Consider the following 115,343-nt stretch of genomic DNA (forward strand, 5'->3'; position numbering starts at 1 on the left):
AGCGCTTCGATGTTGGCGTCCATGGTGTAGGAGGCCAGACTGGTACGGATCTCGTCGGTGCCCGCAGAGATGTTGCGCTCGGAGATCGTGATACCGCGGGAGTTGATAACGTAGACGTCATCCCAGAGGGTGCCAATGACGTGCTCGATGTTTTTCAGCGTAACGCCTTCGGCGTCGCCGCCAATGCCCGGTTTGCCCACGCCGTTACGGATATCGAGGGTGATCCCCGCTTCCGACATCGAGTAGTCCACCGTGTCAAAACCATCGGCGCCGTCCAACGCCTTGAACGCGGCACCACTGATAAACACGTCGTCGTAGTTCGAGCCGCGGATCGCTTCGATATCGGTGAACGTATCGCCGACGGCGATACCGGAAGTGTTGTAACCGAACTTCAGATCGAAAGTCATGCCCTCGGTGCTGTCGGTGTAGCTCGCGGTATCCCAACCTGTGCCGCCGATCAAATGGTCGGCACCGCCGCCACCCAGCAGCACATCGTTACCGGCACCGCCGGTGATCACGTTATCGCTGGCATTGCCGTAACCGGTGAATTTGCCGGTGCCGGTATAGGTCAGGCGTTCGATATTCTCGTCCAGCCGGTAGTGAGCCAGGCGGGTCAGGACCTGATCGTCATAACCACCACCCCAACCGCTTTCCTCAATGATTTTGCCGCCGCCCGCATTGACGATGTACGTGTCGTTGCCCCGTCCACCTTCAAAGGTCCGGCCAGCCAACGTGGTGGTAAAGGTGTCATCGAATTCGCTGCCAATGACTTTCTCGATGTTTTTCAGCGTATCGCCTTCGGCATCACCGCCGATCCCAGGCTGGCTGACGCCGCTGCGCAGGTCGATGTTGACGCCGGCCATGGACCAGGAATAATCCGCCGTATCGAATCCCGCGCCGCCGTCGAGCGTGTCCGCGCCGGCGCCGCCGATCAAGACATCATCGCCGCGCCGTCCATTGATGACGTCATCCTCATTCGTACCGATCAGCGTATCCGTGCCGTTTGCTCCATTAATAACTGCCATATCTTCTTCCGTGCCTTGGTGAGAAAAAACAAAATCCTTGGGCAGCTATCGACCGCTGGAGCCTGAAGCTTGAATCTGCAGGCAACAGAAAGGCGACCCAAGGTCGCCTTCTTTTCAAGAGCCAGGTGAAACGATCAGTCCGCCAACCAACCGTTTTCCCAGTAGCGCAGGTTGTCGCCGCGCAACATATAGTCGCGCAGGACGATCTCACGCAATTCATCGCCCATGCGGTAGCTGGCGTCCGGGTCAGCCAGGTGCATGCGGATGGCTTGCAGCCACTCATCCGTGCTGTTGGTTTTGATCCGGGTACATGGCAAATACCCACGATAGGCCTCAGTGTCGGTGCAGATCACCGGATAGCCGCAAGCCCCGTATTCCAGCAGACGCAGGTTGCTCTTGCAGTCATTGAATATATGGAACTCGAGCGGAGCCAACGCCAGGTCCAGATTCAGGCTGGCCAGCTTCGCCGGGTAGACATCCAGCCCGATCACCCCATGGAACTCATGCATGTAAGGGCGCAAATCATCCGGGCACATGCCGAAGAACACCCAATCGACTTCATTGGCCAGTTCACGGACCACATCGGCAATCACCGCCAGGTCGCCATGGTGACTGGTGCCACCGCCCCAACCGACCCGAGGTTTTTTCGAGGTGCGGCGCTGGCTGCTCAGCCCCTTCCAGACATGGGGAGTGAGCATATTCGGCACCACGCGAATGTCCGTGTGCATGGACGACAGGGCATTGGCCAGTGGCGCGGTCGAGACCACCACCCGATCGCACAGGCTGATCCCCCAATGCACCAGGCGTTCCATCTCGGCACGGTCAGGCATATTGCGCACGTGGGCGTTTTTGTGCGGAACGTTGATGACATAGTCATCGAGTTCGAAGATGCGTCGGGCATTGGAGTAGGTTTTCAGGCCGACGATTTCGTTGATCGGCGCTTCGGAATACCGCCCCTGCAACACGATCACGTCAGGAGACTGGCGCTCGACCTCGATGATCGACGGCAGGTCATAGTGAATTCGCCCCACGGCCCGGCCTGCGGCTTCCAGCTCGATCAGCGGTTGCGTCACGCGATAATGCCCGATCGCCGAGGCGTTGATCGGCAATGCCAGCACCTGTGGCAACTGGCGACTGCTAAAGGGCGTCCAACCGCTGGTCAGGCCCGGCTCCAGTCTGAAACTCGAACCACCCAGACTCTGCAACATCAGGCTTGGGTTATAGGCAGGATCGCGGGCCACCACCGGCAACCAGCGCTGGTAGAACAACTCCTGTTCCTTGCCCCGGGATTCGCGGACCGAGTCATCCAGTTCCAATACCGGCTGCGCTCCGAGGGCCACCAGGGCATAAGGGGTCCAGACCACCAGATAGCCGTTTTCACGCACCCGCAGGCACAGGTCCACCTCGTTGAGACTATGGGCGAAGTTCAGCTCGTCCAGGCCGCCGACGTGGTCGAAGATTTCCTTACGGATCATCAGGCAATCGCCACCTACCGCACTCAGGTCATGGGCGATCTGCAGCCGATGCATATAACCGGCCGCATCCAGAGTCTCGCCGCAGAACGGCACCCCGGCCGGCCCCTGCAGGCCGAGAATCAGACCGGCATGCAGCACACGACCCACGGAATTGAACAGCTTGGCCCCGACAATCCCCACTTCCGGACGCTGCGCGTGATTGAGCAGCGCGTCCAGCCAGTCACCTTCGGTGATCACGGCATAGGCGTTGAGCATCAGCACATACTCGCCGCGTGCCTGCCGCGCCGCGAAGTTGTTAATCGCTGCAGCATTGCCTTGGGCCGGATACTCCAGCACCCGCAGCCGGTCGCTGCCCAGTTGCGCCATGCCGGCCAGCCAGGCACGGGCCTCGGCGGTTTCGCTGGCGTTATCCACCAACAACAGTTCGTATTCGCTGTAGAGGGTTTTCTCCAACAGGCTTTCCACGCAACGTTGCACGACCGCCAATTGGTCCTTGCAGACAATGACGATCGACACCAACGGTCGCTCGGCGTGCAGGTAGTCGACACGGTTGAGCAGCGGCATGCTGCCTTCGCCGATTCGGTGAGCCACACCCAGGCGTTGCAGGTGAGCCTCGAGGACCACTGGGTTGAGCACGGTCACTTCAGGCAAGGACAACCATTGAGACAGGGAGAACTGCGACTCGACGAGAATCTCGGCCACATGCTCGACCACCCCGGTTCCACCATTTTCCACCATGCGCCAGAGCACATCGTGCGGCGCCAGCTCGCCATAGGCCGAATCGAAGCCTCCGGTTTCCAGGAAACGCTGGCGATCGAATGCCAGGGCGCGTCCGACATAGGGGTAGCTGCGCATGAAATCCAGGTTGAAGTCCGGCTTGAAGACCGGGTCCGACGACTCGCCTTCGCGCAGGCCGCCTTCGTCGCTGTAGATGCACTGAGCCTCAGGCGAGGTGACGATGCGCTCCGCCAGCATCAGCAGCGCCGATTCCATCAGGCGATCGCCGGCACGCAGCAAATAGAACCAGTGCGCGCCTTCGAGCTGGGGCAACAGTTCATTGAGTTGCTGCTGCCAGTCGTCCTGCAACGGCAGGCTGAACACCCGCTCTTCAAGAGCCGCTTCGGTGCAGGCAGCGGACAATACCAGCACCAGCTCCGGCGCATAGAGCTGCCCTTCAAGGCTTTGCAGCGTGACATCGAGGCTGGCGCGGCCGCCCTGCCGGTCAATGATCACCGGAACGATCTTCGGCTGCCGACGCCAACCGGCCAGCGTGTCGGGCAGCAAGGTGCGCTGCACATCGCTCAGGGTGCGGCAGTCCAGCCACTGGCGGTACAGATCGTGGAAGCTTTCGCTGGCGATCCCCACCCGCCACTGCTGCGTGGTCTGCTTGGTGCCGAGGGAGCGGCTCAATGGCAGCTCCTCCCAGACACGCGGCGCCTGATGGGCCTTGGTGTAAGGCACATAGCGGACCCAGCCCGGCGCCGGTGCGGATTCTCCGCTGCGCGCCTTGAGCATCTGCACCAGCCATTGCATCTCCGCCGCCGCTGCTTCCAGCATCGGCTGTTGACGGGTCAGGCGTCCCGGATACAGGCGCTCGACACTCAACACATGGTTGAGCACGACCACATTACCGCGCCGCACCAGACACACGTACAGGGCGAAATCCAGGGTCGCGACAAAGCAATGAGCCGGCTGGGTCAGGGCCGGCAGGAGTTCCAGCACATCCGCCCGACGGAACAGCGCGTTGCTGAAGCCGCCGAGGAAATTGCTCGGGAAATTCTCGAAAATCGCCAGCAGGTCTTCGCCCTTGAACAGGCTGCAGGTCGGTGCCAGCGGGCTGTTTTCCAGGCGCGCCGGCAACTGGAAGTCATCGGCATCCCAGAACATCCGCTGCGCCAGGACCAGGTTCACATCCTGGTGCTCGGCCAGTACCTGGGCCTGGCGTTCAATGCAAGCCGGGAACAGTTGATCGTCGTCGCACAGGAACTTGATGAACTCGCCTTGAGCCTCGGCCAGGCATGCCTGCAGGTTGCCGACCAGCCCCAGGGTCTGCGGGTTGCGCACATAGCGCACATCGACCCCGAAGCGCCCGGACAGACTATCGACCATGCCCTTGATCTCATCACCACGGCTGTCGTCGCAGACGATGATTTCGAGGTTGATGTAGCTTTGCTCCAGCGCGCCCTGCAACGCCCGACTGAAAAAGCGTGGATTGAAGGCAGGAATGACAAGACTGACTAGAGGGGCTGGATTCACGGCGCGGGGCTCTCAAGCGGCGGGAGCCCACTCGGTGGAATGAGCCCCTTGCAAACCGCTGAAAAAAGACGGTGGGTATACGGCGGCGAAAATGAAGGGCGCCTTGGCGCCCGGTCACCGTCAGAGTTTGTTGAACAAACCCAACTGAGAGATCTTGCTGAACGCCAGTTGTGCTGCCTGCAACATGGTCTGCTGCAAGGTCAGGCGGGTCATCACTTCGGCCGGGTCGGAGTCACGAATCGACGACTGGGTCGCGGTGTTCGCCATGCTCAGGCTCTGGTTGCTCGTGGCTTGATCATCCAGCGACTGGCCGCGCGCGCCGATCGAGGTCACTGCCGAACCCAACTGGTCGGTGGCGCTGTCCAGGTTAGCCAGCCCCGATTCCATGGCCGACTGAAAACTCTGCTTGGCCGTCGTACTCCCATCGACCGGCGCATTCAGGGCGGTGATCATCTGACCCAGGGTGTCGAGCACGTTCTGGGTCTGGTGATTGTTGGACTGGATCGGAAACTGGTCGCCGGTTGCCGGTGTGCCACTCAGTGTGAAGGTCACGCCCGCCGCCGTGGCGGTGCCGGCCGCCACGGTACCCGAAGACACCGGCTGGCTGTCGGTGGTAATCGGCGCCGCGTACAAGTCGAAGGCGGTGGCGCTGGTGAACTTGAGGATCGCCCCGCCCGCCGGAAATGCGCTGTTGTAGGCAACCGGGTCGGTCACGCTGGAGCCGGTGATGACCGTCGTCGACGAATTACCGGCACTGCGCGAGGCATTGAAGGTGTCCGGCTTGGCCGACAACTGAAAGCTGTGACCGGCAATGACCGTGTCCGCAACGTCACCCGCCTGAAGGTTGATGTTCAGGTTCAGATCAACACCACGGAAGTTGACCACCTGGTTGGCACCGTTGCTGTTGCTGATCACGCCGTTCTGACTGGCTTCGGTGGTCACGTCGTTACCCAGCGCATCGGTGATCTGCAGCTGGGTGCTGCTCAGGAAGCTGACGGTGTACGGCTCGCCTGCGGCGAACGTGGAGTTGTACGTCGCGCTGGTGCTCACCTGACCATTGGACAGGACCACTCGACCATCATCCACCGCCGGAGCGGTCATGGTGGTCAGGGTACGGCTGGTGTTGATGGTCTGCTGGAACGCATCCCAGCCCGTGGTGTTGGTGGCCACCGACAAACCATCGCCGATCCCCAGGTTGATGCTGCTCTGGTCGCCGTTGTAGGTGTAGGTGCCGTCGGAGTTCTGCGAGTACGGCGCGGTGTCGGCTTTCGAACCGGAGAACAGGTAGCTACCGGCCGAATCCTTGGAGTTCATCAGGCCCATGACTTGTTGCTGGATCTGGCTCAACTCCGCTGCATAGGCTTTACGGTCATCGTCGGTGGCATTGCCGTTGTTGGCACTGAGGGCGATTTCCTTGGCCCGCTGCAAGGCGGTGCCAATGGAACTCAACGTGGTTTCCTGCAGGCTCAACGCACTTTTGGTCGAGCTGATGTTGCTGTTGTACTGATCGAGCATCGCGCTCTGCTGACCCAATTCCAGTAAACGGCCGGCACCGAGCGGATCATCGGCGGCGGTATTGATGCGGGTCAGGCTACTGGCTTCGGCACCGGTCTTGATCACGTTGTTGTAGTTGCGCTGGTAGTTGGCAGCGGTGGTTTCGAAATACTGAGCGGTAGAAATGCGCATGAACTACGACTCCTTAAAGACTGTTGATCAGCGTGCTGAAGATTTCCTGCGCAGCCTTGATGATCTGCGAAGACGCGGTGTAGTACTGCTGGTATTTGACCAGGTTGGCGCTTTCTTCATCGAGGTTGACGCCGGACACCGAGTCGCGGGCACTCTTGGCCTGGGTCAGCAGAGCCGTGGTGGCTTCGCTGTCGGACTTGCCCTGGGCAGCCTTGGTCCCCACGTTAGTCACCAGCTTGTTGTAGGCATCGGTCAGGCTGATGCCCCCGCTCGTAGAGCCGGTATCGACGGTTTGCTTGGTCTGCAAGTCGCTGATGGCCTGGGCGTTGCGGTTATCCGATGAAGCCGCTCCCGTCAGGGAAACGGTGAAGCTCTCGTTTGCATTCGGAGTGCCGCCGACGGTGGTCTCGAAGGTGAAGGACTTCTGCACACCGGAGGTATCGTTGATCGCGTTGCCGCTGGCATCGACCATGCCCACTTGCAGGCTCAGGGTGTTGCTTTGGCCGGGAACGATGGTGCCCGTGCCAATGTTGTTACCCTTGGCATCATAGAGCGTGTAGCCCTGGGTTCCGCTGGCGGCGGCATCGAAAACCAGCTTGACCGGCGTCGAATACTTGATCCCGGTCTGCAGGTCGGCGCTGGCCGTAGCGTCGTAGATGTCCACTTTGCTGGTCAGGGTCGGCTGGGTGTACGTGCCCTTGTTGCTGGCGCTGGTGACGCCGGTCAACGGGGCGGCAGCCGCGATCTTTTTCGGATCGGTGAGGACGGTCTGAATCGAACTGGCGGCATTACGGGTCGGCGTCACCTTGAAGGTATCGCCGGCACTCAGGGCACCGCCGTTCAGCGCCAGGCTGAAGCCGTCGATCACCGGAGCTGGCGTGGTCAAGGTGCTGAAGGCGCCCATGTCGGTGCCATCGGAACGCTTGACGCTGTAGTCGGTGGCGGTGGTAAACGTCACCTGATAGTCGCTGGTGGTCAGCTTGCCGGTGTCACTGATGGTGACGTCCAGATTTCCGGAGCCCGTGCTGTTGCTCGCCTTGGCAACGCTGCGCTGACTGATCAGTTCGGCACTGTTGATGTTGTTGAAAATCGCGGTGCCGAAATCGCCGTTCTTGTCGATGCCCTGGGCCTGCTGGCTATTGATCTGGTCAGCGACCACCAGGGCCACACGTCCCAGTTCGTTGAGCGAAGGGTCGAGCACTTCACTGCGGTAGGTGAGCAAACCACCGATTTCACCGCCACTGACCACCGAGGTGATGTCGACTGTGCTGGAGCCACGGTTCATCTGCAGCGCGGAACGGGTTGGATCGGTCTTGCTCGGTACGGTTTCCAGGGTATTGGTGGTGTTGCCCATCACCAGCGGTTGGCCACTGCCGACATAGACGTCATAGTTGCTACCGCGCTCGACGACCTGCGCACCGATCATCTCGGACAGTTGGCGCACCGCTTCGTTACGGCTGTCGAGCAGGTCATTTGGCTCGCCGCCGCTGGTGGAGACTTCGCCAATTTTCTGGTTGAGGTTGGCAATCGAGGTGGCCAGCTTGTTCACCTGCGACGCCATGTCCGCCAGGCTGCCGTTGATCGTGGTGTTCTGGTCGTTTAACTGCTGGGCAATGGTATTGAAGCGGTTGCTCAATGCCTTGGCACTGGTCAGCACCGACTGGCGAGAGGTATCGTCGGTCGCCGATGACGACACACCCTGCATCGAGGTGAAAAACTTCTGCAGCACACCGGTTAGCCCGGTGTTGGTGTCGGAGAGCGTCGAGTCCAGCGCAGTAGCCGGGGTCAGGTACGAGGACGCTTCACTGTTGAGCGAGGTGGCGGTCTGCAATTGGGAGTCGAGGTAAGCGTTGTATACCCGGCGAACATCCGCCAGCGTCGTGCCGGTGCCGATGAATACGTTGCCGTATTGATTGGAAGCACTGGTGCTCTGCACGGTTTGCTGACGCGAATAACCGGCGGTGTCGACGTTGGCAATGTTGTTGCCGGTGGTCGTTAGAGCGGCCTGACTGGTAGACAGACCCGACATCCCGATATTGAGCAAACTCATGATTCAGACCTTATAAATTCGTGGAAGCGCCCGCCGCAGCGTAGTTTTGGTAACTCGTCATCTGCTTGGCTATCTGCGAAATCTTGCTTGCGTAATCCGGGTCGGTTGCATACCCGGCTTTTTGCAACTCGCGTACATACTGTTCTGGGTTATCGGCCGCCTTCAGCACATCTTGATAGCGATTATTGCTTTGCAGCAGCGTCACAAGGTCATGGAAGCTGTCCTTGTAAGAGGCGTAGGAACGGAACTCGGCCGTCTCCTTGACCATCTGGCCATTTCTGAATTCGCTGGTGATCGCCCGCGCCGAATCGCCCTTCCAGTTACTGCTGGCCTTGATGCCGAACAGGTTGTGGCTACTGCTGCCATCCTGGGCGCGCATGACCGATTTGCCCCAACCGGTTTCCAGGGCAGCCTGAGCCACCAGGTAACGCGGATCGACGCCGATACGGTCGGCAGCCTCTTTGGCCATTGGCAGCATGGTGTTGACGAATTCGTCGGCGGAGCTGAAGGCTTTCTTCGCCGGTGCCAGTGGGATTTGAGCCATGGCACGACCATAAATCTGCAGACGCCCGCTGGATGTCGTGTCCGTTTGCGAAGCCAGCCAATCGCCGTTGTACAGAGAGCCGGAACCGGTCGTGGTGCTCGGCGGCACCTGGATTTTGTTCTGCGCTGCGGTGGCGGTCGTCGCCGTGGTCGATGTCGATACCGATGCAGATGGCACCAGCCCGGCGAGCAAACGGTCGGCCAGTTTCGGTGGCAATGCCAGACGCCGCTGATTGATCAGCGCCATGTCATTGCGGTGAGTGCCCTCGCCCGCACTGGCTGGCGCCTTCACCGAACGCGAAGCCCACAGCGGGCGCTCGCCATTGAGGCGCGACAGCGGCCCGTTGGTGGCGACCGTACCGGCGGCAATCGGCGTTTCCACGGCAGCTTGCGCGGCGGCCTGCTTGGCGGCAGACGCTGCCGCGGCCTCCCCCTGCGCCATCGGTTTGTTCTTCGACATCTGGCGCATCAGCACGTCCGCCAGGCCAATACCGCCGCCCTCGCGGGACAGGGAAACGGCCAACTGCTGGTCGTACATTTCCTGGTACTGCTTGGCCGCCGGCGTATTGAGCGGGTTGTCCTGGCCCAGCGCTTCGGTGGCCGAGCGCATGGACTTGAGCATTTCACCAAGGAACAGCGACTCGAATTCCTGCGCCACTTTGCGCATGTTCGCATCGCTGTTCTTGTCGCCAACCTTGAGCTGGTTCAGGCGATTCAGGTCCGAGTAGGAACCCGAATCGCTGCTGCTGACCAGACCGCTTTTGCGCATATCCATGATCGCCGTCCTCAGATCACGATCAAGTCGGCTTGCAACGCGCCAGCCTGTTTCAGCGCTTCGAGGATCGCCATCAAGTCACCCGGTGCCGCGCCGACCTGGTTCACCGCACGGACGATCTCGTCGAGGGTGGTGCCCGGGCCGAACTTGAACATCGGCTTGGCTTCTTGCTGAGCGTTGACCCGCGAGCGCGGCACGACCGCCGTCTGCCCGTTGGACAGAGGGCCGGGCTGGCTGACGATCGGGTCTTCGGTAATGGTCACGGTCAGGCTGCCGTGGGTCACAGCGGCCGGCGAAACCTTGACGTTCTGGCCGATCACGATGGTGCCGGTGCGCGAGTTGATGATGACTTTCGCCACCGCCTGACCCGGATCGACTTCGAGGTTTTCGAGGATCGACAAATAGTCGACCCGCTGGCTCGGATCGAGTGGCGCGGTCACGCGGATCGAGCCACCGTCGATGGCCTGAGCGACGCCTGGGCCGAGCATGTCGTTGATCTTGTCGACGATGCGCTTGGCGGTGGTGAAGTCCGAACGGTTGAGGTTCAGGGTCAGGGTGTTGCCCTGATTGAAACCGCTCGGCACGGCACGTTCGACCGACGCACCGCCAGGGATGCGGCCGGCCGACGGAACGTTGACGGTGATCTTGGAACCGTCACGACCCTCGGCATCGAAACCGCCGACCACCAGGTTGCCCTGAGCGACGGCGTAGACGTTGCCGTCGATACCTTTGAGCGGCGTCAACAGCAAGGTGCCGCCGCGCAGGCTCTTGGAGTTACCGATGGACGCCACGGTGATATCTATCTGCTGACCTGGCTTGGCGAACGCCGGCAAGTCGGCGCTGATCGATACCGCCGCAACGTTCTTCAGCTGCACGTTACCGGAACCTGCCGGTACCTTGATGCCGAACTGCGAGAGCATGTTGTTGAAGGTCTGCAGGGTGAACGGGGTCTGGGTCGTCTGGTCACCGGTGCCGTTAAGCCCGACCACCAGGCCGTAGCCGATCAATTGGTTGGAACGCACGCCGGAAATACTGGCGATATCCTTCAGCCGCTCGGCTTGTGCATCGAAAGCCGCCGTCAGCAACAGGGCACCCACCATCAGGTGTTTGAAGTTCAACATGCTCAACTGGAAAGCCACCTAGAAAGGGAACAGCGGGCTGAGGAAGAAACGGTCGAACCAGCCTGGCTGACTCGCATCGGCAAACGCGCCGGTGCCCGAATAGGTGATGCGCGCATCGGCAACGCGAGTCGACGATACGGTGTTGTCGGTGGCGATGTCATCGGCGCGAACGAGGCCGGCAATCCGCACCAGCTCATCACCGGTATTGAGGGTCAGCCACTTCTCGCCGCGCACGGCGATGATGCCGTTGGGCAACACGTCGGCGACAGTCACGGTGATCGAACCGGTCAGGCTGTTGCCCTGCCCGGCTTTACTGTCACCCTTGGTCGCGCGATCGCCGCTGTAGCCGGCGTTCAGACTGAGATCACCAGTGTCTAACGGGTTGTTCACGCTGGGCACCGTACCAAACAGCGAGGACAGACCGATGCTGGCCTTGCTGGTCTTGTCGACCTGAGAGTTGGCGTTCTTGCTCGCCTGGGTGCGCTCGTTCAGGGTGATGGTGATGATGTCACCGACCCGGAACGCCTTGCGGTCGCTGTACAGGTTCTGTTCGAAACCGGCCTGGTAGATCGAGCCGTTATTGGCGGCAGCCGGCAGCGGCGTGCGCGGCAACACCGGGGCGTAGTAAGGGTCATTGGGCTTTGGCGTCGGACCGACGCACCCCGCCAGCGCGGCGACCCCACTCAGTGCCAGAACAGATACGAAGCGATTCATGACCCTACCTCACGGTGTTGCAGGCGACCTCATGGCCGCCTCATAGACTTGATTACAGATTCTGCGTTACGAACGAGAGCATCTGGTCGGCGGTGGAGATCACTTTGGAGTTCATCTCGTAGGCGCGCTGAGTGGTGATCATGTTGACCATTTCTTCAACGGTGCTGACGTTGGACGTTTCCAGGGTGTTCTGCAGCGTGGTGCCGAAACCGGCCAGGCCCGGGGTGCCGACTTGCGGCGCGCCACTGGCAGCGGTTTCCAGGAACAGGTTGTTACCCACCGCTTGCAGACCGGCCGGGTTGATGAAGTCGGCGGTTTGCAGGTTGCCGATCACCTGGGCGGCCGGGTTGCCGGCAACGGTGATGGACACGGTGCCGTCACGGCCAACGGTGAACGTCTGGGCGTTGTTCGGAATGACAATGGCCGGTTCCAGGGCGAAGCCGCTGGCGTTGACGATCTGGCCGTTGGAATCCAGGTGGAAGGTACCGTCACGGGTGTAGGACGTGGTGCCATCGGGCTGCAGGATCTGGAAGAAACCACGACCGTCGATGGCCATGTCCAACGGCTGTTCGGTGGTTTGCAGGCTGCCGGCGGTGAAGTTTTTCTGGGTGCCGACGATGCGCACACCGGTACCCACTTGCAGACCCGACGGCAGTTCGCTGTCCTGGGTCGACTGGGCGCCTGGTTGGCGTTTGACCTGATACAGCAAGTCCTGGAACTCGGCGCGGTCACGTTTGAAACCCGTGGTCGATACGTTCGCCAGGTTGTTGGAAATGGTGGTGAGGTTGGTGTCCTGGGCGGACAGACCTGTTTTGGCAACCCATAGAGCCGGAAGCATTCGATTCTCCTCGTGCGCCTGTTTTACGGCGCGACGTTCTGATAATTAGCTGATCTGCAAGACCCGAGCCATGGCCTGGTCATCGTCTTTGGCGGTGTTCATCATCTTGATGTGCAGCTCGAACTGCTTGGCCAGCGCCAGCACCGAGGTCATTTCTTCCACGGCATTGACGTTGCTCGACTCAAGGAACCCGGACACCAGCTTGACGTTGGCATCGGCTTGCGCCGGCTTGCCGTCCTGGGTGTGGATCGAACCGTCCAGGCCTTTGGTCATGTTCTTGAAGTCCGGGTTGACCAGTTTGATGCGGTCGACTTCGGCCATCACCCGCGGGCCTTCGCCCATCGCACGGATGCTGATGGTGCCGTCTTCGCCGACTTCGACTTGCTGCTCGGGCGGCACGGCAATCGGCCCGCCATTGCCCATCACCGGCATACCGTTACCGGCGCGCAGCACGCCCAGGGCGTCAACGTTCAGGCTGCCGGTGCGCACGTAGCTTTCACCGCCATCGGGGTTCTGCACGGCAATCCAGCCATTGCCTTGCACCGCGACATCGAGGTCGCGACCGGTTTCCACCAGCGTGCCCGCAGAGAAGTCGGTGGCCGGACGTTCGCTCATGGCAAACGCACGCGCCGGAAAGCTGTCACCAAACACCGGCATCGAACGGGCCTGTTCCAGGTCCTTCTGAAAACCGTTGGTAGAGATGTTCGCCAGGTTGTTGGCATGAGCCTTCTGCGCCAGTGCATTCTGGCTGGCGCCGGTCATTGCCACATAAAGGTACTTGTCCACACTCTTTCCTCTGCATGCCGGACGTTTGCCGCCCACCGCTGTACTGCTGAGCCATAAGCAATTTGCAGACCAACTTTTTTCTGGCGGCGCAGGGCCCGGCAAACAAGGGACTTGAGGGTTTCAGAGGGGATGGGGGGAATGTATCGAAGACGAAAAACCGGCGGTGTTATGCCGCTTCGCGGCAATCCTCAGTTTCCGTCACCTGATCGTTCCCACGCTCTGAGTGGGAATGCCTCAATGGACGCTCCGCGTCCGCTCTTGGGACGCAGAGCGTCCCGGGCTGCATTCCCACGCAGAGCGTGGGAACGATCAGTCAGGTGTTGTCTTTACCGACTTCGTACTCACGCAACTTATTAGCAATAGTGGTATGCGAAACCCCCAGCCGCTTGCCCAATTGCCGACTGCTCGGATGCTCGGAATACAAGCGCTCCAGCACGGCTTTCTCGAAGCGCCCGACAATCTCGTCCAACCCGCCCTCGAGGGAGAAATCGCCAAGGGGCTGACGCACACCGTAATCCGGAAGACGAATGTGCTCGGCTTTGACTGTCCCGCCCTCGCACAGGGAAACCGCCTGAAACAGCACGTTCTCCAACTGCCGCACATTGCCCGGCCAGTGATAGTGACTGAGCCGCTCCATCGCCGCCGGGGCCAGTTTCGGCAACGGGCAACCGATCTGCCGACTGGCCTGATCGAGGAAATGCTCCACCAACGGCGCCAATCCGTCGAGGCATTCGCGCAACGGCGGAATGTGCAACGAGAGCACGTTCAAGCGGTGATACAAATCCTGGCGAAACTCACCGCGAGCACACAGCTCGGACAAGTCCACTTGAGTCGCGCAGATCACCCGCACATCCAGATAAACCTCTTCATCGCTGCCGACACGACGGAAGCAACCGTCCTGCAGAAAGCGCAGCAATTTCACCTGCAAGCGCGGGCTCATTTCGCCGACGCCATCGAGAAACAACGTACCGCCCGCCGTCAGCTCCAACAGCCCGAGCTTGCCTTCGGCCCGCGCTCCTTCGAAGGCACCAGGGCCGTAGCCGAACAGTTCGGTCTCGGCCATGGACTCCGGCAGACCGGCGCAGTTGAGCGCCATCAGCGGTGATTGCCCACGCGGGCTCGCCAAGTGACAGGCCCGCGCCAACAACTCTTTGCCGGTGCCGGTTTCGCCCTCTATCAACAGCGGCGCATCCAGCGGTGCCATGCGTCGCGCTTCGCGAACCACCGCCGCCATCACTTTCGAGCTTTGGAAAATGCTGTCGAACCCGCGCAATTCCTGCTTGCGCACGTTATAGATGCGCTCGCCCACCCGGTCCGCCCGGTGCAACGTCAACACCGCGCCGGCCATGGCCTCGCTTTCGTCATGTTCCGATTGCAACGGCGCGATGTCGGCGAGAAACACATCCCCCTTGACCTTCACCCGCAAGCCGTTGATCCGTGACTTGTTGGCGCGCACCAGCTCCGGCAAATCGAAGTCCTCGGCGTACCGCGACAGCGGAATCCCCGGCACCTCATCCACCCGCACCCCGAGCAACTGCGCCGCCGCACGGTTGGCCGCGACGATGGAGCCGCCCATGTCGATCGACAGCACCGGAAACTCCAGGGCACCGAGCAAGGCATTGAGCTCCATGTGCCGACGCTCGCTAGGCATCAGCCCTACGCGCTTGACGCCGAATACCCCGCCAATCGCCTCGAACTTCGGGCGCAACGCCTGGAACTGAATATTGATCAGGTTCGGGCAGTGCAGATAGATCGCATTGCCATGTTCACCGCCCACTTCGCCGCGAGCGACGTTGATCCCGTACTCGACCAACAGGTTGAGAATGTCGCGCAGGATACCGATGCGGTTCTGGCAGTGAACTTTGATGCGCATATAAAGGCCCGAAAAAGCGGTGAGTGAGGTTGATGCCTGGCGCACAACCTGTGGGGTATTCGCAGTGCCCTCGGACATTTTTTGCCGAGCGGCTCAGTTAGTCGTCAAGATTATGTGACAGGTAGAGCGTATTTCAAACCCTGAGAACTCAATACTTGCGCCATAGCGGCCAATCCGTAACGAATACTTTACAAAAAGCACGGACTTTTCCTACGCATAACGGGAATCACCTGCTGCAACACCGCACACCTTGGGGTATTTCTAGGTCCATAGCTGTACACATAACAAGAACGAATCCCCTAGCAGGAGAGCAGCATGAAGCAGACGCAATACGTGGCTCGCGAGCCCGATGCGCAAGGTTTTATCGACTACCCCGCCGAAGAACACGCGGTGTGGAACACGCTGATCACTCGCCAGCTGAAAGTGGTCGAGGGCCGTGCGTGCCAGGAATACCTGGACGGTATCGAAAAACTCGGTCTGCCCCACGACCGCATTCCGCAACTCGGTGAAATCAACAAAGTCCTCGGTGAAACCACCGGCTGGCAGGTTGCCCGAGTCCCCGCACTGATTCCCTTCCAGACCTTTTTCGAATTACTGGCGAGCAAACAGTTTCCGGTGGCGACCTTCATTCGTACCCGCGAAGAGCTGGATTACCTGCAAGAGCCAGACATTTTCCACGAAATCTTTGGCCACTGTCCGCTGCTGACCAACCCCTGGTTCGCCGAATTCACCCACACCTACGGCAAACTCGGCCTACAGGCTTCCAAGGAAGAACGGGTGTACCTGGCGCGTCTGTACTGGATGACCATCGAGTTCGGCCTGGTCGACACATCGCAAGGCCTGCGCATCTATGGCGGCGGCATTCTGTCCTCGCCCAAAGAAACCGTTTATTCCCTGTCGGACGCACCTGAGCATCAGGCCTTCGACCCGCTGGAATGCATGCGCACGCCATACCGCATCGACATTCTGCAACCGTTGTACTTTGTCCTGCCGAACCTCAAGCGCCTGTTCGACCTGGCCCACGAAGACATCATTGGCATGGTCAAACAAGGCATGCAGCTTGGATTGCACGCACCGAAATTTCCGCCAAAAGCTGCGTGACCCGCGCCTTTTGGCATCAAGTGAGTCTGTTACGGATCGCCGCTTTGCTTTAGCGTGGTCCCACTGACGACCGTTTTTCAAAACACTCGATTTCAGGAACACATCATGTCCACATTAAACCAAGCCCACTGCGAAGCCTGCCGCGCCGATGCCCCTCAGGTCAGCGACGAAGAATTGCCGATCCTGATCAAGCAGATCCCTGACTGGAACATCGAAGTCCGCGACAGCGTGATGCAGTTGGAAAAAGTTTTTCTGTTCAAGAACTTCAAACACGCGCTGGCGTTCACCAACGCGGTCGGCGAAATCTCTGAGGCCGAAGGTCACCACCCGGGCCTGCTGACCGAGTGGGGCAAAGTCACCGTGACCTGGTGGAGCCACTCCATCAAGGGCCTGCACCGCAACGATTTCATCATGGCCGCGCGCACCGACGAAGTGGCCAAAGACGCCGAGGGCCGCAAATAATGCATTTCGACGCCATCGGCCGAGTACCCGGCGACCCGATTCTCGGCCTGATGGAGGCCTATGCGCAGGACCCCAACCCGCGCAAATTCGACCTTGGCGTGGGTGTCTATAAAGATGCCCAGGGCCTGACGCCCATCCTCGAAGCGGTGAAGCTTGCCGAGCAGCGCCTAGTGGATCGCCAAGCCACCAAGACCTACATCGGCGGTCACGGCGATGCTGCGTTCGGCAAGGTCATCAACGAGTTGGTGCTGGGCGCCGATTCGGCGCTGATCGCCGAGCAACGGGCCGGTGCCACTCAGACGCCGGGCGGCACCGGCGCGCTGCGCTTGAGCGCCGATTTCATTGCCCAATGCCTGCCGGGCCGAGGCGTATGGTTGAGCAACCCGACCTGGCCGATCCACGAAACCATTTTCGCGGCAGCGGGGGTCAAGGTCAGTCACTACCCGTACGTGGGCAGCGATAACCGTCTGGATGTGGACGCGATGCTCGCGGTGCTCAATGAAGCGCCCAAGGGCGACGTGGTGCTGCTGCACGCCTGCTGCCACAACCCGACCGGTTTCGACCTGTCCCACGACGATTGGCGCCGGGTGCTGGACGTGGTGCGCAGTCGTGATTTGCTGCCACTGATCGACTTCGCCTATCAGGGCTTTGGCGACGGCCTGGAGCAAGATGCCTGGTCGACCCGGCTGTTCGCCGCCGAGTTGCCGGAAGTGCTGATCACCAGTTCCTGCTCGAAGAACTTCGGCCTGTACCGCGACCGCACCGGCGCGCTGATTGTCTGCACGCAAACCGCCGACAAGCTGCTGGATATCCGCAGCCAACTGGCCAACATCGCCCGCAACCTGTGGTCGACACCACCGGATCATGGCGCCGCCGTGGTCGCGACCATCCTTGGCGATCCAGAGCTGAAAAGCCGCTGGGCCGACGAAGTGGAAGCCATGCGTTTGCGTATCGCCCAGTTGCGCAGCGGTCTGGTCGAAGCACTTGAACCCCATGGCTTGCGCGAGCGGTTTGCGCATATTGGCGTGCAACGCGGGATGTTTTCCTACACCGGCTTGTCGCCGGAGCAGGTCAAGCAACTGCGCGAGCATCACAGTGTGTACATGGTCAGCTCGGGCCGGGCGAACGTGGCCGGGATTGATGCGACGCGCCTGGATCTGCTGGCCGAGGCCATCGCTGACGTTTGCAAATAACCATCGAGCACTGCAAGTCCCCCTGTGGGAGCGGGCTTGCCCGCTCCCACATTTGAATGTGTGTCGCCCCCTCTTATCGACCTGTCTAGACAATCCCATCCGTCGCAACATGTGGACATAAAAGTCTATTTGTCATTTCTCCTGCTGTATCCTGCCCAGGCTTTTTTAAAGCGCGGATCTACCAGATCTATCAACAGACTTAGCGAGGAGCGCGACATGCACGAGATCCCTAATCTCCCCTTCCCAAGCCTGCACGAAACTGAGCAGACAACCACGCAACAAGCCGGTGCCCAACAGCCCGAGACGAAAGAAGCACCTGAACGCCGCCAGGCCGACAGCGAAGACTGATACACCCGCACCACCAGACCGTGTGGAAAGCGCTAATATGCGCTTTCCACACCGCCTGAACCGCGAGCCCCGCACCATGAGCGATGATTTTACTGAAGCACAGGCCAGCGTCCTGATCGGCACCGCCGAGAAGATGATCGACATCTGGAACCGCCTTTCCCCCGAGAAGCAAGCCGCCCTGCTGGCCCGCTTCGGCAGCGAAGAAAACGCCCTGGCCGCCCTGGTCACGACGCAACTGGTAGCCCCTGCAAAATCCTGACTCATCCCGTTCGGCAAATAGTTTTACTTTTTCACGCCTCGCGACTGTCCACGCCGCTATCATAAGCAGCCTATCTATCCTGCTGCCCCGTGGACCTTTTACCCATGTCAAAAACCCAGCGCCCCTTGGCGGTCACGCTGCAAGTTGTCTCCATCGTCCTGTTCACGTTCATCGGTTACCTGAATATCGGCATTCCCCTGGCCGTACTGCCGGGCTACGTCCACAGCGACCTCGGTTTCGGCGCCGTGATCGCCGGGCTGGTGATCAGTGTGCAATACCTGGCCACCCTGCTCAGCCGCCCGTACGCCGGGCGCATCATCGATAACAAGGGCAGCAAACTGGCGGTGATGTATGGCCTCGCCGGCTGTGGTTTGAGCGGTGTATTCATGCTGATTTCCGCCTGGACCCAAAGCCTGCCGACGTTAAGCCTGATCAGTCTGTTGATCGGTCGTCTGGTGCTCGGCAGCGCGGAAAGTCTGGTGGGTTCCGGGTCGATCGGCTGGGGCATCGGCCGCGTCGGCGCGGCGAACACCGCCAAGGTCATCTCCTGGAACGGCATCGCCAGTTATGGCGCGTTGGCGGTCGGCGCACCGCTGGGGGTGCTACTGGTGAGCCAACTGGGTTTGTGGAGCATGGGCGTGAGCATCGTGCTGCTGGCCGTGCTGGGCGTGGCGCTGGCCTGGCCGAAAACCGCGGCACCGATTGTCGCAGGTGAACGTTTGCCGTTCATGCATGTGCTGGGACGGGTATTTCCTCATGGCTGCGGTCTGGCGCTGGGCTCCATCGGCTTTGGCACCATCGCGACCTTCATTACCCTGTACTACGCGACTCAGCATTGGTCCAACGCGGTGCTGTGCCTGAGCTTGTTCGGCGCCAGTTTTATCGGTGCGCGACTGCTGTTCGGTAACCTGATCAACCGCCTCGGCGGCTTTCGCGTGGCAATTGCCTGCCTCTCGGTGGAAACCCTCGGGCTGTTGCTGCTGTGGCTCGCGCCGGACGCTCATTGGGCACTGGCTGGCGCGGCACTGAGCGGTTTCGGTTTCTCGCTGGTGTTCCCGGCCTTGGGCGTGGAAGCGGTCAACCTGGTGCCCGCTTCCAGCCGTGGCGCGGCGGTCGGGGCTTATTCGCTGTTCATCGATTTGTCGCTGGGGATTACCGGACCGCTGGCGGGTGCGATTGCGGCAGGCTTCGGTTTTGCCTCGATCTTCCTGTTCGCCGCCCTCGCCGCCTTGAGCGGATTGATGCTGAGCGTTTACTTGTACCGGCAGGCGCCAAAGTATCGGGAAGAACGTGAAGCCCGCTAGAAATCCACCTTGCCACGCCCGGCCTTGATGCTGCCGCGTTTGGTCTTGGATTCGAGCCGACGTTTCTTCGAACCGAGGGTCGGCTTGGTCGGGCGGCGTTTCTTTTCGACTTTGGTGGCACTGAGGATCAATTCGGTCAGACGCTCCAGTGCGTCGGCGCGGTTCTGCTCCTGCGTGCGGTACTGCTGGGCCTTGATGATCAACACACCTTCGCTGGTGATGCGACTGTCGCGCAGCGCCAACAGCCGCTCCTTGTAGAACTCGGGCAAGGACGAGGCCGGAATGTCGAAGCGCAGATGCACGGCGCTGGAGACTTTATTGACGTTCTGCCCACCGGCACCTTGTGCGCGAATGGCCGTCAATTCGATCTCGGCATCCGGCAGATGCACGTTGTTGGAAATCACCAGCATGGAAAATCACTACCTCAGGTCGCTATGCGACAGATAAACCCAACTCCGACAGCAGCATCGAGGCTTGTGCGCGAGAAATCACGGCACCCTTGAACAGTTTGGCATCATTGAGCCGAAAACCGCTCAAATCGGCACCGCGCAAATCCGCACCGGCAAACGTCGCCCCATTGATACGTGCATGCGCCAGGCTGCAATCGACAAACTCAGCCTTGCGAAAGTCCGCATCGCTCAAGTCCGCCTCAGAGAAATCCAGGTTGCTCAGCGTGCTCCTGGCAAATGACATTCCCGGCAAGAAAGCACTGTTAAGTCGCGTTTCACTGAATGAAAGGCCCAGGCTCGAACAGTGACTGAAGTTCGCGCCCGTCAACTTGCATCCGTCGAAATTGACTTGCGCCAGTTTGGCTCGCTGCCATCGAGTGTTGTTCAAATCACAATTACTGAACGATGCCTCCAGCAGATGTGCCGCTTCGAAAATCGCGTGCGCACCCCGACAACCCTTCCATTGCGTTCCCTCCAGGCGCGCCCCGAGAAACTGGCTGCGCAACAATATGCAACGCTGGAACTCGCAGTGATCCAGCACCAGCCTCGACAAATCAGCGTCGGTAAAGTCCACGCCCGTGAAGCGCAATGGCACGTTGCTCCCGTCAATCAGCGCTTGAACATCTTCACGACCCAGCATCCCGCCTTCGATTTCATAATGTGTCTGCCCTTCGCCCATGCCTGGCTCCTATGTGATTGGATTGGCTGAAGGCAGTCTATCGCCACCTCGCGTAGGACCGCAGACAAAAAAACCGGCAGAAGCCGGCTTTTTTGTTGTCATCCTTTGCCTACTTGATCGCAGAACCGACAACAGCAGTGCCGTGGTCACGACGCTTGTTCTTGATGCCGTAGCAGATCCACATGAACGCGACCCACACCGGAATCGCATACACCGAGATCTGGATGCCCGGAATCAGCAGCATCACGCCGAGGATGAACGCCACGAACGCCAGGCAAATGTAGTTGCCGTACGGGTACCACAAGGCCTTGAACAGCGGCGTCTGTCGGGTCTTGTTCATGTGCTGGCGGAACTTGAAATGCGAGAAGCTGATCATTGCCCAGTTGATCACCAGGGTTGCTACCACCAACGACATCAACAGTTCCAGCGCGTTTTGCGGGATCAGGTAGTTCAGCAACACCGCGATCAACGTCACGGCGGCCGACGCCAGGATCGAACGCACCGGCACGCCACGCTTGTCGATCTTCGACAAGGCCTTCGGCGCATCGCCCTGCTCGGCCATGCCCAGCAACATGCGGCTGTTGCAGTAAGTGCCGCTGTTGTACACCGACAGCGCCGCGGTCAGGACCACGAAGTTGAGGACGTGCGCGGCGGTGTTGCTGCCGAGCATCGAGAACACTTGCACGAACGGGCTACCGCTGTAGGCATCGCCGGACGCATTCAGCGTCGTCAGCAGGCTGTCCCAAGGGGTCAGCGACAGCAGGACCACCAACGCACCGATGTAGAAAATCAGGATCCGGTAGATCACCTGGTTGATGGCTTTCGGGATCACGGTTTTCGGCTTGTCGGCTTCAGCAGCGGTGAAACCGAGCATTTCCAGGCCGCCGAAGGAGAACATGATGATCGCCATGGCCATCACCAGACCGCTGACGCCGTTCGGGAAGAAGCCACCGTGGGTCCACAGGTTGGTCACCGAGGCTTGTGGGCCGCCGTGGCCGCTGACCAGCAAGTAGCTGCCCAGGGCAATCATGCCGACGATCGCCACGACCTTGATGATCGCGAACCAGAACTCGGCTTCGCCGAAGACTTTGACGTTGGCCAGGTTGATCGCGTTGATCAGCACGAAGAAAGCGGCGGCCGAGACCCAGGTCGGGATGTCCGGCGCCCAGTAGTGGATGTATTTGCCGACCGCAGTCAGCTCGGACATGCCCACCAGAATGTACAGAATCCAGCAGTTCCAGCCCGACAGGAAACCGGCGAAACCGCCCCAGTATTTGTGGGCGAAGTGGCTGAAGGAACCGGCGACCGGCTCTTCGACGATCATTTCGCCCAGTTGGCGCATGATCATGAAGGCGATGAAGCCGCAAATGGCGTAACCGAGAATCATCGACGGGCCGGCGGATTTGAGTACACCGGCCGAGCCGAGGAACAACCCGGTACCGATCGCGCCACCGAGGGCGATCAGTTGAATATGGCGATTTTTCAGGCCGCGTTTAAGCTCGCCTGAATGCGAGTTTTGTCCACTCATGAAAAGGGTCTCACGCAAGGTTTGATGATGTTCAGTAGACGTTGCTGCTCGGTTGCGATTTCAAGCAGCGCCGATCAAACCCCAGCGCAGGCACCAGGAGTTCAGCGTTTTTACGACAGTCATGCGTCACCTATTTGTTTTTATCTGTGACGAAATCGAACCCGACACGCTCGTGACGCGGCGGAGTGAACAAGGCGGGTAGCCTTGAAGTTTGCGCTATTGCGCAGAGGGTCACAGTTAAAACGCGGCGCATTGTACACCTGTAACCCCCTGCTGCCAGACACCGCTGGATCAGCGCGTCGGTTGCCGGGATTGCGTGTGTCCGCCTCGAGTGGCTCGGGCGGCTGCAAAAATTGAGTCAGGCCTTTGCAGGCCATCGACGGGAGCAGCGGAGAAATCGCTCCACGGGGTGAGATGGAGATGAGTCACGGCGTTCATTGCGCCTCCTTCTTGTTATGCACCTGCACGACAGGCATGGGGCGCATCTCACCCTTCAAACGATGCTGAAACAAGCGCACCAGAGCCCTTGAATCCCATCCACACAGCGGCGGACGGCAGCTTTTCCTTACAGCCCTTTCCCCAGCGGCATTCCACGGGGTTTGAGCGGGCTTTTCGTAAGGTTTTGTTTACAAGGCGTAACGCAAATTTTCCAAACCAGATCCAGAGACTCTCTGACTGTAAATTGACGATAGGAAGCTTGCTAAGTAAATACCCGACTTAGTTTTCTGTTTTTTATTAAAAAGTTCGCTTTCGAAAAACGGAATAAATAGTTCAAATGAAAATTGTTTGATTATTTTTTTGCATTCCAAAAATCTGTGAACTAGGTTTGCAGCAACTTGCCGAGCCGCATCGACCGACAAGTTGACGCGCTCTTCAACGAGTGAAAAACGCGCCGCTGTTCTTACCGAAGCTGTTCTTACCGAAGCTGCTCTTACCGAAGCTGCTCTTACCGAAGAAAGCATCTAGGAGATTCACCATGCAAGCACTGGACAAAGACTTGGACACTGAACTGCAACTGGACGATTGGTTTGAAGCACCGACCCATGAGGCCGCCGTTGAAATGATGCAAGCCGATGCGGTTGTTCCGTTCGGCACGGCGATGTGGCCTTTGTAAGGTATTCCGACGGGCACGATCCGGCCGGTCGTGTCCGCCTCTTTCTCGGTTTGTCAAGGAGGACTACATGGATAAGCAGCGCGCCATTTCGCATTTCCTTTACTACCTCGAACATCACCCTGCCGTTGCCGGTGTCAACCCGGCAAAGGTCTTGCTCGGCCACACCGCTGACTACGAGGCACTGACCGGCGCCATTGCCGAGCAAGCCGGTAACAGCCCACGGTTCAGCTTCAGCGCAATGCGCCTGGACCTCGAACCCACCCAATTGCTGGCTCAGGCGATTGCCGACAGCGATCTGTACATTTTCTTCTACGACTCTTCCACCCTGCCCAACCCGCGTCCCGACGGCCCGGACTTTGTCCGTGCGCTGCAAGGCGTCATGGCAGAAAACTGGAAGAAGTCGCTGCTGTTCAAGGATTACGGCGATTACTTCTACGACACCTTCAGTGTCACCCCGCAGCGAATTGCCGGATTGAACAGGCACTTGATCCAGCGCATGTCCCACGCCACCACCTTGAGTTTCAAAGATGATCATGGCTCGTGGTTCGAAACGCCATTGAGCAGTATCAAGAAATGGACCGACATCAACGGTATCGGCAACTTCGATCTGGCCCCCGGCGAGATCGCCACCCATAGCGAGGCCATTAATGGCCGGGTGAAGTTTATGGGGACGTTCCTCGGTACAATTCCGTTTGCCCGCAAGTACGGCGTACTGACGTCACCGCTGGAGTTGTGGATCGAGAACTCGACCATCAGCAAAATCGCCACCGATGTGCCGGGACTGGAGCATGACTTCAACAAGTACCTGGACGCCAATCCGTCCAATCGACGAATCGAGGAGCTGGGGATCGGCACCAATGAAGGCGTGAAAGCGTTGTATGCGCGCAACGCCGGGTTCGAGGAGCGCCATTGCGGTTTGCACCTGGGGCTAGGCGGTGGCGCCAAGGGTAGCCATCATTTGGACCTGATCTTCTCCAGTGGCGTGTTGGCGCTGGATGATGACCCGGTGTTTAACGGACGGTTTGTCTTTTAGCCCAAGATTCTGCAGTGATGCCGAGGACGCCTTCGCGGGCAAGCCTCGCTCCCACATTGATCGCATTCCTATGAAACAACTCGGTCACCTGTGGGAGCGGGCTTGCCCGCGATGACTGACTTACAAACACCCCATCACTAAAACCAGCCCAAAAAAAACGCCATCCTCGAAGGATGGCGTTTTTCATGGAGCGCTTACCGATTACTCAGGCTTGCGACGACCGAAGCCCGGACGCTGGCCGGAACCGGCTGGCGCGCCGCGGCGCTTGCCCGATGGCGCGTCACGGTCGACCAGCACGATGCCTGGGCGTTTCTTCGGCGCCGGCTTGGCCGGGCGCTTGGTGTCGGCAGGGCGGTCTGCCACCGGAGTACCACGGCCGGCAGGCGCGCCGCGGTCGCTACGACCACCGGACGGAGCGCCACGGCCTTCGCCACGCTCAGTGCGACCGTTGGCCGGACGTGGAGTGCGTGGGCCGCGCTCGCCGTCCTGACGTGGCGCTGGCTTACGGGCCGGGCGCTCGCCTTCGATCTGCGGCTCGCGGGATTCGCGTGGGCTGGCAGCGGTCGCACCAGCAGCTGGACGCAACGTGCGCACGCGCTCGGTCTTGCCCATCGGACGCGACGATTTACGCTGCATACGATCGAGCTTGTCCTTGCTCTTGGCGTTCATCTGCGGCATCGCCACCGGCGTCAGGCCGACTTCGGCACTGAGAATGTCGACTTCGTACTGGCTCATTTCGCGCCAGCGGCCCATCGGCAGGTCGGAATTGAGGAACACCGGACCGAAACGCACGCGCTTCAGGCGGCTGACCACCAGCCCCTGGGATTCCCACAGGCGACGGACTTCGCGGTTACGACCTTCCATCACCACGCAGTGGTACCAGTGGTTGAAACCTTCGCCGCCTGGTGCCTGCTTGATGTCGGTGAACTTGGCCGGGCCGTCTTCGAGTACCACGCCTGCCTTCAGACGCTCGATCATCTCGTCATCGACTTCGCCACGTACACGTACCGCGTATTCACGGTCCATTTCGTAGGAAGGGTGCATCAGGCGGTTGGCCAACTCACCGTCGGTGGTGAACATCAAGAGACCGGTGGTGTTGATGTCCAGACGACCGATATTGATCCAGCGACCTTCTTTCGGGCGCGGCATCTTGTCGAACACGGTCGGACGGCCTTCCGGGTCGACACGGGTGCAGATTTCACCGTCGGGTTTGTTGTACATGATCACGCGGCGTACCGACTCGGCGGCTTCTTCGCGCTTGATCACCTTGCCATCGATGGTGATGGCGTCATGCAGGTCGACGCGCAGGCCGAGGGTGGCATCTTTGCCATTGACCTTGATGCGGCCGTGGCTGATCCAGGCTTCTACGTCACGGCGCGAGCCGACGCCGATACGGGCGAGGACTTTCTGCAGTTTTTCGCCTGCGGGGCCGATTTCCTGGTCGTCTTTCTGGTCGTTGATACTCATCTGGGCACCTCCCGGTGTGATCAAGTTCAGGCCTTGGCCTGAAGATGTGAAATCTGGTCGTTTGACGAAGGAATCGCCAAAGGGTCGCGAATCATACGCTCATGGGAGCGTTCGCGCATCAGAGACTAGCTGATCGATGGGAGGTTATTGGCTTTTCCGCCGACCGGTGGCACCAAGCTCGAATTCAATACAGAACCAATGTGGGAGCGAGCCTGCTCGCGATAGCGGTGGATCAGACAACATTGATGTCGACTGACGCGCCCTCATCGCGAGCAGGCTCGCTCCCACAGGTTTTTGTCAATCTTCGAACTGGCGGCGCTCGGCCTCGATGGCTTCTGCCAAAGCCTGGGCTTCGGCTTCTTCGTCGGTCAGCTCGGGCTCAGGTTTCGGCTGTTCGAGAGCGGCGACGGCGGCCAGCAGTTTCTCGCGAGCTTCGGCAACGCCAAGAATGTCATCTTCCTGTTCTGGTTCAGCTTCGGCTTCGGCTTCAGCTTCAGCTTCAGCTTCAGCTTCGACCTGAGGTTCAACTTCGGTTTCAGGCTCGGGTCCTGCCAACTCCCCTTCAGTCTCGGTGAACTCGCCATCGCGCAACAAATCGTCGAAATCGGTCTTGAGCCCCTCCTCCATGGTGTCCAGCTCCAGCAGCAGCGTATGGAAACTGGTTTCTTCCTTGGGCTCCTCCGGTTCGGCGCTGGCATCCGCCAATTCTTGCAACCCGGCCGGCACCGGTGCGTCATCGAACTCGAGCATCGGCTCGGGTTCCAGTTCACGCAGCTCCGCCAACGGTGGCAGGTCGTCGAGGTTCTTCAGGTTGAAGTGATCGAGAAACGCCTTGGTGGTGGCGAACATCGCTGGCTTGCCGGGCACGTCACGGTAACCGACGATGCGGATCCACTCACGCTCCAGCAGGGTTTTCACAATGTGACTGTTAACCGCCACGCCGCGCACGTCTTCGATCTCGCCCCGGGTGATCGGCTGGCGATAGGCGATCAGGGCCATGGTTTCGAGCATGGCCCGCGAGTAACGCTGCGGCCGCTCTTCCCACAAGCGTCCGACCCACGGTGCGAATTTTTCGCGGATCTGCAAGCGATACCCGGAGGCGACTTCCTTCAACTCGAAGGCTCGGCCATCGCAGGATTTGGCCAGAATCGTCAGCGCTTTCTTGAAAACCGGCGGTTCGGGCCGCTCGCCTTCTTCGAAGAGTTCGAACAGGCGCTCCAGCGATTGTGGTTTTCCCGAGGCCAACAGAAAGGCTTCAAGCAGTGGCGCCAGCTCGCGGGGTTCAGTCAGGTTCATGATTCAACTCGTTATTCGGCTCGGGCCCGGACATGGATCGCCGCGAACGGCTCATTCTGCACCAGCTCGACCAAGGATTCCTTGACCAGTTCGAGGATCGCCATAAAGGTGACTACCACCCCCAGGCGCCCTTCTTCAGCGGTGAACAGCTCGACAAAAGGCACAAAACCGCCGCCCTTGAGCCGCTCCAGCACATCGCTCATACGCTCGCGGGTGGACAATGCCTCGCGGCTGACCTGGTGGCTTTCGAACATGTCGCCGCGGCGCAGGACCTCGGCCATGGACATCAGCAACTCTTCCAGACGCACATCCGGCAACAGCTTGCGCGCGCGTGCCTCCGGGGCATCGAGCTTGGGCACCACCACGTCGCGGCCAACGCGGCTCAGGCCATCAATGCCTTCGGCGGCAGCCTTGAAGCGTTCGTATTCCTGCAGACGACGGATCAGTTCGGCGCGGGGGTCGTCTTCTTCGTCTTCAATCGTTTCGGCCCGTGGCAGCAGCATCCGCGATTTGATCTCGGCGAGCATCGCGGCCATCACCAGGTACTCGGCGGCCAACTCCAGGCGCACCGACTGCATCAACTCGACATAGCCCATGTACTGACGGGTGATTTCCGCCACCGGGATGTCGAGGATGTTGATGTTCTGTTTGCGGATCAGGTACAGCAGCAGGTCGAGCGGGCCTTCGAAGGCCTCGAGAAAGACCTCGAGCGCATCCGGCGGAATGTACAGGTCCAGCGGCATTTCCATGACCGCCTGGCCATAGACCATGGCGAAAGGCAGTTCTTGCTGGGCGCCGGCCTGGCTGTCGACGGGTTCTACTGCAGACATCTAGGCCTCGGCCATGAATGGCGCAGGGTCGCCGCAACCGACGCGGATGACTTCCGGCTCGCCGTCGGCGAGGTTGATCACGGTGGATGCCTTGATCCCGCCGAAACCGCCGTCGATGATCAGGTCCACCTGATGCTCAAGCAACTGGCGCATTTCGTAGGGATCGGTCAACGGGTCGGTGTCGCCGGGCATGATCAGGGTCACGCTCATCAGCGGTTCGCCAAGTTCTTCGAGCAGCGCCAAAGCAATCGGGTGGCTCGGCACACGCAGGCCGATGGTGCGCTTTTTCGGGTGCAGCAATAGCCGCGGAACTTCCCGGGTGGCGTTGAGAATGAAGGTGTAAGGCCCCGGCAAGTGAGCTTTGAGCAAGCGGAAGGTGCCGGTGTCGATCTTGGCAAACAGCCCCAACTGCGACAGGTCGCTGCAAATCAGCGCGAAGTTGTGCTTCTCATCCAGCTGACGCAACCGGCGCACGCGCTCCACGGCGCTCTTGTCGCCGATCTGGCAACCAATGGCGTAGGAAGAGTCCGTGGGATAAATCACCACCCCGCCGTTGCGGATGATCTCGACAGCCTGTTTGATCAGGCGCGCTTGCGGGTTTTCCGGATGAATCTGGAAAAATTGACTCACATTCTCTACCTGTTCAGACGGCGGCAATAATTGGGTCATGTTTGAATCGACACCACAGTGGTGGCAGATCCTCCGGAAGCGGGCGGTATTCACCGATCTCGGACCAGCCTCCAGGGCCATGAAAATCACTGCCGGCGCTGACCAGCAGACCAAATTCGCGGGCAAGAATCGCCAGGCTGCCCACCTGTTCGGCGGGTTGATGGCCATTGACCACTTCAATCGCGTGGCCCCCGGCTTGAATATAGTCAGAAATCAGGCGGCGACGCTTGCTGCGAGTGAAATCGTAGTGCCAGGGATGCGCCAGGCTGACCCAGGCACCCGCGGCGCGCAGGGTTTCGACGGTGTCTTCCAGGGTTGGCCAGTGTTGTTTGACGTCTCCCAGTTTGCCGGCACCCAGCCATTTGCGGAACGCTTCGGCGCGATCCTTGACGAAACCTTCGCGCACCATCCAGTCGGCGAAATGCGGACGGGCCGGCGCGTTGCCACTGTCGCCCAGTTCCTGCTGAATGGCCCGGGCACCGTCAAGCGCCCCCGGCATGCCTTTCAACGCCAACTTGCGGCTTATTTCTTCGGACCGTAGCCAGCGGCCATCGTGCAATTTTGCGATGGCCTCGACCAACGGCGCGGCATTGACGTCGAAACCATAGCCCAACACATGAATGGTCGCCCCGCCCCAAGTGCAGGACAATTCGACGCCGTTGACCAGTTGCATCCCCAGCGCCGTCGCGGTGCTACGGGCCTCGTCGAGGCCTTCGAGGGTGTCGTGATCGGTCAAGGCCAGGACTCGCACGCCTTTCTCGAACGCACGCGCAACCAGTGCCGCAGGCGCCAGGGCGCCATCGGAAGCCGTGCTATGGCAGTGCAAATCAACATTCACAGGACTGTGTCACCTCAAATCAGCTGACGCTATCGCGCGTCAATATGTTTGTTATTATGCCGCCACATCCTGCTTCTGGCTGCCACTGTGAAACAATTCATCGACTTCATCCCGCTTCTACTGTTTTTCATCGTCTTCAAAATCGATCCACGGGTCGTCGACATTGGCGGCCATCAACTGACTGTCGGTGGTATTTACAGCGCCACAGCGATGCTGATCATCAGCTCCCTGGTGGTCTACGGCACGCTGTTCATCAAGCAGCGCAAGCTGGAGAAAGGCCAGTGGCTGACCCTCATCGCCTGCCTGGTCTTCGGCAGCCTGACCCTGGCGTTCCACAGCGAGACGTTCCTGAAATGGAAAGCCCCGGTGGTCAACTGGCTGTTCGCTCTCGCGTTCATCGGCAGCCACTTCGTCGGTGACCAACTGCTGATCAAGCGCATCATGGGCCACGCACTGACCCTGCCGGAACCGGTCTGGACCCGTCTGAACATCGCCTGGATCGTTTTTTTCCTGTTTTGCGGCGCCGCCAACCTGTTCGTCGCGTTCACGTTCCAGAGCTACTGGGTCGACTTCAAGGTCTTCGGCAGCCTGGGCATGACGTTGCTGTTCCTGGTCGGCCAGGGCATCTACCTGTCCCGCCACTTGCACGACGCCGACACCACCACGCCAAAAACCGAGGACTGACATGCTTTACGCAATCATTGCCACAGACGTCGCCAACTCCCTGGAAGCCCGCCTGGCCGCACGGCCTGCGCACCTTGAGCGCCTGCAAGTGCTTAAAGGCGAAGGTCGTATCGTATTGGCCGGCCCACACCCGGCGGTCGACAGCAATGATCCGGGCGCAGCGGGCTTCACTGGCAGCCTGATCGTTGCTGAATTCGATTCCCTGAGCGCCGCAAAGGCCTGGGCCGACGCCGACCCGTACGTTGCCGCAGGCGTCTACGCCAATGTTTTGGTCAAGCCGTTCAAGCAAGTCCTGCCGTAAAATCCTTCCGCGCGGTGAGCCTTGTCGGCTCATCGCGTGTTCAATCGCTCATTATTCTCGTTTACCGGCCGACAACCTGCCCAATACTCGTATTGGAATCAGGAGTTGCGATGCGCAAAGGTCCGTTGTGTCTGATGTTGGTGACGTTGTCGATCATGGCGCCCGCCCACGGTGAAGAAAGCGCCAATGGCGTTAATTCGACGCCGCTGTCCTTGAGCGCCGGCAGCCAGATCACCGAGTTGCAGCAGCGCTTGAAGGCAAGCGAACAGCAACGAGAAGAACTGAGCAAACAACTGCAAAATACCGATGGCGAACGCGAAAGCGCCCAGCTGAGCCGGTTGCGCCAAGAGAATCAGCGCCTGAAGCTGCAACTCAAGGAAACCCAGGCCAGCAACCCGCTGCCGCGCCTGCTGACTGACCAGCAACAGTGGTTCGTCATCGGAGCCGCAGTTGCGCTATTGGCCCTGCTCTGCGGTATCTTCGCCAGTGGTGCCACTAGAAAACGTAGGCAATGGCTAAATTGAGTGAGTCATGAGCGAGCTGTTACTAATTGATGATGACCAGGAGCTGTGTGAGCTCCTGAGTAGCTGGCTGAGCCAGGAAGGCTTTCAGGTACGCGCCTGCCACGATGGCCAGAGCGCCCGTCGCGCGCTGGCCGAGACGTCTCCGGCAGCCGTGGTGCTGGACGTGATGCTGCCAGACGGCAGCGGCCTGGAACTGCTCAAGCAACTGCGCAGCGACCATCCGGATTTGCCGGTGCTGATGCTGTCGGCCCGTGGCGAACCCCTGGACCGCATCCTCGGCCTGGAACTCGGTGCCGACGATTACCTGGCCAAACCGTGCGACCCACGGGAACTGACAGCCCGCCTGCGCGCGGTGTTGCGCCGCAGTCATCCGACGGCAGTCTCCAGCCAGCTCGAGCTGGGTGACTTGTGCTTCAGCCCGGTGCGTGGCGTGGTCAGCATCGATGAACAGGAGTTCACCCTCACCGTCTCCGAAAGCCGCCTGCTCGAAGCCCTGCTCAAGCAACCCGGCGAACCGCTGGATAAACAGGAGCTGGCGCAAATCGCCCTGGGTCGCAAACTGACCCTGTACGACCGCAGCCTGGACATGCACGTGAGCAACCTGCGCAAAAAGATCGGCCCACACCCCGACGGCCGCCCGCGCATCGTGGCCCTGCGCAGTCGCGGTTACTACTACAGCCTGTAAGAACCGAGAAAGAACCGAATAAGAGCAACCTGTGGCGAGGGAGCTTGCTCCCTCGCCACAGACGGGGGCCTGCACATGGAGCTTTGTCAGGTCGGCACAAGACCCTCTTTACCCAAGCTTTACGCTCCGCTGACCGCCGCTGACCTTGATCTGCGTAATCTGTACACATCCGGAACGTACCGGGAACGAGACAAGGAGATACACCATGCGCAAGACTCTTATCGCTCTGATGTTCGCTGCCGCCCTGCCGACCGTTGCCATGGCCGCGCCTGAAGGCGCAGGCCAGATGGGTGATCACATGGACGGCTCACGTCACGGCGGTCAGATGCACGGCATGCACGGTAAAGGCCCTTACAGCCAGCTGGACCTGAGCCGCGAACAGCGCGAGCAGATCCGCAAGATCATGGGCGAGCAGATGCACGAGCGTCAGCAACTGGTCGACAAGTACCTGGAAAAACTCTCGCCAGCCGATCAGAAAGCCCTGAAAGACGAGATGGCGGCCAAGCACCAGAAAGCCGAAGCCGACGTTCGCGCAGTGCTGAAACCGGATCAACAGAAGCAATTCGACGAGATCCAGAAGAAACAAGCTGAGCGTCGCGCCGAATGGGCCGAGTTCAAGGCCTGGAAAGCGCAGCAAGCGCAAAAAGCGCAATAATGCGTCAACCTTGGACCCAACGGCTAATCACCGTTGGGTCTGATGCCACTCGATTTTAATGTAGGAGCGAGCCTGCTCGCGATGGCGTCCTTTCAGTCACGTTGATGTTGAATGTGCCGACGCTATCGCGAGCAGGCTCGCTCCCACATGGATTGCGTTTGTTCGAGGATTTTCTGTGCGTTCATTGTTCTGGCGTATCCTGGCCAGCTTCTGGCTGGCCATCGCTCTGGTTGCAGGGCTTTCCATTTTGCTGGGGCACATGCTCAACCAGGACGCGTGGATTCTCAGTCGTCACCCGGGTCTCAACACCCTGGCCGAACAGTGGACGCAAACCTACGAAAGTCAGGGCGAAGAAGCCGCACAAGACATTCTTGAGCAGCGCAAGCGCCAGTATCACATCGACGTTCAGGTGCTCAACGAAAGCGGGGACCCGGTGGTGCGCGGCACCTTCCCTCGGCGTGCAGCAGCCTTCGAGGCACGGCAGCAAAACGATGATCGGCGCCTGCCGTGGCGGCGTCTGACCGATGAATACACCAGCGCCAAGACGGGTGACACCTACCTGCTGATCTACCGCATTCCGCACCCGGAACTGGACACCTGGCACCGCGAAAGCCTGCTCTGGCCGTTGAGTGCACTGGGTATCGCCCTGGTGGTGCTGACCCTGTTCAGCCTGCTGGTGACCTTTTCCATCACCCGACCGCTGAGCCGTTTGCGCGGCGCGGTGCATGAGTTGGGGCAAACGACGTATCAACAGAACAGCCTGGCGCAACTGGCCAATCGGCGCGATGAATTCGGTGTGCTGGCCAACGACTTCAACCGCATGGGCGCACGCCTGCAAAGCCTGATCGGCAGCCAGCGGCAATTGCTGCGCGATGTGTCTCACGAGTTGCGTTCGCCCCTCGCCCGGCTACGCATTGCGCTGGCACTGGCCGAGCGGGCCAATCCTGAAGAGCGGGAAAAACTCTGGCCGCGCCTGACCCGTGAATGCGATCGACTGGAAGCACTGATCAGCGAAATCCTGGTGTTGGCGCGGGTCGATGCCGACAACGCCAGTGCCGAAGAGGTGGATCTCAATGCGCTGCTCAATACCCTGCAAAAAGATGCTCAGTTGGGCTCACCGGAGCAGAACGTGCGCCTTGAGGCCGAGCCACAACTGAACCTCAGAGGCTGGCCGACCATGATCGAGCGCGCCGTGGATAACCTGCTGCGCAATGCCCAGCGCTTTAACCCGGTCGGGCAACCGATCGTAATGCGGGCGTTGCGCCAGGGCGACAGGATTGTGGTCAGCGTGCGCGATCACGGCCCCGGCGTGGAGGCCGAGCATTTGAATCAGTTGGGGGAACCGTTCTATCGGGCGCCGGGCCAGACAACGGCCGGGCATGGCCTGGGCCTGGCCATTGCGCGCCGCGCGGCGGAACGGCATGGCGGCAGTCTGGTGCTGGCGAATCACCCTGGGGGCGGGTTTATTGCCAGTCTGGAATTGCCGTTGGCGCCGGGGGCTGTGGTTCAACCCTGAACCCTGTGGGAGCGGGCTTGCTCGCGATGGCGGCGGCACCTTCAACATCTCAGTGCCTGACACTCCGCTATCGCGGGCAAGCCCGCTCCACATTGAATCTACGCCTTCAGGCCTTACCGGGCCAGGCGCTAACGAACTCGGTCAAATCAACCTTCTCCGCCACACGCGGTTCTTTCTGCGGTGTACCGAGATAAAGGAACGCAATCACCTCTTCCCCTTCCGCCAACCCCAAGCCTTCAGCCACATGCTCCGAATAAGCCAGTTCACCGGTGCGCCATACCGCGCCAATGCCTTGTGCGTAAGCGGCCAGCAAAATCCCGTGAGCCGCGCAGCCTGCCGCCAACAATTGTTCGGATTTGGGGTATTTGACGTGATCCTGCAAACGGGCAATCACCACAACCACCAGCGGTGCACGCAGCGGGCCGTTACGGGCCTTGTCCAGCGCGGCTTCTGACACCTCGCTGTCTTGCAGCTTCGCCGCTTCGGCCAGCAACTCGCCCATTTGCTCGCGCGCCGCGCCTTCGACTGTCAGGAAGCGCCAAGGCTGCAAATGGCCGTGGTCTGGCGCGCGCATCGCGGCGGCAAACAGCACCTCCCGTTGCTCGGCGGTGGGCGCCGGGTCGAGCAGTCGTGGAACGGAAACACGGTTGAGCAAAGCGTCGAGAGCCTGCATCGGCCACCTCCTGAAAAAAATGTCTGGCTATTCTAGCGGTATCCGGCACGGGGTTGCCGGTTTACATGCCCTGCCCCGCAGGTAGAATGGCGCCCTCCCTAATTCAGCCCGAGCGGACTTCATGGCGTTGCCGACCTTACGGATCATTGGTTTCATCATCGGCATCTTCCTGATCACGCTGGCCATTTCCATGGTCGTGCCCATGGCCACCCTGGTGATCTTCGAACGCACCAGCGACCTCACATCGTTCCTCTGGGCCAGCATGATTACCTTTGTTGCCGGCCTGGCCCTGGTCATTCCAGGGCGCCCCGAGCACATCCATCTGCGCCCGCGAGACATGTACCTGTTGACGGTCAGCAGCTGGCTGGTGGTGTGCATCTTCGCCGCCCTGCCGTTCCTGCTGACCCAGAACATCAGCTACACCGACTCGTTCTTCGAAAGCATGTCCGGCATCACCGCCACCGGTGCGACGGTGCTCACGGGCCTGGACAGCATGTCCCCCGGCATCCTGATATGGCGTTCATTGCTGCACTGGATCGGCGGGATCGGCTTTATCGGCATGGCGGTTGCGATTCTGCCATTGCTGCGCATCGGGGGCATGCGGCTGTTTCAGACCGAGTCGTCGGACCGTTCCGAAAAAGTCATGCCTCGTTCGCACATGGTGGCGCGTTTGATCGTTGCGACCTACGTCGGCATCACCATTTTCGGCAGCCTGGCGTTCTGGTGGGCCGGGATGAGCCCGTTCGACGCCATCAACCATGCGATGTCAGCGATTTCCACCGGTGGTTTCTCGACCTCCGACCAGTCTTTGGCCAAGTGGCCGGAGCCTGCGGTGCATTGGGTCGCGATCGTCATCATGATTCTCGGCGCCCTGCCGTTCACCCTGTATGTCGCCACGTTGCGCGGTAACCGTCGGGCGCTGATCAAGGATGAACAGGTTCAAGGCTTGCTCGGCATGTTGCTGGTGACCTGGCTGGTGCTCGGCACCTGGTATTGGTGGACCACCGAGCTGCATTGGCTGGAGGCGTTGCGACATGTGGCGCTGAACGTGACGTCGGTGGTGACCACCACCGGCTTTGCATTGGGGGACTACAGCCTCTGGGGCAACTTCTCGCTGATGCTGTTCTTCTATCTGGGGTTTGTCGGCGGCTGTTCGGGTTCAACCGCTGGCGGGATCAAGATTTTCCGCTTCCAGGTGGCCTACATTCTGCTCAAGGCCAACCTTAACCAATTGATTCACCCGCGCGCGGTGATCAAGCAGAAATACAACGGCCACCGTCTGGACGAAGAGATCGTGCGTTCGATCCTGACCTTTTCATTTTTTTTCGCCATCACCATTTGCGTCATCGCACTGCTGTTATCGCTGCTCGGCGTGGACTGGATGACTGCCCTTACCGGCGCGGCCAGTACAGTGTCCGGCGTCGGCCCGGGGCTGGGCGAAACGATCGGCCCGGCGGGCAACTTCGCCAGCCTGCCCGACGCCGCGAAGTGGATTCTCTCGTTCGGCATGTTACTGGGCCGGCTGGAGATCATTACGGTGTTTGTTCTGTGTATCCCTGCGTTCTGGCGTCACTGATCCGCTCGGGGGCTTCCATCAACCGCGCCCGGTATTCGCCGGGGGTGGCGTCAAACCAGCGTCGGAAGGCGCGGAAGAAGTTGCTCGGATCGGCAAACCCCAGCAGGTAGGCAATTTCCAGCAGGGTCATGCTCGGTTGCGCCAGGTATTGCTCGGCCAGTTCACGCCGCGTGTCATCCAGCAACATCTGAAAACTCGTGCCCTCTTCCTGCAAGCGTCGCTGCAAGGTGCGTTGCGACAGGTGCAGCGCCTGCGCCACTGCATCGCGCTTGGGTTCGCCCTGGGGCAGTAAACGGCACAGCACCTGCCGCGCATTGTGGGTCACGCGGCTCTCGGAAAACCGCGCCAGGTACTCACCGGCAAAGCGGTCGTGCAACAACGCCATGGCCTCATTGGCGGTGGGCAACGGCGCCTCCAGGTCGGCGCGTTCGAAGATCAAGGCGTCATACGGCGCGTTGAACATTATCGGGGCATGGAAGGCTTGCTTATAGGGTTCGAGATCGACGGGCAGATCGCCCTGCAGTAGTACTTTGCGCGGTTGCAGCGTGCGCCCGGTCAACCAGCCGCAAAGCGCCAAGGCACAGGCCAGCGATGCTTCGGCGCTTTGTCGGGTCGGCGGCAGGTGGTCGCCATGCACCGTCAGAACCAACGCATAGCCTTCATCCAGCAAGCGGAAACTCAGGTCGGCACTTTCGGCGATGATTCGCTGATAACGCACCAGGCGCTGAAAGCCTTCGGCCAGGGTCCGGCTGGACATCAAGGCATAACCGGCGACGTGCAGGGACGCCGGTCGCACCACCTTGCCCATGTTCAGGCCTATCGCCGGGTTGCCGGACACCTCGACCGCGCGCTGCCAGAGCCGTGTCATGGAATCTTGCGGGAAGCGCGCATCCAGATCATCCAGTGCCGCATAGTCGAGCCCTAGCTGCTTGAACAGACCCCGGCAGTCCAGGCCGTCCATTTCCAGTGCTTTGACAATCCCCATCGCCCAGCTTGCAGAAGTCGTTCGTTCGCTCATGGCGTTTACTACGTGATGGCCGCATGCCACGACCCATTTCCGAAGGATACTAAAGTGGCGCCTATTGTCACTGGCTGATGCCAATGATCACTCTAGACTCAAATAAGCTACCCGCAGAACAACTTGTCGCCTGCACACACACCACAGAGATCGCAGTCGTGGAAAACATCAAACGATTCAACAGCTTCGCTGAGTTTTACCCGTATTACCTCAGCGAACACCGCAACAGCACTTGCCGACGACTGCATTTTGTCGGCACCACGCTGGTTATTTTCATTCTGGTGCTGACCATCGGCAAAGGCGCCTGGTGGATGTTGCTGGCCCTGCCGCTGGCCGGTTACAGCTTTGCCTGGGTCGGGCATTTCTTCTTCGAGAAGAATCGCCCTGCAACCTTTCAACATCCTCTTTACAGCTTGCTCGGCGATTTCGTCATGTACCGCGACATGCTTGTGGGTCGTGTGCCGTTCTAGGCTGTGCAGCCACTGCGACGCTGGATCCAGCGTCCTACACTCAAAACATCCCTTACGATCAGAACAAGAGGATAGCCGATGTATGCCCGCGCCCGTTTTACCCATATGCAGGACGGCACACAGGAAGACTGGGCGATCATCGCCTCAGATTTCAGCGCCTATGCCCGACAATTGCCGACACGGATCGTGGCGCACCTGAAGTTACTGGAGGGGGGATTTTGGCGGTTTCCCGGTGGATCGTCTGACCCACTCCCTGCAAACCGCCAGCCGTGCCTGGCGCGATGGTCGTGACGAAGAGTACGTGATCTGCGCCCTGCTCCATGACATTGGCGACACACTAGGCTCCTACAACCACCCGGACATCGCCGCGGCGATCCTCAAGCCGTTCGTCAACGCCGAGAACCTGTGGATGGTGGAGAAACACGGGATTTTCCAGGGCTATTACTTCTTCCATCACCTGGGCATGGACCGGCATTTGCGCGAGCAATTCAGCCGTCATCCGCAGTATCAGGCAACCATCGAATTTTGCGCCCGGTACGATGCGGCGGCGTTCGATCCGGCGTACGACACGCTGCCGCTGAGTTTCTTTGAGCCGATGATGGAGCGGTTGTTCGCGCAGCCGAAGAATTCAATTTACAAGGCTGCGATGGAAGAACACGCGTCAGCCTGATGTCGGGGACCGCTGCGCAGTCCATCGCGAGCACGCTCGCTCCCACAGTGGATCTACAGTGAGCCACCTATATTTGGCACACCACAATTCTAATGTGGGAGCGAGCCTGCTCGCGATGAGGCCAGCCCAGATACCTTGTTTTTAGGCTGGCTCCGCGACCTTCACCGCCTTCAACTCCGCCTCTCGCGCCTGGGCATCGGCCAACCGATACAACTCGATCGAACCGTCCCAATGCTCGATCAGCGCCGTGCACGACTCCACCCAATCCCCGCAATTGAGGTAATCCACCTCACCGACCTTGCGAATCTCTGCATGGTGAATGTGCCCGCACACCACCCCGTGCAACTCGCGTTTGACGCATTCGTGGGCGATGGCCTCTTCAAAATCGCTGATGAAGCTGACGGCGGTCTTGACCTTGTGCTTGAGGTACGCCGACAGCGACCAGTAACCGTAGCCATAACGGGCGCGCCAATGGTTGAGCCAGCGGTTGAGGGTCAGGGTGAACTCGTAGGCCGAGTCGCCGAGAAAAGCCAGCCAGCGATGGTAGCGGGTGATCACGTCGAACTGGTCGCCGTGAATCACCAGCAGATGACGGCCATCGGCGGTCACATGCACGGCTTCGTCCACCAGTTGGATATTGCCCAGCATCAGCTTGGAATATCGGCGCAGGAACTCGTCATGGTTGCCGGTGACGTAGATCACCTCCGTGCCGCGCTTGCTCATGGTCAGCAGGCGACGAATCACATTGGTGTGCGCCTGGGGCCAATACATGCCGCTGCGCAGTTTCCAGCCGTCGATGATGTCACCGACCAGGTAGATCTTGTCGGCGTGATAGCCCTTGAGAAACTGCGACAGGTGTTCGGCCTGGCAGTCCCGGGTGCCCAGATGCACATCGGAAATCCACAGGGTCCGCACACGTTGCTTACGGCTGGGTTTGGCGAGCTCGGCGCTGGTCATGGGCAACCCTCAGGACAAGTTTTGGCAAGCTTGCGCCGGTCGGGTTAATTGCCCATGACAATCGCAAGTCAGTCCTGTGACAACGCGCGAACGCGGGGCCTCGGTGTAGACTGACGACCTCACTCAGAAAAATCGCCATGAGACCTGCGATGAGACCGATCCTCACGCTACGCCAGTACACCCACGACCTGATCGTCCACAGCCACGACCACGCGCAACTGGTGTTCGGGCTGTCGGGCGCGCTGGATTTCGAGGTCGAGGGGCGCGGCAGTCAGGTGGTTCAGCAGAGTTTCGTGGTGGTGCCGTCCGGGGCGCATCATGCCTGCGACAGTGCCCATGGCAGTCGTTGCCTGGTGCTGGATGTGCCGAGCGAACAGTGGGTATCTCAGTCACTGGGGGACCACGCCGAGGCCAGCCGCCGCTTGCTCGACACTGCCGGACGCCTGTCGCTGGACGCCGGGCAAAGCCAACTGGTGAGTTGGCTGGCGGGCACTCAGATCAGTGATCCGCTGATCGCCCAGCAAGGCGCAGTGCTGTTGCTGGCCAGCCTCAACAACGCCAGACCCGACAGTGCGGGCGGTCGGCGCCTGCCGTATGCGGCGCTGAATGCTCACATCGATCAATACGCGGCCTATCCGCTGCAAGTTGCCGATCTGGCGCGCATTGCCGGCCTGTCCAGCGCTCGCTTGCATGCTCGGTTCGTGGCTGAATGCGGGCAGACACCGATGGACTACATTCGCAGTCGTCGGCTGCACATTGCCGTGGGCTTGCTGCGGGATTCGGCGCTGCCCATTGGCGAGATCGCTTGTCGGGTCGGTTACAGTTCCCAGAGCGCGTTCGCTGCCGCGGTGTTGCGCGAGTTCGGTGCCTCGCCCGGTAAATTACGACGCGAGGCTGGCGACAAATGACGCGAGTCTGGCGACAGACATAACCGGCTCAGCACGATTCAATGTAGGAGCTGCCGAAGGCTGCGATCTTTTCGGGATCGACAAAGATCAAGATCAAGAGATCGCAGCCTTCGGCAGCGCCTACACATGTGTTCGTTTGTCGTTAAGGACTGCAATGACTCCCCGTACCGCCCTTGGCGCTCTGCATATCGGTGCACTGATGTTCGGCCTGACCGGCGTGTTCGGCAAACTCGCCGCCGCCTCACCCGCAATCATCGTGTTCGGTCGTGCCGCGTTCGCCGTCCTCGCCCTGGCATTTTTCGCCCGGTTCGCCAGTAATACCCGTTGGCAGACACTCGACGCCGTGGACTGGCGCCGCCTGTTGCTCAGCGGCTTGCTGCTGACCGGGCACTGGGTGAGTTTCTTCATGGCGGTGAAGGTGGCCGGGGTGGCGATCGCGACCCTGGGCTTTGCCAGTTTCCCGGCGTTTACCGTGATCCTCGAAGGGCTGATTTTCCGTGAGCGCATCCGCGCCAATGAAATCCTGCTGGTGGTGCTGGTCAGCGTCGGACTGGTGCTGGTCACGCCGGACTTCGATCTGGCCAGCGGGGCCACCACCGGCCTGCTGTGGGCGGTGACTTCCGGCTTGCTGTTCGCCCTGTTGTCCCTGACCAACCGCGCCAGCTCCGGACGAATCCCGCCGGTGCAGGCCGCGCTGTGTCAAAACGTGGTGGTTGCGATCTGTCTGCTGCCAGTGGCGGTGCCACAGTTGAGCGAAGTACGCGCCATCGACTGGCTGTGGATCGGCCTGCTCGGGGTGTTCTGCACCGGCGTGGCCCACAGCCTGTTCGTCGCCAGCCTGGCGGTGATCAAGGCCCGGACCGCGTCAGTGGTGTTTGCGCTGGAGCCGGTTTACGGCATCACCCTGGCCTGGCTGTTGTTCGATGAAAACCCGACCCTGCGCATGCTGATCGGCGGCGCGTTGATCATCGTGGCCATCGTGGTTTCCAGCAGGCTCTCCGGCAGCTCAAGCAAGAACGCCGTGGCGGCGCAAGCCCCGTCTCACTGAGTGCGGTCGTTGTGGCCCAGGTCGCGGTCCGGATCGATCTGATCGCGGACCCGCTGCTTGAGCACCTTGGCCTCGGGGAAGCCGCCGTCGGCCTTGCGCTCCCAGAGCTGCACATCGTCACAGAAAATGTGAAAAATCCCGCCAGTGCCAGGCACCAGGGACACTTTGCCCAGGTCGTCACCGAAGGTGCTGAGCAACTCCTGGGCCAGCCAGGCGGCGCGCAGCAACCATTGGCATTGCGTGCAGTAGGTGATGACGATTTCCGGTTTACGTGTGGTCATGATGGGCAAAACTCCTGAGCCTGAGGGCGTCGCCATGATAGCCGCCTTTATCGCTCGCCCCGAGATCCATGCGCGCCATTTTCGGGCTTTGGCGAAGAGGCGGTCCCCGGGGCAAACGTTCCAGGCATCCTCAATAAAATGTGGGAGCGGGCTTGCTCGCGAAGCAGACGACGCGGTTTATCAGAAAAACCGTGTCATCGTTCTTCGCGAGCAAGCCCGCTCCCACATTAGATCTTCAAAACATCCCTATCGGATGCCGGCCAACAGCGTCCGGGCCGTTTCCTTGAGCGGCTCGTCGCCTTCCTTGAGCAACTCGTTGAGCAGCTCGATGGCGCTGTCCAGATCACCGTCGTCGATGCAGGTCTGAGCCTGCTCGAGTTTGCCCGCGCTGCTCGGCCCGGCCGGTTCAATATCCATCAATTCGGCATTCAGCGGCTCAAGCTCCAGCGGTTGGCCAGGATCGCCGAATTCGTTGAGAAAGCTGTCATCCAGAGATTGAGCGTCAGGTTCGGCGCCCCATTCAAGCTCAGGCTCGCCCAGCGTCGGCTCGTCGGGTATTTCGAAGACATCGGGCAACACATGCAGGTTCGAGGTGAACCCGGGCTCGACTGCCTGCGTTGGCTCATTCGACGGTTTGGCGCTGGACGATGAGTTTTCGAAGGGGCTGATCAGGTCCCAATTCGCATCCATCGACAGGTCATCAAGGTTCAACTGGAACTCATCGCTTGATGCCGCTTCAAGTTGCGCAGGCGTCGGTGGCGTCGCTGCCACCGCAGCGACCGCAGCGACCGCAGGTGCGGCGCCGATCAGTTTCGGATGGCGGGCGCGGATGTCCTGAAGTTGCTGTGCATCGAACCCGGCGTCTTGCAGGCTGCTTTCCTGCGCATCATAAGCCTGCACATCGCCCTGTTTACCGAGGACTTCCAGCAACTGCACGGCCAGATCGGTGCGCTGGGGTTCCCTGGCCAACGCGTCTCGCAACAAACCGGCTGCCTCGGACAAACGGCCGTACGCCAGGTAGATACCGACGCCTTCCAGCACGTCACCGGCGGGCGTCTCTTCGGCCGATCCGGCAACCGGTTGCGCCTGGGACGCCTGCCTCGCCGGTTCTGCTGTACGGTTGAGCACCGGTTCATGGCGCGACGGCGGCACGGGTAACGGCTCGGGCAAGGCCTGAACCTGCTGACGTTGTCGGCGAATGAACACTGCGAGCATTAACAAAGCCAGCAGCACCACCAACCCGGCGATCAACGGCCAATGGGTTGTTTCCGGCGTCTCGGCAACCACCGGGACCGGCGCCGTCACCTCGGGTGCGACCGGCGGCGCCGATGCCGACGCCTGTTTGACTTCCGCCAATTGGGTTTGCAGCTCGGTCACCTGTTTTTTCTGAGCGGCGATCTGCTCGTCCTGAGCCTGAAGCTTCGCGTGGAGTTCATCGAGAGTCTTTTGCAGCTGCTGGTTCTGCAGCACGCTGGTGGCCAGTTGCTCGGCAACAAGATCACTCGCCGGTGCGGCGGCGGTTTGATCGGCGGCAGGCTTGGGCGCCGAATCCTTCGCAGCAGGTGGCGGAGCAGCAGCCGGTTCGACGGACGGAAACTCGGAGGCCTGAGGGCGCGGCGCGGGGTCGTCATTGGCGGGAACAATCCCCGGTGAACCCGGCGGATCGATCAGCACCGTGTATTCGCGCAGCAAGCGCCCGTTGGGCTGATTGAGCTGCACCAGAAAATTCAGGAAGGGTTCCTTGACCGGTTTACTGGAAGTCACCCGGATCAGGCTGCGGTTGCCCCGCAGGATCGGTGTGAATTTCAGGTCGTTGAGGAAGAACACCCGCTCGACGCCGGCGCGGCTGAATTCCTCCGCCGTCGCCAGGCTGACCGACAGCTCGCCCTCCTCCAGACCACTGGCGTCCACCAGGGCGATGTCCGCCTTGAACGGCTGATTGAGCGCCGAATGCTGGGTGATGTCGCCCAACCCGAGCGCAGGGGCCAATGCCGAGTAAGTGAAGGCACCACCGACCAGCAGCAGCCTGGCGCAACACCGCAATACAACGTGCCAACTCTCGAGCATGAGCATCCCTTAGATAACCAGAACCAACCTGTACGCGTTCGTACATCCGGTACGAACACGATATTGCCTAGTAGTTCTTTATAGTCTGCCCAACGGGGTATCTCAAAAGTCCGGCGCGTGGTTGTGACTCAAGATTTTTCCAGGTTGGCCAGAATGTGCCCGTGGACACGCATACAGACCTTCAAATCCGCCTCATCGACACCTTCGAACAACTCGTGGCGCAGTTGAGTGGCAATGGTTTCAATTTGTTCGATCAACGGCCGGGCCGAGGCACAGAGGACGATTTTTTTCGCCCGGCGGTCTTCCAGCACGGACTGGCGTTGCACCAGGCCCTGACTTTCCAGGCTGTCGAGCAGCCGAGCCAGAGTCGGCCCTTCGACGCCGACGCTTTGCGCCAGTTCGCGCTGGGTCGGGGCATCATCGAAACGCGCCAGGTGCAGCAGCACCAGCCAGCGTGCCTGGGACAGACCCAGGCCAGCCAGTCGGCGGTCCAGTTCGGCACGCCAGCCTCGAGACATCTGGGCCAGTTGCATGCCAAAGCGGTGTTGATCGGTTAACGGCATAAAAAACTCATGGTTAGACTGAAATAGAGAAAAACTAATTATTAGTCAGCTAAGCATGACCTTTGGCTATAGGCAAGGTGTGCGCTGTACTGAATCGATACATCTGTGCGACAGGTCATTCAGATTTCGAATTCCGACTGCAGAGCGGCACGCACGCAATACAAAACACCTTCCGGCACCCGCCCTGCGAACAGCGCGGCAATCTCCGACACGGGCGGCAGTTCGCCTTCGCCGTCGAGGAAGGCGTCCTGGACTTCGCCCATCAAGTCTTCGGGCAGGTCCAGCGCCTGTTCCAGCGACAACTGCTGCTTGCCGATGGCCTCGGCGAGCATCGTGTAGACGTTCTTTTCCGAGCATTGCAACTGACCGGCGATCTGCAGGGGTGTCATGCCGGCCCGGGCGAGCGTGATCAGCTCGTGGCGCACATCGGCCACCACTTTCGGCGCCTCGACCTGACCGCCGAGCACTTCGAGGAAGGCCTCGCCGTAACGTTCCAGCTTGCGCGCGCCGACGCCGCTGACTGTGGCCATTTCCGCCAGCGAAGTTGGCTGGCTGCGGAGCATTTCCAGCAGCGTCGAGTCGGGGAAGATAACGTACGGCGGCACGCCATGCTCTTCGGCGAGTTTGCGGCGCAAGGCACGCAAGGCTTCCCACTGTTCGCGCTCTTCACCGCGAACCAGTTGGCTGGCCTGGCTCTTGCTGCTTTTGGCGGTGGTTTGCGGCTTGAGGTCGCGGCGCAGTTCCAGGGTCACTTCGCCCTTGAGCAACGGCCGGCAGGTGTCGCTCAGGCGCAGCCCGCCGTAGCCCTCGAGGTCGATGTCCGCCAGACCGCGGGCCACCAGCTGTCGGAACAACGAGCGCCATTCACTTTCGCCCAGCGCTTTGCCTACGCCGTATACCGACAAATGCTGATGGCCGAAGCTGCGGACCTTTTCGTTGTCCTTGCCCAGCAACACGTCCACCAGATGACCGACGCCGTAGCGCTGGCCGGTGCGGTAGATCGCCGACAGCGCCTGACGGGCCGGCTCGGTGGCGTCCCATGTCTGTACGCCATCGACGCAGTTGTCGCAGTGGCCGCAGGGCTCGGGCATGTCTTCGTCGAAGTACGCCAGCAGCGTCTGGCGGCGGCAGCGGGTTTCTTCGCAGAGCGAGAGCATGGCGTCGAGCTTGTGCTGTTCCAGACGCTTGTGGCGCTCGTCGCCTTCGGAGTTTTGCAGCATCTGCTTGAGCATCACCACGTCTTGCAGGCCGTAGGCCATCCAGGCATCCGCCGGCAGGCCGTCACGACCGCCGCGACCGGTTTCCTGATAGTAGGCCTCAAGGGACTTCGGCAGATCGAGGTGCGCCACAAAACGCACGTTGGGCTTGTCGATGCCCATGCCGAACGCCACGGTGGCGACCATGATCAGGCCTTCTTCGTTGAGGAAGCGCTTCTGGTGATGAGCCCGTGTGTCGTTGGGCAGGCCGGCGTGGTACGGCAACGCCGGGAAACCTTGCTCGCTGAGGAACACCGCCACTTCGTCGACCTTTTTGCGCGACAGGCAGTAAACGATGCCGGCATCGCTGCGCCGCTCGGCGAGAAACGCCAGCAACTGCTTGCGCGGCTGCTCCTTGGGCACGATGCGATAGAAAATGTTGGGGCGGTCGAAACTCGACAGAAAGCGCTCGGCATCCTGCAAATGCAGGCGATCGACGATTTCTTCCCGGGTGCGCTTATCGGCGGTGGCGGTCAGGGCGATGCGCGGGACGTTGGGGAACAGCTCCGCCAACTGGCCCAGTTGCAGGTATTCACGGCGGAAGTCGTGGCCCCATTGGGACACGCAATGCGCTTCGTCGATGGCGAACAGAGCAATTTCAAGGCTTTGCAGGAAGGCCAGCATCCGCGGCTGAACCAGACGCTCGGGCGCCAGATACAGCATTTTCACTTCGCCACGCTTGATCCGCGCCGCCAGATCACGCTGTTGTTCCGCGCTCAACGTAGAGTTCAACGCCGCCGCCGCAACGCCCAGCTCTTCGAGGGTCGCGACCTGATCGTCCATCAGCGCGATCAGCGGCGACACCACCACCGCCAGGCCCTCGCGCAGCAGCGCCGGCACCTGGAAGCACAAGGACTTGCCGCCACCGGTAGGCATCAGCACCAGGGCGTCGCCGCCACTGGCCACGCGCTCAATGATTGCACCCTGACGGCCACGGAAACGGTCGTAGCCGAAGATGTCCTTGAGGACGCGTTGAGCCTGTTCGAGCATAAAAACTCCAAAAATCACCGAAACATCCCTGCAAGGCTGGTTCAGAATCACGCAGGTTGCACTGACAAATCGTAAGTGCGCATTGCATGACGCTTCACATTTCAGCCCGGATGCCAGCAGGGCATCACAAAACGCGGGAGTATACCCGAGGCCTCCCCTGCAAAGGGCGCCGCTGATAAGACGCGCGCAAGCCAATGCAACGCTCCCACAGGGTTTTCTGTTGCCCCCAACCACAGATTCCATCACAAGGGGGCAAATATGCCGCGCGGCTGGCCTGAGCGCTCAAGAAGGCCTAGAATTCCCGCATCGTATATTCTCCCCAAGGTAGCCCTTTAATGTCCTTCGCTGAGCAACTAACCCGCCTGCAAGTCTTCCTCGACGCCGACGAGCTGCATGACGAGGCGCTGGACTATGTGGCCGCCCACGGCTACCTCACCGCGCTGTCGATCTGTTCCGAGAGCGTTCCCGACCGTGAATGGATCGATGCACTCTTCGCCGAAGAGCCGCACTACGCCGACGACACCGAGCGTGAAGCGATCGAATCCACCCTGCTGGCCCTCAAGGCTCACATCGCCCGCCAACTGGCGTCCGACGAAGAGTTCGAGCTGCCGTGCGACCTCGACCTGGGCGACGACCCGGACGACTCCGACCTGCGCGGCTGGTGCATCGGCTTCATGGAAGGCGTGTTCCTGCGCGAAGCGGCCTGGTTCGAAACCGCCGAAGACGAAGTCAGCGAAATGCTGCTGCCGATCATGGTCGGTTCGGGTCTGTTCGACGAACAGCCTGAGTTCTCCGACATCGCGGCCGACGCCAACCTGATGGACGACATGATCGTGCAGATCCCGGAAGCCCTGACCGCGCTGTACCTGCTGTGCAACGCGCCAGACGAAAAACCGGCGATCCTCAAGCCACGTCACCACTAAGGTTTTGCCTATGGACAACCCCATAGGCAACCGCCCCCTGATGTTGCGCTACGTGCTGCTGGCCATCGGCTGGCTGAGCGTAGCGTTGGGGGTGATCGGGATTTTCCTGCCGGTACTGCCCACCACGCCATTCCTGTTGCTGGCGGCCGCCTGTTTCGCCCGCAGTTCGCCGCGTTTCTATCACTGGCTGGTTGAACATCCGCGGCTTGGGCCGTGGGTTCGCGACTACCTGAGCGGCAACGGCATCCCGCTCAAGGGCAAGGTCTACGCCATCGGGTTGATGTGGGCGAGCATCCTGTTCTCCTGCTACCTAGTGCCCCTGCCTTGGGCGCGGGGGTTCATGCTGACCAGTGCAGTGCTGGTGACGATTTATATCCTCAAGCAGAAAACCCTGCACAAATCTTGAGATTGATCGTTCCCACGGTCCCCGTGGGAACGCCGCCCGGGACGCTCCGCGTCCCCTTCGCCGGTGTGACGCAGAGCGTCACAGGATGCATTCCCACGCAGAGCGTGGGAACGATCATCAACTCTGCCCCTTCGTCCGACGACCTGCCCTTCCTCACTGAAAACACCGCCTAGACTTCAGACATCTGCACCCGAGCAGCCAGACATGTCCCGCAGTCCGCGTAGTCCAGGATGGTCAACGCTCCGGCTTCGGTTCGGCGGATGGCTGCTGCTGGCGAGTTTTCTACTGGCCGGTTTGGGCAGTGTCTGGGCCGACTGGGATTTTGCGCAGATTCTGCAAACGGCTGAAAAACGCCACGGCCCCCTTGGCCCGGCCCGGGGACGGATCGAGGCCTGGAGTCAAATGCTGCAGAGCGAACGCAACCTGCCTGAGCGCGAACAACTGAACGCGGTCAATCGCTTCTTCAATCAACAACTGAGTTTTCAGGACGACATGCGCATCTGGCGTCAGACCGACTATTGGGCCACGCCAGTGGAATCGCTGATCAAGGCCGCTGGCGACTGTGAAGACTACGCCCTGGCGAAATATTTCAGCCTGCGCCACCTCGGAGTTCCCAGCGAAAAACTGCGCATCACCTACGTCAAGGCCCTGACCCAGAACCAGGCGCACATGGTGTTGACCTTCTACAGCATCCCCACGGCCGATCCTCTGGTGCTGGACAACCTGATCGACGAGATCCGCCCCGCCTCCCAACGCAAAGACCTGCTGCCGGTGTACGCCTTCAACGCCGAAGGCCTGTACTTGCCCGGGGCCAACGGCGGTAAACGCAGCAGCGACTCGAAAAAACTGTCGCGCTGGCAAGACGTATTGAAAAAGATGCAAATCGAAGGGTTCGCCGTGGGCGAAGGCTAGCCGCCACAGCAAGGAGCGTTTTATGTCACTGCGCAAACAGTTGTTTCTCGCCATTTGCCTGTTCTTGCTGGTGGCCTTCAGCGGCAGTTTTTTTGTCAGCCTGGAAAGCTCTCGCGAACAGATGCTCGGCCAGTTGCGCTCCCACGCCCAGGACGCCGCCACGGCGTTGGGTCTTTCGCTGACGGCGCAGATCGACGATCCGGCGATGATCGAATTGATGGTCAGCTCGATTTTCGACAGCGGCTATTTCAGCAGTATCCGGGTCGTCAATAGGGTGGATGAACAGGTGTTGGTGGAACGCAGCGCACCGGCGCAAATCGAGGGCGTTCCAGACTGGTTCGTCAGTCTGGTCAACCTGCGCCCACAGGGCGGCGATGCGCTGATCATGCGTGGCTGGGAGCAGGCGGCACGGGTCGAAGTGCTGAGCAATCCGCAATTCGCCCTGGCCAAACTCTGGGACAGCACCCTTGGCAGCCTGATCTGGCTGCTGATTTGCGGGCTGCTCAGCGCCGTGTTTGGTGGCTGGCTATTGCGCCGGCAATTGCGGCCGCTCGACAACATGGTCAAACAGGCTGAAGCGATCAGCAAACGCGAGTTCCGCAGTTTGCCGAAACTGCCGCGCACACCGGAACTCAAACGCGTGGTGCTGGCCATGAACCAAATGGTCGAAAAACTCAAAGCGTTGTTCGCCGAAGAGGCCGCGCGCAGCGAAAAGCTGCGCGCCGAATCCTATCAGGACAACCTCACGGGCCTGGCCAACCGGCGCTTGCTGGATGAACAACTGGCCGACCAACTACTGGTATCCGAGCAAAGCCGCGACGGTCATTTGTTGATGCTGCGGATCAACGACCTGATCGGCCTCAACCAACGTCTGGGCGGCCAGCGCACCGATGCCTTGATCAGCGCCGTCGGCGAATTGCTCACGCGCCTGACGCAACCAGCGGAACGTCGCACCTGGCTCGCGGCGCGCAATCGCGGTGGCGAATTCAGTTTGCTGACCCCAGGCCTGGACAGTAAGGGTGCCGCACGCCTGGCTTCGGAAATCAGCGCCACCCTGGAAAACCTGCGCCTGACCGGCGCCAGCGATTGCATGCCGGTGGCGCACCTGGGCATGGTCGCCTATCACCCCGGCGAGGCGACCGGCGACGTGCTGCTGCGCCTCGATCAGGCACTGACCCAAGCCCGGCAACACCCCGAACGGCCGTGGATATATCTGGCCCACTCCGATAATGCGCTCAACCAGTCCCAATACGACTGGCGCAACTGGATCGACGACGCGCTGACCGAGGGCAAGATGCAGCTGTATTTCCAACCGGTGGTGCAGTGCGCCGACACCAGCCAGGTGTTGCATCACAAAGTCCTGGCGCGCCTGCTCGACCCTCAGGGCGAGGCGATTGCCGCCGGGCATTTCCTGCCATGGATCGAACGCCTTGGCTGGTCGGCGCGGTTCGATCTGGCGATGCTCGAAACCACCCTCGAATACCTCGCCGCCAACCGTTGGCCACTCGCACTGAGCCTGTCCGGCAGCACCCTGCGCGATCAGGCTCAGCTGAAACTGATCTGCGACCTGCTTGAATCACTGCCCGAACTGGCGCCGCTGCTGACCCTGGAAATCGACGAACGCCAACTGCCGCCCCCCGAAGAACTGCAACGCCTGAGCCATAGCCTGCTCAACACCGGTTACCGCATCGGTTTGCAGCACTTTGGCGGCAGCTTCAGCCAGATCGGCAACCTGACGCAACTGGGGCTGGCCTACCTGAAAATCGACGGAGCGTACATTCGGGGAATTGATGAGCAGAGTGACAAGCGCTTGTTCATCGAGGCGATTTTCCGGGCGACCAACAGCATTGATCTGCCGTTGATTGCCGAGATGGTGGAGACGCAGGGGGAGTTGGAAGTGATTCGGGAGCTGGGGTTGTTTGGGGTAATGGGGCGGTTGATTGGGCCGCCGGAGCCGATGTGAGGGATTCGACCGCTCATCTTAAACCTGTGTACTCCTGTCAGATCCGACAGTAGGCAAACATTCGCGCTGACTATCTAATCCATCCATATCGGTGCCGCCCATTCGGGAGGCCAGGCGCCTCTATGGAAGGAACGCATTCATGAACAGCCCAGTGACAAACGCTGCCCCAGCCTCCAATGGACAAATCGTTGTATTCCCGCCCGATCGCGGCATCGGTGTGCTGGCCGTAGACCGACCCTTCCCACCGGGTTACAAACCGCAGGGCGACGGTGCTTTGGGGATCAACATCAACATGGTGCACGGCGACCGTGACGGCTTGCTGGTCTACATCCTGGCCTACCTGAATATGGCCGTCGGCGACCACATCAAGGTTTATATCGAAACAAAAAACGCGCCCGTCACTGAGTTCCCGGTCACCGACGCGCATTTCGATGCTGAAGGGAACGCAAAAAACATTCCGTTCCATATCTCGGCCAAAGACATGGAAGCCAGGTTTCTGCCTCTGCAGCCCGAGAACAAGGACTTCTGGTTCGAAGTTCAGCGCGTGAGCGACAACGCCGAAAAATCACCGCCTGTTCCGTTGTTCTACAAATACCCGGCGCCCGGCGAAGCGGACACTGACGGCGGCAAGCCATTCAACCAGGGCCTCAAGTTGCCCGTTGCCTCGGAGAGCTTCGTCGATCAGACCGTGATCGATGACGGCATGTTCGTAACCGTGCCGGAGTACTTCAATCAGTCCATCGGTGATGTGGTGGTGCTTGCCTTCGGATCCCTGCTCCTGGAGAGCACCGTCACCGCGCTAGGTGATGTTGTCTTTGAGCTGACACCAGAAATGCTCGCCACCCTGAAGCCCACCAACAGCCTGGTGGTGCGCTGGGAAGTATTCGACGTGGTGGAGAACTCCAGCGGCTGGTCGGATGCACTCATCCTCTCTTTCAAACCTGGCGTCGTGTTGCTGGCTGCACCGATTTTTGCACAGGCCGACCCCGACAACGTGGTGCATCACGATGGGCTCGCGGGTGGTGCCATGACGGTGCTAGTCACCGGGGTATTTGCAAAAGATGATCTGATCGAACTGACCCTGGAAGGACTCACGAAAGGTGGCGCCCCAGTCACCCACACCTATAGCCGGACGCTGACTGCCGCCAGCAGGACAGTGGATTTTCCGGTCGAGAATGAGCGGGTACGAAACTTGATCGGGGGCTCCTTGCACGCGTCCTACAGGTTGATCAAAGCCAGCAAGACCCAGCTCTCGAAACCCGCCGATGTCACCATCACGGGCACATCCCAGCCATTGGGCCTGCCGATTGTCGAACCGCTGGCAGACAACAAACTGCCGGTCGACACCGCCATGGCCACGGTGCGGGTCGCTGAATATTGGCCCTTGAAAAAAGGAGCTACGGTCGAAGCTCGCTGGCAAACCACCGATCAGGACGGGATTGTGGCCCTGTTCATTTTCCGACTGATCGTCACCGACCCGACACAGCCGGTCACCTTTCAAGTGCCCGCCAAATACATCGCGCCCTACGCCAATACCCCATTGACGGTGCAATGCATGATCACCAATCCGGGTGAGGTGCAGGTGTTTTCCGAATGGCTGCAATTGATGATTGGCGAAGAAGCGAAGATCGAGTTGCTGCCGCCACTTCTGGTCAAGCCGGCCGCCAATCCGATCGACCCGTTAGGTGATCTTCCGACGGTGCGGGTCGAATTTCTGGCGGCGATTGCACAAGACCGGGCGAGGCTGGTGGAAAGGAAAGCGCCGGTCGGCTCCCAGCCCTTCCCGCTTACTCTTCTGAACAAGAACAAGCGCGCCAACTTTTTGCTGAACCGGGAGTTTCTTGTAGCCCGTCAAGGCACGTCGCTTGAGTTGTTCTGGAACTTGAATCGTGACGGGAAAAAAGTCACGTCATCGGAATCATTGGCCTTGACGCTCAAGCCGATTGCGGCCGAAGACTCGCGGTTTCCAACACCGGGGATTGAGGGAGCCACCACGGAGCTGGACGTGACCACGCTGCTACCCACTGCGCAGCTCACCGTGGCCGAATGGCTGGGTCAGGCGTCGGGGCAGTGTGTCTGGTTGCGGTACGACGGTTTCGACGCCAATGGTGCAGCGGTTTCTCTGGAGCTTTTTAAAGGAGAAGCGCACAACGGATCATCGGGATTCAGTTGTCCGGCGCAAGTAGACTGGTTGAGCGCACTTGGGCACGGAACTGTGTTGACCATCAGTTTCAAGGTGAATTTTAACCAGAAGGCAAATTTTACGACGGCAGTGTCTTTTCCTAAGCGCACCTATACCGTCAAGGCAGTTGAACTGGTACAACCGACCATCGAGTTGGTGAAAACTTCCAAAGGCGATGTCATTCCGGACAAAGGAAACACATTTGAGAGCAACCTGAATGTGAGCGGAACCGCATCGAAAAACCTAACTGTCGAACTTTTTGTCCAAGGAAACTCCAAAGGCGTGTGGCCAGTCGACGGAATGGGAAAATGGCAAACTTCGCCACTCTCTTTTTCCGAGGGAGATAATACTTTAATAGCCAAAGCGAAGTACGGCACAGAACCGGAATCTGAAAAACGAAACTTCATTATCAAGCCGACCCTGAAAGATGAACTGACCACATTTAGGAGCGGAACATTCGAAGGGTGGGTACGTGGCCCCATCACAGACCCGAGAGATTTGCGTATTATTTCGCACCAAGGCCGTAACGTACTGTTCAACAATACTTACAGCAGCTTGGCAGGCATCTTCCTAAAAAAATCCTTTCCGAATTTTAAAATAGGACAGCGTTATCAATTTTCCATTGAAGCCATCAGAATCGACGTGGGTGGGGGCAACGTTGCACCTGTAATTTCTTTGAGTACCAGTCAAGGCCCGCTGACCGGAACCTCTGCCCTTACAATAAACTGGACAGCACTGTCTGGAGTATTCACTGCACAAACCAATTCTTTGGAATTGTACATAAATACTCATCAGGCAACTCATGTCAGCAATGATTACGCAGTGGTAAATCTACGTATAAGAGCCATCTGAGAAACGGTGTAGAAAACGGGGGCGAATTTATTTATTCGCCCCTTCCTTACCCAGCTTGGGTGAGCAATCAACGATCGGGTTTAGCAGCCCGACTTTGATCAAGGACGCATAAGGAGCGTCACTATGTCCAAAGGCACACCCAATCCCCTGATACCGATATCGTTTCCGAAAGTAAAGACTGACCACTCGTCTAAAACCGTGCGCATTCTGTCAGATCTGACAGTAGTCAGTCTTCCCAGCCTGGTGTGTGATCAACCTCGTCCCGAAAGGACTCAGGACTTGTCACCTTCCAGGAGAACATGATGGATATCCAGTCCGCCGCGTTGAACGAACTGTTTGTGCTGTATCCGGTAATCATCCCGGGATGGGTGTCCCCGGTGAAACCTGCCTACATCGCTCACGGCGGCATTCCCAAATCCCTTTACGATGGCCAGCCCAAGGGCCTTGAGTGTCTGGTCGACCCATGGACCGAGGCATGCGCCCGGACACTGGCGGTGGATGACCGCGTTGATTTGTACATCAACAACGACCCCACCCCCGTGACCGGCAAGACTGTCGATCCGGGAGAGGAGCGACTGCGCATGCGCCTGTACGTGCCTCACGGGCGGCTGCGCCATGGCGTCAACAGACTCCATTACAAAGTCACCCGACCCAGTGGCATCGTCAAACCCTCTCGGGATTTGAATGTGCTGTATCACCTGCGCTCCCCCGGTGAACCTGCGCCGCAAAGCCTGAGTCTGGTGATCCCGCCCGACGTTATCACGTATGGGGTGAGCGCCGAGTGGGCGGTGCGAGGCGTGACGTTCGGGTTCGATTATGCCAACCGACGAACCCACGACCGCATTCGCTTTCTGCTGGGCGATGTGACGGTTGAATGGGAGGTACTCGACACCTCGGTGCCGGAGACCAGAACACTGTTCACCGACACGTTCCAGCACGTGGGTGACAACCCGAACACGCTGGTCGACTTCGTGGTGTTCGACCAATTGGGCAACTTCAGCCAGTCGCCCACCAAGCGCCTGGATATTCACCTCGATCGTCTTGCGCTATCGGCCCCGACCGTCAAGGGCATGACCGGCACCCACTTCAACCCCACTCAACCGGAAGTCAGGGTAGTGGTGCCTCAAGGCTCGCTATTGCCCAGCGACAAGCTGACCGTGATCTGGAAAGGTGCCAGCGATGTCCCGACGGGTTCCTACATCAGCCCGCAACGCCCGGTCAGCGCCGGGCTGGAAATTGCGGTGCCCCGTTCGATGCTGGCCTACAGCCTGAACAAAACCGTCACCGTCAGCTATGTCATCGAACGCAACGGCAAACCCTCCACCTCACCGCCCCTGAATCCGAACATTCTTGCGCTGTCGCCGACCGCCTTGATTCCACCCAAAATTCTTGAGGCCGATGCCAACAACCTGCTGGACGTGATCGCGCTCGGTACTGCAAACGCCACAATCCATGCGTTGCCTTGGACGCTGATTGAAGCAGGCCAACCGTGCTGGCTGAGTCTGGAGGGCCATAGGGTGGACGGTACGGCGCATAACTTGCAGCTGTGGAATGGCCTCCCGGCACAGGTCAATGCAATGTGGGTCAACCAGGGATTCTGGCCCGCAGCACTGGCCAGCAACTACCTTAAGCAACTCGGGCCGGGCTCCACGCTGACGATCAAGTTCAAGGCGTCGCTGGACAAAAGCAATGACCCGGCCAAAGCCACGGTGTTTCCGGATCGCCTGTACACGATCAAGGCTCTGCCGTGGGTGAGCCCGACCATTACCTCAGTCAAAGGTGGTTCTGCCAGCGGCCCGGAGATTCCTCACGGCACCTCCACCCACCATACAACGCTTGTGTTGAAAGGCAGGGCGAGCGCCAACAAGAAGATCGATCTGTTCGACAAGGGCGCTTTCAAAGCCACGGTCAACATTGGCCCGACGCAAGAATGGACGCATACACTGACCAGCCTGGCGCAGGGGGATCATGGTTATTCGGTGACACCCAACTCTGCCAATCGGCCGGGATCGACAGCGAGAACGCTTAAGATCTTTGTTCCACTATCGGACGAGGTGACTCGGTTCAAGAACGGCCTGAACGGATGGGAAATCGGACCTGCCGCAAGAGATCCTAAAGATATTGCCCTTGGTACTTACCATGGGCGTACCGGGTTGACTAACAGCACGCATACCAATAATTGCGCTGGAGTGGTTTTACACAAGTCATTTTCAAACCTGATCATCGGCCGGACGTATGAATTCAGCATTCTGGCTGCCAATGGAGAAGGGCCTCACCTGGCTGTGTTTTCACTGCAGACAAATGCGGGGACGACAACCGGGCAATTTACGCCTCCCCGGCACACCTGGTCACCTTACTCAGTCAGGTTCACAGCTCAATCATTGCCGATAACATTGTCAGTGGTCAGTCATGTGGCGACGAGAGACGCAAATGACTATTTCTTGACTGAGCTGCGGATAAAGGCTGCGTGAAGAAGGACCGGGCTTCACCAGATCAATCAAAAGATCGCAGCCTTCGGCAGAGACTGACTGCTCTTCTTAAATCGTGCACTACCTGTCAGATCTGACAGTAGCCAGTCTTCCCAGCCTGATATGTGATACCCGCGTCCCGAGAGGACTCAGGACTTATCACTTTCCAGGAGAGCAGGATGGATATCCAATCCGCCGCGTTGAACGAATTTTTTGTGCTGTATCCCGTAATCATCCAGGGTTGGGTGTCCCCGGTAAAACCTGCCGACATCGCTCACGGCGGCATTCCCAAAGCCCTTTACGACGGCCAGGCCCAGGGCCTTGAATGCCTGGTCGATCCCTGGACCGAGCTGCAGCTGCGCTCCTGGATCATGGCGGCCGATGATCGCGTGGATTTGTATGTCAACGGCGATCCCACCCCCGTGACCGGCAAGACTATCGCTTCGGGGGAGGAGCAACTGCGCGTGCGTCTGTACCTGCCGCACGGTTACCTGATGCAGGGCGTCAACCGGCTGCATTACAAAGTCACCCGACCCGGTGGCAACGTCGAACCGTCTCGGGATTTGAATGTGTTGTACCACCTGCGGCCTGCGGACAACCTGGATCTGGTGATCCCGGCCGACGTGCTCAAGGATGGCGTCAGCGCCGCACGGGCGGCGCAAGGGGTAGAGTTCGGGTTCACCTATGCCAACCGGCGCAACCATGACCGCATCGAATTTCTGCTGGGCGACACCCAGGTCAGGTTCGACGTTCCCGACGGCACCGCGCCGATCACCCACACACTGTTCACCGACACGTTCCAGAAGGCGGGCGACAACCCGAGTGCTGTGGCCGAGTTCTATGTCGTCGACCAGTTGGGCAACCGGGTCAAATCCCCGGAGAAGCGGCTGGACATTCATCTCGACCGACTGGACCTGTCGGCCCCGACCGTCAAGGGCCAGACCGGTACCAACTTCAGCCCGACCCAGCCGGAAGTCCGGGTGCTGGTGCCGCAGGGCTCATTGTTGCCCAGCGACAAGCTGAGCGTGATCTGGAAAGGTGCCACCGATGTACCAGCGGGGTCATACCCCAGCCCGCAACGTTTGGTCAGTGCCGGGCTGGAAATTGCGGTGCCCCGTTCGGTGCTGGCCTACAGCCTGACCAAAACCGTCACCGTCACCTATGTCATCGAACGCAACGGCAAACTCTCCCCTTCACTGCCCCTGAATCTGAACATTCTTGCGCTGCCGGCGACGGCGCTGACCCCGCCGAAGATCGTCGAGGCTGACGCCAACAACTTTTTGGACGTGATGGCGCAGGGCAGCAAAAACGCGACCATTCACGCTCTGCTCCACACGCTGATCGAAGCGGGCCAGCCATGCTGGTTGAGTCTGGAAGGCAAGAAGGCGGACGGCACGGCGCACAACCTGGCGCTGTGGAACGGCCTCCCGGCCCAGGTCAACACCACCTGGATCAACCAGGGATTCTGGCCCGCCGCGCTGGCCAACAGCTATCTCAAGCAACTCGGGCACGGCACCACGCTGACGATCAAGTTCAAGGTGTCGCTGGACAAGAGCAACAACCCGGCCACGGCCACGGTGTTTCCGGATCGCACCTATACCATCAAGGCCGTGGAGCTGGTGGTGCCGACCCTCGACAACGTATTGGACGCCGGCAACAAGGAAGTGCTGCAGGGCGGGCTCACCGTGAGCACCACGCTGAAGCTGAAGGGCACCGCCGCCAAGGGTCAGCCCGTCGAGATTTTCGACGGCAGCGGCGCGAGCGCGGTATCCAAGGGCACGGTGAGCGCCAACCCGACGACAGGGATTTGGGAACACACGATCACCGTTCCGGTGGGCGGTCGCCGCTTGTATGCCCAGTCGCGGTATCACCCCACCTCCGTTTATTCCAACGTGCGCACCCTGACCGTGACGGCGGTGGTTGCACCGACTATTTCCTCAGTCAAAGGCTCCCCGAGCGGGGTCGAGATCCCCAATGGCGGCACCACCGTCGAAACCAGCGTGACCCTGACCGGCACCGCGAGCAAGGGGCAGTCCGTCGAGATCTTCGACGGCAGCGGCGCGAGCGCGGTGTCCAAGGGTACGGCGACTGCCCATCCGACGACGGGGGACTGGGAGCGCACGATCACCGTGCCGGTGGGTGGTCGCCGCTTGTATGCCAAATCGCTGTATCACAGCACCGCGACCTACTCCAATGTGCACCTGTTGACGGTGGTCGCCGTCGTGTCGCCGACCATCACCTCAGTGAAGGGCGGCTCCGCCAGCGGCCCCGAGATTCCCAATGGCACCTCCACCACCGCGACCACGTTCGTGTTCACTGGTAAGGCGAGCGCCAATCAGAAGATCGAACTGCGTGACAAGGGCGCAGAGAAAGCCACGATCCCCGTTGGCCCGACAGGCAATTACTCGCATACCCTCACCGACCAGGCGCAGGGGGATCACAGCTACACGGTTAAAGCGACTTACGGGGCGTTGCCGGAATCAGCGGCCCGGACGTTGAAGGTAGTGGCAGGACTGTCTGCCGGTAATGATAGAACGCTTGTTCTTTCCGGCTTCATTGTTGCCCAAGATCGCGCACCAAGAAACTTTCCAGCAGCCGCTATCTTTACGCAACAAGCAAGTGGCGGCCTGAGCCCATACAAGAGTTACACGTCGAACAATCCGAGCGTCGCCAGTGTGACAAACCAAGGTACAGTCACCTGCAAAGCCAATGGAACTGCGACCATTACCGTTACGGATTCCGCCAATGCCACAGCAAGTTACATTGTGCAGGTCAGCGGAATCAAAACCATGCTTAGAAATGACGCTACCTGGCGCACATGGCCAGAAGCCTATAACTACTGCCAAGCCAGGGGCGGCCGCTTAGCCACACTGAGCCAAATGCAGGCGTTCTATAACCTCTATGCCCGAGAAGGAGGGAATGTCGCAGCGTTACTGGGGTGGCCGCTCATACAAAATCACCCCAGTGCGTTGTTTGGCGCTTGGGTGGCGGATGGGGGTGGAGGTTCACATTATTTTTTCAACCTTACCGGAACTCTGGCCCACGGCTATAACGCTCCATATGGTCCCCATGGTGACGGCTATAGACGACCGGCGTTGTGCCTGATTGGTTGAGTATCAGCCAACCACTCTATCGACTGGAAGTCTATGTAACAGCCCATAGAAAACCCGCCCTCCCGTTTAACCGGGAGGGCGGGTTTTGTCTTTTCAGCTGTCAGTTCACACGGTATCCACCTTCAACGAATGGTCATTGAGCATGCCATTGATGATGGTCGCCGTGTCGTGGCCACCCGCAACCACGCCACCCGCCCCCGGCGTGACGCCGTAGTGACTGGCCAGGTTCACACCGGCCAGGTCGATGGTCTGGCTCGGCGTGGCGCCGGCCATGGCGCTGACGTCGATGCTGGTGACCAGTGAAGCGCCGCTGCCGGTGACTTTGAAGTGCAGGTAGTCATCCAGCGATGCCGCGGTGCCGTTTTCCCCTTGCAGCAGTTGCGACAAGTCGAGTTTATCCGCGCCTGGGGTGAAGTCGGTGATGACGTCGTGGCCGCTGTTGCCTTTGAGCCACTCGAACGTGTCGGCACCGCTGCCGCCGGTGAGGGTGTTGTTGCCCAGGCCACCGATCAGGAAGTCGTCGCCGCCCCCGCCGTTGAGCACGTCGTTACCCAAACCGCCGTTGATGACGTTGCTGTTGTTGTCGCCCGTGAGGCTGTCGTTGAAGTTCGAGCCGGTGAGGTTTTCGATGCCGGTCAGGGTGTCGGTGCCGGCACCAACAGTGTTTTGCGCGGCGAGCTGGCTCAGGTCGACGGTGACCCCGGCGGTGGCATGGGCATAGCTCGCGGTGTCGTTGCCGGTGCCGCCATCGAGCAAGTCGTTGCCCGCGCCACTGAACAGCAGGTCATTGCCGGCGCCACCGTGCATTTCGTTGTTGCCGGAACCTGCGGTGAGCACGTCGTTGCCGTCGCCGGCATTGATGACGTTGTTGCCGGTGCCCGCCACCAGCACGTCATCGCCCGAAGTACCGGTCAGCGTATGGCCGTCCTGGTAGGTGATGTTCACTGCCGCGCTGTCGCTGCCACCGTGGTTGTCGTTGGCGGTGTAGGTGCCGTGGAAGTCCGGGGTGCTGTCGTGGGCTCCGGCATAGTTGACGGTCATGGTCAGCTGGTAGTTTTCCGCCCCCTTCCCGCTGTTGCCCGGCCCGCCGTCGTCGATGTTGGTGATGTGGATCTGGTACGTGCCGTCCGCCGTGGCGGTGATGGTCTGGCCGTCGGCGAGAGCAGTGTAAGCACCGCCGTTGACCGAGTACTCCATGGTGACGTGGCCGGCTGCCAGGTTGTGGTCCAGGTTGAGGGTTTCACCTTGTTTGAGGTTGACGGTGATGCGGTCCTCATCGTTGGTATTGTTGGCATTGACCGACCCCAGTGCCCCGCTGACCACCAGCACCGCCGTCATGGCCGCGGTGTTGGCGACGAATGCGCTGCGGGCGATGGTCACGGCCCGGACGTTGTTGCCGGTGAAGCTGAAGTTCGCGTTGGTGCCGGTAAAGTCCGCGCCCTTGGCCGTCCAGCCGGTGTTGAAGGTGGTCGGCGACGCGGTGAGCGGGTCGCCATTGACGTCGGTGTCGTTGGCCAGCAGCAGCTCGCCCGGCAGTACGATATTGCCCGACAGCACGTTGGTGATGACGTGGTCATCGACTGCCACCGGTGGCGTGTTCGCAATCACGTTGACCGTCAGTGTCGAGCTGGTGAGGTCGCCGTCGTTGTCGCTGGCGGTGAAGCCGATGTTTTCGGTGATCGTCACGGCCGTGGTTTTCTGCGAGGTATAGGTGTACTCGCCAGTGTCGAGGTTCACCAACAACGTGCCGCTGTTATTGGTGGCGATGCTCAGGGTGTTGTCGGCGGTATTGAAGGTGCCATGGTTGGCGCCGCCGCTGAAGTTCAGCGAGCCCTGATTGCTGTTGCCTTTCGGGTCATAGGTGTAGGTGGTGCCGTCGATCGTGAGGGATTTGATGAATCCGCCATCGGCGCCGAACGTACCGCCCTCGCCCAGCAGCGAACCGGTGACCGGCGCGCCTTGCACGGTGCCCGAGAGCACCGAGTTGAGTTGATTGAGGTCGGTCACCACCACGGCGTTGGTGTCGGTGTGCGTGCTGCCGTCATAGGCCACGGGATCGAGGCTGACGTTATTGACGCCACTGCCCAGGCCGATGGCGTAGTTCTTGATGCCATTGGCGTCGAGGAAGGCTTTGAGCGCGATCTCGTCCGCGCTGCCGATGTCGCCTTCGTTGGGTTTGCCATCGGAGAAGAAGTAGCCAACGTTCTGCGCCCCGGTGAGTTTGCCCGAGGTGTCGAACGCGGTTTGCATGGTTGCCACGGCCGCGTCGTAGTTGGTACCGCCGCCCGCCGTCAGCGTGGCGATGAGCGACTTGGCTGTCGCCACATCGACCCAGATCGACGTCTGGTCGGAGGCGCTGCTGCTGAAGGTGACGATCTGTACCTTCACGTCGCCGAGGTTGTCGTACTTGTCGAGCAATGCGCTGATCGCCTGCTTGGCCAGCTCCAGTCGCGACAGGCCCGATACGCCGGAGGGGTCGTCCATGCTGCCGGACACGTCGATCACCAGCAGCAGGTTGGAGTCGATCTGCACCGCAGACACCGAACGGTCCGAGGCGACGGCTTTGGGCACGTCATCGACAATGCTGACCACAAGCGTGCCGGTGGTGCTGTTGCCCACCGAATCGGTGGCTGCGTAGGTGAAGCTTTCGTTCAGGGTGTTCGCGCCGTCGTTGGCGTTCGGCGAGGTTTTCGGCGCCGAGGTCAGGGTGTAGGTGTAGGAGCCATCGGGGTTGAGCAGGATTTGCCCGTAGGTTCCGGTGGCGTTGCCGACCAGGGTGTAAGTGATCGCGCCAGTGGCACCGGTGACGGAGCCGACCAACGTCCCCGAGCCGGTCTCTCCCGTGTTGCCAGGCTCGCTGCCGATGACCGTGCCCGCCGCCAGATCCTGCCCATCCTTGGTCAAGTCCAGGGCTTTCTCGTAGATGGTTACGTCGGTATCGGTGGTCGCTACGAGGCAGCTGTTGGACACGTCGATGGTGAGGGTGGTGGTGCTTTCATCGCCGTCGGCATCGCGTACGGTGTAGGTGAACACATCCGTGGCGCCCGGCTCGCCGACCGAGTTCGGGTTGCTGTGGTACACGGCGTTGCCGCTCGCACCCAGTGTGAGATAGCCGTAGGTGCCGTTGATTTGCGCGTTCAAGCCACCGATGGCCGAAGTCGAGGTGTCGCTGCCGGCACGCACGCCGACCACTGCACCACCCAAGGCCGGGCCGTCAGCACCGAGCACATCGTTGCCCAGCACATTCCCGCTGACCGTCCCGCCCTCCACCACCGAGACAACATCGACGTGAGCGGTGGGCACGTCATCGACGATGTTGATCTCGATGGTATTGGTGACACTGTTGCCCAACGAATCGGTGGCCTGATAGGTGAAGCTTTCACTCAGGGTGTTCGGCCCATCGTTGGCGTGAGGCGTGGTCGTGGGTGCCGAGGTCAGGGTGTAGGTGTAACTGCCTTCCGGATTGAGCAGGATCTGCCCGTAGGTTCCGGTCGCGCTGCCGACCAGGGTGTAAGTGATCGCGCCGGCGCCGCCGGTGACGGAACCGGCCAGCGTACCGGAGCCGGTTTCGCCGGCGTTACCGGGATCACTGCCGGTGACCGTGCCCGCTGCCAGGTCTTGGCCGTCCCTGGTCAAATCCAGGGCTTTTTCGAGTACCGTCACATCGCTATCCGTGGCTGCTACGAGGCAGCTGTTGGACACGTCGATGGTGAGGGTGGTGGTGCTTTCATCGCCGTCGGCATCGCGTACGGTGTAGGTGAACACATCCGTGGCGCCCGGCTCGCCGACCGAGTTCGGGTTGCTGTGGTACACGGCGTTGCCGCTCGCATCCAGCGTGAGATAGCCGTAGGTGCCGTTGATTTGCGCGTTCAGGCCACCGATGGCCGAGGTCGAGGTGTCGCTGCCGGCACGCACGCCCACCACCGCGCCACCCGACGCCGGGCCGTCAGCGCCGAGCACATCGTTGTGCAGCACATTACCGCTGACCGTACCGCCCTCTACCACCGAGACTGAATCGCAGTGAGCCGTCGGCACGTCATCGACGATGTTGATCACGATGGTGCTGGTGACGCTGTTGCCCAGAGAATCGGTAGCTTGATAGGTGAAGCTTTCGCTCAGGGTGTTCGGCCCGTCGTTGGCATGGGGGGTGGTCGCGGGGGCCGAGGTCAGGGTGTAGGTATAGGAACCGTCCGGGTTGATCAGGATTTGTCCGTAGCTCCCGGTAGCACTGCCGACCAGGGTGTAGGTGATCCCGCCAGTGGCGCCGGTGACGGAGCCGACCAAGGTGCCGCTGGCGGTTTCACCGGTGTTGCCCGGTTCGCTGCCGGTGACAGTGCCCGCTGCCAGGTCCTGGCCGTCCTTGGTCAGATCCAGCGCGTTTTCGTGAACCGTCACGTCGTTATCGGTGGTCGCGACGAGGGTGCAGTTGGACACGTCGATGGTGATGGTGGTGGTGCTTTCATCGCCGTCGGCATCGCGCACGGTGTAGGTGAAAACGTCGGTAGCGCCAGGGTCGTTCACGGCATTTGGATTGCTGTGATAAACCGCGTTGCCGTTGGTATCCAGGGTCAGGTAGCCGTAGGTGCCGTTGATTTGACTGTTCAAGCCACCGATGGCCGAAGTCGAGGTGTCGCTACCGGCACGCACACCGACCACCGCGCCCCCCAAGGCCGGGCCATCAGCACCGCCGATGTCGTTGCCCAGCACGTTGCCCGAGACCGTCGCGCCCTCGGCCACCGTGGCGTGGTCAGGGTTGGCGGTGGGCAAGTCGTCGACGATGTTGACGTTGATCTGGCCCAACGCCGTGCTGCCGTCGACGTCGGTGGCGACGACGTTAAGGTTCTCGGTGATGCTGTTGGTGCCATCGGCGTTCGGGTGGGTTTCGTTATCCACCAGGGTGTAGCTGTAGCTGACCACGCCGGTCGCACTGTCGTAACCGGTGATGGTCAGCGTACTGCCGAGGGGAGTGACAATCGATTGCGGGAAACCTGCGGCCACACCACCGGAGACCACCGCGATGCCACCCACGGTCAGGGTTTGCAAACCGTCGAGCGCGGTGACGCTGAAGGTGCCGCTCTGGGTCAGGGCCGGTGGGTTGGGGCTGGTGCCGTCGCTGAGGTTTTTTTCGTAAACAGTGAGTTCGCCGCCGTTGACGTTCAGGCCATCGAGGGTCACCGGGTCATCGTTGTTACGGATGTTCAGCACCAGCGTCGCGGTGCTGGTATCGCCATCGGAGTCGGTGAGGGTGTAGACGAAGTTCTCGGTGCCGTTGCCACCGCCATGCAAGGCTTCGAAATCGGCATCGCTGGTGTTCAGGGTGTAGGTGTACGTGCCGTTGGCGTTGAGCACCAAGGTGCCGTAAGTCCCATTGAACGTGCCTCCAATGATCGGCCCGCTGTCGGGGCCGGTGGCAATGCGGTCGGCACCCTGAATGTCGTTGGGCAGCACGCTGCCGGTCAGGGTCAGCAGAGTTTCCGACGCGGTATGGGCGTTGCTGTCGTCCACGGCCCGAGGCAGGTCATCGTAGATTTTCACATCAAGATTGCCATTGGCGGTGGTGCCGTTGTCGTCCACCACGGTTACCGTAAATTGTTCGGAGAGACTGTTGATGCCGCTGGCATTCGGATGGGTTTCGTTATCCACCAGGGTGTAGCTGTAGCTGACCACGCCGGACGCGCTGTCGTAACCGGTGATGGTCAACGTGTTGCCGAGGGGCGTGACGGTCGATTGCGGGAAGCCCGCCGATACACCGCCGACCACTACGTTGATTCCGCCGACGCTGAGGGTTTGCACGCCGTCCAGCGCAGTCATGCTGAACGTGCCGCTTTGGGTCAGCGCCGATGCATCGGGGTTGCTGCCGTCGCCAAGGTTTTTCTCGTGGACGATCAGCTCGCCACCTTCGGCATTCAGGCCACCGATGATCACCGGGTCGTCGTTGTTGTGAATCTGCAGCACCAGGTTCGCGGTGCTGGTATCGCCATCGGCGTCCGTCAGGGTGTAGGTGAAGGTTTCCGTGGCGCTGCCACCGCCATGCAAGGCCTTGAAGTCGGCATCGCTGGTGTTCAGGGTGTAGGTGTAAGAGCCGTTGGGATTGAGCACCAGAGTGCCATAAGCCCCGTTGAACGTGCCGCCAATGATCGGCCCGCTGTCGGGGCCGGTGGCAATGCGGTCGGCGCCCTGGATGTCGTTGGGCAGCACGCTGCCGGTCAGGGTCAGCAGGGTTTCCGAGGCGGTATTGGCATTGCTGTCATTGATGGCCTTGGGCACATCGTCGGTGATATTGACGTCCAGTGAACCGGTCGCGGTATCGCCGTTGCTGTCGTTCGCGACCACAGTGAACTGTTCACTGAGGCTGTTGGTGCCGTCGCCGGCGGGGTGGGTTTCGTTGCCGACCAAGGTGTAGCTGTAACTCACCACGCCGGTGGCCGGGTTGTAGCCGGTGATTGTCAGGGTGTTGCCCAGTTGAGTGGTGATCGACTGCGCAAAGCCTGCGGCCACCCCGCCACTGATCACGTTGATCCCGCCGATGCTCAGGCTGGTCAGCCCGTCGGGAGCAGACACGGTGAAGGTGCCGTTCTGGGTCAGCGCCCCGGGGTTGCTGGCCGAGCCATCTGCCAGGTTGGCTTCATTGAGGGTCAGTTCGCCCCCCGCCACCGACAGGCCGGTGAGGGTAACCAGGTTATTCGGCGCCACGGGAGCAACGCCTGCCCCCCCCGCACTGCCTGCACCGCTGTCGCCGTTGTCCGGGTCCCGGCGCTCGAGGGGAAATTCGGGAATACCGTTGAAACCGGCCGTGGGGAAACCAATCGTGGGATCGACCCGGCCCGCCACTTCCTCCAGCAGCACAAAATTGTGGCCGCCGCCCAGTGCGCCACCGGGTGCGCCCGTTGCGCCCGGCCCGGCGGCGGTAGCTTCACCGGCCTGGGTCGGGTCGGCCCCTGCGGCAATGGCTTTTTGCAGTTGCTCGACATCGGTCAATTGCGCCTGGCTCGGCGTCACCGCATCGGCGGTCTCCACATGCGGCACCTGATGGGCGAGTAACTGCCCGGTCATTTGCAGGCTGCTGTCCCGCCCCAGGGTCAGCTCCTGGCCGTTTTGCAAATGGACCGCCACCGCGCCTTCGGCCCCGGTGACCAGTTGCTCGCCAGCAAACAGCCGATCACCCTCGACCAGGGTACGTCGGGTGCCATCACCCGCCACTGCGAACACCTGACCGATGACCTTACTGACGATACCGATGAGCGTTGCCATGTGCATTTCCTCCGCTGCCAACTGCTGTTGGCGTCCTGTGTGCGCGAAGAAGTGCTCATGGTTCAAGCAGGCTGCCTGGCTGCCGGGACGCGTTTACCTGAAAGTAAACCGCTGCCTCCCAACACCCTCGCCAGACGCGTCGCTCGCAAGGAATTGTCTGAAACAGGATAAAACCCTCCGCAATCAATCGCATCAGGATCCACGTTCAAAACAACCGCCCTGCGGACAATGCGTAACGGTTTTGAATCACCAATATGACAAAAAATTGTCACCCAAAAACCGTCTCGCCTCTCTCCCCTCCAGCACTTCTTTGCTCTGTGTCTAAAAGTAAATAGAACGTTCCTAAAACCCCTTGAAGCTCCGTAGAGCTTATAAAACAAAGGTTTTCTGATTGAACAATGTGCTGGATTTTTCAGAGCGCATAAGTTTTTTTCAGCATAAGCCTTATGAGAAATTCTTCTAAGCTTCCCGTCAGAATGTTCTTAGCTCTGTTGTAACAAACGTGAAACGGTTTCACTTAAAAATAACGCCAAATATTTGGCGATCAGCTAAGTACCATCAGGAATCAGGGAGAGGCATCCATGCGCGTTTTACCCCCCCTCTGCGGCGCGATTTTGCTGGCCATGGCCTGCACTTCTCAAGCTCAGGCGATGTCATTGACCGAGGCGATCCAGAGCACCATCGCGACTCACCCGGAACTGGCATCGCGGGTCGACGCCCGGCTCTCGGCCGACGAGCAGGTTAAGGTCGCCAAAGGAGGCTTTTATCCATCGGTGGATTTGAACGCCGCCTACGGGCGCGGCTACAGCGATAACACCACCACTCGGTCGCAGGGCAATCACCACACCGAAATCCTGACCTACACTCAGTCGGAACTGCGTCTGCGGCAGATGCTGTTCGACGGTTTCAATACCTCCAACGAGGTCGCGCGCACCAAAGGCGTGGTTAACTCGCGAGCCTATTACGCCCAGGGCACCGCCCAGGACCTGGCCCTGCGCACCATCGAGGTTTACCTCGAAGTGCTCAAGCGCCGCGAACTGGTAAGCCTGGCCAAGAACAACCTGCAAGCGCACATGCGGGTCAACGATCAGATCGGCCTGCGGACCCAGCGTGGGGTCGGCAGCAACGCCGACTCCGACCAGTCCACCGCTCGCCGGGCACTGGCGCAAAACAACCTCGACACCGCCGAAGTCGATCTGGCCGATGCCGAGGCGAATTTCTACAGTGTCGTGGGGCGCATGCCCGATGAACTCGAAGCCCCACCGTCGACCCGTGGCGAATTGCCCGCCACCCTGCCGGAAGCCCAGCAGAGCATGGTGGAAAACAACCCGTACCTGAAATCCGCCCAGGCCGACGTGCAATCGGCCGAGAGCCAGTATGAAGTCGCCAAGTCGCCGTTCTACCCGCGCTTCGACGCCGAAGCAGCGGTGGGCGCCAATAACAATGTGCAGGGCGATGAAGGCCACGACAACGAATGGCGAGTGGGTGTGGTGATGAACTACAACCTGTTCCGCGGCGGCAGCGACAAGGCCCGGCTGGCCTCCGATGCGCACCAGATCAACCAGGCGCTGGACATCCGCAACAACGCCCTGCGCCAGCTCAACGAAAACATCCACCTGGCCTGGAACGCCATGGTCAACGCCAAGAAACAAACCCCGACCGCCCGTGAATACGCCGAAACCACCACCCGTGTGCGGGCCGCGTATCAGGATCAGTTCGGCCTCGGTCAACGGACCCTGCTCGACTTGCTCGACAGTGAAAACGAGCTCTACAACGCCAACCGCCGCTACACCGAAGTGCGCTACACCGAGGAGTTCTCGATGTACCGCGTGCTGGCGAACATGGGCCAGTTGCTGAGCAAACAACGGGTGGTGCTGCCCGCCGATGCGATCGCCTCCACCGAAGTGAAAAACGAAGCGCGCTTGCCTGAACTCAAATGAAATAACCCGACGTGACCAATTGTGGCGAGGGAGCTTGCTCCCGCTGGGTTGCGCAGCAACCCCGAACACCGATTGAAGATGAAGACAGTGTGAGTGCTGCGCACTCAAGCGGGAGCAAGCTCCCTCGCCACAGGCAGTCAATATGACCAGCATGGAAACCGGCAACACGGGTGTCGATCCGCGGCTGAGCTTCGATGATCCGTTACTCGACGGCCTGTTGATTCTCTGCAAACTCCATGGTGCGGCGGTCAGTCGCGCCAGCCTGAGTGCCGGGCTGCCAATGGCACACCAACGCTTGAGCCTGGACCTGCTGCCGCGCGCAGCGGCCCGGGCCAGCTTGCAGGCGCGTGTGTTGCGCCGTGAGCTGGGGCAAATCTCCGCGCTCAACCTGCCGGTGATGCTGATCCTCAACCATGGCCGCTGCGCGATATTGCGCCGCTTCGGCGATGACGGTCAGGCGCTGATTCTGCCGAGCGAAGCCGACGGCGGTGAACAATGGGTCAGCACGGAAGAGCTGGCCGCCAGCTACAGCGGTCAGGCCTTGTTCGCCCGGCCGCGACATGAGCTCGAAGACTTGCGCGCGCCGCTGATACCGCGAGTCGAGGCTTGGTTTCGCGACACCTTGAAGTTGTCGAAGTGGCTGTACAGCGATGCGATTCTGGCGAGTTTCCTGATCAATCTGCTGGGCCTGATGGTGCCGCTGTTCGTGATGCAAACCTACGATCGGGTGGTGCCGAACCAGGCCACTTCGACCTTGTGGGTGCTGTCGATCGGCTTGCTGATCGGCACCGTTTTCGAACTGGTGCTGCGGGTGGTTCGCGCGCATTTGCTGGACACCGCCGGGAAGAAAACCGATGTGATTCTTTCGGCGACCCTGTTCGAACGCATCACCGGCATGGCGATGAAAGCGCGGCCTGCGACCATCGGTGGTTTCGCCCAGAGCATTCATGACTTTCAGGGCCTGCGGGAGTTTCTCACCGCCGTCACGCTGACCAGCCTGATCGACATGCCCTTCGCCGTGCTGATGCTGGTAGTGATCGGCCTGCTCGGCGGCTGGCTGGTGGTGATTCCCCTGCTGGCATTCCCCATCACGATCCTCTTTGCCATGGTGATTCAGGCGCGTCTGCGCGACACCGTGCAGAAGAGTCTGAGCCTCGGCGCCGAACGCCAGGCCTTGCTGATCGAAACCCTCGGTGGCCTGGAAACCCTCAAGGCATGCAGTGCCGAAAGCGAACGCCAGCACAAATGGGAAAGCACCCACGGCGCCCTCACCCGCCTCGACAGCCATGCGCGCAACCTCTCGGCGCTGGCCACCAACGGCACGTTGTTCATCCAACAGTTCTCCGGCATGGCGACCATCGTCGCCGGGGTCTACAGCATCATCGCCGGCAACCTCAGCGTTGGTGCGCTGGTGGCGACCTACATGCTTGGCAGCCGCGTGCTCGCGCCGCTGGGGCAGATCGCCGGGCTGATCACCCGTTACCAACAAGCGCAACTGACCATGAAAAGCACCGATGCGCTGATGTCGCTGCCACAAGAGCGCGACGCCAAACAACGACCGCTGGAGCGCACACAACTGCAAGGTGCACTGGACGTCAGCGGCGTGACTTTTCACTACAACGGCCAGAACGCTCCGGCCCTGGCCAACGTCAGCTTCAGCATGAAACCGGGCGAGCGGATCGGCATCATCGGCCGCAGCGGATCGGGCAAAAGCACATTGGCGCGACTGGTGATGGGGTTCTATGCGCCGGAAGAAGGCCAGCTGCTGCTCGATGGCCTGGACCTGCGGCAACTGGACGTTGCCGACCTGCGTCAGCAAATCGGTTACGTCGCCCACGACCTGCCGTTGCTGGCCGGCAGCTTGCGCGACAACCTGACCCTCGGCGCCCGTTACATCAGCGATGCCCGGATGCTTGAAGTTGCCGAACTGACCGGCGTCACCGAGCTGGCTCGCCAACATCCCCAAGGCTTCGATCGGCCAGTGGGCGAACGTGGTCAGTTGCTGTCGGGCGGGCAACGCCAAGCGGTATTGCTGGCGCGGGCCTTGTTGCTCGATCCGCCGATCATGCTGCTCGACGAACCCACCAGCGCCATGGACAACAGCAGCGAAGATGTCCTGCGCCAGAAACTCCACGGCTGGGTCCAGGGCAAAACCGTGCTGCTGGTCACCCACCGCACCTCGATGCTCAGCCTGGTGGATCGCTTGGTGGTGCTGGACAACGGGCGGATCGTCGCCGACGGCCCGAAAGAAGCGGTCATCGATGCATTGCGCAAGGGCCGTGTCGGCTCTGCGACTGTCTAGGGGCGCCCACTCGATGCCAATACATCACCTGTGGCGAGGGGGCGGGAGCAAGCTCCCTCGCCACAGGTTTGTGTTCAGCTTTATTTCTCTTAACTGACGGGTATCGCCCCATGTCTGCTCAAACACCGGATTCAGCGGCCCGAAGCTACTTCGGCAGTTTCAGCAAAAGCGCCGAAAGCGAATTCATGCCGGAAACCGCCGGCGCCTCGTTGCAGGATTCACCGCGCTGGTCGCGGATCACCGTGTGGCTGGCAGCGGCGCTGCTGATCACCGCGCTGGTCTGGGCCAAATTCGCCGTGTTGCAGGAAGTCACCATGGGCGAAGGCAAGGCGATTCCGTCGAGCAAGATTCAGGTGATCCAGAACCTGGAAGGCGGCATCGTCACGGAGATCTTCGTGCGCGAAGGGCAAATGGTGAACAAGGGCGACACCTTGCTGCGCCTGGATGACACGCGATTCCTGTCGAACAAGGGTGAAAGCGAAGCGGACCGGTATGCGTTGATCGCGCAGGTCGAACGGCTGTCGGCCGAAGCGGAAGGCCGGCCGTTCAAGCTGTCCCCGGAAGTGATCGCCAAAGCCCCGCAAGTGGCCGAGGACGAACGCTCACTGTACGAACAACGTCAGCGCCGATTGGCCAGCGAGCAGCGCACGCTGACCGAACAACTTCGGCAGAAAACCCAGGAGCTGGCGGAGTTCCGCTCCAAACAGGGCCAATTCAGTTCCAGCCTGGCGCTGCTGCAACAAGAGATGAACATGTCGGCGCCACTGGTGGGCACCGGGGCGGTGTCACCGGTGGAAATCCTGCGGCTCAAACGCAGCGCGGTGGAAATCCGCGGCTCGCTGAACGCCACGACCCTGGCGATTCCCCGGGCGGAGTCGGCGATCAATGAGATCAAAAGCAAGATCGATGAGTCCGAGCAATCTTTCCGTTCGGACGCGGCGAAAGAGCTGAATGAGAAACGCACCGACCTGTCGAAAATCACCGCCACGAGCATTGCCATCGACGACCGGGTGACGCGCACCACCGTGGTGTCGCCGGTTCACGGCATCATCAAAGTGCTGAAGGTCAACACCATCGGTGGCGTGGTTCAGCCGGGCAGCGACATGGTGGAAATCGTGCCGCTGGAAGACAACCTGCTGATCGAAGCCAAGGTTCGCCCTCAGGACGTGGCGTTCCTGCACCCAGGCCAGAAAGCCATGGTCAAGTTCAGTGCTTATGACTACACGATTTATGGGGGGTTGAGCGCCAGGCTCGAGCTGATCGGGGCAGACACCATCACAGATGACAAGGGCAACAGCTTTTACCTGATTCAGGTCAGGACCGATAAAAATCACTTGGGCGGGGATGTGAAACCGTTGCTGATCATTCCGGGAATGGTGGCGACGGTGGACATTATTACCGGGGAGAAAAGCGTGCTCGATTATTTGCTTAAACCGGTGTTGAAAGCGCGGACCGAGGCGATGCGGGAGCGGTAGTCATTCTCCGAAGGAGTGATCGTTCCCACGCTCCGCGTGGGAATGCCGCCCGGGACGCTCCGCGTCCCTTCCCGGATGTGACGCAGAGCGTCACTGGATTCATTCCCACGCAGAGCATGGGAACGATCATCGCCCGTGATTCTTCTGATAGGTCTCCTCCCCCATCGCCGCAATCTGCCCCTCGATCAACGCCTCGAACGGCTTTAACAAGGGCTCGAAAGTGCTCGGCGCTTCGAGGGTCTGCAACGCCTGCACAATCGCCTCCACCGTCGACAACGCCCCCGGCCCCGGAGCCTTGCGCAAGCGATAACGCGACACCCCGCCCTCGGCCAATGTCACTCTGGGCAACGCCGCCAACAATGGATTGAGGTGCAGCATTTTGCGCGCCTTGCGCCAGGTACCGTCCGGGACCACCAGCAGCAGCGGCTCATCATTGGCGGTGTAGACCTGCATCGGCTGCGCCTCCTCACCGGGAAACAGCAACCGTGCCTGATAACCCGGTCGATTCAACAACGCCGGTAAATCCTCGAACACCTCGCCAACAATCAACTCGGCATTCTTCAACCCCAGCGCAGCCAATCGCGCGGTGTTCAGCGCATGGTTCACTTCGCTCGGATGCTGCAGCAGCAACACCCGAGTGCGGCTATCCAGGCTTGGGATCAGTGGGCACAGACAATGAGTTTGCGGACGCAGACAGCGCGGGCACTGGATTCTGGACATATTCTTAAGCCTGATTGAGCTGTGCTTTGAGCAAATCACGGAAAGTCTGGATCAACGGTTCGCGGCTACGGCCACGGCGCACGATCATCGAAAACGGTGCCTGATAGCCAAACGTTGCCGGCAGCAGTACACGCAAATCCCCCTTGTCGGCCCAGGCCTGGGCGTAGTGCTCCGGCAGGTAACCGATGTAAGCGCCGGACAGCACCAGAATCAGTTGGGCCTCCATACTTTCCACGGTCGCCGCGCTGTGTTTGAAACCGTGGCGCGCCAGTTCGGCCTGGCTCCAATAGCCGCGACCGACCATGCGCTGTTGGGTGATGACTTGCTCGGGAATGCGCCGCTCGGTGAACAGTGGATGACGACTGCTGCAATACAGCCAATGTTGCTCGCGGTACAGCGGCATGTAGACCAGACCGCTCATGCGCGTGGAAAAGGCACCGATGGCCAGGTCGAGACGGTTGTCCTGCACACCGAGTTGCAGTTCGTAAGGGCTCATGACCGACAGATGCAAATGCACCGCCGGGTGTTCCTGGCTGTAGGCGCCGATGGCTTCGGCGAACGGCAAGGCCTTGTCGCTGACGGTGGAGTCGATCACCCCCAGGTTCAAAGTGCCGCGCAGCTCGCCTTTGAGGGCGGCGGCGTATTGTTCGAAACCTTCAAGTTCGGCCAATAGACGCAGGGTTTCCTGATGAAACAGCTCACCCTTGCTGGTCAGGCTGAAACCACCGCGACCACGATGGCACAGCACCAGGCCGAGGGCCGCTTCGAGCTGGCTCATGTAAGTGCTGATGGCCGAAGTCGAGAGGTTGAGCTCGTGCTGGGCGTTGGCGAACCCCTGATGGCGGACCACGCTGACGAAGATGCGCAATAGTTTCAGGTCGGGTAAAGCGTTGGCCATGGGCGACTCCAAGCACCTAGATCGTTCCCACGCTCTGCGTGGGAATGCAGCCCGTGACGCTCTGCGTCACATGCAGGAAACAGCTGGACGCGGAGCGTCCGTGGATGCATTCCCACGCAGAGCGTGGGAACGATCACGCGTAAGAGTCTATCGCTGCCCTCGCCATTAGTTTAGAAAAATCTGAACTAAGTATTTACCCGTAGCGATTCTTCCCGGCCACTGCATTTCGCAGAATCGGCCCACAGCGGTGCCCGTCTCTCCCCGAACGTGCAACCGACATAAATAAAACAACGACGATGAGGCCTTACCCGTGGACAAGATTCTTCACCAACCACTGGGCGGCAACGAAATGCCGCGCTTCGGCGGCATCGCCACCATGCTGCGACTCCCCCATATGCCATCCGCTGCCGGCCTGGACGCCGCCTTTATCGGCATCCCGCTGGACATCGGCACCTCCCTGCGCCCCGGCACCCGTTTCGGACCACGTGAAATCCGCGCTGAATCGGTGATGATCCGCCCGTACAACATGGCCACCGGCGCCGCGCCGTTCGATTCGTTGTCGGTTGCCGACATCGGTGACGTGGCGATCAACACCTTCAACCTGCTGGACGCCGTGCGGATCATCGAAGAGGCCTACGACAATATCCTCGAACACGATGTGATCCCCCTGACCCTCGGCGGCGATCACACCATCACCCTGCCGATCCTGCGTGCCATCCATAAAAAGCACGGCAAGGTCGGCCTGGTGCACATCGACGCTCACGCCGATGTGAACGATCACATGTTCGGCGAGAAGATCGCCCATGGCACCACCTTCCGTCGCGCGGTAGAAGAAGGTCTTCTGGATTGCGACCGTGTGGTGCAAATTGGCCTGCGCGCTCAGGGTTACACCGCCGATGACTTCAACTGGAGCCGCAATCAAGGCTTCCGTGTGGTTCAGGCCGAAGAATGCTGGCACAAATCCCTGGCGCCGCTGATGGCCGAAGTTCGCGAGAAAGTCGGCGGCGGTCCGGTGTACCTGAGTTTCGATATCGACGGTATCGACCCGGCTTGGGCACCCGGCACGGGCACCCCGGAAATCGGCGGTCTGACAACCATTCAGGCGATCGAAATCGTGCGCGGCTGCCAAGGCCTCGACCTGGTCGGCTGCGATTTGGTAGAGGTCTCGCCAGCGTACGACACCACCGGCAACACCTCGCTGCTGGGCGCCAACCTGCTGTACGAAATGCTCTGCGTACTGCCAGGCGTGGTCCATCGCTGAGGATCGGTCATGAACGAACGTGATCAGGTACTCAACGCCGCCGCCGAGCTGGTGTCGGCCTTTGCCCGTAACGATCGCGAAGCTTACTTCGGCGCATTCAGCGTTGATGCCAGCTTCGTGTTCTACACCCTCGAGCAGCCCCTGCTGTCGCGCGATGCCTATCAGGCGCTGTGGGACAGCTGGCGTGCCGAGGACGGCTTCGAGGTGCTGTCGTGCACTTCGAGCAACGCCTTCGTCAGCCTGCAGGGTGACGTGGCGATTTTCATCCATGACGTGGCCACCGAGCTGCGCATGCAAGGGGAGCAACACTTCAGCCAGGAACGCGAGACGATTGTTTTCAAGAAACAAGCGTCTGGCCAAGAACAACAAGGCCTATGGCTGGCCTGCCACGAACATTTATCCGCAATGCCGGAAGGGCTGCCACCCCCTTAGCCAAACAGGTGACGCTCACGCACGATGAGCGCGCCTTTATGATCGGAGCAGATCATGAATAACAACAACAAAGACCAAAGCCTTACGCACATTGAAACCTATGGGGTCGAACAGATCCCGGACAACGAACGCACCGCAGGCCCGACGGACTTGTTCCGGATGATCTTCGGCGGTTCCAACACCTTCGCCACCGCCGTGCTCGGCAGTTTCCCGGTACTGTTCGGCCTGTCATTTCAGGCGGGCGTCTGGGCGATTGTGCTGGGTGTGTTGCTGGGCTCGCTGATCCTCGCACCGATGGGCCTGTTCGGCCCGATCAATGGCACCAACAACGCCGTGTCGTCCGGTGCGCACTTTGGTGTTCACGGGAGGATCGTTGGCTCATTTCTGTCATTGCTGACCGCCATCGCTTTCTTCTCGCTCTCGGTGTGGAGCTCAGGCGATGCGTTGATTGGTGGCGCGAAACGCCTGATCGGCCTGCCGGAAACCGACCTGACTTTGGGTCTGGCCTACGGTCTGTTCGCGATCCTGGTGCTGACGGTGTGCATCTACGGCTTCCGCTTCCTGCTGTGGGTCAACAAGATCGCCGTGTGGAGCGCCAGCCTGTTGTTCCTGCTGGGCATCTTCGCCTTCGCCGGTCCCTTCGATGTGAACTACGCCGGCAGCGTCAGCCTCGGTCAACCGGGTTTCTGGGCGGCCTTCATCGGCGCCGCGCTGGTGGCCATGAGCAACCCGATTTCCTTCGGCGCGTTCCTCGGCGACTGGTCGCGCTACATCCCGCGTGACACCTCCAAGCGCCGGATCATGGCCGCCGTGGTGATCTCGCAGATCGCGACGTTCATCCCGTTCCTGTTCGGCCTCGCCACCGCCACCATCGTGGCGATCAAGGCACCGGACTACATCGCCGCCAACAACTACGTGGGCGGCCTGCTGGCGGTATCGCCGAGCTGGTTCTTCCTGCCGGTGTGCCTGATTGCGGTGATCGGCGGCATGTCCACCGGCACCACGTCGCTGTATGGCACCGGGCTGGACATGTCCAGCGTGTTCCCACGGGTGCTGTCGCGGGTCAAGGCAACGCTGTTGATCGGCGTGATGTCGATTGCCTTCATCTTCATCGGGCGCTTTGCGGCGAACCTGGTGCAGAGCGTGTCGACCTTCGCCGTGCTGATCATCACCTGCACCACTCCGTGGATGGTGATCATGATCATCGGCCTGTTGGTACGTCGTGGCTTCTACTGCCCGGATGACCTGCAAGTGTTCACCCGTGGCGAAAAAGGTGGCCGTTACTGGTTCACCCACGGCTGGAACTGGCGCGGCCTGGGTGCCTGGATCCCGAGCGCGCTGGTGGGTTTGTGCTTCGTGAACCTGCCGGGGCAGTTTGTCGGGCCACTGGGGAATCTGGCAGGTGGTATCGACATCAGCCTGCCGGTGACCCTCGGTCTGGCCTCGGTGGTGTACCTGACATTGCTGAGCCTGTTCCCGGAACCAGCCGCGGTGTTCGGACCCAGCGATCCACGCAGCAAGGGCGCAAGCACCATGGCAAAACCTGAAATGCGTCAGCCAGCCTGACACCGCCCCCCCTGTGGGAGCGAGCCTGCTCGCGATGACTGCGGCACATCCGACATCGATGTGACTGATAAATCGCTATCGCGAGCAGGCTCGCTCCCACAGAGACCTGGCCCACAGAACCATCTTTGCTTCACCATAAAAAAGACAATCGGAGACACGCCATCATGGCTTTGGATTTATTCGTCGTACTCATCTACGCCGCCGCGATGCTGATACTCGGCTACTACGGCATGCGCAAGGCCAAGACCAACGAAGACTTTTTGGTCGCCGGTCGTAACCTCGGCCCGAGCCTGTACATGGGCACCATGGCCGCGACCGTTCTGGGTGGCGCGTCCACTGTTGGCACCGTGCGCCTGGGCTACGTTCATGGCATCTCCGGTTTCTGGCTCTGCGCGGCCCTCGGTTGCGGGATCGTGGCGCTGAACCTGTTCCTCGCCAAACCGCTGCTGAAGCTGAAAATCTACACCGTTACCCAGGTGCTGGAAAAACGCTACAACCCGATGGCCCGCTCGGCGAGCGCGGTGATCATGCTGGCGTATGCGCTGATGATCGGCGTGGTCTCGATCCTGGCCATTGGCACCGTGCTGCAAGTGCTGTTCGGCCTGCCGTTCTGGCTGTCGGTACTGCTCGGCGGTGGCGTGGTGGTGATCTATTCGGCGATCGGCGGCATGTGGTCCCTGACCCTGACCGACATCGTCCAGTTCATCATCAAGACCGTCGGCCTGATGTTCATCCTGTTGCCAATCTGCCTGTACCGCGTCGGTGGTTGGGATGAGTTGGTGTTGAAACTGCCGGCATCCGCCTTCAGTTTCACCACCATTGGCTGGGACACCATCGTCACCTACTTCATGATCTACTTCTTCGGGATCCTGATCGGCCAAGACATCTGGCAGCGTGTGTTCACCGTCAGGAGCGCCAAAGTGGCTCAGGTCGCCGGTACATTCGCAGGCTTCTACTGCATCCTTTACGGACTGGCCTGCGCCCTGATCGGCATGGCCGCTCATGTGCTGATCCCGGACCTGGACAACGTCAACAACGCCTTCGCCGCCATCGTCAAACTGTCCCTGCCGGACGGTATCCGTGGCCTGGTGATCGCCGCGGCCCTGGCGGCCATGATGTCCACCGCCAGCGCCGGCCTGCTCGCCGCTGCCACCACCCTGACCGAGGACCTGCTGCCAAAAATGCGCGGCGGTAAACAGTCGAGCCTGGGCATCAACCGCCTGTTCACCCTGCTGACCGGCGTCGCCGTGCTGGGTATCGCGCTGGTGGTCAACGACGTGATCAGCGCCCTGACCCTGGCTTACAACCTGTTGGTGGGCGGCATGCTGATCCCGCTGATCGGTGCAATCTTCTGGAAACGTGCAACCACCGCCGGCGCTATCGCCAGCATGGGCCTGGGCTTTGCCACCGCGCTGCTGTTCATGATCAAGGACGGTATGGATTCCAACACCCCGATCTACTACAGCCTCGGCGTGGGCCTGGTGAGTTTCGTGCTGGTCAGCCTGCTGTCCCGTCGCCCGGCCGTGGTGACGAGCGCCGCCTAAGCTTAAACATGACGACTTGATGCTTTCTTCGACGGGTGTGGCGTCGGTTGCCACACCCGTTTTTTTCGTCTGGAGAAAATCGCTCATGAAGATCGTCAGCCGCGATCAGTGGTTTGAGGTCAAACAGCTCAGCGACGGCATCCGCCTGATTCACGAGCCTTACATTCGGCCCTTTTACCGCTGCAACCTCTGGCACATTCAGGGCCGCGACAAGGACTTGCTGCTGGACAGCGGTTCCGGGCTGGTCAGCCTGCGCGAGCAATTGCCGTGGCTCACCGAACGGCCCTTGGTGGCGGTGGCCAGCCATTGCCATTTCGACCACATCGCCGGCCATCACGAATTCCCCGAACGGCTGGTGCACCCGGCCGAAGCACAGATCCTCGCCGAACCCGACGGCGACAACACCCTGAGCAAGCTTTTCGTCGGTGATGGCATGTTCGAGGCTCACCCCGACTGCCCGTTGTGCTACGCCGAATACCGGGTCAAAGCCGCACCGGCCACGGGTTTTATCGAAGAAGGCGACGTGCTCGATCTCGGTAATCGGGTCCTGCAAGTGCTGCACACGCCGGGCCATTCACCGGGCGGCATCAGCCTGTTTGAGGCGGCGACCGAAACCCTGTTCAGCGGCGACATCATCTACGACGGGCCGCTGATCGAAAACGCCTACCACTCCAACCTCGACGACTACGCCCGCAGCCTGCAACGCTTGCGCGCGCTGCCGATCCGCACGGTGCACGGCGGGCATTTCGGGAGTTTTTCCGGGGAGTATTTACGCACGATGATTGACGAATGGCAGCGCCGGCACGCCTGAAGCCTGCTGTACTCAGCATCAGGGACCTCATAACGCCCTCGAAGAAGGATCTCATGACAAGAGCCGCCGTTCGTGCCGCCGTACATCACTTCATTCGCCGCCTGCTGGAAAATCAGGATGACTTCGACGACAACACCAACCTGGTGCAGTTGGGGTTGGATAAAGAGGATATTGAAGAGCTGATCTTCCATCTGGAGGATCAGCTGGGATTGACGGCGTTTACCGCCGAAGAAGACCGGATGCTCAAGACTGCCAGGACGGCAAATGATTTGACGCGGTTTTTGATTGAGATCGGGCGGTATTGAAACGGATTGCTAAATACATTCGATGGGCCGAATGAACCTCTGTGGCGAAGGAGCTTGCTCCCGCTCGATTGCGCAGCAATCGCAAGCTGCACTCGCGCTCAACCTGCCCCACCTGAGTGGCGATGAATGGGGCCGCTGCGCGCCCCAGCGGGAGCAAGCTCCCTCGCCACAGGTGATTTGCCAGACTTACCGGCGGCGCTGCTGGCGGCGACGTTGTTCGTCGTCCGTGCGAATAGGCACGGGTTGCAGAGGCGGTTCAATCAAACCGAGTGCGACACCCAGGTCATGCAGCCAGTTTTGGATTTTCTCTTTCATGATGCCCCCCTTCAGGGTCGTGCCGAGCGGCTGAAGTTCCGTAGCCCCTTCGCACTGATAATAGTCCTAAGTCCTACGCAATGCTCGCCCAAGATCGCAATGATCTGTTACTAAATTGATCTAAATCCTAGTACGCCCGTTCAAGCAAATGCCTGGGCCTGAATCGCTGCAGACGGATACACCGCCTGCTGCTGCTCGATCCATGCATTCAGGTTGGCCCCGACCATGCCTTTACGCCACATCAGCCAGGTAGTGGCGCTGGCGAACGGCTCGACCAACGGGTGCACCGCCACGCTTTCGCGCCCCGGCAGGCTGGCGAGCATCGACTCCGACATCAGCGCCACGCCGGAGCCGGCAATCACACAAGCCAGCATTCCCGGATACGACTCGATCTCCATGGCCCGGCCCATGGCCGCATGGTCATGGGCGAACCAGGCTTCCAGACGCATCCGGTAGGAACAGCCCTGGCGAAACGTAAACACCGAACGCCCTTCGACATCCAGCGCACTACGCACCGGCGGATGATCGGCCTCGCTGATCAGCACCAACCGTTCGTCGCACAACGGCACGCCGTCGAGCCCGGCCAGTTCCAGCGGGCCGTCCACCAGCGCCGCGTCGAGGCGCCCGGTGAGCAGGCCTTCGAGCAATTCGCCGCTGGGCCCCGATTGCACTTGCAGGTTCACCGCCGGGTAGCGGCGGTGATAACGCGCCAACAGCTCTGGCAAGTGAATCGCGGCGGTGCTGTACATGGTGCCAAGAACAAAATCCCCGGCCGGTTGCCCGCCCTGTACCGCCGCGTGGGCTTCGTCGTGCAAGGCGAACAGCTTGGCGGTGTAGTCCAGCAGGACTTTTCCCGCAGGTGACAACTGCAAACGCTGACGCTCGCGCACGAACAGTTCGACGCCAAGTTGCTCTTCAAGCTGTTTGAGCCGGGTCGACAGGTTGGAGGGCACGCGATGCAGGCGTTCAGCGGCCCGGGTAATGGAGCCCTCTTGCGCCACCGCCTGGAAAATCCGCAATTGGCTGAATTCCACGTCATTCTCCAAATCAGAACAAGTTTCTCACTATTATTCATTTTTAAAGAAAGTCAATCAGTCCTAGCCTGACGGTCATTGATCCTCGAAACGGAACTCAGACCATGTCCCCTCTGATTCGCTTAACCGCCAGTTTCATCGCCCTGATGATGGCCATGGGCATCGGGCGTTTCGCCCTGACGCCGCAACTGCCGCACTTGCTCAGCGAGGGTCAGATCGACCTGACCGCCGCCGGTCTGATTGCCGCCGCCAACTACCTCGGCTACTTCGTCGGCGCAGTGGACGCGATGTTCGCCCGTCGTCCCGATCAGGTTCGTCGGCGCCTGCTCGGTGGTTTGTGGCTCTGTGTGCTGCTGACCCTGGCCTCGTTCTGGGCCAACGGGTTCTGGTCGCATCTGGCGCTGCGTTTCGGCACGGGTGTGGCCAGTGCCTGGGTGTTGGTGATGATTACCGCGTTGAGCCAGCCGCTGGCAGCGGCGGCTGGTCGCCCGCGGCTCGGTGCCCTGGTTTTTGCCGGACCGGGTCTGGGGATTTTTCTGACGGGCTTGCTGGCCTTGGGCTCGAACCTTCTGGGTCAGACGTCTGCAACGTTGTGGCTGGTGTATGCCGGTGTCGGGCTGGTCATGCTGCTGGGGATTCTGCCGTTCCTGCCGCTGTCGGCCGGCCCTTCTACGGCAACACCGCCTGCCACCACGTCGGGTGCGCAAGGTGTCGGACGTTTACCGGTGATCTATGGGTTGTACGGTTTGGGCTACATCATTCCGGCCACTTTCCTCTCGCAGATGGCCAGCGCGCAGTTTCATGGACAATGGCAAGCCGATCTGTTCTGGCCGTGCTTCGGCCTGGCGGCGGCGACCGGGGTCGTGTTGGTGAGCCTGCGTCGGCACAACCCGAATACCACTCGTCATTGGCTGATGGCAACGTTGTGGTTGCAGGCGGCCGGGGTCTTCGCCTGCCTGTTGGGCAGCGGTGCCGGCCTGGCGCTGGGGGTGATCCTGTGTGGCGGGCCGTTCCTGGCCTGCATGCAATTGGTGATGCAGCGCTCCCGGGAACTCGCGCCCCACGCCACCCAGCGCAACGCCGGGCTACTGACCGCGTGTTTCGCCGTGGGTCAGCTCAGCGGGCCGTTACTGGCGGCGCTGAGCAGCCATTTCAGCGGTGGTTTGCAACCCGCGCTGGTGATCGCCGGCAGCGGCTTGATCATCGCCGGCGGTTTACTGCTGCGCCCGGTCAGGGTTGCCCAAGTGCTTTGCGTAAACGACGGCGAACCCACTGCTCTGCGCTCACAAAAGTGATCCCCAGCAGAACCAGCACCGCGCCAACCACGAAGTTCAGGCTCAGTGCTTCGCCCAGCAGCACCACGCCGAACGTGACGCCGAACAACGGTGTCATGAACGAAAACACCGCCAGGTTCGCCGCCAGATAACGGCGCAGCAGCCAGAACCAGGTCAGGTAACTGAAGAACGACACCACCAGCCCCTGAAACAGCACACTGGCCACCGCCACCGTGGTCAGGCTGACATGAGTGACTTGACCGCTGAGGATCGCGATCAACAGCAGGCCGACGAAGCCGACGATCAGTTGATAAAACAGCGTCAGGGTCACCGGCGCTTCCGACAGGCGCGAGGCGCGCACCACCACGGTGGTCGCGCCCCACGACGCGCCGGCCAGCACGCCCAAGGCATCGCCCATCAGCATGCGGTGGTCGAGGTTGTCCCAGGACACGCCACCGGCAAACGCAATGGCAATGCCGATGAAGGCGAGAACAATCCCCAGCCACTGGACCGGTCTCAAACGCTCACTCGGCAGCAGCCAATGCACGCCCAACGCGGTGAAAATCGGCGCAGTGTAGAGAAACACCGACATGTGTGCCGCCGTGGTCAATTGCAGGCCTTCGGCAATGAAGAAGAACTCCAGGCCAAACAACGCGCCGGCCAGCAAACCGCCGCGCCAGGTAGCGCCGACTTGATCCCAGCCACCCTTCCAGCAGATCAACAATCCTACGAGCAACGCGGAAATTCCCGACCGCCCCGCCGCCTGCATGACCGGCGCGATGTCAGGTGCGGCCCATTTGATCATCACCTGCTGCACACCCCAGATCAGGCACAACCCGACCATCACTTGCAGGGCAAACCCATCGGCGCTACGCCGGCTGACGCTCACCGGAACACCTCGATAACACAATCCATGGCAGTGACTCGACAGTAAAAGCAAAGCCCCGGCCTTCTTGTTGAACAGAAGGCACCGGGGCGAAAAATGATGCTGTCGATTATTAACCAGATGGCCAGTAAAAGGTGCCTGCAAAAGACCTTTGAATCGTCGCGTGCGTCATCCCGCGATGATCAGCGCCGCCGATTGCTGTGCCTGCTCGCGCTTGGCCAGTGCGAAGTACAGGACGCCACCGAGGAAACAGCCGGTAAACCAGGCGAAGTTGGCCATCGGTTGGAGCACCGGGGTGAACGTGATCGCAACGCCCGTCAGGGTGGCCGGAATCAGTGCCTTGACCGCCGTCCAGTTGATCCCGCCGCTGTAGTAGTAACGCCCGCTCGGGCCGTCATTGAACAGCGCATCGACGTCGATCTGTTGCTTTTTGATCAGGTAGTAATCCACCAGCAGAATCCCGAACAGCGGGCCGATGAACGCCGCCAGCACGTCGAGGGTGTAGTGAATCACTTCGGGGTTGTTGAACAGGTTCCACGGGGTGATGAAGATCGACGCCACGGCGGCGATCATGCCGCCGGCGCGCCAACTGATTTTGCTCGGGGCGACGTTGGCGAAGTCGAAGGCCGGGGAGACGAAATTGGCGACGATATTGATGCCGATGGTCGCGGTAACGAAGGCAAAGGCGCCGAGCAACACCGCCACGCTGTTGTCGATACGCGCCACGGTGGCGATCGGGTCGTGAAGCATTTCACCGAACACCGGCAAGGTGCCGGAAACGATCACCACGGTCACCAGTGAGAACGCCAGAAAATTCACCGGCAGCCCCCAGAAGTTGCCGCGCCGCACGTCGTTCATGCTGCGGCAGTAGCGACTGAAATCGCCAAAGTTCAGGGTCGGGCCGGAAAAGTACGACACCACCAACGCCGTTGCCACGATCACTTGGCCGAAGGCTTCCCAGCCAGACAGGGACTTTTCCGCCAGGGTGAAGCTGATGTTGCTCCAGCCAGCCTGCCAGACGATCCAGCCGGCGAGCAGGAACATCACGCCGTACACCACGGGACCGGCCCAGTCGATGAAGCGGCGGATCGACTCCATGCCGGTCCAGAACACCAGTGCCTGGACGAACCACAGGCTCAGAAATCCGAACCAGCCGAGGTAGGACAAACCGGCAAAATGCGGTTCGGCGTAGGCCGCCATTGAAGGAAAAAACCGCAGTACAACGATGATCAGGGCACTGGACGCCAGGTACGTCTGAATCCCGTACCAGGCCACCGCGATCAGGCCGCGGATAACCGCAGGAATATTCGCCCCGAACACCCCGAATGCCAGTCGGCAGATCACCGGGTACGGCACCGCCGCCTGCTGACTCGGCTTGGCCACCAGATTGGCGATCAACTGCACGATGCAAATCCCGCCCAGCAAGGCGATCAACACTTGCCAACTGGCCAGCCCAAGCGCAAACAGGCTGGCGGCGAACACATAGCCGCCGACGCTGTGCACGTCGCTCATCCAGAAGGCGAAGATGTTGTACCAATTCCATTTCTGCGGCAGCGGCCCCAGGTCCTGGTTATACAGGCGTGGGCTGTAGCCATTGGGCAATTGCTCGGTCATCGCAGGGCTCCTCGTAAGTACAGGCGCAGCCCCCGGAATTGATGCGGCGACCACACTGCGTACGGGAGCCGGCATGGTTTGTATACGAGTTACTACGCAGAATGCGTGCCATACGTTCGAAAGATGCGACAAATCTGGCTTTCAACCCTGTTCAGGGCACAGCCTCCAAGACGTAGAGGGGGTGATAACGCCCATGAACAGGGCGTCCGCGCCTGCAAACGGTGCAGGGCGTTATGTATACAAAGAGATGGAGGGATTAGCCTGGAGTTTTGCGCCCGGCGCCTATCGTAGGAGCTGCCGCAGGCTGCGATCTTGATCTTTTACAGTCAAAAGATCGCAGCCTGCGGCAGCTCCTACAGGGGCCGGCGTAAGGTCAGCTCAGTTCAATGCGATCAGCATGAATGACGATCTGGCCGTTCTTGTACAACGCACCGATGGCCTTTTTGAAGTTGCCCTTGCTGACGCCAAACATACTGCTGATCAGCGTCGGGTCGCTCTTGTCGCTGACTGGCAGGGTGCCGTTGTTGTCGCGCAACTTGGCAAGAATCTTCGAGCTCAGACTGGTGGCGGCTTCTTCGCCCACCGGTTGCAGGCTCAGGCTGATCTTGCCATCGGCGCGGACTTCTTTGATAAAGCCCTTCTCTTCTTTACCGGCGCGCATGAACTTGAAGATTTCGTTCTTGTGGATCAGGCCCCAGTGCTTGTTGTTGATGATTGCCTTGAAACCCATATCGGTCGCTTCGGCCACCAGCAAATCAACTTCCTGGCCCGGGGTGTAATTGGCCGGGGTCTTGTCCAGGTAACGGTCCAGACGCGCTGTGGCGGTGATGCGCCGCGTGTGTTTGTCGAGGTAGACATGCACCACGACATACTCGCCGGCGGTCATCTGGCGCTTTTCTTCGGAATACGGCAGCAGCAGATCCTTCGGCAAACCCCAATCCAGAAACACGCCGATGCTGTTGACTTCAACGACTTTCAAACTGGCGAATTCACCGACCTGAACTTTCGGCTTTTCGGTGGTGGCGATAAGTTTGTCGTCACTGTCCAGATAAATAAAAACGTTGAGCCAGTCTTCATCTTCGCTGGGAATATCTTTAGGGATATAACGATTAGGCAGAAGGATTTCACCATCCGCGCCACCGTCCAGATATAAACCGAAGTTAGTGTGTTTAACCACTTGCAAACTGTTGTAGCGCCCGACTAAAGCCATGTCCAATACCCTCATTGCGTGGGCGGCATTCTACCCGGTTTTGCGAGCGGCGTTCGGCGGCCGGCCCGGTGGTGCAAGAAAATCCTCTGCAAGCCTTAATTTTCCTGGGGTTTGCCGGGTGATTCTGGCCGCTCGTCAGGCCGTTCGGGTGGTCCGCCCCTTGGCCAGCCCACCCGAAAAGCGCTATTTCTCCAGCGAGGTTTTTAGTTAAAACAGCAGCTTAGGGGACTATTCAAAATAGTAACTTGCGAATATTCGCGCGCCTGCCGCGTGTATTTCGGGAGGATATTTACCAAGCAATTGTCAAGTATTTCCTGTACGATGCCTGGCCAAGTTAATTTTCTACAGGTTAATGGCCGCCATGCGTGTAAAAGCATCCAACAGCAAAGCAAAGCCAGCTCCAGCCGTTGAAACCAGCGAATCGATCAACAATCAGATCGCTGCGTTCCTCAAGTCCGGTGGCGAGATCCAGCAAATTGCCAAAGGCGTCAGCGGCCAGACGTTCGGCCCGTCCAAGCAGATCACGCTGGGCAAAAAGTAATTCCCCCGCTTTAACTGGTCCCTAAGCGCTTTGAGCTTCGAAGCGCTTGGACTGGAACCCTCCCGCACTACCCCATCAAACAAATCAATATTTCAACAATCGACGAACGGCCCTCGATGCCGAACATTCGCCGGTATGCTTGCACGTGTCTGGATCAAGCGTTTCAGCAGATTTTCAATATCTGCTCCTCGCTGCTCATGGAGTGACGCATGTTCAAGCCCTCTCTTTTCCTGCTCGGCAGCCTGCTGTGGTGTTCGGGTACCGATGCACAAGTCTTCCAGCGCGAATTGGGCGACTTCGATCTCAAACTCGCCACCACCCCTAGCCGCAGCATGGCCCAGGGGCTGGTCAAACCCTCGACAACCGGCTCGTTCCACGGAGGCCTCGACCTGAGCCACGACAGCGGCTTTTACGTGGGTCAATGGTCCCCCAGCATGGGACTGAGCCCTTCGAGCAACCTTGAAGTCGATTCCTATATGGGCTTCAAACAGCCTTTCGATCAATCCCTCGGTTACGAAGTGGGCATGATCCAATACAGCTACCCGAAAGTGGACACCCTCGACAGCCAAGAGCTTTTCGGCGGCCTGACCCTGCTGGGTAGCCGCTTCGGCGCAGCCTTCAGCAACGACCCGGACAAACAGAACAGCACCCTGTTCGCCGACCTCAGCGGCAATCAGCCCTTCGGCATCGGGGTCAGCCTGAAATACACCACCCACCAACTCAACACACCGGTGTCCGTCGACGGTGGGTATGTCGGCAGTTTTACCGACTGGTCAGTGAAATTGTCCCGGCCGTTCATGGGCATCGATCTGGACTTGATCTACAGTGACTCAAGCCTGAGCGGCAGCGATTGCTCCGCCTATTCCGGCCACAATAGCGAGTGCGATGGCCTAGTCACCCTCAAGGCCGCACGCGCCTTCTATTGATCGGCTGAGCTGCCGGGCTCATCCAGCGATCACATAAGAGAACCCAATAAGAAGCCAGATCTTCGCAAGGACTCGCCATGTCGCACTGGTGGAAACAGATCACCGTCATCCTCACCCTCAGCCTCACTGCCGCCGCGTGCAGCCGCGTGGGTCTGGCTTACCGCAACCTGGACGTGATCATTCCCTGGACGCTCAGCGACTACCTGGACATGAACCACGAGCAAAAAGACTGGTTCAACGAGCGCCTCAAGGAACACCTGAACTGGCACTGCACCACGCAATTGCCCGGCTACCTCGACTGGCTGGATCGTTTACAGACCATGGTCGAGACCAACCAAATCACCGACGCCGCGCTGCAAACCCGTACCCAGGAAGCCAAACAGGCCATCGCCGAAACCGCCCAGGAAATCACCCCGTCAGCCATCGAGCTGTTACAGGGGCTGGATGACAAGCAAGTCGCGGAAATGAACGACGCTTTCGCCAAGGACCAGCGCAAACGTCAACAGGACTACCTCAAGCCGTCGCTCGAGCAACAGATCAAAGAGCGGAGCAAGCGCATGGTAAAACGCCTGAATGACTGGCTCGGCCCGCTCACTCCAACCCAACAGCAACGGGTATTGGCGTGGTCGAATGCCTTGGGTGACAAGAACAAGCAATGGGCTGCCAACCGCGCCCATTGGCAACAGCAATTCAGCGCGGCAGTCGCGCAACGGCAGAGTCCGGATTTCCCACAGAAAATCGAGACGCTTCTGGTGAATCGCGAGCGTTTGTGGACACCTGAATATCGTGAGGCCTACACCAACGCCGAAGCCCAGGCTCGGGCGTTGCTGCTGGACTTGATGGCCGAGCGCACACCGGTTCAGCGTGAACAGTTACTGAAGAAGATCGATGGCATGCGCAAGGATTTCACTGATTTGAAATGCCTGAAGGCGGCGCGGCAGAATTAAGCGGACCACCACAATCCAATGTGGGGGCTTACTCGCGAATGCGGTGTGACAGTCGACATAGATTTTGAATGTTGAACCGCATTCGCGAGCAAGTCGGATCGCCGCACCGCCGCCCCCACAGGAGGTAAGCGTGATCTTCAGGCAATCTGCGCCTTCGACGCCACGTCATCAAACGTCAGCTCATCCAGTGCATCTTCCTGCTCATCCAGCACCTGCCGCGGATGCTCATTCCCCGGAATGCAGCTGTCGATCAGGCTCAACAAACTCGAGCCCCGAGGCGTCAAAATGTAGTTCGCGCCATTGCCGCCCTGATCCGCCGGTCGAGGCTCGATATAACCCCGTCCCAACAGTAACTTTTCGTACTCACCCGCCACCGTTTTCAGGTGATCCAGATTCTCGATCGCCTCGCCCGCGGAGGCTTTTTCCGCAACATACTGCTCGGCGTAGGGCCGTGGAGTGAAACTGTGGCCAGCGCCGTTCTGCACTTCATGCAGCAAGCGTTCAATCAAATCCCAGTTATAAGTCGTCATCCTGATTCATCCTCCAAGCCCGAGAGTGAAATGTCCTTCATAGGTTGTGACCAAGCGGGAGGGCAGCCGTTCAGCCGAGGTATTTCGCCCTACCGACCGGCGGCCTGTCGATTTGAGCGCAGGCCAAACGACTAGGCTGTGTAAGACGGTTTAACCCGCAGCGCGGCTCGGCCTCACCGAAGCCTCGCAGGAGAAATCACCATGAACATTCAGGATCATCCGGTCGTGTCCCGGGAAGAATGGCTCGCTGCTCGTAAACAACACCTGGCCCACGAAAAAGCCTTCACCAAGGAACGAGACAAACTCAGCGCCGAACGCCGTGCTCTGCCTTGGGTGAAAATCGACAAACCCTACCGCTTCCAGGGCCCCAACGGCGAACTGAGCCTGGCCGACCTGTTGGGCGGCCGCAGCCAATTGATCATCTACCACTTCATGTTCGCCGCTGGCTGGGACGAAGGCTGCCCCGGGTGCTCGTTCCTGTCCGACCACATTGATGGCGCGAACCAGCACCTGGCCCACCACGACGTGGCCGTGGTCGCGGTTTCCCACGCACCGTTTGCCGAATTCCAACCCTTCAAACGGCGCATGGGCTGGAAATTCGACTGGGTCTCGTCCGAAGGCTGCGACTTCAACTACGACTTTGGCGTCTGCGCCCGAGCCGAAGACGTCGCCGCCGGAAAAGCTACCTACAACTACGAAAAATCCGACGGGGCTGAAGAAGAACTCCCAGGGCTCAGCGTGTTTTATCGCAACGAAGCGGGCGAGATTTTCCACACCTATTCAACTTATGCGAGGGGTCTGGACCTGCTGGTCGGCGCCTACAACTACCTCGATCTCACGCCCAAGGGGCGTAATGAAGAGGAGATCATGGATTGGGTGAGGCATCACGACCGGTATGAGGACAAGGCACCGGTTAGTTGCTGTCATGGGGGGTAGACCCTCAAGGATCGAGGCTCAGCCATCGGGGGCATTGGTCCAGGCTGGACACAGTCCCCATGAACACCACAACCCCCCTGTGGGAGCGAGCCTGCTCGCGATGACTGACTAACATTCAACATTGATGTCGACTGATACACCGCTTTCGCGAGCAGGCTCGCTCCCACGAGGTAGCGTGGCGTTCTGTAGGTTGCGTCCGGTTGACTGACTACAACTGCGGCAAATGCCCTACAACAACCTCGGAATCAGGCACCTTGCACCGCTGGAACGATGAAGCTTATAGTCCGCCCGTCGCCCAAATGGCGACCGGGTTTGGCGACCCGACCACAGAGAGTCCTCATCAATGACAAGAGACTCCACCCATGGATAGATACATGCCCCTTACCGGAATCGACCTGATCCCGGCTTCCCTGCTCATCGACACACAAGCCCCACTCGACGTCCTGCAAGCCATGGCCGACTACCGCATCCGCACCGTCACTCAGGTACTGGAAAACATCGCCTTTCGCGCCGAGATCGGTTGCGACATGGTTGTGCTTTCCGACTTTTCAAAACTGCTGGCCATACCGTTGCGTGATGGCTGTGATTTGATGGATGTGATTGGCAGGCGATTGCGGGCGCAGGCTGCGGAGTAAATGTAAAAGGGGCGATCTATGGGTCGCCCGTTTTACATAGGGAATTCAAATAGCTGAGCGTCCTTTACGCAGAAGGTACGCTCGTCACAGGAATGCGTTCCTGAGGCTGAGTTATATCGTAGACACGCTGCTCACAGCGGCTACCAACAAACTGGAACTCCACCAAATAGACCTTGCTTCTTTCTGGTGTGAAAGTGGTTTTGATCGGGCCGCAGCTATAGATACTCCCAACACCCGCGCCATTCGAATAACCCGACACCTGGAATGGCTGATCGACATCCGCCTGCACTTCCAACTGCGGGAAGCGTTTAAGCGTGGCGCTGTTGGCCGCTTCGTTGAGTTTGGCGATCCAGCCGAAGACCTTGCCCTGACCTGAATCCACCACAGTTCCAAGCACCTCCATACGCTTGTCGGGATCCGCTGCGCGAAGGATCGAGAACTCTACCGGGGTAGTGCTACCTGATGCTTTCATGATGACCTTGGCGTGTTGCGCATCGACTGTCACCTTGTTCTGGTGCAGCTGGACACCGTCTTTCAACAGGCTGGGGGAAGAGTCCCGGACGTTGGAATGGCAGCCTGGTAATGCCAGAATCAGGGTCAGTGCTAGTAGTGTGGTTTTTTTCACGTCTGGATGTCCTTAAAGCGTATGTTCGGCTGATGAGAAAATATCTGTCAAAGCGGCGCATCATAAATGCTGAGTTCGCTATAGGGGGTCTGTCAGGCCCAAGCGCGTATAGCGAAAAAACAGGGCTAATTTATTAGCCAAGATAATCTATAAGTAAATTCGTTTATTTACTCCCTTCCTTCATCACTCATAAACTTTCGCCGCACAAAATATTTTCGCAAAAATTTTTCAGCTTGGCGTAACCACTTCCCAAAAAGCGGACTGATTTATTTTCTGGTCACCGCATAAAACCAAACAAATAAATCCGTCCCCTTTTCTCATATCCCTTTCCAAGCAAATACCCTCCACTTCTCTTACACCCCCCACTTCAAAGCCACTAAACTCCGAAGGCCAAACCTCCTACCCAGCCCAACTCGTCGTTTCCGGTTCGGCAACGCAGAAACCCACAGAGTCGAGACAGATTTATTTCTAGTAAACCAACCTATAAAAAATCCGTCACTTTAGCCCTTTTACCCCATCACTCATAAACCTTTGCCGCACAAAGTATTTTCGCAAAAGTTTTCCAACTTGGTGTAAGCACCTCAGCATCACCCATATTTTTTGCATAAGAATCAATAACTCTTACCCATGCTTCCATGGCCTCTAAAAAATCCTCCAAAGTTTTATTCTCCCACTCCTGCGGTGAACGCAACAACTCCGCCTTCAACTCCCCTATAAAATCCGCAAGATGCTCCTTTGTTTGTACCTGATCAATATTTGAAGTCATTTCCAAAACCCTCTATCTACATACGCCTCGAATACAAATTATCGAGCCATTATTAGGAGTAGTCATTTTCCAACCTTCCTTGGCAATTTCCGCAGGAGTCGCTGGAATTATTTTCACTGGAACGCCCGCAGCAGAAGCAGCAAGTAGCCGCCGATTATCTAGACTATAGACCAATCCATCCTTCTCAAAAACACGAATAGGTGGAATATCGTTTGGAGATATGCGCCCAGACTTCAAGCCATCTATGGTCGAATACAGATCCCCTCCATCCGCAAATGCATTTTTAATGCTGTCCTGGGTAAATCGGATATCTTTTGGATTAGCCAGACCACTTAAATTATCTGGTAACTCAGAAGGCATTTTATAGAGACTAGTCCCCACCCCCTTGCTTGGACCACTATATACGGAGCCAGCCAAACCCCAAGCATTTAAAAGAGCCTCTACACCCCATATTACCCGCTCGGGACCTGTTGCAGTCTCCCCTGTTATAGGATTCGCTCCCCCAAAGGCCGTGTAGAGTTGGCACCCGACACCAACGATCCCCGCTCCGCCACAGCCCGCCATGAAAAGCTCGTTGGATACGCCATCAAGACGAGCCTTCAGTTCTGCGTCATGCAGTTTTTTTTCATTTTTCCCTATGATCGACTGCTCATAAGAAGCAGGTTGCAGGATCCACTCCTCGCCTTGATCCGTTGTGATCGACTTATCAGTGGCAACGCAATAACCATTCGCCGACGTAACGCAGGAGACGATATCCCCAGGTTTGGTACTGGAAGCAAAAGCACGCGTGAAATCACTCTCCTCTACGATTCTTTCGTCCTTGAGCACGCTGGACCCCTTGGCGATAAGGTCAGCAATATCGCTGGATAGTCCTTCACAGTAACTTGATGTAACTCCGGTACATGCCGCCTCGTACTCTCTCTGCGCTACACGAAGCGAGTATTGTTCAACCACGCTCAGATGATTGTTTTCTACAGCATTTTTTGATGTCCAGGCACCCAACGCCGCTCCTGCGGAACTCCCGGTAACCATAGCCCCAGCCAACCCACCAGCCAGCGTGGACAGAGCCGAAACCGTCTGTTTCTCCGACTCAGTCAGCTGATCACTGGTCTTGTCCGGATAAAGCTGTTTGGCAATCAGCTCACCAATAGTCGCTCCCGCAGCGCCGGCCAATGCGGAACCACCTTGCGCTTTCGCAAGCACGGCCCCCAGGAGGGCATGCGCCATCAAGTTGGCCGCGTCATCGCCCTCAGTCATTTGCTTCACGGCTTGAGCCAGATAAGGCGCAGATGCACCGGCCAAGGCACCGAGGATGTTGCCGCTCAACACTCCTTGCACGATTGCACTTACAGCCTTCGAGGCTTTTTGGAAGCTGCTGCCCATGCCGTAATCTTGCTGAACTTGCTGCGCAATTTGTTCAGGAGTCGGGTCGGCAATGCCTTTGTCGTTAAGCTTCTGCCTTGCAGCGTTGGATGCGTCGCTGTTTAGATCGTTGGCTTCGTTGATTTTTGCAGCGGCGATGGCGTCACCAATGCCCTGCGCCAATTGCATCGCGCTTTTTACAAGCTCGATGCGTTCGTCCATTGCGTGCTGGTCTGGCTTATCAAGCTGTTCATTGGCATTGGCGGTGTCGCGATTCAGGCCAACCAGATCGTTCGCGCCTTCTGGGTTGCGAACGATGATGGTGCCTTCACTGACGGCGCTACGGGTTTTGCTTTGGTCTGAGTCATTAAGTGCAATGCCATACAAACCACCGACAGAGCCACTCCCGCCACCTGCACTGCTGAAACTGGCCGAAATGCCAGCGGACTGAGCCTCGATTTCACTGACGTTCTTGATGTCGCTGACAATAAGTCGGTCGGTGATCAGCAGGTTTTTATCCGGCGTCGCGTCACTGGCAATAACCCCACCGGTCAGGGTGGTGTTCTTACCAACATCAATGGTGTACCCGCCCGAGCCGGCAAACAGCCCGGTTTGGTCAGTTACGGCCCTGTACTCGCTGTTCATGTTGCCAGCGGCAAGATTTGCCGAGCCGCTAACTGGTACGCCATAGCAAAATGGAGGAATGCAAATGCTGGCGCCGAAACCACCGCTACCTTGCTTATTCTCCTGGATCTCTACGTCTTGACGGGAAATGATGTTCAGGTTGCCGTCAATCAATGCATTAATGCTGTCGGCGTTGACTTGAGCGCCCGCAAGGGTGGTGTCGCCTCCACTACGCAAGAGGAGCGAACCTGTGTTCAGTGTGCTGTTAACCTGCGTGATGGATCTGCCGGTCCCGGTGCCTTTCGCGCCCGACGCACCGAGATCCAGGGTAAAACCGTTTTGTTGCCCAATGTTGAAACTGGCACCGATGGCAGTTTTGTTGCTGGAATTGTTATTGGCCCATTCAGCAGTGTTTTGCGCGCTCTCCAGAATGATGTCGTTTTTCGCGATCAAGGATGTATCGGCGGCTTTTAAGGTACTCCCGATGACATGTATGTCGCCGGACTCACCCTCCGCGTTCCCCGTGGCGATGATCGAAAGCGTGCCGCCAGCATTTACAGAACTCTGCCTCGCAGTCTGACTGTTGTACTCACTGGTGCTTTTGCTGTGAGTATTGGCAAGCTCAGTACCAATTTTAATCAGCGACCCATTGTTGGAAGTACCGCCAGTCTTGTCTTTGAAACCAGTGCTGTTCGCCTCCGCATCACCCGCCATTCCGCCGAGGTTATAAGCCGCCAATGCAGCTTGTGCCAGCTTCACGGCTTTTAGCCGTGGGTCTTCAGCATCGTTCGCTGCCTTGACCGCCGTACGAATGGTGTTAACGGTGTCAATGATCGCCCCGCCAATAACACGCCCTACTGCCAGGCTATTGGATTGATCGGCAGTGCTTTGACTTGAGCTTTCCATGCCCGCCGCAATAGTGACGTTAGTACCGCGCAAGCTCATGTTTTTGGTACTGATCAGATCGCTGGCGATAACGCTCAGATCCCCCCCGGCCACAAGGCTTACATTGCCGTTGCTGGAGCCAATGGTGCTGCCGGTAAGGGTCGTTTGCGACATCGTGCCATTGTGGCGTTGGCCACTGATGGACAGATGTTGGTTGCCAGTGATGTCATCGACGCCAAGGTTGTTGGCCGTGAGTACACCGGTCAGGTCACGGTTCTTTTCCTTATGCGATTCGGTGCGGGTGTAGGTGTTTTCAGCGGCGGTGATGTTCAGGTCGCGGCCGGCGCGAACCGCCAAATCGTCAGTACTGACCAAGGCAGAGCCGGTAATTGCCACGTCTCGCTTTGCGCTCACTGCGATGGTGTTACCCGATATCAGGCTACCCACTGCAGTGGTTTGAGTCTCCGAGATGTTGTCTTGGACTTTGCTCGATTTCAAACCACCCCAGCTGCTTTTGCTTGAGCTGCTTTCAAAGCGTGCGCTGGTTGAATCGGTGACGGCAACGATCTTCACATCATTGCCAGCAGCCAGACCGACGCCACCTTTCTCAGAGATCACATTGCTCCCTTCGATCAGCAAATCGTTGCCGGCGGACAGTACAGTTTTACCTTGAGCAGTCACCGAACTCCCGACATTGGTCGTGCTGGAAATCTCCTGAAGCTGGCTCTTTTTTCCCGACGAGCTTTTCTTGGTCTTGCTGTAGAAGCTGTAGTCTTCGTCTTGTGCTGCTCCTACCAATAGATCACCGTCGGCAACTAGATACGCCTCTTCCCCGGCGCTCACCCGGCTGGCAATCAGGCCCAGATCTTTACCCGCTTTTAGCGAGACGGTACCGCCCGCATTAACAGTCGTAGACACCTGCCTGACATGGTCTTCCTGACTGGTGAACTTTTTGTTTTGGCTAAAGGAGTGCTGTTCATCCGCCGCCGAGGCCAACGTCAGGTCGCCAACGGCGCTCATGCTGACGTCACGCTTGGCATCGATCTGACTGGCGATAACGGTGAGATCCCGACCAGCATTAACCTTCAGGTCCCGCCCCACATCCACGTCTGAACCATATTGGGTGATGGTTTGATCACGGTGTGTGCCCACCTCATGGCTGACGATCTGTTCGGCGGAAGCGATGTTGACGTCACGACCGGCGTTGATCGTGGTGTCGGCACCGCTTTTCAGCACGCCACCGGTGTTGTTGACGTCGCGCCCGGCGTTGAGGGTCAGCGCGTTGGCGGCTTCGATGCGGGCGGCGCTGTTGACGAAGTCCGTGCGCTCGTTGGTGTAACCCGTACCACTTTCATGAGTGGTGACGGTCCGCTCGTTGATCACATCGCCCCGGGTGGCGGTCAGCGTCACATCCCGCCCGGCAATGATCCCCCCCGCCTTGTTGGTCAGGTTATTGGTGGCGAGCACCTTCAACTGGTCCCCCGCCTCCAGCAACCCACTGCTCACCAGATCATTCTTGGCCGTCGCATCCAGGTTCTGGCTGGCGCGCAGGGTGCCGGCGTTGTTCAGGTCTTTACCGGCGATCAGGGTCACGTCGCTGCCCTGGATCAGCGCGCCGTTGGCCGCGAGGCGGTTGTTGGCGTTGGCCAGGTACAGCACCGGCACCAGGACTTTTTCGCCATTCACTTCGTGCTCTTCGAGCCAGACGATGTCGTGGGTCAGGGCCGCGACTTGCTGTGACGTGAGGGTCACGCCGAGGCTCAGGTTGAGTTGGCTCTTGCTGGCGATGGCATTGTTCATCAGGTACTTGAACAAGCCTTCGTCGGTGGTCTGGCCATCGATGAAGCGTTGGCCGGTACGAGCGACCACGGCTTGCTGGATCAGGCGTTGTTCGTAGAGGCCATCGCCCAAACGCTTGGCGCTTTTATCGGGGTCGTAGCCGAGGCCAGACAGCAGGTAGTCCGAACTCATGAACTGTTTGAGGTCGGTGAGTACCGGGTTGGTTTCGATCAGGTATTTGTGCGGTTGGGATTTGCCGGCGTTGCTCGGCAGGCCTTTCACGCGGTTGAGGGTGATCGGCGGCGCATTGGTGGGCGAGGTGACGCTGGCGCCGGTGAGGGTCCAGCTTTGCGGGCCGGTGGCGGTCGGGGTGGTGCTGCCTTCCTGGCTCAGGCGGAACAGGCCGTTCTGGCTGGTGGGCAGGCTGAAGCCGGGAAGCGTGAGCGGGTTGACTTGTTGCTGGGCCAGATCGGGGGCGAGTTGCTGGTTGATCTGGATCGGTGTCGAGTAGCCGCTGCCCGCGCCCGTGTCGGTTTTGGTCCGACCCGCCGCCACATAGGCATAGAACGGGCGAACCACGCTGTTGTTGATGTTCTGGGTGGCATCGAGGGTGACGTTTCCACCCGCCTGGATGATGGCATCCAGAGACTCGCCGTTGATGACGCGGCTGCTGGTCGGCAGTGTTTGGCCCATCCAGGCCAGAAAGTTGCTCATGTCCTGTTCGACGGTGGCCGAAGGGGTCGGGTTGTTTCGTTGGGTGAAGAGGTCAGCCATTGCAATGGCCGAGGCGGTTTCGTTGACCCAGCTCACGAATCGTCGGGTGGTTTCGATGTCCTGCTCTTGCACACCTTTGTTGTTGATCGTCGAAGCATGGACAGCTAAATCGCCAGCAGCTGTCATGCTACTGCTGGTGTTGTTCACTTCTCCCGCATTAATCAACAGGTCCGCGCCACTGTTGATCGAGGCGGCTTCAGAATGAAGCGTGATCTTCAAGCGATCGGTTTCGGCAATTTCCCAAAGGCCGTTGATGCGACCACCGCCACGGCTGTCACATCCATACGAGATCAGCGTGCACGACAACTGAGTGATGGTCGCGACACTTTTCTCATGCTCGGTGTACTGCAACACATCCATGACGTTGTTAACCGTCGTGGCGGCGATCGTCAGGTCGCCGGTGCTCTCAATCCCACCAGATCTGTTGTCCAGCAGATCAGCCTTGGTCCCTTTTTTATCCCTGGCAATGAGCGTGCTGCCCAGGCTGTAGACCTGCCCGTAGTAGTTGGTGAAGCTGGGGCTCAGAAGCTGCATGTCTGCGCCACTGAAGATCAATCCGCGGTCGTTGCGTAATGCGTCTGTGGTCAACGTCAGGTTCTTGCCGGCGCCCACGGTGCCGGTGTTGTTGACGCTACCGGCCGTCAGGGTCAGGTCGGCAGCCGAGGTCAGGCGACCTGCGTTGCTGAGCTGTCCACCCACGGAAATGGTCGTGTTGCCGCCACCGGCGAGGCTCGATGCGGCATTGAGGTTCAGTTGTGCAGCGCTGAGGCCAAACGTTCCCAGGCTGCTGACCCGGCCACTGCCCGAGTACGTGCCACCGAGCGTCAGACTCAGGCTGCCGTCGCTCGCGATCAGGCCATCGTTATTCCAGTTACCGCCGTTACCGGTCAGTGTGCTGGCGGCCAGCAGTTGACCAGCGGCCGTCTGGTTGAGGCTGTTGATGTTGACGGTCAGGCGATCGGCCTGGATCACGCTGCTGTTGGTCCAGCTGGCGGCGGTCAGGGTCAGGCCACCACGGGTGACGAAGTTGCCACCGGCGCTGCCCAGTTGGCCGGTGGCGATGTCGAAGAGGCCGGTGCCGACGTGCAGCACGTTGCCGCCGACGTTCAGCAAACTGCCGGCAGTGAGGTTCAGGTTGGTGTTGGCGGATTCCACGGTGCCATTGCGGTTGTCGAACAGGCCGCCGAGGGTGAACGCGGTTTTACCATTGTCGCCCAGTGCGCGAAGTTGGCCGGTCTGGTTGTCGAGGCTGGCGGCGGAGATGGTCAGGGTGCTTTCGCTTTCGATGATGCCCTGGCGGTTGTTCAATGCACCGCGCAGGCTCAGGTCGATTTGTTGCCCGCCGATCTGCCCGTCGTTGTCGCCGCTATTGTCGAAGTCTTTAGCCGTGACGCTGACCAACCCCTTGGCGTAGAGGCCGCCATTGCGGTTGTCGAAGTTGCCGTTGGTGCCGGTGTCGACGATGGCGTCACCGGTTTGCGCGGTGATCCGCCCGCCGTAGTTGTCGATGCCGGCCAGTGCCTTGAGGTTCAGGCTCTGGGCCTGAATGATCCCGCCCCGACGGTTGTTGTTCAGGTCATAGCCGTTGCGCAATACACCCGTGATGTGGCTGCTGAAGGCGCCTTGCAGGCTGGAGAGCACACCGCCACGGCTGTCGAGGCTGGCGGCGGTGATGTCGAGGTTGCCGCCCTTGGCGACGATGCGCCCGCTCTGGTTATCGATGGCGCCGCTGGTTTTTACCGTCAGGTCGCCCTCGCTTTGCAGGGTGCCCTTGGCGTTGTCGAGGCTGGCGGCGTTGAGCGTCAGGCCGGCGTTGTTGCTGAAGACCTGACCGCCCGCGCTGTTCTGCACAAAGCCACTGGCCGTGAGCGTCAGCAGATCGTTGGCCACGACAATGCCGCCATTGCGGTTATCGAGTCCGCCGGTCAACAGGCTCAGCAAACCCAGACTGGCCAGTTGGCCGCCCTGGTTGTTGATCTGCACCGCGCGCTGAATGACCAGCGGGCCGTTGCTCGCCAGTTTGCCGTTGGTATTGGTCAGGGTGCCGAGCAGATCGAGGGTGACCGCGCCAGTGCCGGCCAGGGTACCGGTGCTGTTGTTCAGGTCGGTGCCGGTGAAGCTGATGTCCTGCTGGGCGTTGATGGTTGCGTTGGTGTTGTCGAGCGCTTTGGCCCGGATATCCAGAGCGGCGCCACTGTCGATCAAACCACCTTGGGCGTTATTCAGTGTTCCGGCGATGACGAAGGTTTGCGCACCGACACTGGAGAGAATGCCGTTGTCGCTGTTGTCGAGGCTGGCCGCCGTGACCTTCAACGTGCCGTTACTGACCAGAGCGCCGGCATTGCTGTTACGCACGGCGCCGGTAAGGTCCACCAGCACGTCACCGTCGCGGCTCGACAAGGTGCCTAGATTACGGTTGTCGAGGCTGCCGCCCAAAAGGCTCAGGCTTTGCCAACCGGAAATCAGACCCTTGAGGTTAGTGGTGGTATCGGCGGTGAGATCCAGTTGCTGACGGCTGATGAGCTTGCCGCCGCTGTTGTCCAGGTTGCGTGCAGTCAGTGCATAGCTTTGGCTGCTGGAGATTTCACCACTCTGGTTGTTCAAATCCCGCAGGTTGCGGATGCTCAGTTGCCCGGTGGTGGTGATCAGGCCGTTGGCGTTGTTCAGGTCGCCCATGGCGCCGCTGAAGTCGATGACAATGGCGCTGCCAAGCAACGAGCCGCCGTTCTGGTTGTTCAAACTCGCGGTGTTGATGGTCAGGTTGTCGGTGGCGTTGATCAGGCCTTGGTCCTGATTATCGAGTTGGCCGGTAACCCGAAGGTCGAGGCCGGTGCGACTGGTGAGGGTGCCGCCGTTGTTGTTCAGGCTACCGGCCTGTACATCGACGCTTGCCGCCGCGATCAGGCCTTTGATGTTGGTCAGCACCTGCTGTATGCGTAGGGTCACTGCCTGATTGCCGAGCAGTTTGCCGTTGCTGTTGTCGAGGCTGTCGGCCGCCAGCGTGAACGCCTGCGCACTGGAAATTTCGCCGTTGCGGTTGTCCACCTGTGCGAGGTTTTTCAGCACCAGCACCGGGGCGTTGATCAAACCGTTCTGGTTGTTCAACTCGCCGTGATTCAGGTCCAGGGTCAGCGACGTGCCACTGGTGAGTTGCCCGCCATCGTGTTGGTCGAGGCCGCTGACACTGGCCGTCAGGGCCTTGTTGCTGGCAATCCGGCCCTTGTTGCTGTTATCGACCGTGCCGGCAGTGAGGCTCAGGCTGTCGAGGCTGGTCAGTTTGCCGCCCTGGTTGTTCACCGCACCCGTGGCGGTGATGCTCAAGGCCTGACCGGCGTTCACCAGTCCCGCCACGTTATCCAGAGTGGCCATGCGCAGCGTCGCGCTGGCCAGGCTCGAGAGTTCGCCATTGCGATTGTTCAGGTGGCCAAGGGTGGCGCCGAGATGACCGGTACTGGTGATCAGACCGTTGCCGTTAAGCACCTGACTGGCCGTGAGATTGAGGTTGCCGCTGCTCAACACCCGGCCCTTGTTCTGGTTGTCCAGGGTCCCGGCGGTGATGTTGGCGGTTTGCGCGGCGCTCAACGTGCCGCCCTGGTTGTTCAGGGTCTGGCTGGTGTTGACTGTCAGGTTGCGGCTGGCCACCACGCTCTTGCCGACGTTGTTGAGATTCTGCGCACTCAGGCTCACATCGCCGCTGGTGTTGCGGCTGGTGTCGGCGTTGACTCCGGCTTCGATGATGCCGTTGTTGGTCAGTACACCGCCGGCGCTCAGGGTGATGCTGTCCCGGGCGGCGAGCGTTTGCTGGTTGGTCAGGTTGCCTTGGGTTTGCACGTTGACAGCGGTGCCGGCATAGACCGGGCCGCGAGCATCGAGGCTGACGGCTTTAACGTTCACTGCGCCCGTGGCCGACGCCTGCGCGAGGCTGAGATGTCCGTTGGCATCGAGCTGGATGTCACCGCCACTGGCGGCCAGGTTACCGTCGAGTTTCACCCCGACCCCGGCTTCGGTGCCCACCAGTTTGATCGCCCCGGCGTACATGCCGCCCAGGGCCGAGGAGTCGATGGCCAGCCCCGGTTTACCGCTGCCGTCATCGGCGCGGGCGGTGGCGTTGAGGCTGTCGGCGTTGACGTCGTTGCGGCCGGCGACGATGGTCAGGTTTTTCGCCTGAATCTCGGCGTTGATCTTCGCGCTGCGAGTGATGATTTCGAAGCGGTCGACGTTGTCGGCGTTCAGCCCGGCGCCGTCGATGGTGACGCTGCCCTGATCGACCTGGAAGCGATCGAGCCGGCCGTTGTCCAGCACCGGTTTGCCGGTGGTGAGGGTCACACGCGGGGTGTTGATGAAGCCGCAGCCGTTGCAGCTGATACCGTAGGGGTTCGCCACAATGACCCGCGCCGACTGCCCCGCCACTTCGGTATAACCGCGCAGCTGACTCGGGCTGCCGCCGATTACTTCGTTGAGGATGGTTTGTGCGGCGACCCGGTTGGTCAGGTTGGGGTTGCCGACGATGATCCCGCCCAGTTGCGTCGCGCCGGTCTGGTTGGCGACGTTGTTGAGGATCACGCCCTGGGTGCCGACGTTGTAATCGTGAAACTGGTTATGCGACAGCCCTGTGCCGTTGGGCGTGGCGATGTTGACGATCTGCACGCCATTGCCGGCCTGCCCGAGGCTGGTGCCCGGCGAGGCCACCACAATTCCGTCCGCCTGGGCCCACATCGGCTGCCAGAACATGACGTTGGCCAACAGGAACGCCAACCCGCGCTTGGGCATGCCCCAGAAGTACTCACGGTTATTGATGGCAGCAGAAGGCTGACCAGCCAGAAGGGCCAGTTGACGAACGTCCATGATTTGAATCTCGTTAAAGCAGAATTTAGAGGAAGAAATCCACGCGGAAATAGATCGGCGCTTCGCGCTCGGTCAGCACATCAGGGCGTTCCAGGGAATGGGCAAAGGTCACGCTGGCCGCCACATGCTGACCCCGGGCGAACAGCTCCAAGGAGTTGCTGGACATGCGCCCGTGCTGATCGCCGTTGTACCGGTCGCCACGAATCACGCCCTGGTCGTAACCGAGGCTGGTGCCGTACTCGGCGAACACCGGGCGCAGCCATTCCAGGGTGATCGGATGGCTCCAGCGCAGGTCGTTGCGCCAGTAGCCGCCGCTGTCGCCGGATAAGGACTGGTCTTTGTAACCCCGGATCGACGACTGCCCGCCAAGGCTGGTGCGCTGCGGGCTGAACAGCACATCTTCGCTGCGCTGGCCGGTCATCAGGCTGCTGAACGTGAAGGACTCGCCCCACAGTTTGAACGGCTGCAAGTAACTCGCGGTGGCGGTGTATTTGCGGTAGCGCGCATCCGGCTCGCCGGGGCCTGGATCACCGTTGCCCTGCGCGTCCAGGATGCCGATGCCTTCCTGCATGCCCAGGTCAAGGTTGACGAACGCACTGCCAATCCGCCGACCGTGGTTGATGCCGAACTGCGCTTCACTGATGCGGTTGCTGCTCAGCCTGAGTTTGCTGTCTTCGATGAAGTTGTTGGTGCGCAAGTACGAGAGACCGGTGCTGAGGGAGGTCTTGCTCAGGGCGTCGCGATGGATCACCCGCTCGGCGCGTAGTTGATGGTTTTCGCTGTCGCCGGTCTGCTTGAAATTAAAACCGTTGGCCTGAGCTTGCGCGCGGTACTCGCTCTGGCTGTAGGTGTAACTGAAGTTCCACCAGCCCCACGGCAGGTTGTAATTGAGCATGGCGTTGTTGGAGGTGTGCTGGTGGTCGGTCATCGCATCGTGACCGCCGCGCAGCATCAACTGATCGGCCAGGCCCAGCGGGCTGTCCCAATCAAACGTCGTGCCCCACTGCTGCTCACCGGTGCTGCGCTGGCCGTCATTACTGCGGGACAACCCGGCACGCCAAGGCTTCTGCGGCATGTTCTTGACCAACACTTCGCTGCCACCGACGTTCTTGCCCGGGGACAACTCCATCTGCGCCTGATTCGACGGCAAGCGGTTCAGCTGATCCACCATCTGCTCGATTTCCCGCAGATTGACCAGCTCACCGCTCTTGCCGGGAAACGCCATCCCCAATTCGCGGTCCGACAGCTTGCTGCCCTCCGCCCCCTTCAACCCTTCCAGCCGGCCCTCGACCACCAGCACCTTCAGATGCCCGCCGGACAAATCCTGCTGCGGCAAGTAGGCACGACTGGTGACCAGGCCTTTCTCGATGTAGTGATCGGTGATGACTTTCAGCAGCTCGTTGAGCTGCGTGACACCCAGGCACTGGCCGATATAAGGCTTGAGCAGACGATTTTTCTCGCTGTCCGAGAGACTGTCGGCGCCTTTGAGTTCGATGTCCTTGATCGGGAAACAACGGGCGTCGGCCGGAGCCGTCGGTTGCACGGGTTTGGCTGCCTTGCCGGGTAATTCCTTGAGTTCCTCGAGACGCCGACGTTGCTCTTCGAGCAAGCGATCCTGACGTTCGCGGATCAGATCGGTTTCACCGGGGGTGGGGGCGGCGTGAGCAAGATTCAGCGGAGAAAGGCACAGCAAAGCCAGGCACAACCTCGCCACGAGGGCGGGTGGGTACATGTTCGATCCCTCGAATGGAGAGTGATGGCACAATAGTGGCGCGATATTAGATGGCCACTATTTTGGCGTCAACAAATTGATCCATTCGAGAAGGTTAAGGGACGCCTTGTAATGGCTAAATCGGGCGCTTCCGACGAGAGCGCAGGACATTTCCTGATGTGGTGTAAAAAAAATGCTCACAACGCCAAGGCGCTGCAATCAGCAGAGAAAAAAGCCGAGCGCTAAACGGCTGCGATCTTTTTTTACGTAATAAAAAACCCGGACACTGTCCGGGTTTTTATTGGGTCGCTACGGCGCTTTATTCAGCAGTCGGTGCTTGCGGCGGGAGCACTGCTCCTTCTTCAAGAAAAACGTGGTCTGTCCCCGTTTACCGCCCGGGTTGATACAGGGAGATGGAACCCGGCCAGGATTCACCTCCCCATGAATGCACAACGCGCCGGAGTGCGGCGCGTTGTGGGGGTCAGATCAACACCAGGCGATCAGCGGTTTTGTACGCGCTCGATGGCCGTGTCATATACCGGGTTGGCCTTCTGCGCCTTGGCTAACTGGTAATGACGCAGGGCGTCGGGGAACTGACCGGCCGCTTCATAGATACGGGCAATGTTGTAGTAGGAACCGGCACGCACGGTGGCAGCCGAATTGCCGCTGGCCAAGGCAATGGCCTTGCGGTTGGCCCAGATCGACTCGGCGGTGTTACCGGCCTTCTGATACGCCAGGCCCAGGTTGCCGTAGGCCTGACCGTAGCTGTTATTCAGATCGATCGCCTGACGGAAGAAGTCGATTGCCAGCGGCAGATTACCGGTTTTGTAGGCCGCCTCGCCTTTGGTGTTCAGGCTTTTCGCATCGGCCTGTGCCGAAGCGCTGACCGCCACCGCCGTCAGGGCAACGCTGTCATCCAGCAATGGCGACACTTCGTTCAACACGTTTGCCGCATCGACCCTGGCACCCGTAATGCTGTTGATGTCCTGGAAGTCGCCATTGCCGGTCATGCGGAACACGGTCCACAGGTTGCCGCTGCGGTTCTGCGGCACGTAGTAGGTGCGCACCAGCGACTGGCCCATGTACACGAACACCTTGGCCTGGCTGTTGGAGAGATCGCGCGAACCCGGCTCGCCGCTATTGCTGTAGTCATGCACGGCGTAGACGTAACTTTCGCCGTAGTGCTTCTTCTCCAGGGTGATGGTTTCCGGGCCATAGCTGGTGGTGTCGTCGACATCCAGATTGGCATCGTCACCGCGCTGTTTTTGGAAATAGATGTTGTTACCGGGGAAGATCATGTGGGAGTCGAGGTCCGACGGGGTCGCACCCCAAGTCAGCACCACGCGCAGACCATCGAGGTTCTGCATCACCGGGCTGATGGCATAGGTCATGCCCTTGCATGGGCACTTGACCACCAGATTGGAGTAGCCAGGCTTCTTGATGATCAGCAGGTTGCCGGCATCATCGGCAAACTCGGTGGTCAGGCTGACCTGGCCCTGAGCATTGGTGCGACCCACCACGTTTTGTGCGCCGTTGCGCTGCAACAGCAGCTCGGCGTCGGCGATCTTCTGGTCCTTGACCACCGCACTCAGCACTTCGATCGGCAGTTGCTCAGCCTGCACCGAAAGCGCCGCCGCCCACAACGACAACACTGAAGCCACGCGAAAAAATCGCATACTTAATTCCTTTAAGTGAGAGTAACGGACATAGCGAAATGTCCTACAGATTTTGGCGCGAACCATACACAGTTTTTGCGTCCGGCGCCCGACAATCGCATAGGAAATTTATTCACTAAGGGAGTCGCTGAAAAAACCAGGGAAGTGCGTAGGAACAAGGCTTAACAATACGTAAAACCCCTAGTAGAAATGCGGAAAAGCCGAGTGCTAAACGGCAAGATCAAAAGATCGCAGGCTCCTACAGGCGTATACAAAACCCTGTAGGAGCTGGCGAAGCCTGCGATCTTTTGACGTAAAAAAAACCCGGACACTGTCCGGGTTTTCATTGGGTCGCTACAGCGCTTTATTCAGCCGCCGGCGCTTCCGGCTTGCGGCGTTTCAAAGGCGCCATGCCGTCTTTGCTGACCAGCGACAGGGCGTCGGTCTTCGGGCGGTTGGCGATCTTGCGTTTGGTCGGGGCCTTGGCGCCGGTTTTCTTTTTGTCGCCCTTGGCGTCGACCTTTTTCTTCTTCACGCCAACGGCTTTGCCCGAGGCCTTGACCTTTTTCGGCCCGCCGTAGGTGCCTTTGACTTCCTTGATGGTGCGGCGCTCGAAGCTCTGCTTGAGGTAGCGCTCGATGCTCGACATCAGGTTCCAGTCGCCGTGGCAGATCAGCGAGATGGCCAGGCCATCGTTGCCAGCGCGACCGGTGCGGCCGATGCGGTGAACGTATTCGTCGCCGCTGCGCGGCATGTCGAAGTTGATCACCAGGTCCAGGCCGTCCACATCCAGGCCACGGGCGGCGACGTCGGTGGCCACGAGGATTTTCACGCCGCCCTGCTTCAGACGGTCGATAGCCAGTTTGCGGTCTTTCTGGTCTTTCTCGCCATGCAGGACGAACGCTTTGTATTCCTGCGCCACCAGGCGGCCGTAGATACGGTCGGCCATGGCCCGGGTGTTGGTGAAGACGATGGCCTTCTGGTAGGTCTCGTTGGCCAGCAGCCAGTTCACAATCTGTTCTTTGTGCTGGTTGTGGTCAGCAGTAATGATTTGCTGACGGGTGGTTTCATTCAGCTGGCTGACCGCGTTGAGCTGCAAGTGCTCAGGGTTGTTCAGCACCTTGGCGATCATCTCGCGCAGGCCCGAACCGCCGGTGGTGGCGGAGAACAGCATGGTCTGCTGGCGGTTGGTGCACTCGTCCACCAGACGCTGCACGTCTTCGGCAAAGCCCATGTCGAGCATGCGATCGGCTTCGTCGAGCACCAGCACTTCGACTTCCTTGAGGTCGAGGTTGCCGGCGTTCAGTTGCTCGATCATCCGGCCCGGCGTACCGATCAGGATGTCCGGCACCTTGCGCAGCATGGCGGCCTGGACCTTGAAGTCTTCACCGCCGGTGATCAGGCCGGACTTGATAAAGGTGAACTGCGCGAAGCGCTCGACTTCCTTGATGGTTTGCTGGGCCAGCTCGCGGGTCGGCAGCAGGATCAGGGTCTTGATGCTGACGCGGACTTTGGCCGGCCCGATCAAGCGGTTGAGGATCGGCAAAACGAAGGCCGCGGTTTTGCCGCTGCCGGTTTGCGCTGTCACCCGCAGGTCACGCCCCTGGAGCGCCAGCGGAATAGCCGCTGCTTGCACAGGCGTTGGCTCGACAAATTTAAGCTCGGCCACGGCTTTGAGCAGGCGTTCGTGCAGGGCGAATTGGGAAAACACGGGTGCTACCTCGAAGAAATACAAAAAAACAGCTGCATAGGGTAACGGTTTCGAGCGCGAAGGCCGAGTTTCTTTATACAAACGGCTGCAAACAGTGGTTTTTTTGTTGCCTGATTTGTCTCAAAACGTCATCCGTAACGTCTTAAATGCTCTAATCGCCCCGTCGCGTCCTACAGAAGAACCGTTTTCGCCCATGGATATCAAACAGCTCTGGCTCAACGCCCAAGACCTCTGGGGTGCCCTCGATCAGCACCCGCTCCTGCATTCCACGCTCGCGCTGATGTTGCTGCTGGTGGTGGCGCTGGTGCTCGGACGAGTGGCGCGTTACCTCATTCTTCATGCGACCAAAATGCTCGGTCGCCAGCCGGCGTTGCACTGGATCACCGATTTTCGCCACAACAAGGTGTTTCATCGCCTGGCGCAGATGACGCCCTCGCTGGTGATCCAGTTCGGCCTGCACCTGGTGCCGGAGTTGGGCAAGACCAGCCTGAACTTCCTCGGCAACGTGGCGCTGGCGTTCACCATTCTGTTCCTGGTGTTGGCCGTCAGCGCGCTACTCAATGCCCTGCTGGATATCTACGCCCGCACCGAACATGCCCGTACCCGCTCGATCAAGGGCTATGTGCAACTGACGAAAATGGTGTTGTTCGTGTTTGGCGCGATCATCATCGTCGCTACGTTGATCGACCGTTCGCCGCTGTTGCTGCTGTCGGGTCTGGGCGCCATGTCGGCGGTGATCCTGTTGGTCTACAAAGACACCTTGCTGTCGTTCGTCGCCAGCGTGCAGCTGACCAGCAACGACATGCTGCGGGTCGGCGACTGGATCGAGATGCCGCAAGTCGGCGCCGACGGTGACGTGGTGGACATCACCTTGCACACGGTCAAGGTGCAGAATTTCGACAAGACGATTGTGTCGATCCCCACCTGGCGCTTGATGTCCGAGTCGTTCAAGAACTGGCGCGGCATGCAGCAGTCCGGTGGGCGCCGGATCAAGCGCAGCCTGTTCATCGACGCCAGTGGCGTACGGTTTATCCGCGATGACGAAGAGCTGAAGCTGTCTCAAGTGCATCTGCTGACCGACTACATGAGCCGCAAGAAAGCCGAGCTCAAGGCCTGGAACGAAGCCCAGGGCAACGTCGCGGCGATGTCGGCCAACCGCCGGCGGATGACCAATATCGGCACCTTTCGCGCCTATGCGCTGGCCTACCTGAAGAGTCACACAGAGATTCAGCCGAACATGACCTGCATGGTTCGCCAGATGCAGACCACCGCTCAGGGCATTCCGCTGGAAATCTACTGCTTCACCCGCACCACCGCGTGGGCCGATTACGAGCGGATTCAGGGGGATATTTTCGATTACCTGTTGGCGGTACTGCCAGAGTTTGGCTTGAGCCTTTATCAACAGCCGAGCGGTGGTGATCTGCGGTCCGGGTTGCTCCCGGCGATGTTGGGCGCGAGCCACATCCCCGAGCCCGAAAAACACATCATGTAGCACCTCAGCACTGATCGTTCCCACGCTCTGCGTGGGAATGCATCCGGTGACGCTCTGCGTCACATGCGTAGGGACGCAGAGCGTCCCGGGCGGCATTCCCACGCAGAGCGTGGGAACGATCATGCGATGACAGGCCTACGCATACCCAACCGACTAATCCACACTGCCATCAGAATCACCATCCCGCCGAACAACAACCGCCCCAGCTCTTCATGCTGATTCCAGATCAGCAAATTGATCAGCAACCCCACCGGCACATGCAGGTTGTTCATCACCGCCAACGTCCCGCCATTCACCAGGCACGCGCCTTTGTTCCACCAGTACAAACCCAGCGCGGTCGAGACCAGGCCGAGGAACAACAGCACGCCCCATTGCAGCGGTGCTTCAGGCAAGAAGTTCTGTTTGCCGAACAGCAGAAACGCCGGCAATGCCACCGCCAACGCGCCCAGATAGAAGTAGCCGAAACGCCGGTAATGCGGCAGATCACTCGGATGGCGAGCCACCAGATGTTTATAGAGCACTTGCCCGGCGGCGTAGGTGAAGTTGGCCAGTTGCAGCAACAAAAAGCCCATGAAGAAATCCGGGTTGATCCGGTCATAGCGAATCACCGCCGCGCCCGCCACCGCCACCAATGCCGCGATCAAGGCCCACGGATTGAAGCGCCGGTTCAGCGCATCTTCGATCAGGGTCACATGCAGCGGTGTGAGAATGGTGAACAGCAACACCTCCGGCACCGTCAGCACTCGAAAGCTCAGATACAGGCAGACGTAGGTCACGCCAAACTGCAACGCGCCAATCAGCAACATGCCACGCATGAACGCCGGCTCGACCTGACGCCAGCGTGTCAACGGAATGAACACCAGCCCCGCCAGCAGCACCCGCACCAGCACCGCGAAGTAACTGTCGACATGCCCGGCCAGGTATTCGCCGATCAAGCTGAAGGAAAACGCCTGGATCAGCGTGACAAAAAGTAGATAGCCCATGCTCGCCTCATTTCGAATGGCGGCGACGATAGCGGTTTTTTCCTTTCATCGCGAACAGTCAGGCAATACACAAATCCACTGTGGGAGCGGGCTTGCCCGCGAAAGCGGTGTGTCAGTCGAATTCAATGCTGCCTGACACACCGCCATCGCGGGCAAGCCCGCTCCCACAGGTTTATGTTGCGCTGACAAAATCGCAGGCAAAAAAAAGCCCGATCTCGCTAATGCGTTCAATCGGGCTAGAGCACTCAGGAGCAACAAGTGCAAAGGGAGGTTCGATGCGCGTGCAGTCTTGAAGGGTTGCACCAGGTCACTAGACCATCCAGCGATTAGCTGGCGATTAACGGCTCAGGCGACCTGGGAAAGCTTGGCGTTGGCCTGGTTCAAGCCTTTCTCCTGGAAGTCACCGCCCAGGTTCATGCCTTCGGCGTGAATGAACGTGACGTCGTGGATGCCGATGAAGCCCATGACCTGGCGCAGGTACGGTTCCTGATGATCCGCGGTGCTGCCGGCGTAGATCCCGCCGCGGGCGGTCAGCACATAAGCACGCTTGCCGTTGAGCAAACCTTGCGGGCCCGTTTCGGTGTACTTGAACGTCACGCCGGCACGCAGCACGTGGTCGAGCCAGGCTTTGAGGGTGCTCGGGATGGCGAAGTTGTACATGGGCGCTGCCATCACCAGTACATCGGCGGTCAGCAGTTCGTCGGTCAATTGGTTGGAACGTTCCAGGGAGGCCTGTTCGATCTCGTTGCGTTGTTCGGCAGGTTTCATCCAGCCGCCCAGCAAGTTGATGTCCAGGTGCGGCACCGGGTTGACGGCCAGGTCACGGACGGTGATCTGGTCGGCCGGGTGCGCGGCTTTCCATTGGCTGATGAAGGTCTGGGTCAGTTGGCGGGAAACCGAATCTTGCTGACGGGCGCTGCTTTCGATGATCAGAACGCGGGACATGGGATGTAGCCTCCATCTGAGAATGCTGTAGGTCGATGGAGTGAAGGTTAAACAGAGTCATATCGATGAAAAAGCGCAAATAACTGCTATAAAGCATCGATAAATTCGTTTATAAGCGAGACATGCCCTGTGGGAGCGGGCTTGCTCGCGAAGGCGGTGTGTCAGGCAAAATTGATGTCGGCTGACACTCCCTCTTCGCGAGCAAGCCCGCTCCCACAGGGTTGTAACGTTATTTCGGAGTGCAGGTCAGGTCGATACGCAGCTTGATGATGGTGCGGGTGAACTTGGCCGTGGCATTTTTGTGTTTGCCGGCGGGTACGTCGATCTTGCGGGTGCGTGGCGCTTCCGGGCCGTTATTGAAAACCACCTTGCAAGACACATCGGTGTCGCCGTAGTTATTGACCTGAATGGAGCCGATATCGGCGTCCGTGTCGTAGGCGTTGTAGTCGACCTTCAAACCATTGAGCTGTTTAGTGACATCGATCGGATAGGCAAACGCAGTCAGCGGCAGCATCGCCAACACCGCACAACCCGCCACCACACAACAAAGTTTTTTCATTCGGCAGTCTCCAATAAGGACTGCCAGCTTAGGACAAGAGGAGCTCAACATGAAAGCGCCCCGCGTGACCCTTGATCAATGGCGAACATTGCAGGCCGTGGTCGATCACGGCGGTTTCGCCCAGGCCGCCGAAGCGCTGCACCGCTCGCAATCGTCGGTCAGCTACACCGTAGCGCGCATGCAAGACCAGCTCGGCGTGCCGCTGTTGCGCATCGACGGCCGCAAAGCCGTGCTCACCGAGGCCGGCGGCGTGCTGCTGCGCCGTTCCCGGCAACTGGTGAAACAGGCCAGCCAACTGGAAGATCTGGCGCACCACATGGAACAAGGCTGGGAAGCGGAAGTACGGCTGGTGGTCGACGCCGCCTACCCCTCCGCCCGCCTCGTCCGCGCACTGACCGCGTTCATGCCGCAAAGTCGCGGCTGCCGGGTACGTCTGCGCGAAGAAGTATTGTCGGGTGTCGAAGAAGTGTTGCTCGAAGGCGTGGCCGATCTGGCCATCACCGGCTTCAGCATTCCCGGGTATCTGGGCGCGGAATTGAGCGACGTCGAATTCGTTGCGGTGGCCCATCCTGAACATGCCCTGCATCGTCTGAACCGCGAACTGAGCTTCCAGGACCTTGAAAGCCAGATGCAAGTGGTGATCCGTGACTCCGGCCGCCAGCAACCGCGCGACGTCGGCTGGCTCGGCGCCGAACAGCGCTGGACCGTCGGCAGTCTCGCCACCGCCGCGACCTTCGTCAGCAGCGGCCTGGGTTTCGCCTGGCTGCCCCGGCACATGATCGAGCGCGAACTCAAGGAAGGCACGCTCAAGCTGCTACCGTTAGACCAGGGCGGCAGCCGCAACCCGAGCTTCTATCTGTATTCGAACAAGGACAAACCCTTGGGCCCGGCGACGCAGATTCTCATCGAACTGCTGCGCACCTTTGATACCGCGCCGCTGGATGCGCCCTTCGCCGCCCCCGAACAAGCCTGACACGGAGTGTACCGATGGCCTATTTCGAACATGAAGGTTGCAACCTGCACTATGAGGAATATGGCCACGGCACTCCATTGCTGCTGGTTCACGGGTTGGGTTCCAGTACCCTGGACTGGGAAATGCAGATCCCGGCGCTCTCGGCCCACCACCGGGTGATCGTCCCGGATGTGCGCGGCCACGGGCGCTCCGACAAGCCCCGCGAGCGCTACAGCATCGCCGGGTTCAGCGCCGACCTGATCGCGCTGATCGAGCACTTGAACCTCGGCCCTACCCATCTTGTGGGACTTTCGATGGGCGGCATGATCGCCTTTCAACTGGCGGTGGACCAGCCGCAACTGCTCAAGAGCCTGTGCATCGTCAACAGCGCGCCCGAGGTCAAAAGGCGCAGCCGCAACGATGACTGGCAGTGGTTCAAACGCTGGAGCCTGATGCGCGTACTGAGCATGGGCACCATCGGCAAGGCCTTGGGTGCCAAGCTGTTCCCCAAACCGGAACAGGCTTCGTTACGACAAAAAATAGCTGCACGCTGGGCAAAAAACGACAAACATGCTTATCTCGCCAGCTTCGATGCCATTGTTGGCTGGGGGGTTCAGGAACGACTTTCCAGGGTTTCCTGTCCAACCCTCATCGTCAGCGCCGACCGTGACTACACCCCCGTGTCGCTGAAAGAAACCTATGTAAAACTGCTGCCCGATGCGCGGCTGGTGGTGATCGCCGATTCACGCCACGCCACGCCGCTGGATCAACCCGAACGCTTCAACCAAACGCTGCTCGAGTTTCTCACCGCAGTCGACACCACCACTCAGGATCACTGACCCATGCTGAAAAAAATCGCCCTCGTCGCCGGCTCCGTTCTGTTTGCCGCCAACCTGATGGCCGCCACGCCCGCCAAGGCGCCGCACGTGCTGCTGGACACCACCAACGGCCAGATCGAAATCGAACTGGACCCGGTCAAGGCGCCGATCAGTACCAAGAACTTCCTTGAGTACGTCGACAGCGGCTTCTACAACAACACGATTTTCCACCGTGTAATTCCTGGGTTCATGGTCCAGGGCGGTGGTTTCACTCAACAAATGCAGCAAAAAGAAACCAAGGCGCCGATCAAGAACGAATCCAAAAACGGTTTGCATAATGTGCGTGGCACGCTGTCCATGGCCCGTACTTCCGTCCCGGATTCGGCCACCAGCCAGTTTTTTGTCAACGTCAAAGACAATGACTTCCTGGACCAGGGCGACGGCTATGCCGTGTTCGGTAAAGTCGTGAAAGGCATGGACGTGGTGGACATCATCGTCAACTCGCCAACCACCACCCGTGGCGGCATGAAAGACGTGCCGGCCGATCCGGTCTTCATCAAGTCGGCCAAGCGCATCGACTGAGAGTAAGCTGGACAGGGAGTTTTGAGCGGCCGCCGGTTCTTCCGGCGCCGCTCATATCGTTTAAAGGAGAGCCCGTGCGCGGGCGGAGAACTGATGCTTTATCGCCGTTTTGAAAAACTGATCGACATTTTCCGCGATGCACCGACGGCGGCTCCGCCGAGCCGGGTTCTCTCCTTCTATACCTACTACCTGAAGCAGGTCTGGCCAATCTTCGCCGTTTTGTTGGTCGTCGGCCTGTTCGGCGCGCTGATCGAAGTGGCGCTGTTCAGCTACCTGAGTCGCATCATCGACCTGACCCAGGGCACGCCCAACGTCGATTTCTTCAAGGTCCACGGTGTGGAACTGGCCTGGATGGCGGCGGTTGCGCTGATCCTGCGGCCACTTTTCCTCGCCCTGCACGACATGCTGGTGCACCAGACCTTGAGCCCCGGCATGACCAGCCTGATCCGCTGGCAGAACCACAGTTACGTGCTCAAACAGAGCCTGAATTTTTTCCAGAACGACTTCGCCGGGCGCATCGCCCAACGCATCATGCAGACCGGCAACTCCCTGCGCGACTCTGCCGTACAAGCGGTGGATGCACTTTGGCATGTGCTGATCTACGCGATCAGCTCGCTGGTGCTGTTCGCCGAAGCCGACTGGCGCCTGATGATCCCGCTGCTGATCTGGATCGCCGCCTACATCGGCGCGCTCTACTACTTCGTGCCGCGGGTGAAGGAGCGTTCGGTGGTGTCCTCCGATGCACGCTCCAAACTCATGGGGCGGATTGTCGATGGCTACACCAACATCACCACCCTCAAGCTGTTCGCCCACACCAACTTCGAACAGCAGTACGCCCGCGAAGCCATCGCGGAACAGACTGAAAAAGCCCAACTGGCCGGTCGCGTGGTCACCAGCATGGACGTGGTCATCACCAGCATGAACGGCCTGCTGATCGTCGGTACCACCGGGCTGGCCCTGTGGCTGTGGACGCAGTCGCTGATCACCGTGGGCGCGATTGCCTTGGCCACCGGGCTGGTGATCCGCATCGTCAACATGTCCGGCTGGATCATGTGGGTGGTCAACGGCATCTTCGAAAACATCGGCATGGTGCAAGACGGTTTGCAGACCATCGCTCAACCGGTCAGTGTCACCGACCGCGAACAGGCAAAACCCTTGGCGGTGGCCCGTGGCGAGGTGCGTTTCGAGCACGTCGATTTCCACTACGGCAGGAAAAGCGGGATCATCGGCGGCCTCAACCTGACCATCAAACCCGGCGAGAAAATCGGCTTGATCGGCCCGTCCGGTGCCGGCAAATCGACGTTGGTCAATCTGCTGTTGCGCCTGTATGACGTGCAGGGCGGGCGGATCCTCATCGACGGCCAGAACATCGCCGAAGTCGGCCAGGAAAGCCTGCGCGAACGCATCGGCATGATCACCCAGGATACCTCGCTGCTGCACCGCTCGATCCGCGACAATTTGCTGTACGGCAAACCCGACGCCACCGACGCCGAACTCTGGGAGGCGGTGCACAAAGCCCGTGCCGACGAGTTCATCCCGCTGCTGTCGG

The 115,343-nt window shown here is 59.8% G+C and carries 89 protein-coding genes and 1 pseudogene (2 of these 90 running past the window's edge); 46 read left to right on the forward strand and 44 right to left on the reverse strand.

Going from position 1 to position 115,343, the window contains the following annotated elements:
• The 10 genes from LOY38_RS30215 to LOY38_RS21770 all read right to left on the reverse strand — a co-directional run.
• Window positions 1–1,025, reverse strand: partial view of a calcium-binding protein gene (locus LOY38_RS30215; protein ID WP_309475855.1) — the 5' end (the start) only. Its footprint begins 1,576 nt before the window's first position; 1,025 of the gene's 2,601 nt are visible here — the first part of the coding sequence; it begins with the start codon at window positions 1,023–1,025; its stop codon lies off the left edge, out of view.
• Window positions 1,026–1,159: 134 nt separating this feature from the next.
• Window positions 1,160–4,756 (reverse strand): glycosyltransferase, encoded by a 3,597-nt coding sequence (locus LOY38_RS21730; protein ID WP_258696984.1) that lies wholly within the window; start codon window positions 4,754–4,756, stop codon window positions 1,160–1,162.
• Window positions 4,757–4,876: 120 nt separating this feature from the next.
• On the reverse strand, window positions 4,877–6,442 hold the full coding sequence (locus LOY38_RS21735; RefSeq protein ID WP_258696985.1) for a flagellar hook-associated protein 3: 1,566 nt from the start codon (window positions 6,440–6,442) through the stop codon (window positions 4,877–4,879).
• A gap of 13 nt (window positions 6,443–6,455) precedes the next feature.
• Window positions 6,456–8,492 (reverse strand): flagellar hook-associated protein FlgK, encoded by a 2,037-nt coding sequence (gene flgK / locus LOY38_RS21740; RefSeq protein WP_258696986.1) that lies wholly within the window; start codon window positions 8,490–8,492, stop codon window positions 6,456–6,458.
• Window positions 8,493–8,502: 10 nt separating this feature from the next.
• Window positions 8,503–9,810 (reverse strand): flagellar assembly peptidoglycan hydrolase FlgJ, encoded by a 1,308-nt coding sequence (gene flgJ / locus LOY38_RS21745; RefSeq protein WP_258696987.1) that lies wholly within the window; start codon window positions 9,808–9,810, stop codon window positions 8,503–8,505.
• A gap of 11 nt (window positions 9,811–9,821) precedes the next feature.
• Window positions 9,822–10,931, reverse strand: coding sequence for a flagellar basal body P-ring protein FlgI (locus LOY38_RS21750; RefSeq protein WP_258700773.1), 1,110 nt, complete (start codon window positions 10,929–10,931; stop codon window positions 9,822–9,824).
• A gap of 18 nt (window positions 10,932–10,949) precedes the next feature.
• Window positions 10,950–11,645 (reverse strand): flagellar basal body L-ring protein FlgH, encoded by a 696-nt coding sequence (gene flgH / locus LOY38_RS21755; RefSeq protein WP_258696988.1) that lies wholly within the window; start codon window positions 11,643–11,645, stop codon window positions 10,950–10,952.
• Window positions 11,646–11,697: 52 nt separating this feature from the next.
• Complete coding sequence (flgG, locus tag LOY38_RS21760; RefSeq protein ID WP_258696989.1) at window positions 11,698–12,483, reverse strand: flagellar basal-body rod protein FlgG; 786 nt, start codon at window positions 12,481–12,483, stop codon at window positions 11,698–11,700.
• A 45-nt stretch (window positions 12,484–12,528) separates the two neighbouring features.
• Window positions 12,529–13,269, reverse strand: coding sequence for a flagellar basal body rod protein FlgF (locus tag LOY38_RS21765; protein ID WP_258696990.1), 741 nt, complete (start codon window positions 13,267–13,269; stop codon window positions 12,529–12,531).
• 313 nt (window positions 13,270–13,582) lie between these two features.
• Window positions 13,583–15,142 carry a sigma-54-dependent transcriptional regulator gene (locus LOY38_RS21770; RefSeq protein ID WP_258696991.1) on the reverse strand — a complete coding sequence of 520 codons (1,560 nt, stop codon included), beginning with the start codon at window positions 15,140–15,142 and terminating at the stop codon, window positions 13,583–13,585.
• Window positions 15,143–15,457: 315 nt separating this feature from the next.
• Here LOY38_RS21770 and phhA point away from each other — a divergent pair, with 315 nt between their 5' ends.
• From phhA to LOY38_RS21800, 6 genes are all read left to right on the forward strand, one after another.
• Window positions 15,458–16,243, forward strand: a complete 786-nt coding sequence (gene phhA, locus LOY38_RS21775) for a phenylalanine 4-monooxygenase (protein WP_258696992.1) — start codon at window positions 15,458–15,460, stop codon at window positions 16,241–16,243.
• A gap of 105 nt (window positions 16,244–16,348) precedes the next feature.
• Window positions 16,349–16,705, forward strand: a complete 357-nt coding sequence (locus tag LOY38_RS21780; protein WP_007938547.1) for a 4a-hydroxytetrahydrobiopterin dehydratase — start codon at window positions 16,349–16,351, stop codon at window positions 16,703–16,705.
• Entirely contained in the window at window positions 16,705–17,898 is a 1,194-nt protein-coding gene (locus LOY38_RS21785) for an amino acid aminotransferase (RefSeq protein ID WP_408980536.1), read from the forward strand. Before LOY38_RS21780 ends, LOY38_RS21785 begins: the two co-directional genes overlap by 1 nt.
• Window positions 17,899–18,114: 216 nt before the next feature.
• Window positions 18,115–18,246: a hypothetical protein gene (locus LOY38_RS21790; protein WP_007902501.1), complete on the forward strand. Its 132-nt coding sequence runs from the start codon at window positions 18,115–18,117 to the stop codon at window positions 18,244–18,246.
• Window positions 18,247–18,322: 76 nt separating this feature from the next.
• Complete coding sequence (locus LOY38_RS21795; protein ID WP_019579540.1) at window positions 18,323–18,505, forward strand: hypothetical protein; 183 nt, start codon at window positions 18,323–18,325, stop codon at window positions 18,503–18,505.
• Window positions 18,506–18,609: 104 nt separating this feature from the next.
• Window positions 18,610–19,809 carry an MFS transporter gene (locus tag LOY38_RS21800; protein ID WP_258696993.1) on the forward strand — a complete coding sequence of 400 codons (1,200 nt, stop codon included), beginning with the start codon at window positions 18,610–18,612 and terminating at the stop codon, window positions 19,807–19,809.
• Here the strand turns inward: LOY38_RS21800 and arfB are convergent.
• From arfB to LOY38_RS21820, 4 genes are all read right to left on the reverse strand, one after another.
• Window positions 19,806–20,219, reverse strand: a complete 414-nt coding sequence (gene arfB, locus LOY38_RS21805) for an alternative ribosome rescue aminoacyl-tRNA hydrolase ArfB (RefSeq protein ID WP_007938537.1) — start codon at window positions 20,217–20,219, stop codon at window positions 19,806–19,808. The two genes, LOY38_RS21800 and arfB, sit on opposite strands and share 4 nt — an antisense overlap.
• A 22-nt stretch (window positions 20,220–20,241) precedes the next feature.
• Window positions 20,242–20,937, reverse strand: a complete 696-nt coding sequence (locus LOY38_RS21810) for a pentapeptide repeat-containing protein (protein WP_258696994.1) — start codon at window positions 20,935–20,937, stop codon at window positions 20,242–20,244.
• A gap of 109 nt (window positions 20,938–21,046) precedes the next feature.
• Entirely contained in the window at window positions 21,047–22,465 is a 1,419-nt protein-coding gene (locus LOY38_RS21815) for an amino acid permease (RefSeq protein WP_258696995.1), read from the reverse strand.
• Window positions 22,466–23,091: 626 nt separating this feature from the next.
• Complete coding sequence (locus tag LOY38_RS21820; RefSeq protein WP_258696996.1) at window positions 23,092–23,427, reverse strand: hypothetical protein; 336 nt, start codon at window positions 23,425–23,427, stop codon at window positions 23,092–23,094.
• 14 nt (window positions 23,428–23,441) lie between these two features.
• Between LOY38_RS21820 and LOY38_RS21825 the strand changes: the two genes are divergently transcribed.
• Both LOY38_RS21825 and LOY38_RS21830 read left to right on the forward strand, forming a co-directional pair.
• Window positions 23,442–23,579, forward strand: a complete 138-nt coding sequence (locus LOY38_RS21825; protein WP_007938535.1) for a hypothetical protein — start codon at window positions 23,442–23,444, stop codon at window positions 23,577–23,579.
• A 67-nt stretch (window positions 23,580–23,646) separates the two neighbouring features.
• Window positions 23,647–24,612, forward strand: coding sequence for a leucyl aminopeptidase (locus LOY38_RS21830; protein WP_258696997.1), 966 nt, complete (start codon window positions 23,647–23,649; stop codon window positions 24,610–24,612).
• 201 nt (window positions 24,613–24,813) lie between these two features.
• Here LOY38_RS21830 and rluB read toward each other — a convergent pair whose 3' ends face one another.
• The 5 genes from rluB to LOY38_RS21855 all read right to left on the reverse strand — a co-directional run bounded on the left by rluB (window position 24,814) and on the right by LOY38_RS21855 (window position 29,712).
• On the reverse strand, window positions 24,814–26,079 hold the full coding sequence (gene rluB, locus LOY38_RS21835) for a 23S rRNA pseudouridine(2605) synthase RluB (protein ID WP_258696998.1): 1,266 nt from the start codon (window positions 26,077–26,079) through the stop codon (window positions 24,814–24,816).
• A 297-nt stretch (window positions 26,080–26,376) separates the two neighbouring features.
• Window positions 26,377–27,375, reverse strand: coding sequence for an SMC-Scp complex subunit ScpB (scpB, locus tag LOY38_RS21840; RefSeq protein WP_258696999.1), 999 nt, complete (start codon window positions 27,373–27,375; stop codon window positions 26,377–26,379).
• A gap of 11 nt (window positions 27,376–27,386) precedes the next feature.
• Window positions 27,387–28,145 carry a ScpA family protein gene (locus LOY38_RS21845; protein WP_258700775.1) on the reverse strand — a complete coding sequence of 253 codons (759 nt, stop codon included), beginning with the start codon at window positions 28,143–28,145 and terminating at the stop codon, window positions 27,387–27,389.
• A gap of 60 nt (window positions 28,146–28,205) precedes the next feature.
• On the reverse strand, window positions 28,206–28,835 hold the full coding sequence (locus LOY38_RS21850) for an L-threonylcarbamoyladenylate synthase (protein ID WP_258697000.1): 630 nt from the start codon (window positions 28,833–28,835) through the stop codon (window positions 28,206–28,208).
• A gap of 13 nt (window positions 28,836–28,848) precedes the next feature.
• The gene (locus LOY38_RS21855; RefSeq protein ID WP_258697001.1) at window positions 28,849–29,712 is read right to left on the reverse strand and encodes a PHP domain-containing protein; all 864 of its coding nucleotides are present in this window, start codon (window positions 29,710–29,712) and stop codon (window positions 28,849–28,851) included.
• 87 nt (window positions 29,713–29,799) lie between these two features.
• Here LOY38_RS21855 and LOY38_RS21860 point away from each other — a divergent pair, with 87 nt between their 5' ends.
• The 6 genes from LOY38_RS21860 (at window position 29,800) to LOY38_RS21885 (ending at window position 34,077) form a co-directional block, all read left to right on the forward strand.
• Window positions 29,800–30,396 carry a septation protein A gene (locus LOY38_RS21860; protein WP_258697002.1) on the forward strand — a complete coding sequence of 199 codons (597 nt, stop codon included), beginning with the start codon at window positions 29,800–29,802 and terminating at the stop codon, window positions 30,394–30,396.
• A gap of 1 nt (window position 30,397) precedes the next feature.
• Entirely contained in the window at window positions 30,398–30,697 is a 300-nt protein-coding gene (locus LOY38_RS21865) for a YciI family protein (RefSeq protein ID WP_258697003.1), read from the forward strand.
• A gap of 110 nt (window positions 30,698–30,807) precedes the next feature.
• A complete protein-coding gene (locus LOY38_RS21870; RefSeq protein WP_258697004.1) occupies window positions 30,808–31,221 on the forward strand; it encodes a translation initiation factor 2 in 414 nt (137 codons plus the stop codon).
• Between the two features lie 7 nt (window positions 31,222–31,228).
• Window positions 31,229–31,906, forward strand: a complete 678-nt coding sequence (locus LOY38_RS21875; RefSeq protein ID WP_008010984.1) for a response regulator transcription factor — start codon at window positions 31,229–31,231, stop codon at window positions 31,904–31,906.
• Between the two features lie 205 nt (window positions 31,907–32,111).
• Entirely contained in the window at window positions 32,112–32,561 is a 450-nt protein-coding gene (locus LOY38_RS21880) for a Spy/CpxP family protein refolding chaperone (protein WP_258697005.1), read from the forward strand.
• A gap of 175 nt (window positions 32,562–32,736) precedes the next feature.
• Window positions 32,737–34,077 carry a cell wall metabolism sensor histidine kinase WalK gene (locus LOY38_RS21885; protein ID WP_258697006.1) on the forward strand — a complete coding sequence of 447 codons (1,341 nt, stop codon included), beginning with the start codon at window positions 32,737–32,739 and terminating at the stop codon, window positions 34,075–34,077.
• Window positions 34,078–34,183: 106 nt separating this feature from the next.
• Here the strand turns inward: LOY38_RS21885 and LOY38_RS21890 are convergent, their stop codons facing one another.
• A complete protein-coding gene (locus LOY38_RS21890; RefSeq protein WP_258697007.1) occupies window positions 34,184–34,750 on the reverse strand; it encodes an NAD(P)H nitroreductase in 567 nt (188 codons plus the stop codon).
• Window positions 34,751–34,871: 121 nt separating this feature from the next.
• On the opposite strand from LOY38_RS21890, the gene LOY38_RS21895 reads away from it, so the two are divergent.
• Window positions 34,872–36,326 carry a TrkH family potassium uptake protein gene (locus tag LOY38_RS21895; protein WP_258697008.1) on the forward strand — a complete coding sequence of 485 codons (1,455 nt, stop codon included), beginning with the start codon at window positions 34,872–34,874 and terminating at the stop codon, window positions 36,324–36,326.
• Here LOY38_RS21895 and LOY38_RS21900 read toward each other — a convergent pair.
• Window positions 36,283–37,344, reverse strand: a complete 1,062-nt coding sequence (locus LOY38_RS21900) for an AraC family transcriptional regulator (RefSeq protein WP_258697009.1) — start codon at window positions 37,342–37,344, stop codon at window positions 36,283–36,285. The two genes, LOY38_RS21895 and LOY38_RS21900, sit on opposite strands and share 44 nt — an antisense overlap.
• Window positions 37,345–37,502: 158 nt before the next feature.
• Between LOY38_RS21900 and LOY38_RS21905 the strand changes: the two genes are divergently transcribed.
• Entirely contained in the window at window positions 37,503–37,814 is a 312-nt protein-coding gene (locus tag LOY38_RS21905; RefSeq protein ID WP_258697010.1) for an Mpo1-like protein, read from the forward strand.
• A gap of 78 nt (window positions 37,815–37,892) precedes the next feature.
• Window positions 37,893–38,484, forward strand: a pseudogene (locus LOY38_RS21910) (HD domain-containing protein).
• Window positions 38,485–38,625: 141 nt separating this feature from the next.
• Here LOY38_RS21910 and LOY38_RS21915 read toward each other — a convergent pair.
• A complete protein-coding gene (locus tag LOY38_RS21915) occupies window positions 38,626–39,441 on the reverse strand; it encodes a UDP-2,3-diacylglucosamine diphosphatase (protein WP_258697011.1) in 816 nt (271 codons plus the stop codon).
• A 149-nt stretch (window positions 39,442–39,590) separates the two neighbouring features.
• On the opposite strand from LOY38_RS21915, the gene LOY38_RS21920 reads away from it, so the two are divergent.
• Together LOY38_RS21920 and LOY38_RS21925 are read left to right on the forward strand one after the other, a co-directional pair.
• A complete protein-coding gene (locus LOY38_RS21920; RefSeq protein ID WP_258697012.1) occupies window positions 39,591–40,349 on the forward strand; it encodes an AraC family transcriptional regulator in 759 nt (252 codons plus the stop codon).
• Between the two features lie 154 nt (window positions 40,350–40,503).
• Window positions 40,504–41,397 carry a DMT family transporter gene (locus LOY38_RS21925; RefSeq protein WP_258697013.1) on the forward strand — a complete coding sequence of 298 codons (894 nt, stop codon included), beginning with the start codon at window positions 40,504–40,506 and terminating at the stop codon, window positions 41,395–41,397.
• On the opposite strand, the gene LOY38_RS21930 is transcribed toward LOY38_RS21925, so the two are convergent.
• From LOY38_RS21930 to recQ, 4 genes are all read right to left on the reverse strand, one after another.
• The gene (locus tag LOY38_RS21930; RefSeq protein ID WP_258697014.1) at window positions 41,391–41,678 is read right to left on the reverse strand and encodes a SelT/SelW/SelH family protein; all 288 of its coding nucleotides are present in this window, start codon (window positions 41,676–41,678) and stop codon (window positions 41,391–41,393) included. The two genes, LOY38_RS21925 and LOY38_RS21930, sit on opposite strands and share 7 nt — an antisense overlap.
• Before the next feature lie 246 nt (window positions 41,679–41,924).
• Entirely contained in the window at window positions 41,925–43,745 is a 1,821-nt protein-coding gene (locus LOY38_RS21935) for a FimV/HubP family polar landmark protein (protein ID WP_258697015.1), read from the reverse strand.
• Between the two features lie 128 nt (window positions 43,746–43,873).
• A complete protein-coding gene (locus tag LOY38_RS21940) occupies window positions 43,874–44,308 on the reverse strand; it encodes a MarR family transcriptional regulator (RefSeq protein WP_258697016.1) in 435 nt (144 codons plus the stop codon).
• Between the two features lie 119 nt (window positions 44,309–44,427).
• Window positions 44,428–46,554, reverse strand: a complete 2,127-nt coding sequence (gene recQ / locus LOY38_RS21945; protein ID WP_258697017.1) for a DNA helicase RecQ — start codon at window positions 46,552–46,554, stop codon at window positions 44,428–44,430.
• A gap of 335 nt (window positions 46,555–46,889) precedes the next feature.
• Here recQ and LOY38_RS21950 point away from each other — a divergent pair, with 335 nt between their 5' ends.
• The 7 genes from LOY38_RS21950 (at window position 46,890) to LOY38_RS21980 (ending at window position 59,373) form a co-directional block, all read left to right on the forward strand.
• A complete protein-coding gene (locus tag LOY38_RS21950; RefSeq protein WP_258697018.1) occupies window positions 46,890–47,477 on the forward strand; it encodes a YecA family protein in 588 nt (195 codons plus the stop codon).
• Between the two features lie 10 nt (window positions 47,478–47,487).
• Window positions 47,488–47,883: a YbaN family protein gene (locus LOY38_RS21955; RefSeq protein ID WP_258697019.1), complete on the forward strand. Its 396-nt coding sequence runs from the start codon at window positions 47,488–47,490 to the stop codon at window positions 47,881–47,883.
• A 204-nt stretch (window positions 47,884–48,087) separates the two neighbouring features.
• Window positions 48,088–48,795 carry a cysteine protease LapG gene (gene lapG / locus LOY38_RS21960; RefSeq protein WP_258697020.1) on the forward strand — a complete coding sequence of 236 codons (708 nt, stop codon included), beginning with the start codon at window positions 48,088–48,090 and terminating at the stop codon, window positions 48,793–48,795.
• A 22-nt stretch (window positions 48,796–48,817) separates the two neighbouring features.
• On the forward strand, window positions 48,818–50,758 hold the full coding sequence (gene lapD, locus LOY38_RS21965; RefSeq protein WP_258697021.1) for a cyclic di-GMP receptor LapD: 1,941 nt from the start codon (window positions 48,818–48,820) through the stop codon (window positions 50,756–50,758).
• Between the two features lie 139 nt (window positions 50,759–50,897).
• Window positions 50,898–53,792 (forward strand): hypothetical protein, encoded by a 2,895-nt coding sequence (locus LOY38_RS21970; protein WP_258697022.1) that lies wholly within the window; start codon window positions 50,898–50,900, stop codon window positions 53,790–53,792.
• Between the two features lie 299 nt (window positions 53,793–54,091).
• Window positions 54,092–56,263 carry a hypothetical protein gene (locus LOY38_RS21975; RefSeq protein ID WP_258697023.1) on the forward strand — a complete coding sequence of 724 codons (2,172 nt, stop codon included), beginning with the start codon at window positions 54,092–54,094 and terminating at the stop codon, window positions 56,261–56,263.
• A gap of 176 nt (window positions 56,264–56,439) precedes the next feature.
• Window positions 56,440–59,373: an Ig-like domain-containing protein gene (locus LOY38_RS21980; RefSeq protein WP_258697024.1), complete on the forward strand. Its 2,934-nt coding sequence runs from the start codon at window positions 56,440–56,442 to the stop codon at window positions 59,371–59,373.
• A 105-nt stretch (window positions 59,374–59,478) separates the two neighbouring features.
• Here the strand turns inward: LOY38_RS21980 and LOY38_RS21985 are convergent, their stop codons facing one another.
• Window positions 59,479–66,624, reverse strand: a complete 7,146-nt coding sequence (locus tag LOY38_RS21985; protein ID WP_258697025.1) for a retention module-containing protein — start codon at window positions 66,622–66,624, stop codon at window positions 59,479–59,481.
• Between the two features lie 581 nt (window positions 66,625–67,205).
• Between LOY38_RS21985 and LOY38_RS21990 the strand changes: the two genes are divergently transcribed.
• The 3 genes from LOY38_RS21990 to LOY38_RS22000 all read left to right on the forward strand — a co-directional run bounded on the left by LOY38_RS21990 (window position 67,206) and on the right by LOY38_RS22000 (window position 72,341).
• Window positions 67,206–68,564, forward strand: a complete 1,359-nt coding sequence (locus LOY38_RS21990) for a TolC family outer membrane protein (protein WP_258697026.1) — start codon at window positions 67,206–67,208, stop codon at window positions 68,562–68,564.
• Between the two features lie 142 nt (window positions 68,565–68,706).
• Window positions 68,707–70,866 (forward strand): type I secretion system permease/ATPase, encoded by a 2,160-nt coding sequence (locus LOY38_RS21995; protein WP_258697027.1) that lies wholly within the window; start codon window positions 68,707–68,709, stop codon window positions 70,864–70,866.
• A gap of 110 nt (window positions 70,867–70,976) precedes the next feature.
• Window positions 70,977–72,341: an HlyD family type I secretion periplasmic adaptor subunit gene (locus LOY38_RS22000; RefSeq protein ID WP_258697028.1), complete on the forward strand. Its 1,365-nt coding sequence runs from the start codon at window positions 70,977–70,979 to the stop codon at window positions 72,339–72,341.
• A 126-nt stretch (window positions 72,342–72,467) separates the two neighbouring features.
• Here LOY38_RS22000 and LOY38_RS22005 read toward each other — a convergent pair whose 3' ends face one another.
• Both LOY38_RS22005 and LOY38_RS22010 read right to left on the reverse strand, forming a co-directional pair.
• Entirely contained in the window at window positions 72,468–73,061 is a 594-nt protein-coding gene (locus LOY38_RS22005) for a tRNA-uridine aminocarboxypropyltransferase (protein WP_258697029.1), read from the reverse strand.
• A 4-nt stretch (window positions 73,062–73,065) separates the two neighbouring features.
• The gene (locus LOY38_RS22010; protein WP_258620607.1) at window positions 73,066–73,959 is read right to left on the reverse strand and encodes a LysR family transcriptional regulator; all 894 of its coding nucleotides are present in this window, start codon (window positions 73,957–73,959) and stop codon (window positions 73,066–73,068) included.
• A gap of 310 nt (window positions 73,960–74,269) precedes the next feature.
• On the opposite strand from LOY38_RS22010, the gene speB reads away from it, so the two are divergent.
• The 6 genes from speB (at window position 74,270) to LOY38_RS22040 (ending at window position 79,878) form a co-directional block, all read left to right on the forward strand.
• Window positions 74,270–75,220 (forward strand): agmatinase, encoded by a 951-nt coding sequence (speB, locus tag LOY38_RS22015; RefSeq protein WP_258697030.1) that lies wholly within the window; start codon window positions 74,270–74,272, stop codon window positions 75,218–75,220.
• A gap of 9 nt (window positions 75,221–75,229) precedes the next feature.
• A complete protein-coding gene (locus LOY38_RS22020; protein WP_258697031.1) occupies window positions 75,230–75,652 on the forward strand; it encodes a nuclear transport factor 2 family protein in 423 nt (140 codons plus the stop codon).
• A gap of 54 nt (window positions 75,653–75,706) precedes the next feature.
• A complete protein-coding gene (locus LOY38_RS22025) occupies window positions 75,707–77,218 on the forward strand; it encodes a cytosine permease (RefSeq protein ID WP_258697032.1) in 1,512 nt (503 codons plus the stop codon).
• Window positions 77,219–77,382: 164 nt separating this feature from the next.
• Entirely contained in the window at window positions 77,383–78,762 is a 1,380-nt protein-coding gene (locus LOY38_RS22030) for a sodium:solute symporter (RefSeq protein ID WP_258697033.1), read from the forward strand.
• A gap of 85 nt (window positions 78,763–78,847) precedes the next feature.
• Window positions 78,848–79,573 carry an MBL fold metallo-hydrolase gene (locus LOY38_RS22035; protein WP_258697034.1) on the forward strand — a complete coding sequence of 242 codons (726 nt, stop codon included), beginning with the start codon at window positions 78,848–78,850 and terminating at the stop codon, window positions 79,571–79,573.
• A 53-nt stretch (window positions 79,574–79,626) separates the two neighbouring features.
• Complete coding sequence (locus LOY38_RS22040) at window positions 79,627–79,878, forward strand: acyl carrier protein (protein WP_258700776.1); 252 nt, start codon at window positions 79,627–79,629, stop codon at window positions 79,876–79,878.
• A gap of 186 nt (window positions 79,879–80,064) precedes the next feature.
• On the opposite strand, the gene LOY38_RS22045 is transcribed toward LOY38_RS22040, so the two are convergent.
• A complete protein-coding gene (locus LOY38_RS22045) occupies window positions 80,065–80,193 on the reverse strand; it encodes a PA1414 family protein (protein ID WP_007914492.1) in 129 nt (42 codons plus the stop codon).
• A gap of 140 nt (window positions 80,194–80,333) precedes the next feature.
• Window positions 80,334–81,227 (reverse strand): putrescine utilization regulator PtrR, encoded by an 894-nt coding sequence (gene ptrR, locus LOY38_RS22050; RefSeq protein ID WP_258697035.1) that lies wholly within the window; start codon window positions 81,225–81,227, stop codon window positions 80,334–80,336.
• Window positions 81,228–81,331: 104 nt separating this feature from the next.
• Here ptrR and LOY38_RS22055 point away from each other — a divergent pair, with 104 nt between their 5' ends.
• Window positions 81,332–82,522, forward strand: coding sequence for an MFS transporter (locus tag LOY38_RS22055; RefSeq protein WP_258697036.1), 1,191 nt, complete (start codon window positions 81,332–81,334; stop codon window positions 82,520–82,522).
• Here the strand turns inward: LOY38_RS22055 and LOY38_RS22060 are convergent.
• The 3 genes from LOY38_RS22060 to LOY38_RS22070 form a co-directional block, all read right to left on the reverse strand.
• Entirely contained in the window at window positions 82,458–83,390 is a 933-nt protein-coding gene (locus LOY38_RS22060) for a DMT family transporter (protein WP_258697037.1), read from the reverse strand. The genes LOY38_RS22055 and LOY38_RS22060 overlap by 65 nt on opposite strands.
• A gap of 165 nt (window positions 83,391–83,555) precedes the next feature.
• Window positions 83,556–85,001, reverse strand: coding sequence for an NCS1 family nucleobase:cation symporter-1 (locus LOY38_RS22065; RefSeq protein WP_258697038.1), 1,446 nt, complete (start codon window positions 84,999–85,001; stop codon window positions 83,556–83,558).
• Between the two features lie 373 nt (window positions 85,002–85,374).
• Complete coding sequence (locus tag LOY38_RS22070) at window positions 85,375–86,211, reverse strand: S1 RNA-binding domain-containing protein (protein ID WP_258697039.1); 837 nt, start codon at window positions 86,209–86,211, stop codon at window positions 85,375–85,377.
• Between the two features lie 352 nt (window positions 86,212–86,563).
• Here LOY38_RS22070 and LOY38_RS22075 point away from each other — a divergent pair, with 352 nt between their 5' ends.
• From LOY38_RS22075 to LOY38_RS22085, 3 genes are all read left to right on the forward strand, one after another.
• Window positions 86,564–86,752: a hypothetical protein gene (locus LOY38_RS22075; RefSeq protein ID WP_017337097.1), complete on the forward strand. Its 189-nt coding sequence runs from the start codon at window positions 86,564–86,566 to the stop codon at window positions 86,750–86,752.
• A gap of 209 nt (window positions 86,753–86,961) precedes the next feature.
• Window positions 86,962–87,678, forward strand: a complete 717-nt coding sequence (locus LOY38_RS22080; protein WP_258697040.1) for a TorF family putative porin — start codon at window positions 86,962–86,964, stop codon at window positions 87,676–87,678.
• Between the two features lie 77 nt (window positions 87,679–87,755).
• Window positions 87,756–88,625, forward strand: coding sequence for a DUF6279 family lipoprotein (locus tag LOY38_RS22085; protein ID WP_258697041.1), 870 nt, complete (start codon window positions 87,756–87,758; stop codon window positions 88,623–88,625).
• Window positions 88,626–88,762: 137 nt separating this feature from the next.
• Here the strand turns inward: LOY38_RS22085 and LOY38_RS22090 are convergent, their stop codons facing one another.
• Window positions 88,763–89,155 (reverse strand): transcriptional regulator, encoded by a 393-nt coding sequence (locus LOY38_RS22090; RefSeq protein ID WP_258697042.1) that lies wholly within the window; start codon window positions 89,153–89,155, stop codon window positions 88,763–88,765.
• Between the two features lie 201 nt (window positions 89,156–89,356).
• On the opposite strand from LOY38_RS22090, the gene LOY38_RS22095 reads away from it, so the two are divergent.
• Together LOY38_RS22095 and LOY38_RS22100 are read left to right on the forward strand one after the other, a co-directional pair.
• Entirely contained in the window at window positions 89,357–90,091 is a 735-nt protein-coding gene (locus tag LOY38_RS22095) for a thioredoxin family protein (protein WP_258697043.1), read from the forward strand.
• A gap of 362 nt (window positions 90,092–90,453) precedes the next feature.
• The gene (locus tag LOY38_RS22100; protein WP_258697044.1) at window positions 90,454–90,726 is read left to right on the forward strand and encodes a hypothetical protein; all 273 of its coding nucleotides are present in this window, start codon (window positions 90,454–90,456) and stop codon (window positions 90,724–90,726) included.
• A 64-nt stretch (window positions 90,727–90,790) separates the two neighbouring features.
• Here the strand turns inward: LOY38_RS22100 and LOY38_RS22105 are convergent, their stop codons facing one another.
• From LOY38_RS22105 to LOY38_RS22130, 6 genes are all read right to left on the reverse strand, one after another.
• Window positions 90,791–91,351, reverse strand: coding sequence for a hypothetical protein (locus tag LOY38_RS22105; protein ID WP_258697045.1), 561 nt, complete (start codon window positions 91,349–91,351; stop codon window positions 90,791–90,793).
• Between the two features lie 517 nt (window positions 91,352–91,868).
• Window positions 91,869–92,117: a hypothetical protein gene (locus LOY38_RS22110; protein ID WP_258697046.1), complete on the reverse strand. Its 249-nt coding sequence runs from the start codon at window positions 92,115–92,117 to the stop codon at window positions 91,869–91,871.
• 12 nt (window positions 92,118–92,129) lie between these two features.
• On the reverse strand, window positions 92,130–102,386 hold the full coding sequence (locus LOY38_RS22115) for a hemagglutinin repeat-containing protein (protein WP_258697047.1): 10,257 nt from the start codon (window positions 102,384–102,386) through the stop codon (window positions 92,130–92,132).
• A gap of 25 nt (window positions 102,387–102,411) precedes the next feature.
• Window positions 102,412–104,118 carry a ShlB/FhaC/HecB family hemolysin secretion/activation protein gene (locus LOY38_RS22120; protein ID WP_258697048.1) on the reverse strand — a complete coding sequence of 569 codons (1,707 nt, stop codon included), beginning with the start codon at window positions 104,116–104,118 and terminating at the stop codon, window positions 102,412–102,414.
• A 479-nt stretch (window positions 104,119–104,597) separates the two neighbouring features.
• Window positions 104,598–105,773, reverse strand: a complete 1,176-nt coding sequence (locus tag LOY38_RS22125) for a hypothetical protein (protein WP_258697049.1) — start codon at window positions 105,771–105,773, stop codon at window positions 104,598–104,600.
• Window positions 105,774–106,116: 343 nt separating this feature from the next.
• On the reverse strand, window positions 106,117–107,463 hold the full coding sequence (locus tag LOY38_RS22130) for a DEAD/DEAH box helicase (protein WP_019580783.1): 1,347 nt from the start codon (window positions 107,461–107,463) through the stop codon (window positions 106,117–106,119).
• A 193-nt stretch (window positions 107,464–107,656) separates the two neighbouring features.
• Here LOY38_RS22130 and LOY38_RS22135 point away from each other — a divergent pair, with 193 nt between their 5' ends.
• Entirely contained in the window at window positions 107,657–108,955 is a 1,299-nt protein-coding gene (locus tag LOY38_RS22135; RefSeq protein ID WP_258697050.1) for a mechanosensitive ion channel family protein, read from the forward strand.
• 119 nt (window positions 108,956–109,074) lie between these two features.
• Here LOY38_RS22135 and LOY38_RS22140 read toward each other — a convergent pair whose 3' ends face one another.
• The 3 genes from LOY38_RS22140 to LOY38_RS22150 all read right to left on the reverse strand — a co-directional run bounded on the left by LOY38_RS22140 (window position 109,075) and on the right by LOY38_RS22150 (window position 111,442).
• The gene (locus LOY38_RS22140) at window positions 109,075–109,938 is read right to left on the reverse strand and encodes a carboxylate/amino acid/amine transporter (protein ID WP_258697051.1); all 864 of its coding nucleotides are present in this window, start codon (window positions 109,936–109,938) and stop codon (window positions 109,075–109,077) included.
• Between the two features lie 345 nt (window positions 109,939–110,283).
• Window positions 110,284–110,883, reverse strand: a complete 600-nt coding sequence (locus tag LOY38_RS22145) for an FMN-dependent NADH-azoreductase (RefSeq protein WP_258697052.1) — start codon at window positions 110,881–110,883, stop codon at window positions 110,284–110,286.
• 229 nt (window positions 110,884–111,112) lie between these two features.
• Entirely contained in the window at window positions 111,113–111,442 is a 330-nt protein-coding gene (locus tag LOY38_RS22150) for a 3-phosphoglycerate kinase (protein ID WP_258697053.1), read from the reverse strand.
• A 49-nt stretch (window positions 111,443–111,491) separates the two neighbouring features.
• Here LOY38_RS22150 and LOY38_RS22155 point away from each other — a divergent pair, with 49 nt between their 5' ends.
• The 4 genes from LOY38_RS22155 to LOY38_RS22170 all read left to right on the forward strand — a co-directional run.
• The gene (locus tag LOY38_RS22155; RefSeq protein WP_258697054.1) at window positions 111,492–112,415 is read left to right on the forward strand and encodes a LysR family transcriptional regulator; all 924 of its coding nucleotides are present in this window, start codon (window positions 111,492–111,494) and stop codon (window positions 112,413–112,415) included.
• A gap of 14 nt (window positions 112,416–112,429) precedes the next feature.
• The gene (locus LOY38_RS22160) at window positions 112,430–113,233 is read left to right on the forward strand and encodes an alpha/beta fold hydrolase (RefSeq protein ID WP_258697055.1); all 804 of its coding nucleotides are present in this window, start codon (window positions 112,430–112,432) and stop codon (window positions 113,231–113,233) included.
• 3 nt (window positions 113,234–113,236) lie between these two features.
• Window positions 113,237–113,794 (forward strand): peptidylprolyl isomerase, encoded by a 558-nt coding sequence (locus LOY38_RS22165; protein ID WP_258697056.1) that lies wholly within the window; start codon window positions 113,237–113,239, stop codon window positions 113,792–113,794.
• A 93-nt stretch (window positions 113,795–113,887) separates the two neighbouring features.
• Window positions 113,888–115,343 carry the 5' portion of an ABC transporter ATP-binding protein gene (locus tag LOY38_RS22170; protein WP_258697057.1) on the forward strand. Its footprint extends 377 nt past the window's final position, so only the first 1,456 of its 1,833 coding nucleotides appear in the window; the start codon lies at window positions 113,888–113,890; its stop codon lies beyond the right edge, outside the window.

It is taken from the genome of Pseudomonas sp. B21-015 (assembly GCF_024749285.1).
Classification (GTDB): domain Bacteria; phylum Pseudomonadota; class Gammaproteobacteria; order Pseudomonadales; family Pseudomonadaceae; genus Aquipseudomonas.

Bases quoted from the DNA above. Each gene is read 5' to 3' on its own strand.
- recQ (WP_258697017.1), bottom strand. From the start codon at position 46,554: ATGCTCGAACAGGCTCAACGCGTCCTCAAGGACATCTTCGGCTACGAC.
- flgG (WP_258696989.1), bottom strand. From the start codon at position 12,483: ATGCTTCCGGCTCTATGGGTTGCCAAAACAGGTCTGTCCGCCCAGGAC.
- LOY38_RS21780 (WP_007938547.1), top strand. From the start codon at position 16,349: ATGTCCACATTAAACCAAGCCCACTGCGAAGCCTGCCGCGCCGATGCC.
- LOY38_RS22045 (WP_007914492.1), bottom strand. From the start codon at position 80,193: ATGAAAGAGAAAATCCAAAACTGGCTGCATGACCTGGGTGTCGCACTC.
- LOY38_RS21900 (WP_258697009.1), bottom strand. From the start codon at position 37,344: ATGAGCGAACGAACGACTTCTGCAAGCTGGGCGATGGGGATTGTCAAA.
- LOY38_RS22040 (WP_258700776.1), top strand. From the start codon at position 79,627: ATGACAAGAGCCGCCGTTCGTGCCGCCGTACATCACTTCATTCGCCGC.
- LOY38_RS22080 (WP_258697040.1), top strand. From the start codon at position 86,962: ATGTTCAAGCCCTCTCTTTTCCTGCTCGGCAGCCTGCTGTGGTGTTCG.
- LOY38_RS22030 (WP_258697033.1), top strand. From the start codon at position 77,383: ATGGCTTTGGATTTATTCGTCGTACTCATCTACGCCGCCGCGATGCTG.
- LOY38_RS22065 (WP_258697038.1), bottom strand. From the start codon at position 85,001: ATGACCGAGCAATTGCCCAATGGCTACAGCCCACGCCTGTATAACCAG.
- LOY38_RS21820 (WP_258696996.1), bottom strand. From the start codon at position 23,427: ATGCTTTCTTCGGTAAGAGCAGCTTCGGTAAGAGCAGCTTCGGTAAGA.
- LOY38_RS21790 (WP_007902501.1), top strand. From the start codon at position 18,115: ATGCACGAGATCCCTAATCTCCCCTTCCCAAGCCTGCACGAAACTGAG.
- LOY38_RS21930 (WP_258697014.1), bottom strand. From the start codon at position 41,678: ATGACCACACGTAAACCGGAAATCGTCATCACCTACTGCACGCAATGC.
- LOY38_RS21770 (WP_258696991.1), bottom strand. From the start codon at position 15,142: ATGCGCATCAAAGTTCACTGCCAGAACCGCATCGGTATCCTGCGCGAC.
- LOY38_RS22095 (WP_258697043.1), top strand. From the start codon at position 89,357: ATGAACATTCAGGATCATCCGGTCGTGTCCCGGGAAGAATGGCTCGCT.
- LOY38_RS22025 (WP_258697032.1), top strand. From the start codon at position 75,707: ATGAATAACAACAACAAAGACCAAAGCCTTACGCACATTGAAACCTAT.
- LOY38_RS21925 (WP_258697013.1), top strand. From the start codon at position 40,504: ATGACTCCCCGTACCGCCCTTGGCGCTCTGCATATCGGTGCACTGATG.
- LOY38_RS22090 (WP_258697042.1), bottom strand. From the start codon at position 89,155: ATGACGACTTATAACTGGGATTTGATTGAACGCTTGCTGCATGAAGTG.
- LOY38_RS22020 (WP_258697031.1), top strand. From the start codon at position 75,230: ATGAACGAACGTGATCAGGTACTCAACGCCGCCGCCGAGCTGGTGTCG.
- LOY38_RS21915 (WP_258697011.1), bottom strand. From the start codon at position 39,441: ATGACCAGCGCCGAGCTCGCCAAACCCAGCCGTAAGCAACGTGTGCGG.
- LOY38_RS21935 (WP_258697015.1), bottom strand. From the start codon at position 43,745: ATGCTCGAGAGTTGGCACGTTGTATTGCGGTGTTGCGCCAGGCTGCTG.
- LOY38_RS21845 (WP_258700775.1), bottom strand. From the start codon at position 28,145: ATGGTCTATGGCCAGGCGGTCATGGAAATGCCGCTGGACCTGTACATT.
- rluB (WP_258696998.1), bottom strand. From the start codon at position 26,079: ATGAGTATCAACGACCAGAAAGACGACCAGGAAATCGGCCCCGCAGGC.
- LOY38_RS21970 (WP_258697022.1), top strand. From the start codon at position 50,898: ATGAACAGCCCAGTGACAAACGCTGCCCCAGCCTCCAATGGACAAATC.
- LOY38_RS21880 (WP_258697005.1), top strand. From the start codon at position 32,112: ATGCGCAAGACTCTTATCGCTCTGATGTTCGCTGCCGCCCTGCCGACC.
- LOY38_RS21795 (WP_019579540.1), top strand. From the start codon at position 18,323: ATGAGCGATGATTTTACTGAAGCACAGGCCAGCGTCCTGATCGGCACC.
- LOY38_RS21990 (WP_258697026.1), top strand. From the start codon at position 67,206: ATGCGCGTTTTACCCCCCCTCTGCGGCGCGATTTTGCTGGCCATGGCC.
- LOY38_RS21830 (WP_258696997.1), top strand. From the start codon at position 23,647: ATGGATAAGCAGCGCGCCATTTCGCATTTCCTTTACTACCTCGAACAT.
- LOY38_RS22070 (WP_258697039.1), bottom strand. From the start codon at position 86,211: ATGGCTTTAGTCGGGCGCTACAACAGTTTGCAAGTGGTTAAACACACT.
- LOY38_RS22005 (WP_258697029.1), bottom strand. From the start codon at position 73,061: ATGTCCAGAATCCAGTGCCCGCGCTGTCTGCGTCCGCAAACTCATTGT.
- LOY38_RS22085 (WP_258697041.1), top strand. From the start codon at position 87,756: ATGTCGCACTGGTGGAAACAGATCACCGTCATCCTCACCCTCAGCCTC.
- LOY38_RS21980 (WP_258697024.1), top strand. From the start codon at position 56,440: ATGGATATCCAATCCGCCGCGTTGAACGAATTTTTTGTGCTGTATCCC.
- LOY38_RS22140 (WP_258697051.1), bottom strand. From the start codon at position 109,938: ATGGGCTATCTACTTTTTGTCACGCTGATCCAGGCGTTTTCCTTCAGC.
- LOY38_RS21955 (WP_258697019.1), top strand. From the start codon at position 47,488: ATGGACAACCCCATAGGCAACCGCCCCCTGATGTTGCGCTACGTGCTG.
- LOY38_RS21895 (WP_258697008.1), top strand. From the start codon at position 34,872: ATGGCGTTGCCGACCTTACGGATCATTGGTTTCATCATCGGCATCTTC.
- LOY38_RS22010 (WP_258620607.1), bottom strand. From the start codon at position 73,959: ATGGCCAACGCTTTACCCGACCTGAAACTATTGCGCATCTTCGTCAGC.
- LOY38_RS21735 (WP_258696985.1), bottom strand. From the start codon at position 6,442: ATGCGCATTTCTACCGCTCAGTATTTCGAAACCACCGCTGCCAACTAC.
- flgH (WP_258696988.1), bottom strand. From the start codon at position 11,645: ATGAATCGCTTCGTATCTGTTCTGGCACTGAGTGGGGTCGCCGCGCTG.
- lapG (WP_258697020.1), top strand. From the start codon at position 48,088: ATGTCCCGCAGTCCGCGTAGTCCAGGATGGTCAACGCTCCGGCTTCGG.
- LOY38_RS22075 (WP_017337097.1), top strand. From the start codon at position 86,564: ATGGCCGCCATGCGTGTAAAAGCATCCAACAGCAAAGCAAAGCCAGCT.
- LOY38_RS21785 (WP_408980536.1), top strand. From the start codon at position 16,705: ATGCATTTCGACGCCATCGGCCGAGTACCCGGCGACCCGATTCTCGGC.
- LOY38_RS21995 (WP_258697027.1), top strand. From the start codon at position 68,707: ATGACCAGCATGGAAACCGGCAACACGGGTGTCGATCCGCGGCTGAGC.
- LOY38_RS22160 (WP_258697055.1), top strand. From the start codon at position 112,430: ATGGCCTATTTCGAACATGAAGGTTGCAACCTGCACTATGAGGAATAT.
- LOY38_RS21975 (WP_258697023.1), top strand. From the start codon at position 54,092: ATGATGGATATCCAGTCCGCCGCGTTGAACGAACTGTTTGTGCTGTAT.
- LOY38_RS22125 (WP_258697049.1), bottom strand. From the start codon at position 105,773: ATGCGATTTTTTCGCGTGGCTTCAGTGTTGTCGTTGTGGGCGGCGGCG.
- LOY38_RS21825 (WP_007938535.1), top strand. From the start codon at position 23,442: ATGCAAGCACTGGACAAAGACTTGGACACTGAACTGCAACTGGACGAT.
- LOY38_RS21815 (WP_258696995.1), bottom strand. From the start codon at position 22,465: ATGAGTGGACAAAACTCGCATTCAGGCGAGCTTAAACGCGGCCTGAAA.
- LOY38_RS21950 (WP_258697018.1), top strand. From the start codon at position 46,890: ATGTCCTTCGCTGAGCAACTAACCCGCCTGCAAGTCTTCCTCGACGCC.
- LOY38_RS21890 (WP_258697007.1), bottom strand. From the start codon at position 34,750: ATGCAGGCTCTCGACGCTTTGCTCAACCGTGTTTCCGTTCCACGACTG.
- LOY38_RS22100 (WP_258697044.1), top strand. From the start codon at position 90,454: ATGGATAGATACATGCCCCTTACCGGAATCGACCTGATCCCGGCTTCC.
- LOY38_RS22165 (WP_258697056.1), top strand. From the start codon at position 113,237: ATGCTGAAAAAAATCGCCCTCGTCGCCGGCTCCGTTCTGTTTGCCGCC.
- LOY38_RS22150 (WP_258697053.1), bottom strand. From the start codon at position 111,442: ATGAAAAAACTTTGTTGTGTGGTGGCGGGTTGTGCGGTGTTGGCGATG.
- phhA (WP_258696992.1), top strand. From the start codon at position 15,458: ATGAAGCAGACGCAATACGTGGCTCGCGAGCCCGATGCGCAAGGTTTT.
- flgJ (WP_258696987.1), bottom strand. From the start codon at position 9,810: ATGGATATGCGCAAAAGCGGTCTGGTCAGCAGCAGCGATTCGGGTTCC.
- LOY38_RS22110 (WP_258697046.1), bottom strand. From the start codon at position 92,117: ATGACTTCAAATATTGATCAGGTACAAACAAAGGAGCATCTTGCGGAT.
- scpB (WP_258696999.1), bottom strand. From the start codon at position 27,375: ATGAACCTGACTGAACCCCGCGAGCTGGCGCCACTGCTTGAAGCCTTT.
- LOY38_RS22155 (WP_258697054.1), top strand. From the start codon at position 111,492: ATGAAAGCGCCCCGCGTGACCCTTGATCAATGGCGAACATTGCAGGCC.
- LOY38_RS21940 (WP_258697016.1), bottom strand. From the start codon at position 44,308: ATGCCGTTAACCGATCAACACCGCTTTGGCATGCAACTGGCCCAGATG.
- LOY38_RS21875 (WP_008010984.1), top strand. From the start codon at position 31,229: ATGAGCGAGCTGTTACTAATTGATGATGACCAGGAGCTGTGTGAGCTC.
- LOY38_RS22135 (WP_258697050.1), top strand. From the start codon at position 107,657: ATGGATATCAAACAGCTCTGGCTCAACGCCCAAGACCTCTGGGGTGCC.
- LOY38_RS22000 (WP_258697028.1), top strand. From the start codon at position 70,977: ATGTCTGCTCAAACACCGGATTCAGCGGCCCGAAGCTACTTCGGCAGT.
- LOY38_RS22145 (WP_258697052.1), bottom strand. From the start codon at position 110,883: ATGTCCCGCGTTCTGATCATCGAAAGCAGCGCCCGTCAGCAAGATTCG.
- flgK (WP_258696986.1), bottom strand. From the start codon at position 8,492: ATGAGTTTGCTCAATATCGGGATGTCGGGTCTGTCTACCAGTCAGGCC.
- lapD (WP_258697021.1), top strand. From the start codon at position 48,818: ATGTCACTGCGCAAACAGTTGTTTCTCGCCATTTGCCTGTTCTTGCTG.
- LOY38_RS21870 (WP_258697004.1), top strand. From the start codon at position 30,808: ATGCGCAAAGGTCCGTTGTGTCTGATGTTGGTGACGTTGTCGATCATG.
- LOY38_RS21985 (WP_258697025.1), bottom strand. From the start codon at position 66,624: ATGGCAACGCTCATCGGTATCGTCAGTAAGGTCATCGGTCAGGTGTTC.
- LOY38_RS22035 (WP_258697034.1), top strand. From the start codon at position 78,848: ATGAAGATCGTCAGCCGCGATCAGTGGTTTGAGGTCAAACAGCTCAGC.
- LOY38_RS21865 (WP_258697003.1), top strand. From the start codon at position 30,398: ATGCTTTACGCAATCATTGCCACAGACGTCGCCAACTCCCTGGAAGCC.
- LOY38_RS21800 (WP_258696993.1), top strand. From the start codon at position 18,610: ATGTCAAAAACCCAGCGCCCCTTGGCGGTCACGCTGCAAGTTGTCTCC.
- LOY38_RS22055 (WP_258697036.1), top strand. From the start codon at position 81,332: ATGTCCCCTCTGATTCGCTTAACCGCCAGTTTCATCGCCCTGATGATG.
- LOY38_RS21810 (WP_258696994.1), bottom strand. From the start codon at position 20,937: ATGGGCGAAGGGCAGACACATTATGAAATCGAAGGCGGGATGCTGGGT.
- arfB (WP_007938537.1), bottom strand. From the start codon at position 20,219: ATGCTGGTGATTTCCAACAACGTGCATCTGCCGGATGCCGAGATCGAA.
- LOY38_RS21920 (WP_258697012.1), top strand. From the start codon at position 39,591: ATGAGACCGATCCTCACGCTACGCCAGTACACCCACGACCTGATCGTC.
- LOY38_RS22115 (WP_258697047.1), bottom strand. From the start codon at position 102,386: ATGGACGTTCGTCAACTGGCCCTTCTGGCTGGTCAGCCTTCTGCTGCC.
- LOY38_RS21750 (WP_258700773.1), bottom strand. From the start codon at position 10,931: ATGTTGAACTTCAAACACCTGATGGTGGGTGCCCTGTTGCTGACGGCG.
- LOY38_RS22120 (WP_258697048.1), bottom strand. From the start codon at position 104,118: ATGTACCCACCCGCCCTCGTGGCGAGGTTGTGCCTGGCTTTGCTGTGC.